Origin of the sequence: Flavobacterium sp. J27, assembly GCF_004303025.1 — a bacterium.
Classification (GTDB): domain Bacteria; phylum Bacteroidota; class Bacteroidia; order Flavobacteriales; family Flavobacteriaceae; genus Flavobacterium.
The window spans coordinates 29211-140259 of record NZ_PJQW01000013.1; the positions used below are offsets into that span (position 1 = coordinate 29211).

85 protein-coding genes, 2 tRNA genes and 1 pseudogene are annotated in these 111049 nt (G+C 31.4%); 37 read left to right on the forward strand and 51 right to left on the reverse strand.

Going from position 1 to position 111049, the window contains the following annotated elements:
• The 4 genes and pseudogenes from CX675_RS20210 to CX675_RS16235 all read right to left on the reverse strand — a co-directional run.
• Positions 1-175 (reverse strand): annotated as a pseudogene (locus CX675_RS20210) (monofunctional biosynthetic peptidoglycan transglycosylase); the annotation flags it as partial.
• Positions 176-178: 3 nt separating this feature from the next.
• The gene (locus tag CX675_RS16225) at positions 179-1291 is read right to left on the reverse strand and encodes an FAD-binding oxidoreductase (RefSeq protein ID WP_130736305.1); all 1113 of its coding nucleotides are present in this window, start codon (positions 1289-1291) and stop codon (positions 179-181) included.
• Entirely contained in the window at positions 1288-1980 is a 693-nt protein-coding gene (locus CX675_RS16230; protein ID WP_130736306.1) for a DedA family protein, read from the reverse strand. Before CX675_RS16230 ends, CX675_RS16225 begins: the two co-directional genes overlap by 4 nt.
• Positions 1981-1982: 2 nt before the next feature.
• The gene (locus CX675_RS16235) at positions 1983-3245 is read right to left on the reverse strand and encodes a dicarboxylate/amino acid:cation symporter (protein ID WP_130736307.1); all 1263 of its coding nucleotides are present in this window, start codon (positions 3243-3245) and stop codon (positions 1983-1985) included.
• A 231-nt stretch (positions 3246-3476) separates the two neighbouring features.
• On the opposite strand from CX675_RS16235, the gene CX675_RS16240 reads away from it, so the two are divergent.
• Both CX675_RS16240 and CX675_RS16245 read left to right on the forward strand, forming a co-directional pair.
• Positions 3477-7148: a reprolysin-like metallopeptidase gene (locus CX675_RS16240; protein ID WP_240723669.1), complete on the forward strand. Its 3672-nt coding sequence runs from the start codon at positions 3477-3479 to the stop codon at positions 7146-7148.
• Positions 7149-7269: 121 nt separating this feature from the next.
• The gene (locus CX675_RS16245) at positions 7270-9159 is read left to right on the forward strand and encodes a S9 family peptidase (RefSeq protein WP_130736308.1); all 1890 of its coding nucleotides are present in this window, start codon (positions 7270-7272) and stop codon (positions 9157-9159) included.
• Positions 9160-9237: 78 nt separating this feature from the next.
• On the opposite strand, the gene accC is transcribed toward CX675_RS16245, so the two are convergent.
• From accC to pdxA, 6 genes are all read right to left on the reverse strand, one after another.
• Entirely contained in the window at positions 9238-10590 is a 1353-nt protein-coding gene (gene accC / locus CX675_RS16250; protein WP_130736309.1) for an acetyl-CoA carboxylase biotin carboxylase subunit, read from the reverse strand.
• Positions 10591-10684: 94 nt separating this feature from the next.
• Positions 10685-11173 carry an acetyl-CoA carboxylase biotin carboxyl carrier protein gene (gene accB / locus CX675_RS16255; RefSeq protein ID WP_130736382.1) on the reverse strand — a complete coding sequence of 163 codons (489 nt, stop codon included), beginning with the start codon at positions 11171-11173 and terminating at the stop codon, positions 10685-10687.
• Positions 11174-11198: 25 nt separating this feature from the next.
• The gene (locus CX675_RS16260; RefSeq protein ID WP_130736310.1) at positions 11199-12197 is read right to left on the reverse strand and encodes a beta-ketoacyl-ACP synthase III; all 999 of its coding nucleotides are present in this window, start codon (positions 12195-12197) and stop codon (positions 11199-11201) included.
• A 160-nt stretch (positions 12198-12357) separates the two neighbouring features.
• Positions 12358-12552 carry a 50S ribosomal protein L32 gene (gene rpmF, locus CX675_RS16265; RefSeq protein ID WP_026993360.1) on the reverse strand — a complete coding sequence of 65 codons (195 nt, stop codon included), beginning with the start codon at positions 12550-12552 and terminating at the stop codon, positions 12358-12360.
• 9 nt (positions 12553-12561) lie between these two features.
• On the reverse strand, positions 12562-13101 hold the full coding sequence (locus CX675_RS16270; protein ID WP_130736311.1) for a DUF177 domain-containing protein: 540 nt from the start codon (positions 13099-13101) through the stop codon (positions 12562-12564).
• 87 nt (positions 13102-13188) lie between these two features.
• The gene (gene pdxA, locus CX675_RS16275; RefSeq protein WP_130736312.1) at positions 13189-14232 is read right to left on the reverse strand and encodes a 4-hydroxythreonine-4-phosphate dehydrogenase PdxA; all 1044 of its coding nucleotides are present in this window, start codon (positions 14230-14232) and stop codon (positions 13189-13191) included.
• Positions 14233-14289: 57 nt separating this feature from the next.
• On the opposite strand from pdxA, the gene CX675_RS16280 reads away from it, so the two are divergent.
• On the forward strand, positions 14290-14880 hold the full coding sequence (locus tag CX675_RS16280; RefSeq protein WP_130736313.1) for a riboflavin synthase: 591 nt from the start codon (positions 14290-14292) through the stop codon (positions 14878-14880).
• A gap of 13 nt (positions 14881-14893) precedes the next feature.
• Here CX675_RS16280 and CX675_RS16285 read toward each other — a convergent pair whose 3' ends face one another.
• The 3 genes from CX675_RS16285 to CX675_RS16295 form a co-directional block, all read right to left on the reverse strand.
• Positions 14894-15085 (reverse strand): hypothetical protein, encoded by a 192-nt coding sequence (locus CX675_RS16285; protein ID WP_240723670.1) that lies wholly within the window; start codon positions 15083-15085, stop codon positions 14894-14896.
• 216 nt (positions 15086-15301) lie between these two features.
• Positions 15302-15375 (reverse strand) — tRNA-Ile (locus CX675_RS16290).
• 735 nt (positions 15376-16110) lie between these two features.
• Positions 16111-16737, reverse strand: coding sequence for an AAA family ATPase (locus CX675_RS16295; protein WP_240723671.1), 627 nt, complete (start codon positions 16735-16737; stop codon positions 16111-16113).
• A gap of 311 nt (positions 16738-17048) precedes the next feature.
• Here CX675_RS16295 and CX675_RS16300 point away from each other — a divergent pair, with 311 nt between their 5' ends.
• Positions 17049-17774, forward strand: a complete 726-nt coding sequence (locus tag CX675_RS16300; protein ID WP_130736315.1) for a hypothetical protein — start codon at positions 17049-17051, stop codon at positions 17772-17774.
• 432 nt (positions 17775-18206) lie between these two features.
• Here the strand turns inward: CX675_RS16300 and mce are convergent, their stop codons facing one another.
• Complete coding sequence (mce, locus tag CX675_RS16305; protein WP_130736383.1) at positions 18207-18608, reverse strand: methylmalonyl-CoA epimerase; 402 nt, start codon at positions 18606-18608, stop codon at positions 18207-18209.
• Positions 18609-18710: 102 nt separating this feature from the next.
• Here mce and rbfA point away from each other — a divergent pair, with 102 nt between their 5' ends.
• Both rbfA and CX675_RS16315 read left to right on the forward strand, forming a co-directional pair.
• Positions 18711-19103: a 30S ribosome-binding factor RbfA gene (gene rbfA / locus CX675_RS16310; RefSeq protein WP_130736316.1), complete on the forward strand. Its 393-nt coding sequence runs from the start codon at positions 18711-18713 to the stop codon at positions 19101-19103.
• 3 nt (positions 19104-19106) lie between these two features.
• On the forward strand, positions 19107-20306 hold the full coding sequence (locus CX675_RS16315) for an ABC transporter permease (protein WP_130736317.1): 1200 nt from the start codon (positions 19107-19109) through the stop codon (positions 20304-20306).
• A gap of 34 nt (positions 20307-20340) precedes the next feature.
• Here CX675_RS16315 and CX675_RS16320 read toward each other — a convergent pair.
• A tRNA-Leu gene (locus tag CX675_RS16320) sits at positions 20341-20420 on the reverse strand.
• Between the two features lie 176 nt (positions 20421-20596).
• On the opposite strand from CX675_RS16320, the gene CX675_RS16325 reads away from it, so the two are divergent.
• The 4 genes from CX675_RS16325 to CX675_RS16340 all read left to right on the forward strand — a co-directional run bounded on the left by CX675_RS16325 (position 20597) and on the right by CX675_RS16340 (position 23571).
• Positions 20597-21538 carry a ribose-phosphate pyrophosphokinase gene (locus tag CX675_RS16325; RefSeq protein ID WP_130736318.1) on the forward strand — a complete coding sequence of 314 codons (942 nt, stop codon included), beginning with the start codon at positions 20597-20599 and terminating at the stop codon, positions 21536-21538.
• 47 nt (positions 21539-21585) lie between these two features.
• Positions 21586-22191, forward strand: a complete 606-nt coding sequence (locus CX675_RS16330) for a 50S ribosomal protein L25/general stress protein Ctc (protein WP_130736319.1) — start codon at positions 21586-21588, stop codon at positions 22189-22191.
• Positions 22192-22365: 174 nt separating this feature from the next.
• Entirely contained in the window at positions 22366-22983 is a 618-nt protein-coding gene (gene pth / locus CX675_RS16335) for an aminoacyl-tRNA hydrolase (protein WP_165396069.1), read from the forward strand.
• 48 nt (positions 22984-23031) lie between these two features.
• Entirely contained in the window at positions 23032-23571 is a 540-nt protein-coding gene (locus tag CX675_RS16340) for a hypothetical protein (RefSeq protein ID WP_130736320.1), read from the forward strand.
• A 52-nt stretch (positions 23572-23623) separates the two neighbouring features.
• Here the strand turns inward: CX675_RS16340 and CX675_RS16345 are convergent, their stop codons facing one another.
• The 3 genes from CX675_RS16345 to CX675_RS16355 form a co-directional block, all read right to left on the reverse strand.
• A complete protein-coding gene (locus CX675_RS16345; RefSeq protein WP_130736321.1) occupies positions 23624-26875 on the reverse strand; it encodes a reprolysin-like metallopeptidase in 3252 nt (1083 codons plus the stop codon).
• 140 nt (positions 26876-27015) lie between these two features.
• Positions 27016-30291, reverse strand: coding sequence for a reprolysin-like metallopeptidase (locus CX675_RS16350; protein WP_130736322.1), 3276 nt, complete (start codon positions 30289-30291; stop codon positions 27016-27018).
• Positions 30292-30402: 111 nt separating this feature from the next.
• Positions 30403-33204, reverse strand: coding sequence for a zinc-dependent metalloprotease (locus tag CX675_RS16355; protein WP_130736323.1), 2802 nt, complete (start codon positions 33202-33204; stop codon positions 30403-30405).
• A gap of 85 nt (positions 33205-33289) precedes the next feature.
• Here CX675_RS16355 and CX675_RS16360 point away from each other — a divergent pair, with 85 nt between their 5' ends.
• The 6 genes from CX675_RS16360 (at position 33290) to CX675_RS16385 (ending at position 38773) form a co-directional block, all read left to right on the forward strand.
• A complete protein-coding gene (locus tag CX675_RS16360; RefSeq protein ID WP_130736324.1) occupies positions 33290-33814 on the forward strand; it encodes a hypothetical protein in 525 nt (174 codons plus the stop codon).
• A 126-nt stretch (positions 33815-33940) separates the two neighbouring features.
• Positions 33941-34873, forward strand: coding sequence for a bifunctional riboflavin kinase/FAD synthetase (locus CX675_RS16365; RefSeq protein ID WP_130736325.1), 933 nt, complete (start codon positions 33941-33943; stop codon positions 34871-34873).
• Entirely contained in the window at positions 34870-36168 is a 1299-nt protein-coding gene (locus CX675_RS16370; protein ID WP_130736326.1) for an HTTM domain-containing protein, read from the forward strand. The genes CX675_RS16365 and CX675_RS16370 overlap by 4 nt, the downstream gene beginning before the upstream one ends.
• Before the next feature lie 74 nt (positions 36169-36242).
• A complete protein-coding gene (locus tag CX675_RS16375) occupies positions 36243-36686 on the forward strand; it encodes a hypothetical protein (RefSeq protein WP_130736327.1) in 444 nt (147 codons plus the stop codon).
• Positions 36687-36751: 65 nt separating this feature from the next.
• Positions 36752-37837, forward strand: coding sequence for a biotin synthase BioB (gene bioB, locus CX675_RS16380; RefSeq protein ID WP_130736328.1), 1086 nt, complete (start codon positions 36752-36754; stop codon positions 37835-37837).
• A 72-nt stretch (positions 37838-37909) separates the two neighbouring features.
• The gene (locus CX675_RS16385; protein ID WP_130736329.1) at positions 37910-38773 is read left to right on the forward strand and encodes a cupin-like domain-containing protein; all 864 of its coding nucleotides are present in this window, start codon (positions 37910-37912) and stop codon (positions 38771-38773) included.
• Between the two features lie 32 nt (positions 38774-38805).
• Here the strand turns inward: CX675_RS16385 and CX675_RS16390 are convergent, their stop codons facing one another.
• The 3 genes from CX675_RS16390 to CX675_RS16400 form a co-directional block, all read right to left on the reverse strand.
• Positions 38806-40194 (reverse strand): dipeptidase, encoded by a 1389-nt coding sequence (locus CX675_RS16390; protein WP_130736330.1) that lies wholly within the window; start codon positions 40192-40194, stop codon positions 38806-38808.
• A gap of 87 nt (positions 40195-40281) precedes the next feature.
• The gene (locus tag CX675_RS16395) at positions 40282-44373 is read right to left on the reverse strand and encodes a reprolysin-like metallopeptidase (protein ID WP_130736331.1); all 4092 of its coding nucleotides are present in this window, start codon (positions 44371-44373) and stop codon (positions 40282-40284) included.
• 131 nt (positions 44374-44504) lie between these two features.
• Positions 44505-49136, reverse strand: a complete 4632-nt coding sequence (locus tag CX675_RS16400; protein ID WP_130736332.1) for a choice-of-anchor D domain-containing protein — start codon at positions 49134-49136, stop codon at positions 44505-44507.
• Positions 49137-49249: 113 nt separating this feature from the next.
• On the opposite strand from CX675_RS16400, the gene CX675_RS16405 reads away from it, so the two are divergent.
• Together CX675_RS16405 and thiL are read left to right on the forward strand one after the other, a co-directional pair.
• Entirely contained in the window at positions 49250-49729 is a 480-nt protein-coding gene (locus CX675_RS16405; RefSeq protein ID WP_240723672.1) for a regulatory protein RecX, read from the forward strand.
• An 80-nt stretch (positions 49730-49809) separates the two neighbouring features.
• Positions 49810-50856 carry a thiamine-phosphate kinase gene (gene thiL, locus CX675_RS16410; protein WP_130736333.1) on the forward strand — a complete coding sequence of 349 codons (1047 nt, stop codon included), beginning with the start codon at positions 49810-49812 and terminating at the stop codon, positions 50854-50856.
• 75 nt (positions 50857-50931) lie between these two features.
• Here thiL and CX675_RS16415 read toward each other — a convergent pair whose 3' ends face one another.
• Together CX675_RS16415 and CX675_RS16420 are read right to left on the reverse strand one after the other, a co-directional pair.
• Entirely contained in the window at positions 50932-52476 is a 1545-nt protein-coding gene (locus CX675_RS16415; RefSeq protein WP_130736334.1) for a glycine--tRNA ligase, read from the reverse strand.
• A 60-nt stretch (positions 52477-52536) separates the two neighbouring features.
• Positions 52537-53373 carry a hypothetical protein gene (locus CX675_RS16420; RefSeq protein WP_130736335.1) on the reverse strand — a complete coding sequence of 279 codons (837 nt, stop codon included), beginning with the start codon at positions 53371-53373 and terminating at the stop codon, positions 52537-52539.
• A gap of 61 nt (positions 53374-53434) precedes the next feature.
• Between CX675_RS16420 and CX675_RS16425 the strand changes: the two genes are divergently transcribed.
• Both CX675_RS16425 and CX675_RS16430 read left to right on the forward strand, forming a co-directional pair.
• Positions 53435-54118 (forward strand): ComF family protein, encoded by a 684-nt coding sequence (locus CX675_RS16425; protein WP_130736336.1) that lies wholly within the window; start codon positions 53435-53437, stop codon positions 54116-54118.
• A 69-nt stretch (positions 54119-54187) separates the two neighbouring features.
• Complete coding sequence (locus CX675_RS16430; RefSeq protein WP_130736337.1) at positions 54188-55798, forward strand: Ig-like domain-containing protein; 1611 nt, start codon at positions 54188-54190, stop codon at positions 55796-55798.
• 3 nt (positions 55799-55801) lie between these two features.
• Here CX675_RS16430 and CX675_RS16435 read toward each other — a convergent pair whose 3' ends face one another.
• Positions 55802-56569, reverse strand: a complete 768-nt coding sequence (locus CX675_RS16435) for a nitrilase family protein (protein ID WP_130736338.1) — start codon at positions 56567-56569, stop codon at positions 55802-55804.
• 131 nt (positions 56570-56700) lie between these two features.
• Here CX675_RS16435 and CX675_RS16440 point away from each other — a divergent pair, with 131 nt between their 5' ends.
• Both CX675_RS16440 and CX675_RS16445 read left to right on the forward strand, forming a co-directional pair.
• Positions 56701-57627: a PfkB family carbohydrate kinase gene (locus CX675_RS16440; RefSeq protein ID WP_130736339.1), complete on the forward strand. Its 927-nt coding sequence runs from the start codon at positions 56701-56703 to the stop codon at positions 57625-57627.
• Positions 57628-57706: 79 nt separating this feature from the next.
• Positions 57707-59605: an amidophosphoribosyltransferase gene (locus CX675_RS16445; RefSeq protein ID WP_130736340.1), complete on the forward strand. Its 1899-nt coding sequence runs from the start codon at positions 57707-57709 to the stop codon at positions 59603-59605.
• A 457-nt stretch (positions 59606-60062) separates the two neighbouring features.
• Here the strand turns inward: CX675_RS16445 and CX675_RS16450 are convergent, their stop codons facing one another.
• From CX675_RS16450 to CX675_RS16520, 15 genes are all read right to left on the reverse strand, one after another.
• A complete protein-coding gene (locus CX675_RS16450) occupies positions 60063-60467 on the reverse strand; it encodes a hypothetical protein (RefSeq protein WP_130736341.1) in 405 nt (134 codons plus the stop codon).
• A gap of 121 nt (positions 60468-60588) precedes the next feature.
• Positions 60589-61023 (reverse strand): SRPBCC domain-containing protein, encoded by a 435-nt coding sequence (locus tag CX675_RS16455; protein WP_130736342.1) that lies wholly within the window; start codon positions 61021-61023, stop codon positions 60589-60591.
• A gap of 14 nt (positions 61024-61037) precedes the next feature.
• Positions 61038-61793 (reverse strand): DJ-1/PfpI family protein, encoded by a 756-nt coding sequence (locus CX675_RS16460; RefSeq protein ID WP_130736343.1) that lies wholly within the window; start codon positions 61791-61793, stop codon positions 61038-61040.
• A gap of 122 nt (positions 61794-61915) precedes the next feature.
• Positions 61916-62836 (reverse strand): AraC family transcriptional regulator, encoded by a 921-nt coding sequence (locus CX675_RS16465; protein ID WP_130736344.1) that lies wholly within the window; start codon positions 62834-62836, stop codon positions 61916-61918.
• Positions 62837-62910: 74 nt separating this feature from the next.
• Positions 62911-63522: an FMN-dependent NADH-azoreductase gene (locus tag CX675_RS16470; protein ID WP_130736345.1), complete on the reverse strand. Its 612-nt coding sequence runs from the start codon at positions 63520-63522 to the stop codon at positions 62911-62913.
• Between the two features lie 315 nt (positions 63523-63837).
• Positions 63838-64164 carry a helix-turn-helix transcriptional regulator gene (locus CX675_RS16475; protein WP_130736346.1) on the reverse strand — a complete coding sequence of 109 codons (327 nt, stop codon included), beginning with the start codon at positions 64162-64164 and terminating at the stop codon, positions 63838-63840.
• A gap of 96 nt (positions 64165-64260) precedes the next feature.
• Positions 64261-65421, reverse strand: coding sequence for an NAD(P)/FAD-dependent oxidoreductase (locus tag CX675_RS16480; protein ID WP_130736347.1), 1161 nt, complete (start codon positions 65419-65421; stop codon positions 64261-64263).
• Between the two features lie 31 nt (positions 65422-65452).
• A complete protein-coding gene (locus CX675_RS16485) occupies positions 65453-66208 on the reverse strand; it encodes an AraC family transcriptional regulator (protein ID WP_130736348.1) in 756 nt (251 codons plus the stop codon).
• A 108-nt stretch (positions 66209-66316) separates the two neighbouring features.
• On the reverse strand, positions 66317-66619 hold the full coding sequence (locus CX675_RS16490) for a hypothetical protein (protein ID WP_130736349.1): 303 nt from the start codon (positions 66617-66619) through the stop codon (positions 66317-66319).
• 39 nt (positions 66620-66658) lie between these two features.
• Entirely contained in the window at positions 66659-67234 is a 576-nt protein-coding gene (locus CX675_RS16495; RefSeq protein ID WP_240723673.1) for a DinB family protein, read from the reverse strand.
• A gap of 134 nt (positions 67235-67368) precedes the next feature.
• On the reverse strand, positions 67369-68274 hold the full coding sequence (locus CX675_RS16500) for a hypothetical protein (RefSeq protein WP_130736350.1): 906 nt from the start codon (positions 68272-68274) through the stop codon (positions 67369-67371).
• An 85-nt stretch (positions 68275-68359) separates the two neighbouring features.
• Positions 68360-68899 carry a helix-turn-helix domain-containing protein gene (locus CX675_RS16505; RefSeq protein WP_130736351.1) on the reverse strand — a complete coding sequence of 180 codons (540 nt, stop codon included), beginning with the start codon at positions 68897-68899 and terminating at the stop codon, positions 68360-68362.
• Between the two features lie 155 nt (positions 68900-69054).
• A complete protein-coding gene (locus tag CX675_RS16510) occupies positions 69055-69447 on the reverse strand; it encodes an alpha/beta fold hydrolase (protein WP_130736352.1) in 393 nt (130 codons plus the stop codon).
• A 182-nt stretch (positions 69448-69629) separates the two neighbouring features.
• Complete coding sequence (locus CX675_RS16515; protein WP_130736353.1) at positions 69630-70121, reverse strand: SRPBCC domain-containing protein; 492 nt, start codon at positions 70119-70121, stop codon at positions 69630-69632.
• 285 nt (positions 70122-70406) lie between these two features.
• Positions 70407-71216, reverse strand: a complete 810-nt coding sequence (locus tag CX675_RS16520; protein ID WP_130736354.1) for a DUF5984 family protein — start codon at positions 71214-71216, stop codon at positions 70407-70409.
• 284 nt (positions 71217-71500) lie between these two features.
• Between CX675_RS16520 and ileS the strand changes: the two genes are divergently transcribed.
• The 3 genes from ileS to CX675_RS16535 all read left to right on the forward strand — a co-directional run bounded on the left by ileS (position 71501) and on the right by CX675_RS16535 (position 76021).
• Positions 71501-74902 (forward strand): isoleucine--tRNA ligase, encoded by a 3402-nt coding sequence (gene ileS, locus CX675_RS16525; RefSeq protein ID WP_130736355.1) that lies wholly within the window; start codon positions 71501-71503, stop codon positions 74900-74902.
• Between the two features lie 61 nt (positions 74903-74963).
• Complete coding sequence (locus CX675_RS16530) at positions 74964-75344, forward strand: TraR/DksA C4-type zinc finger protein (RefSeq protein WP_130736387.1); 381 nt, start codon at positions 74964-74966, stop codon at positions 75342-75344.
• An 83-nt stretch (positions 75345-75427) separates the two neighbouring features.
• Positions 75428-76021, forward strand: coding sequence for a lipoprotein signal peptidase (locus CX675_RS16535; protein ID WP_130736356.1), 594 nt, complete (start codon positions 75428-75430; stop codon positions 76019-76021).
• Between the two features lie 69 nt (positions 76022-76090).
• Here CX675_RS16535 and CX675_RS16540 read toward each other — a convergent pair whose 3' ends face one another.
• Positions 76091-76699 carry a superoxide dismutase gene (locus CX675_RS16540; RefSeq protein WP_130736357.1) on the reverse strand — a complete coding sequence of 203 codons (609 nt, stop codon included), beginning with the start codon at positions 76697-76699 and terminating at the stop codon, positions 76091-76093.
• A 111-nt stretch (positions 76700-76810) separates the two neighbouring features.
• On the opposite strand from CX675_RS16540, the gene CX675_RS16545 reads away from it, so the two are divergent.
• The 4 genes from CX675_RS16545 to CX675_RS16560 all read left to right on the forward strand — a co-directional run bounded on the left by CX675_RS16545 (position 76811) and on the right by CX675_RS16560 (position 85544).
• Positions 76811-79975 carry an exodeoxyribonuclease V subunit beta gene (locus CX675_RS16545; protein ID WP_130736358.1) on the forward strand — a complete coding sequence of 1055 codons (3165 nt, stop codon included), beginning with the start codon at positions 76811-76813 and terminating at the stop codon, positions 79973-79975.
• Positions 79976-79990: 15 nt separating this feature from the next.
• Positions 79991-81187, forward strand: a complete 1197-nt coding sequence (kbl, locus tag CX675_RS16550; RefSeq protein WP_130736359.1) for a glycine C-acetyltransferase — start codon at positions 79991-79993, stop codon at positions 81185-81187.
• A gap of 101 nt (positions 81188-81288) precedes the next feature.
• Positions 81289-82692, forward strand: a complete 1404-nt coding sequence (locus CX675_RS16555; RefSeq protein ID WP_130736360.1) for an OmpA family protein — start codon at positions 81289-81291, stop codon at positions 82690-82692.
• Positions 82693-82754: 62 nt separating this feature from the next.
• Positions 82755-85544 (forward strand): PD-(D/E)XK nuclease family protein, encoded by a 2790-nt coding sequence (locus tag CX675_RS16560; RefSeq protein WP_130736361.1) that lies wholly within the window; start codon positions 82755-82757, stop codon positions 85542-85544.
• Here the strand turns inward: CX675_RS16560 and CX675_RS16565 are convergent.
• The gene (locus CX675_RS16565; RefSeq protein ID WP_130736362.1) at positions 85541-86323 is read right to left on the reverse strand and encodes an alpha/beta fold hydrolase; all 783 of its coding nucleotides are present in this window, start codon (positions 86321-86323) and stop codon (positions 85541-85543) included. The genes CX675_RS16560 and CX675_RS16565 overlap by 4 nt on opposite strands.
• 80 nt (positions 86324-86403) lie before the next feature.
• On the opposite strand from CX675_RS16565, the gene CX675_RS16570 reads away from it, so the two are divergent.
• Positions 86404-87369, forward strand: coding sequence for a YafY family protein (locus tag CX675_RS16570; RefSeq protein WP_130736363.1), 966 nt, complete (start codon positions 86404-86406; stop codon positions 87367-87369).
• Positions 87370-87408: 39 nt separating this feature from the next.
• Here the strand turns inward: CX675_RS16570 and CX675_RS16575 are convergent, their stop codons facing one another.
• From CX675_RS16575 to CX675_RS16585, 3 genes are all read right to left on the reverse strand, one after another.
• Positions 87409-87897: a DinB family protein gene (locus CX675_RS16575; RefSeq protein WP_130736364.1), complete on the reverse strand. Its 489-nt coding sequence runs from the start codon at positions 87895-87897 to the stop codon at positions 87409-87411.
• A 329-nt stretch (positions 87898-88226) separates the two neighbouring features.
• A complete protein-coding gene (locus CX675_RS16580) occupies positions 88227-89519 on the reverse strand; it encodes an aminopeptidase P family protein (protein ID WP_130736365.1) in 1293 nt (430 codons plus the stop codon).
• 96 nt (positions 89520-89615) lie between these two features.
• A complete protein-coding gene (locus tag CX675_RS16585) occupies positions 89616-90206 on the reverse strand; it encodes a Crp/Fnr family transcriptional regulator (protein ID WP_130736366.1) in 591 nt (196 codons plus the stop codon).
• Between the two features lie 114 nt (positions 90207-90320).
• On the opposite strand from CX675_RS16585, the gene CX675_RS16590 reads away from it, so the two are divergent.
• On the forward strand, positions 90321-93131 hold the full coding sequence (locus CX675_RS16590) for a sialidase family protein (RefSeq protein WP_130736367.1): 2811 nt from the start codon (positions 90321-90323) through the stop codon (positions 93129-93131).
• Positions 93132-93196: 65 nt separating this feature from the next.
• On the opposite strand, the gene aceA is transcribed toward CX675_RS16590, so the two are convergent.
• On the reverse strand, positions 93197-94483 hold the full coding sequence (gene aceA / locus CX675_RS16595) for an isocitrate lyase (RefSeq protein ID WP_130736368.1): 1287 nt from the start codon (positions 94481-94483) through the stop codon (positions 93197-93199).
• A gap of 25 nt (positions 94484-94508) precedes the next feature.
• Positions 94509-96110: a malate synthase A gene (aceB, locus tag CX675_RS16600; protein ID WP_130736369.1), complete on the reverse strand. Its 1602-nt coding sequence runs from the start codon at positions 96108-96110 to the stop codon at positions 94509-94511.
• Positions 96111-96231: 121 nt separating this feature from the next.
• Here aceB and CX675_RS16605 point away from each other — a divergent pair, with 121 nt between their 5' ends.
• The gene (locus tag CX675_RS16605; protein ID WP_130736370.1) at positions 96232-97713 is read left to right on the forward strand and encodes a helix-turn-helix domain-containing protein; all 1482 of its coding nucleotides are present in this window, start codon (positions 96232-96234) and stop codon (positions 97711-97713) included.
• Between the two features lie 6 nt (positions 97714-97719).
• On the opposite strand, the gene CX675_RS16610 is transcribed toward CX675_RS16605, so the two are convergent.
• On the reverse strand, positions 97720-99075 hold the full coding sequence (locus CX675_RS16610; protein WP_130736371.1) for a hydroxymethylglutaryl-CoA synthase family protein: 1356 nt from the start codon (positions 99073-99075) through the stop codon (positions 97720-97722).
• Between the two features lie 294 nt (positions 99076-99369).
• Between CX675_RS16610 and CX675_RS16615 the strand changes: the two genes are divergently transcribed.
• From CX675_RS16615 to CX675_RS16630, 4 genes are all read left to right on the forward strand, one after another.
• Entirely contained in the window at positions 99370-100245 is an 876-nt protein-coding gene (locus CX675_RS16615; protein WP_130736372.1) for a hypothetical protein, read from the forward strand.
• Positions 100246-100385: 140 nt separating this feature from the next.
• The gene (locus tag CX675_RS16620; RefSeq protein WP_130736373.1) at positions 100386-101255 is read left to right on the forward strand and encodes a succinate dehydrogenase cytochrome b subunit; all 870 of its coding nucleotides are present in this window, start codon (positions 100386-100388) and stop codon (positions 101253-101255) included.
• Positions 101256-101272: 17 nt separating this feature from the next.
• Positions 101273-103282, forward strand: a complete 2010-nt coding sequence (locus tag CX675_RS16625; RefSeq protein ID WP_130736374.1) for a fumarate reductase/succinate dehydrogenase flavoprotein subunit — start codon at positions 101273-101275, stop codon at positions 103280-103282.
• Positions 103283-103288: 6 nt separating this feature from the next.
• Positions 103289-104047: a succinate dehydrogenase/fumarate reductase iron-sulfur subunit gene (locus CX675_RS16630; RefSeq protein ID WP_130736375.1), complete on the forward strand. Its 759-nt coding sequence runs from the start codon at positions 103289-103291 to the stop codon at positions 104045-104047.
• 79 nt (positions 104048-104126) lie between these two features.
• On the opposite strand, the gene CX675_RS16635 is transcribed toward CX675_RS16630, so the two are convergent.
• From CX675_RS16635 to gdhA, 4 genes are all read right to left on the reverse strand, one after another.
• Positions 104127-105386 carry a hypothetical protein gene (locus CX675_RS16635; protein ID WP_130736376.1) on the reverse strand — a complete coding sequence of 420 codons (1260 nt, stop codon included), beginning with the start codon at positions 105384-105386 and terminating at the stop codon, positions 104127-104129.
• A 64-nt stretch (positions 105387-105450) separates the two neighbouring features.
• Positions 105451-106164 carry a DNA repair protein RecO gene (gene recO, locus CX675_RS16640; RefSeq protein WP_130736377.1) on the reverse strand — a complete coding sequence of 238 codons (714 nt, stop codon included), beginning with the start codon at positions 106162-106164 and terminating at the stop codon, positions 105451-105453.
• Positions 106164-108446: a two-component regulator propeller domain-containing protein gene (locus tag CX675_RS16645; RefSeq protein ID WP_130736378.1), complete on the reverse strand. Its 2283-nt coding sequence runs from the start codon at positions 108444-108446 to the stop codon at positions 106164-106166. The genes recO and CX675_RS16645 overlap by 1 nt, the downstream gene beginning before the upstream one ends.
• A 113-nt stretch (positions 108447-108559) precedes the next feature.
• The gene (gdhA, locus tag CX675_RS16650) at positions 108560-109903 is read right to left on the reverse strand and encodes an NADP-specific glutamate dehydrogenase (RefSeq protein ID WP_130736379.1); all 1344 of its coding nucleotides are present in this window, start codon (positions 109901-109903) and stop codon (positions 108560-108562) included.
• A 227-nt stretch (positions 109904-110130) separates the two neighbouring features.
• Here gdhA and CX675_RS16655 point away from each other — a divergent pair, with 227 nt between their 5' ends.
• Complete coding sequence (locus CX675_RS16655) at positions 110131-110913, forward strand: glutamate dehydrogenase (RefSeq protein ID WP_130736380.1); 783 nt, start codon at positions 110131-110133, stop codon at positions 110911-110913.
• The last annotated feature ends 136 nt before the right edge of the window (positions 110914-111049 follow it).

The following is a 111049-nucleotide window of genomic DNA, read 5'->3' on the forward strand; positions in this document are numbered from 1 at the left end:
TAATCATTAATGGTGTAAAGGGTACTGGTACAAATTTATACAGTAAAACAAAAAAGACGCTAATAATATTAAACCAAAGTATTGTTTTCCAAACAAAGCGAAATAACTTTTGACCGAAAGTACGTTTCTTAGTCGCTTTTGTAGTTTTCTTTTTAGGAGTAGTTTTTTTTACCATACGCTATATTAATTCTGCTAATTCTTTTCCTACTAAGCTTCCAATTGCTACTCCCATGCCCCCTAAACGCACACCACAATACACGTTATTAGACAGTTGTTTTACAATTGGTTTCTTTTGATTTCCCACTCCCATTATACCACTCCATCGATGATCGATTTCAAAAGATGTATGAGGCAAAATTACATTTTTTAACAATAGCTCCAACTGGTCTTGAATAATTTTTGTTTGCGTAAGTTCTGTAGTGGTTTCCCCTTCAAAATCAAGATTTCTTCCACCTCCAAAAAGAATACGATTACCAATATTTCTAAAATAATAATACCCTTCATCCAAGTGAAAAGTTCCTGTAATATGAAGATTTTGAATTGGCTTTGTAATAAGCACTTGAGCTCTTGCTGGTTGCAATTCATTTTTTGTTAATGTAGCAGCAAAGCCATTGGTTGCAAATAATAGTTTTTGAGTTATAAATGAAATTGCGTTCGTTTGTACTTCTACCTTATCATTTAAATCTTCATAAGAAAGTAATTCCTGTTGATTTAAAATCAAGATATCATTTTTTATGGCTTCTTTTAATAAAGCTTGCATCATATTACCTGTATCTATTTGTCCTTCAAAAGGGTTATAAATTAGGTTTTCTACAATCAAATTAAAATTAAAATTGTCTTGTTTCTTTATAAAAACATTTGATTTTAATAATGGCTTTAATAAACTATTTATAAAGGGTATTTTTTGAACACATTCTTCATAAAAGGCTTCATTTTCTTTTAAGAATAGTTCATAACCGCCATAATTTTTATAATCTAAAATAGCATCTCCTAATCTATTCCTTAGCAATTGTAACCCTGAAACTCTTTTTTGAATTAATTGGATAACTTCTTCTTCAGTATGATATTTTAAATCATGAATTATTTCAGATATACTCCCAAAACAAGCAAATCCAGCATTTTTGGTACTGGCACCTTGCGGTAACATTCCTTTTTCTAATATTAAAATTTTCGATTTAGGAAACCTTCCTCTTATATACAAAGCACAATGTAACCCTACAATTCCGCTTCCTACAATAGTATAATCAACATTGGTAAACCAATTTTTTAATTCCCAATAACTAAACATTATGTTGTTTGATTTGCATTAGAATTTCTAGATTTTATCGCTTTCATTACTAAAGGAAATGTAGTAACACCAATTAAGATGAGAATTATTTTTTCAATATGCTCTTTTAAATCTATGCCTAATTCGTCTAGAAACATTCCGTATAAATAATGACCAGCAAATACCAGAAAAAAAGACCACATTAAAGAACTCAACACATTATAAAACATAAATTTGGTCTTTTTCATGTGTACAATTCCTGCTATTATAGGGACAAACGTTCTAACAATTGGTAAAAAACGAGCATAAATAATCGCCTTTCCTCCATGTCTTTGAAAAAAATCTTGGGATTGAAGTAAGTATTTTTTCTTAAAAAAGAAACTATCTTCCTTCTTGTACAAAAATTGCCCACTCCTAGCTCCAAACCAATAACCAAACATATTACCCAAAGTAGCAGCACTGGCTATTAATAGAGACAAAATGGTAACATTTGAAAAATCACTAGGGATATAAAAAAAAGTTTGTACTAATTCTCTAGAATAAATTCCAGACAGGAAAAGTAAGCTGTCTCCAGGTAGAAAAAAACCCGCAAACAATCCTGTTTCAGCAAAAACAATGAACAAAACCATATAAATTCCTATTGGAATTCCACCAACCTCCATTGTAATATAAAATTCTGGATTAAAAAGCTTTGTCCAATGAAAATCTTCCATTTTTAAGTTAGTTTATCTACAGATTTTGCAACAACCATAGATACCGCAGCATCTCCGGTTACATTAACTGTGGTTCTACACATATCTAAAGGCCTGTCAATAGCAAAAATTAAGGCCAACCCAGCCTCAGGTATACCCGCTTGGGCTAAAACAATTACCAACATTACCATTCCAGCTCCTGGGACAGCAGCACTACCTATTGAAGCTAAAGTAGCAGTCGCAATGATACCAAGTTGTACTCCAAAACTTAAATCCATTCCAAAAGCTTGCGCTATAAAAACAGCAGCCACCGCTTGATACAAGCTTGTTCCATCCATATTAATTGTAGCTCCAATGGGCAATACAAAACTAGCCACTTCATCATCTACACCCAAGTTATCTACCACGCGTTCCATTGTAACTGGTAATGTAGCTGCTGACGAACTGGTAGAAAAAGCTAATAATTGTGCTGGTGAAATTCCGTTTAAAAAGAAGCTAGGTTTTCTCTTTGTAAATAAGTATACGATTAATAGATAAACGCCTATCATTATAATTAAACCAAAAACAACGCAAATTCCATAAACAGCTAAAGCTTGGAATAAATCGATACTAGGCGATTCTGCTACTAAAGAAGCTAATAAAGCAAAAACACCATAAGGTGCAGCTAGCATTATGATATCAATCATTTTGAGAATTACTTCATTAAAACCATCAAAGAAAGCTTTTACTGGAGCACCAACTTCTTGTGGCACTAATATTAAAGCAATTCCAAAGAATAAGGCAAAAAAGATAACTTGAAGCATGTTACCATTATCTGCAGAAGCTCCTATAATATTACTCGGCACGATATCTTCCAAAGCTTGTAAAGGACCTGCTTCTTTTTGTTTCTCAGCAGAAGCAATTTTAGAATTAGCATCATTTGCATAACCATCAACTAGTTCTTGCCTTGTTTTTTGAGAAATATAACTTCCAGGCTTTACAATATTTACAATTACTAATCCAATTGAAACAGCCAAAATAGTTGTCACAATATACAACCCTATTGTTCTTCCTCCCATTTTTGAAAGTTTCGAAATATCTTTCAAATCCGAAACTCCTTTAATTAAAGAAGCCAATATTAATGGAACAGCAATTAACTTTAAAAGATTAATAAAAATATTACCAAAAGGCTTAACCCAATCTACAATTATATCTTTTCCCCAATCAAATTGAATTAAAACAATAGCAAATAAAACCCCAAAAATCATTCCTAGTAAAATTTGCCAATGTAATGCTAATTTCTTCATTTTTACATTCTATTTAAAGATTGTGAAAATACGCATATTTTTCCTAAAAAATTATAAATAAATCATTTTTTAAAACTCTTCAAGTATTATACGACATAAGATTTTTATTAATAAAAACAACTAATCAATGAATTATTTTTTATTATTTAACCATATTTATAGGTAAAATGTAATTTTATTCCATATATATTACATATATTTGGCGTGCTAAAAACAAAACAAATACAAATTATGAAACAAAAATTCTTTTTAATTGCCCTCATGGCAATTAGTAGTCTCTCTTTTGGGCAAAAGGGAGATTCTTTTTGGGTAACCACTCAGAAAAAGGCGAATTCGGAAGTGGTTGCTAACAAAACAATGATTAAAGATCCTAAACTTTTTTCATTAGATCTCCAAAAAATGAAGCAAAAACTAACAACAACACCTAACAAAGGATCGAGAGCCTCAGAATCAAATGTTGTTTTAGCTTTCCCTAATTCCAAAGGTGTATTAGAAAGTTTTAAAATTGTACAATATTCTAATATGGACGAAGATTTAGCTACAAGATATCCGCAAATTAAATCTTATGTAGGTCAAGGAATTGACAATCCATCTTCAACTATTTATTTCAGTATATCACCTCTTGGTTTACAAGCCATGACACTTCATGCAGATAGAGCTGCAGAGTTTATCGAACCTTATACTAGTGATTTAACAACTTACACAGTTTATAAAAAAACAGATAAAAAAGCAGCATTTTCTAAATTTGAATGTAGTGTAATTGATGAAGTGAGCCACAAAATGTCTCCAGATAATGGTGACGCATTGCGTCCTAATGCAGATGATTCAAAGTTAAGAACTTTCCGTTTAGCAATGTCTGTAACTGGTGAATATACCGCTTATTTTGGTGGAACAAAAGCGAATGCATTGGCAGCAATCAACAATACTATGACACGCGTAAATGGTGTGTTTGAAAAAGATTTTGGTGTAAAACTTGTTTTAATTTCAAATACAGATGCAGTAATTTACACCAATGCATCAACAGATCCATATTCTAATGCGTCAAGTGGCGCTGGAGGAGCCTGGAATAGCGAATTACAATCTACTTTATCATCTGTAATTGGAGAATCAAACTATGATGTAGGTCACTTATTCGGTGCTTCTGGTGGTGGTGGAAATGCGGGTTGTATTGGTTGTGTATGTGTAAATAATCAAAAAGGTAGCGGATACACATCTCCTGCCGATGGAATTCCTTCAGGAGACAACTTCGACATTGATTATGTAGCTCATGAATTAGGACATCAATTTGGTGCAAACCATACATTTTCAATGAACAATGAAGGTACTGGAGCAAATATGGAACCTGGTTCAGGATCAACTATTATGGGATATGCCGGCATTACTAGCCAAGATATCCAACCACATTCTGACGCGTATTTTCACGCTGTAAGCATTCAACAAGTAACTAATAATATTAAAAATAAAACTTGTCCAACAGTCACAAATACTGGAAATTCTGTACCAACTGCAAATGCTGGTCTAGACTATACTATTCCAAAAAGCACTCCTTTTATGTTAACAGGATCCGGTACAGATGCAAACGGAGATGCATTAACTTTCTGCTGGGAGCAATTTGACAACGCGTCATCTTCTCAAACTGGATCAAGTTCTGCAGCAAGTGCTACAAAAACTTCTGGTCCTACATTCAGATCATACACTCCTACCACATCTCCTATTCGTTATTTCCCACAAATGTCTAGAGTTTTAGCTGGAGCAACGACAACTTCAGGCTCTGAAATTACAGTTGAAGCCTTGCCATCTGTTGCAAGAACAATGAATTTTAGATTTACTGTACGTGACAATAGAGCTGGAGGAAGTGCAAATAATAGTGATGATATGATTGTTACTGTAAACAGTACTGCTGGTCCTTTTGCTGTTTCATCACCAAATACTGCAGTTTCTTATGTAGGAAACTCAACTCAAACTATTACTTGGAATGTAGCCGGAACAACTTCAAACGGAGTAAATTGTGCTAATGTTGATATTTTAATTTCTACAAATGGTGGTTCTACTTGGTCTACTCTATTAGCTTCAACGCCCAATGATGGTTCTCAGGCAGTGACAATCCCAAATACACCGTCTTCTCAATGTAGAATAATGGTAAAAGGAACAAATCACATTTTCTTTGATGTTTCAAATACCAACTTTACCATTACCGCTGGATCAGGCAATGACACAACTGCACCTACAACTCCAACAAACTTAACTGCATCTGGAACAACTCAAACTACTACAAACCTTTCTTGGACAGCTTCGACTGACAATGTAGGAGTAACTGGATATAATGTATACCAAGGAGGAACACAAATTGGAACAGCTTCAAGTACAACATATACTGTAACTGGCTTAACACCAGCTACAACTTACAGTTTTACAGTAAGAGCAAAAGATGCTGCAGGAAATTTATCTTCTGCAAGCAATACTGCTACTGTTACAACTTTAACAGGTACAACAGACCCAACGTATTGCTCTAGTAAAGGAAATACTGTATCTGACGAATATATAGGAAGAGTTCAATTAAACACAATCAACAACACTTCTACTGGAAATAATGGTTATTCAGACTTTACAAGCATTTCTACAAGTTTAAATAAAGGAACTTCATACACCCTAACAGTCACTCCTACATGGACAGGAACTGTCTATAGTGAAGGTTATGCTGCTTGGATTGATTATAATAAAGATGGTGATTTTGATGATTCAGGAGAATTAGTTTGGAGTAAAGCAGCAAGCACAACTAGTCCAGTAACAGGAAGTTTTACAATTCCTTCGACAGCCACAAATGGTGCAACAAGAATGAGAATCTCTATGAAATATAATGGAATTCCTACTTCTTGTGAAACTTTCTCATATGGTGAAGTAGAAGATTATACAATAAATATTGTAGCTGGTTCTGCAGACACAACAGCACCTTCCGCTCCAACATTATCAGCTTCAGGAACAACACAAACAACAACCAACTTATCTTGGACAGTTTCTACCGACAATGTAGGCGTAACTGGATATGATGTATTTAGAGGTACAACACTTATTGGAAGCACCACAACTACAAGAACTTTAGCAGTTAGTGGATTAACTCCTTCTACTACTTATCCTTTCTCAGTAAAAGCTAAAGATGCTGCAGGAAATGTTTCAGCTTCAAGCAATGTTGTTAATGTAACTACACTTGCTAATACTGTAACTTATTGTAGTTCTCAAGGTAACAATACTAATGATGAAAGAATTGCTCGCGTGGTATATGGAAGCATCAACAATGCATCTACTGGAACAGCTGGCTATGAAGATTTCACTTCCTTATCTACAAATGTTACAAGAGGAACTTCTCAAACAATCACTATCACTCCATTATGGACTGGAACAATCTATAACGAAGGATATGCTGTATGGATTGATTTCAATCAAGATGGCGATTTTAATGATTCTGGGGAACTCGTATATTCAAGATCAGCTTCAAAAACAACACCTATTAGCGGTACAATTTCTATACCATCAAGTGCAAATTTAGGAGCAACTAGAATGAGAGTTTCAATGAAGTATAACGGTATACCATCAACTTGTGAAACATTTACTTACGGACAAGTTGAAGACTATACTGTAAACATCACTTCATCAGGTAAAGAAGAGAATACATTCGTAGCTCAACCAGAGATTACATTATACCCTAATCCAACTTCATCACTATTAAATATAACTTCTGTTAGTGATAAAGCTACTTTTAGAGTATATAGTTTAGTTGGACAAAATGTATTAAACGGTAGAATTACTAATGAGTCTATTGATGTAACTTCATTACCTGCTGGAAATTATATTATAGAAATTTTAGACAGCGAAACAACTATAAGCAAACGCTTTATCAAACAATAATTTTAAAATATCTATTTACAGAAAAGACCTTCAAATTGAAGGTCTTTTCTATTTTATGAATTTCTAAACGTCTATTTCTTTAAAAATAACTAATTTTAGACTTTATAAAAAAGCAAACACAATGAAAAAAATAGCTTTAATATTGATTAGCATGGCAGGAATTGCAGCAAACGGACAAGAAGTAATGACTCCAGAATTACTGTGGAAACTAGGACGTATTTCTCCTTTAGGGATTTCGAAAGATGGAAAAAACATTATTTATAAGGTAAGTACTCCATCAATAGAAGACAACAAGTCTAGTTCTGAGTTTTATAGCGTTCCGATTACTGGAGGAAAAGCAAATATCATCAAAAACCACCAAGATTTAATTACAGATAAAAACCAAAATGGCCAATGGGTTTTAAGTGACAAAGAAGTCAAAATAGATAAAGTACATGGAAAAGATTTTTATCCTGAATTAGAAAAAAGTGATGTTCAAATTTTTAATGCGTTAGATTATCGTCATTGGGATACCTATAACGATGGACAACACAATCATGTAATCCTTACCAATGATAAAAAAGAAGAAATTGATATTCTTTCAAATGAACCTTTCGATTGTCCCCAAAAACCTTTTGGAGGTGATGAGGATTACATTTGGTCACCAGATGGCTCAAAAGTAATTTATGTCTGTAAAAAGAAAATAGGAACTGATTACGCAACCAGCACCAATACCGATTTATATGAATACAATATAGATACTAAAGCAACAACAAATCTTACCGAGAAAAATTTAGGATATGATGTTGCTCCTCAATTTTCTCCTTCAGGTGATTTATCATGGTTGCAAATGAAAAGAGACGGTTATGAAGCTGACAAAAATGACATTATTGTACGACATAAAGGATTAGATATTAATCTTACAGCTAGCTGGGATGGAACTGTAGATAGTTTTTTATGGAGCAAAGACAATAAAAAAGTTTATTTTTTAGCTCCAGTAGATGGGACAAAACAATTATTTGAAGTTAATTTTCCTGGTTTAACTAAAATAGCTGTTAGAGTAAATCAAATTACGGAAGGGCAATTCGATGTTAATCAAATCATTGACTTTCAAGATGATGTGGTTTTAGTAACCAGAAGCGACATGAATCATGCCAATGAAATTTTTAGTTATAACATAAAAAAGAAAAGCTGGAATCAAATAACTAATATAAACACAGATACCTATTCTAAATTAAGTCTACCAAAAGTAGAAAAAAGAATAGTAAAAACTACAGACGGCAAAGACATGCTAGTTTGGGTAATTTTACCTCCTAATTTTGATGCTTCCAAAAAATACCCTACTCTATTGTATTGTCAAGGCGGTCCTCAAGGAGCTTTATCACAATTCTATTCTTTTAGATGGAATTTCCAAGTGATGGCATCACAAGGCTATGTTGTTGTAGCCCCAAATAGAAGAGGCATGCCAGGTCATGGGGTAGCATGGAATGAACAAATTAGTAAAGATTGGGGTGGTCAAGTAATGGATGACTACTTAAGTGCTATTGATGATGTAGCCAAAGAAAATTATGTAGACAAATCGAGGTTAGGAGCAGTAGGTGCAAGTTATGGAGGATATTCAGTATTCTATTTAGCTGGTATTCATAAAAAACGTTTTAAAACATTTATTGCCCACGCAGGAATTTTTAACACTCAAAGCATGTATGGTACTACAGAAGAAGTTTTTTTTACGAATTGGGATATGGGCGGTGCATACTGGGAAAAAGAAAATAAATTAGCTCAAAAATCTTATACAGATTTTAATCCCATTACATTAGTAAACAATTGGGACACTCCTATTTTTATTATTCAAGGCGCAAAAGATTATCGTGTACCAATGGGACAAAGTCAAGAAGCATTTCAAGCCGCTCAATTAAAAGGAATTAAAAGCAGGTTTATGTTATTCCCTGAAGAAAATCATTGGATATTAAAACCTCAAAATGGTTTAGTTTGGCAAAGAGAATTTTTCAAATGGTTAAAAGAAACATTATAATTATACACACAAAAAAGGCTATAATTTACTAGATAAGACCATAAAAAAACTCCCAAAAATTGGGAGTTTTTTTATTTATTAATCTTCTACTTTTTCTTTCATAACAAAAGTTTCCATAAATTTTGTGGTATAATTTCCAGCAACATAATCTGGCTCATCCATTAATTGTCTATGGAAAGGAATCGTAGTTTTTATTCCTTCAATTACAAATTCATCTAAAGCACGTTTCATTTTGTTAATCGCTTCTTCTCTTGTTTGAGCCGTAGTTATCAACTTAGCAATCATAGAATCGTAATTTGGCGGAATAGTATATCCTGCGTATACATGTGTATCTAATCGCACTCCATGTCCGCCAGGTGAATGTAAAACGGTTATTTTACCTGGAGAAGGTCTAAAATCATTGTATGGATCTTCTGCATTAATACGACATTCTATAGAGTGTAATTGCGGGAAATAATTTTTTCCTGAAATTGGCACTCCAGCTGCTACTAATATTTGTTCACGAATTAAATCGTAATCAATTACTTGCTCTGTAATTGGGTGTTCAACTTGAATACGCGTATTCATCTCCATAAAATAGAAATTTCTATGCTTATCCACTAAGAACTCTACTGTTCCAGCTCCTTCATATTTAATAAATTCTGATGCTTTAACTGCAGCATCACCCATTTTATTACGAAGTTCATCTGTCATGAATGGAGAAGGTGTTTCTTCAGTTAATTTTTGATGTCTTCTTTGTACCGAACAATCTCTTTCAGAAAGATGACATGCTTTACCAAAAGAATCCCCTATAACTTGAATTTCAATATGCCTAGGTTCTTCAATTAATTTTTCCATGTACATTCCATCATTACCAAAAGCAGCACCTGCTTCTTGACGTGCACTTTCCCAAGCTTTTAAAAGGTCTTCAGGTTTCCAAACAGCCCTCATACCTTTTCCACCACCTCCAGCAGTTGCCTTCAACATTACTGGATAACCCATTTCTTTGGCAATTTCCTGAGCTTGCTCAAAAGATTCTAATATCCCATCTGAACCTGGAACACAAGGAACACCAGCCGCTTTCATAGTTGCTTTAGCAGTTGCTTTGTCTCCCATTTTATCAATCATATCGGCAGAAGCACCAATAAATTTGATTCCATGTTCTTCACATATTTTAGAAAATTTAGCATTTTCCGACAAGAAACCATATCCAGGATGGATTGCATCTGCATTAGTAATTTCAGCAGCAGCAATAATATTAGACATTTTTAAATAAGATAGGTTACTTGGAGGAGGTCCAATACAAACAGCCTCATCTGCAAAACGCACATGTAAACTATCTGCATCTGCTGTAGAATAAACCGCTACAGTCTTGATTCCCATCTCTTTACAGGTTCTAATTACACGTAATGCAATTTCACCTCTATTAGCTATTAATATTTTTTTAAACATATTCTTTACATTAGACAATTAGACAAAGTGTCAATTAGACCAGGAAAGGAAGAAAGAAAATTTTTCTAACTTCTAACTCTAATTTCTAACTCATTTATGATGGATCAACTAAGAATAATGGTTGATCAAACTCTACTGGTGAAGAATCGTCTACTAGAATTTTAACGATTTTACCTGAAACTTCAGATTCAATTTCGTTAAATAATTTCATTGCTTCAATTACACAAACCACATCACCTTTAGAAATAGTACTTCCCACTTCAACAAACACAGGCTTGTCTGGTGCAGGTTTTCTGTAAAAAGTTCCTATAATTGGAGATTTTATAGTAATATATTTTGATGTATCTTCTCCCTCTTTTGAAGTTGGAGTAACCGCTGGAGCTGTTGGCGCAACTGGTTGATTTGCTGGAGCTTGCGGCAAGGCATTTGAAACTGGTACTTGCTGAACATAAGTAGTAGTACTTTCCGCACCCTCATTAGTAGTTTTAATGGTGATTTTAAAATCGTCCATTTCTAACTTTACTTCGGTAGCTCCTGATTTTGCTACAAATTTAATTAAGTTTTGAATTTCTCTAATATCCATACTATTTGACATTTGGTTTGGTTTGTTATTTTTTATTATATGCCCATTTTAAATAGATAGCTCCCCAAGTGAAACCACCTCCAAAGGCTGCAAAAATAATATTATCTCCTTTTTTTAATTGATCTTCAAAATCAGACAACAATAAGGGTAAAGTTGCAGAAGTGGTATTCCCATATCTATGGATATTTACCAAAACTTTAGACTCGTCAACACCCATTCTATTTGCTGTAGCATCAATAATTCTTTTATTAGCTTGATGTGCAACTAACCAATTCACATCATCATGTGTTAATTGATTTCTTTCCATTATTTTCTCACTTACATCAGCCATTCCTGAAACTGCATATTTAAAAACTGTTTTTCCATCTTGAAAAACAAAATGCTGTTTGTTTTTTACTGTTTCTTCTGTAGGAGGTAAAATTGAACCACCTGCTTCTATTTTAAGAAATTCTCTACCCACTCCATCGCTTCTTAAAATTTCATCTTGAAGCCCTAAACCTTCTTCATTAGGTTCAAACAAAACTGCTCCACCTCCATCACCAAAAATGATACAAGTAGCACGATCTGTATAATCGATAATAGAGGACATTTTATCTGCACCTATTAACAAAACCTTTTTATATTTTCCTGATTGTATATAAGCTGAAGCGGTAGACATTCCATATAGAAAACTGGAACAAGCAGCTTGTAAGTCGTAAGCAAAAGCATTAGTAGCTCCAATCTGAGTGGCTACATACACTCCTGTAGATGCAACTGGCATATCTGGAGTAGCCGTTGCCATAATTACCAAATCAATTTCTTTTGGGTCGATATTTGCTTTTTCAATTAAATTTTGAGCAGCTTTAATCGCCAAAAAGGAAGTTCCTTGTCCTTCTTCTTTAAGGATTCTTCTTTCTTTTATTCCTGTTCTAGTTGTAATCCATTCATCATTGGTTTCAACCATTTGTTCTAATACTTGATTAGACAAAACATAATCAGGAACATATGAGCCAATTGCTGTTATTGCGGCTGTAATTTTATTCATAAAAATAATTTTTCTTTTTTAAAAATTACTTAATAAAAAAGTGTTTGAAATTACAAAAAAAAAATCAAACCTAAGTAAAATAGAGCTTTTAATATAAAAAAAGTATATTAACAAAAAAACTCTCACCTTGTGAGAGTTTTTCTCTATTTCTTTAAAGCGATTAAGCTACTGCTTCTGCTTTATCAATTACTACTTGACCTCTGTAGTACATTTTACCTTCATGCCAGTAAGCTCTATGGTATAAATGTGCTTCACCTGTAACAGGACATGTTGCAATTTGAGGAACAGACGCTTTATAGTGCGTTCTTCTCTTGTCTCTTCTCGTTTTCGAGGTTTTTCTCTTAGGATGTGCCATTTTACTATATTATTTATCCGTTAATAGTTTTTTTAAATCTTCCCACCTTGGGTCAATATTTTTATCTTCTCCTTCTTCCTTGTCTAATCTTGGAGATAATTCATCTAACTTGTTTAAAACATCTGTTTTTAAAGTTCCATCTTTAACACCAGGATGTATTCTTTTAGCAGGAACAGAAAGCACAATCATTTCATAAATGTACTGTGAAACATCTAGTTGAAATTCACCATGTGGCAAAATAAGCAACTCTTCATTCTCATCATTAAATGATTCTCCAAAATTCACAATTAATCTTAATTTCCCTTTTATTGGCAAATCAAATGGTTCATTTGTGATATCACAAGGCACATTAACAATTCCTTTATGCTTAAAATTCAATTCAAGCATATTGCTTTTCTTCTCCAAAATCAAATTTACTTTAACATCTACACTATTAAAGTCTTCAAAATTAAAGTGCCCAAAGAACGAATTATCTAATTGATATTCAAACTGATGCTTCCCTATTTTTAATCCAGAAAACTGAACTAAATATGCTTTTAAATTTTTCATAACAACAGTCAACCTTTCTTTAAGGGGTTGCAAAGATATAAAATTATTATAAAATCAAACACGTTATAAACATTTTTTTGTTTACAACTAATTTTGTTTTGCTTTTAAAGGTCTTTTTGTAAGTTCCTGATATTCATTTCTATTCCTATAAATATCTAACGCTAAATATACCGCTTCTTTGAAGGAGTCGTATTTAGCGATATTTTTTCCAGCAATCTCATATGCAGTACCATGGTCTGGTGATGTCCTAATTCGATTTAGACCAGCTGTAAAATTTACACCATTACCAAAAGATAATGTCTTAAAAGGAATTAAACCTTGATCATGGTACATTGCTAAAATAGCATCGTACTTTTCATGTTGTAAAGAACCGAAAAAACTATCAGAAGCGTATGGACCAAAAATCATCTTGCCAGAATCAAACATTTTTTTTACCGCTGGTTTAATTATATTCTCTTCTTCTGTACCAATAACCCCATTATCGCCACTATGCGGATTTAAACCCAAAACAGCCACTTTAGGTCTTACAACACCAAAATCTTCTTGTAAACTTTTAAGAATAATATCTACTTTTCTTTCCAACAACTCCTCAGTTAAGTGATTAGAAATCTCATTTACAGGAATATGATCCGTAAGCAAACCTATTCTTAATTTATCGTGCACCATCAACATTAAAGCATTACCAGACAATTCCTTATCTAAATAATCTGTATGCCCAGGAAATTTAAAATCCTCAGATTGAATATTATACTTATTAATAGGCGCAGTAACTAATATGTCTATATTTTTTTCTTTCAAGGCCTTAGTAGCCGACTGAAAAGACCTAACAGCATATTTTCCTACCACCTCATCATTCTTCCCAAATTCCAAATTCACACCTTCTTTCCAAACATTTAAAACATTTATTTTTCCTAAAACAACTTGATCTAAATTATCAATCCCGTGTAAACTAGAATCTAAATGCAAATTCTTTTTCAGAAAAGACATGATTTTTACATTTGCAAAAATAACTGGAGTACAAAGCTCTAACATTCGATTATCTTCAAATGTTTTCAAAACCACCTCTGGACCAATACCATTTAAATCACCTATAGATACCCCTACAATTATATTTTCTGCCTTTTTAACCATAACTAGTTAGATTTATTGCTTACTTTTGAACCACAAATTTAGTAAAATAAATCAGTTATGTTCACAGGTATTATTGAAACATTAGGAAGTGTTGTTGAAATTATCCAAGAAAAGGAAAATATACATTTAAAAATAGCATCTAGCATTACCAATGAGCTAAAAATCGACCAAAGCGTTGCTCATAATGGTATTTGCTTAACTGTTGTAGCAATTGAAGACGCAATATATACAGTTACTGCTATTAAAGAAACAATTGAAAAAACGAATATTGCTTCTTGGAAAACTAATGATATTATTAATTTAGAAAGAGCCATGAAACTAGGCGATCGTCTTGACGGTCATATTGTTCAAGGACATGTGGATCAAATAGGAATATGCAAAGAAACAAAAGAAGCAAATGGTAGTTGGTATTTTACATTTGAATATAATAAAAACTTACAAAACATTACCATTGAAAAAGGATCTATAACCATTAATGGAACCAGTCTTACCGTTATAAATTCAAAGCTAAATGAATTTTCGGTAGCCATAATTCCATATACATACGAAAACACCAATTTTAAAAATTTTAAAGTGGGTACCGTTGTTAATTTAGAATTTGATGTTATTGGAAAATATGTAAAAAGAATACAAGATTTAAGGATTTAAAACCTTAACAATTCTAAACCCTTCTTACTTTAAATTTTCTTATCAGATAAAAACCAAGCAATAATCCAACAAAAATCATAGCAACAACAGTATTGTTAATAGGCAATCCAGGTGGTGGAGTTGGCGGTGGAGGCGGTGGTGTCGAATCAGAAAAAACATTCTGAAAAGACATCAAAACCAATAAAAGAATTAGTCTTTTGTTCATCATAATCTTCATTAGGTTACAAAAATATAAACTTTTTCTAATTTTGAAAGAAATTGTTCATTAATATTCAATGAATAAATTGAGGCCAATCATTTTATCAGTTACGAAAATATAAATATTTCTGTATTAAACAATTTTTTTTAAACAAAAACTTTTAAAATTATTTTTCTTATAAAAACAAAATAGCCTTATATATAAGGCTATTTTGTTTTATTGTGGTCCCACCTGGGCTCGAACCAGGGACCACCTGATTATGAGTCAGGTGCTCTAACCAACTGAGCTATAGGACCAGTTAATCTTTTTAAGCTTTACAAAGTACTATAATCCTTGTAAACCTTTATTTTTATTGTGGGTGCAATATTACTACTTATTTTTAATTCAACAAAACGTTTTTAAAAAATTATTTCATTTGTTTTCACTTTTTTACTCTTTTTTATCAATAATCTTGCACCTATATTGCACCTATATTGTACCTGTATAATTTCAATATTAAAGGAATAATTTTAATTTTATTCTAGTAATATTATTCTTAATTGGTAAATGAATAATTAATCTGAAATTAAAATTTCAGCATCTTTGTAAATATAAAATTGTTATCATTTTTTTCTAAAGAATACTCAATATAATTATAATCAATAAATACTGCTGTTTTCTTAAAACTTACTGACCTAAACTTAGTTAAATAAAGGCCTATTCTTAATTCTTCAAAATCTTTTAGATAAATAAAAACACAATAAACAAAGTTCTGTCCATCTTCCACAAAAGCAATCTCTCTATTACTTCCTAAATTATATTTATGATAAGTCAATTTTACATTCTCAACAGATGATTTGGAAATTTTACCAGAATTAAAATTTTTATCTATATAATCATCAATATTCTTACTCGATGTTAATTCTTTATAACATCATAATTTGTAACATCCTGACAATATATTTTTAAGCTAATAAATAAAAATGTTATTAAAATAGTTTTCATAATATAGAATTTTTAATTGCGTTATTAATTAGGTTCTGAAGTAAATCTCATTTATCAATGAAATCTTTTTCAATGGTCTTGACCAAATCAAGATTATTTTGATAGAGTTCTGTAAGTTCTTTCAAAGTATTACATTCAATTACTTTTACTTTGAGTTCTTCTTTTGTCATGGTACTATTACACCAATTCAAGATTTTCTTTCCTATTTGTGTATTAATGATAAATTGAGGTTTACCTTCAAATAATAAAGTTCTATCCTTACTTGAGGCAGCAAAATATTTACTATCAATGTCAAACACAATTGTAAATTCATAGCTAATCTCATCCCTTTGTATAGCTTTTAAACCTACTTTTTCAGGAACCATTTTACCATTCTTCTCAGATAAAACATAATCTTGTTTCACTCTCATAGTTGCTATAATATGAGAATTACTATTGAGCAGTTTATCTACAAAAGCTTTTTGTCTTGGTGTTATTTTACTCCAATTAGCAAAAGAGTTACCAGCAAGAGAAGAATGGTAATCAAGTAGAAAATCCCAGCAATGTGAAATTGAATCTAAAATGATTACTTCCATACCTGCTTTTTCACAAACTTCAATTGCTTCAATATACCTCTCAGGTGGATGTGGATTATCTAATGGAAGTACATTGAATTTTCCTAAGTTAGCATACAAGTCAGCACTTCCATTTTCTGTATCAATAATAGCAACTTTATTAAGGTTCCCATTTGTTAATCCTTATGCAATTAATATTGCACTCATAGTTTTTCCTGAACCACTTGGCTCTTGTAAAGCCATCTTTATTTTGGCTTTACTTCTTTGTGATTTTCTTAATTGCATATTTAAATTTTGATTAATAAAAAACCAATAGATAATCGATTATTTTTTTAAGATTTTTTACAGAATATCTGTAATTATTTAACTTTAGTATTCTTTATTTTTATGTGAACTTAAATTCTTATTTATGAAAAAATTCTTTTTAATTAATGCAGCTTTTTCATTATGTCTTTTTAGCTGTACAAGTAGTGGAGATTCAAACAATGAATAAAGAAGAACAATTATCTAATATTAGTACTTCTCAATCAAAACATAATTTGATTATGAGATCTTCAAACGATTTAGATGAGCAAACAAAGGAAGCATTAAATATTTCTGATTTTTATAAAAGTGAAAGTCAAGAAACTGTTAATTTCATCAATGCACTAGATTCACAGAACATTAATATTAGTAACTTAAACTATGATGATATTAACTTAATGACTTTTTCAAATCTTGAAGTTGAACTGTATTCTGTTTCAATAAAAAATTCATCAGAAAAACTACTTGCTTATAAATTTGAAGATAATTATGCTGTTTTAAAATCAAAGGATAATAATGGATTTGTAGATATAAAAACTATTGATAATAATAATTTCATTAATACTTCATATATAATTAATGAAAGTAATAACAAATTAAACGTAAATCAAATATTTGATAATTCTGTTGTCAATACTTTCAGTAATAATGTTTATGATGTTCTTTATTCTAAAAGACAAGCAAGCAGTGAAGAATGTTGTAGACACATGTCATATACAAATTGTGCAAGATGTATAGTTGAAAACATTTACGGGAACAGTTTTTGGTTCATGGTAGGAACTTATTTTGTCCCTGAATTAAGTGCAGCAATGTTAATCTCTTGTATAGGTTCTGGTCCAAATTCTTTTTGCTAAATTAATCAATTATGAAAAAATTAATAATTACAAGAATAAAAAAAATTGCTCCATATTCAATATTCTTTATAGGTATTAGTATCTATTTTTATTTTCAGAAAGAATATGATTTTGCACTTTATTTATTTGTTCCTGGTGTATTACTTGTTATATCATATCTAGTAATAAAAAAAACAAACATTTAATAATAATTCCAAAAAATATAAAACTCTTTAAAAAGGCTATCAAATAATTTATTGATAGCCTTTTTTATTAATATAATTAATATAAAACAATAAAAAATAATAATTTAAAAACTCATGACGCAAACCTTGAAATTTCTAGGTTAAATTGAACTATTGGTTCCATAAGTAATTTTTCATTCTCTTTATCTATTTCTTCATCATCAAAAGCTTTAAGATATGACATTGTTATTGCAACATTTTTCGCATTTTATTTTATCTCTTGACAAAGTTCAACCAAAACACCATTTGTTCCTTTAGGATGAAGAAAAGCAACCCATTTATTATCAGCTCCTTTTTTTGGTTTTTCATTCAACAAAACAAAACCTTCATTACGCAATCTTTCCATCTCAAGCAAAATATCTTCAACATCAAAAGCTATATGATGAATTCCCTCTCCTCTTTTATCAATAAACTTTGCAATAGGACTATCTTCTTTAGTTGCTTCTAACAATTCTATTTTATTTGATCCAACTTGAAAAAAAGAGGTTTTTACACCTTCACTCTCAACAATTTCTTCTTTATAAGAAGAAACGCCAAGTAGTTTTTCATAAATTTCATTAGAAACTGCCAAATTTTTAACAGCAATACCGATATGCTCAATTTTTCTCATCATTCTTAAATTGTTTGAAGTATAACCACAAAATAACAAAAGATTCACATCAAAAAAAACAAATGAATCAAACTTTATCACTTAATTGCTTATTTTTGCAATATGGAAACGAATAGACAAAAAAAAATAGGTGCGCTTTTGCAAAATGATTTAGTAGATATTCTACAAGGTGAGATTAGAAAAAATGGAATTACTAATTTAGTTATTTCGGTATCCAAAGTAAATGTTACTTCCGATTTATCTATTGCCAAAGTGTTTTTAAGTGTTTTTCCTACTGATAAAGCAGGAGAAATTCTGAACGCAATAAAAACGAACACTCCTTTAATAAAACACGATTTATCTCAAAGAGTTAAAAACCAATTAAGAAAAGTCCCTAACCTAATCTTCTACATAGATGACAGTTTAGATTACATAGAAAAGATTGACAATGCTTTAAACGGAAAAGAAAACCCAGTTTTAAATCCAGAATTATTAGATAAAAGAAAAAAATCATAAGCATTGTATTTCCCTTTTTACATAGCCAAAAGATACGCCATAAGTTTTAGCAAAAACTCAGCTATTAATACAATAACTATCATTTCTTCTATTGCAATTGTAGCTAGTGCTATGTCACTATTTGTATTCCTTTCTATATTTAGTGGATTAAGAGATTTTACACTTAGCTACAGCAATTCTTCGGATCCAGATTTTAAAATAGAACCTAGTAGCGGCAAATCCTTTTATTTAACCGAAAAAGAAGACGCGCTATTAAAAGGAAACCAATCTATTAACAGCTATAGCAAAATCATTGAAGACCGCGTCCTTTTCAGATACAACAACAAAGAACAAATTGCAACCATAAAAGGTGTTGACAAGTCTTTCTCTAAGGTTACTAAAACCAGCGATTATGTTTATATCGGAACTTGGATAGAACCCAATTCAAAAGAAGCCATAATTGGAAGTGAAATCGCAAGAAAGCTATCCTTGGGTTTATTTGATTTTGAACACACCTTAGAAGCATTTGCTCCAAAGCCAGGAAAAGGCGTGATTGAAAATAACGAAGACGCTTTCAATATTGTCGGTTTACAACCTGTAGGCATGTACAACATTAACGAAGACATTGACAATAAATATGTTTTTTGCGACATTGAAATCGCAAGAAAGCTTTTTCAATTTAAAAAAAATCAATTAAGTAGCATTGAATTCAAATCAAAAAACAACACTCCTGAAGAAAAAGTAATTAACGAATTACATTCTATTTTCAAAGACAAGGTTACAATTAAAACAAAAGCTCAATTAAACGACTCTTTATATAAAATGCTCAATTCAGAGAATTTATTCATCTATCTTTTTAGTACACTTATAGTAATATTAACTCTTTTTTGTTTAGCAGGAGCAATTGTCATGATTGTTATTGACAAAAAAGACAACATCACCACCTTATACAATTTAGGCTTAACCTTTCAAGAAATAAGAAACATTTTCTTTACTCAAGGTATCTTAATAACAACGTTTGGACTAATCATTGGACTTGTAATTGGAAGCTTATTAATTATTTTACAACAACAATTTTCTATCCTTATGATTACTTCTAGTATTGCATATCCTGTTAAATTCAAAACAATAAACATAATATTAGTAATCGGCACCATCATTCCATTAGGATTAATTTCTTCATGGATAGCTTCAGGACGAGTAAACAAAGAGATATTAAAATAAAAAAGCCTCAATTAACAATTGAAGCTTTTACTTGTACCTTGGGTGGGAATCGAACCCACACTCCGAAGAACACGAGTTTGAGTCGTGCGCGTCTACCAATTCCGCCACCAAGGCATTAAAAACAAGTTAGAAAATATCTTTCTTTGTTTTTGAGAGTGCAAATGTAATTATTTTTTCAAAAATCTTAATAAAAATACTTAAAAATTTACTTTCAGAGTCCAAATTTATTTCTAAATTTGCACCTCGTTAATACAACACAACACTAAACAACTACTAAACAACAATTTAAGATGTCATACAACGAGCCTGAAGCAAAAATATTTGCATGTTCTCAGAGTGTGTACTTAGCGGAAAGAATAGCCGAAAGCTATGGTGTTCCACTGGGTAAAGTTACGTTCTCAAAATATAGCGATGGAGAATTCCAACCTTCATTTGAAGAGTCAATAAGAGGTTTACGCGTTTTTCTTGTTTGTTCTACTTTCCCTAGTTCAGACAATTTAATGGAATTATTACTGATGATTGATGCAGCAAAAAGAGCTTCTGCACGTCATATAACAGCAGTTATTCCTTATTTTGGATGGGCAAGACAGGATAGAAAAGACAAACCAAGAGTTCCAATAGGAGCAAAATTGGTAGCAAAATTATTAGAAACAGCTGGAGCTACTCGTATTATGACTATGGATTTACATGCTGATCAAATACAAGGATTTTTTGAAAAACCGGTAGACCACTTATTTGCATCAACTATCTTTTTACCTTATGTAAAAAGTTTGAATTTGGAAAACTTAACCATAGCTTCACCTGATATGGGTGGTTCTAAAAGAGCCTATGCATACTCTAAGTTTTTAGAATCTGATGTAGTAGTTTGTTACAAACAACGCAAAAAAGCCAATGTAATAGATACTATGGAACTAATTGGTGATGTTACTGGAAGAAATGTCATTCTGGTAGACGACATGATTGATACTGGAGGAACTTTAGCAAAAGCTGCTGATGTTATGATGGAAAGAGGTGCATTAAGTGTAAGAGCAATTTGTACCCATGCCATATTATCAGGAAGCGCATATGAAAAAATAGAAAATTCTAAATTATTAGAATTGATTGTAACAGATTCTATTCCATTACAGAAAGAATCTAAAAAAATAAGAGTAGTTTCTTGTGCCAATTTGTTTGCAGAAGTAATGCATATGGTACAAAATAACAACTCAATAAGTGGTAAGTTTTTAATGTAACAACTTATCCAAATAAATTGAATTTTAATTAATTATATATTTTAACAATGAAATCAATTACGATTAAAGGATCAGAAAGAGAAAACGTAGGCAAAAAAGCAACAAAAGCCGTACGTGATGCTGGAATGGTTCCTTGCGTTATCTACGGAGGAAATCAACCAGTGCATTTTACAGCAGATGAAAGAGCATTTAAAGACTTGGTATACACTCCAAACGCTCACACTGTTGTAGTTGAACTAGAAGGTAAAAAAATTGACGCTATTTTACAAGATATTCAATTCCACCCAGTTTCTGACAAAATTTTGCACATCGATTTCTTCCAATTAAATGAAGAAAAAGAGATTGTCATGGAAGTTCCTGTAAAAGTTGTAGGAAAATCCCCTGGCGTTATGGCTGGTGGTGTATTACGTTTAAACCAACGTCGTTTAAAAGTAAAAGCATTACCAAAAGATTTACCAGATTTTGTTGAAGCAGATATCACTCCACTTGAAATGGGTAATAAATTATATGTTACTAAAATCAAAACAGATAATTTTAAATTAATGCACCCAGACAATACAGTTGTTTGTCAAGTAAGAATTTCTCGTGCTGCGATGAAAGCTGCTCAAGAAGCTGCAAAAGCTGCAAAAGCTGGAGACAAAAAGAAAAAATAATTTTAAATTATTTATATTTTCAAAAGCATCAGTTTTACTGGTGCTTTTTTATTTTAATATGGTATTAGAATGGTAAAGTCGGACACAATTCTTTGTATACTGGTTAAAAGAAATTATTTTTGCTGTACTAACATATGAAAATAAAAAGGGCATTTTCAAATAAAAAATTACAACATGAAATGGCTAAAAAGAATTTTCAAAACAAATGATACGAATATAGATTCTATGAAAAAGTTTTTAATTATAGGCTTAGGAAATATTGGTTCTGAATATGTAAACACAAGACATAATATTGGGTTTAAAATACTTGACTTTCTTACGAGTAAAGAAAACTGTAATTTTCAATCAGTTAAATTGGGAGATGTTGCTGAATTAAAAATAAAAGGACGTACTTTATTTTTATTAAAACCAAACACTTACATGAATTTGAGTGGAAAAGCGGTAAAATATTGGATGGAAAAAGAAAACATTCCAAAAGAAAATATCTTAGTAATTACTGATGATTTAAATCTAGGTTTTGGAACTATCAGAATCAAAAGTAAAGGTAGCGACGGAGGCCACAATGGCTTAAAAAACATCCAATTATTACTTAACACTACAGAATATCCAAGATTCAGATTTGGAATTAGCGATACCTTTAAAAAAGGACAACAAGTAAATTATGTTTTAGGAGAATGGAGTGAAGAAGAAAAAGAAAAATTAAAAGAACGTCTTGAAATAGCTTCTGAAATTATTAAATCATTTGCTTTAGCAGGCCTAAACAACACTATGAATTCTTTTAACGGAAAATAATTTATCCTATTTTGATTATCTTTATTATAACAAATTATAATAAATCATATGGAAAAAGGAATTCGGTTAACTCTATTAATCTTGTTCATTTCTTGTAGCAACCTAAAAGACAATATTTCTGTTTCAAAAAAACAGAATAAAACTGTAATAATAAAAGACACTATTCTTTCTTGCCCTCAAAACGGAATTTGTAAAATTGAAACCATCAAAAACAAGAGTCTTTTAATTAGAAAAGATGATCTTAACGGAATTTATTATCAAACTGAAGACAATGTTATGTTTTCAATAATTAAGTTTACTTACACTAAAGACACTCCAAAAAATGTTCAAGATGGCAATTATATTGAAGAGATTGTTTTACAAATACAAAATGACATTTCTGAATTAAATTTAACAGATTCTGAACTTCAAAATTGCAAAATTCTATTTGGCAAACATTGCTTTTGCAAAGGAGAAGCGGGTTACTATAATATAGAAAAAGGAAAATTAGAATTCCATAAAGAAAATAACACCAACATTTTAAAATTAGAATTTCAAGTTAATACTACTTCACAAAAAATCACAACTATTAATGCTGTTTTTAAATAAAAAAGCCCTCTGCAATAACAAAGGGCTTACATACTTTATTTGATTAATATGTTTATTCCACAATAATTCTTTTTACAGTTCTAGCATTGCCATCAGTAATTGCCACTAAATAAACACCAGATTGAACAGCATTTAAATTAATATTTTGACTAAAATTTCCTGTATTAGAGTACGAATTTGCAAAGACTTGTCTTCCACTTATATCATATACATCTATAGTTATGTCATTTGATGATTTAGACATTAATTTAACGGTAAAACTTCCATTATTTGGGTTAGGATACAAAGCAAAATCATCAAAATCAAAACTTTCTGAACCTAAAGGTTCTACCGTACAAATATTCAAACTCCAACTATTTAAAGTGCCTCCATCTTGATTGAAAGCATCAGAAACAGTTAATGTCCAAGTTCCTGTAGAATTTGTACCATTAAATACAGATAAAGGTTGACTTGGCAAAACAGTTCCAGATATACCAGGATTATTCCCACATACTATAGCAACACCAGCATCATCAAATGTAGCAACTATATTATTTACACTCGTGTTTGGACTACACTCATTAGAAAATAATTCCACAACCGTACCAGTAGGACTCGTTAAAGTTGCAGTAAGGTCGTTTATCCATGTATGTGAAATATTCATGGTTATATTAACATCAGAAATAGTTCCTCCTGAAGGAATATTTAATGTAGAAGTAATCGTAGGAGTACCAGTTGCCGATATAGTCACAGGAACATTTGGTGAAGAAGTCGTAGCACAAGAAATAGTTCCTGTAGTAAATTGAAAAGGACTACCATAAACACCATTACAAGTTGCGTTTTTAGGTAATACTCGCCAATAGTAACTCGTTGCTTGGTTTAAACCAGAAACACTATAGGAATTTGTAGTCACATTTCCTGAACTAACAATATTTGTAAAAGTATTATCTGTTGCCACCTGAACATCATATGAAGTAGCATTAGGATTAACATTCCAATTTAAATTCAACGAAGTACTTAGTCCATTAGCATTATTCGTAGGACTTGTAAGCACTACAGGACTAATACCTATCGACAAATAAAACGGTACAGTTTTAGTAGTTCCTCCAGAAGTAGCACTAACAATCATTTGATAATCACCACCCGCTACTGCAGTTAAATTACCTAATGTAAAAGTAACCGTTCCAGCAGCATTGATAGGGTTAGGATTAAATGCTACTGTTGAACCTACAGGATTTCCAGAAACACTAAAATTAGTATTAGCATTAAAACCTCCATATGTTCCATAATTTATTGTAAAATTAACCACATCTTCAGAACAAACATATAAATTTTGTGTTTCTTCCACCCCTGAGAATGCTACAGAAAAAGAAGATGGCGCAGCCGTAATAGTAAAATTAGTATTTGAAATATCATAAAAAATATGATTATACCCTCTTACCATAATTCTATTCTGTGCACCAGGATTATTTGGTACAGTGATTGTTTCCGAACCATCATTTGGCACTTTACTAGCTAGAAGAATAGGGTAAGTAAAACCCCCATCTGTAGAAAGTAAAATATCTACATAAGAAGCATTAATACCATTAGAATCGGTTCCTGCTACTGTCCAAGTTACATTTTGATTCGTTCCTACCGTCCAAGAAACAGCTGTATTTGGCACATTTACTAAAAATGGCCCTACAGAAGCTGTCGTTACAACCATTTCATCAATTCCTGTTTGACCGCCATTTGGAGATCTATTATCCCTAACTGTAAGTGCAAAATTCATTGTTCTAGCTACATTTGGAACAACTTCCCATGTAGGTGCTAAATTATTATTTATAACATCTTGTATTCTTGGCATGTATCTATCTGGTGAAGTGATAGGCAATCTAGATCTAAAATTTGGACCAGTTGTAGCGTTTTGTTGAGGGGGCTGAACAGATATATCATTATTTGTTTGTTCCCAACAATAAGTTAACGCATCACCATTTGCATCAGTGGCACTTCCTTTTAAAATAAAAGCAGTTCCTCTAGGTATAATATAATCTGGACCAGCATTAACAACAGGTGCAAAATTACCATTTGCTGTTGTATTTGCACAACTAGTTCCTAGTAAAGTTCTTGTATTTGCTTCAGCTATACTAATAAAACTAAAGTGAGCATCTGAATTAGATTGAACATTTTGAGGAGAACATATTCCTGCATAAGCCATTATTGTAGTTCCGCTTCCTGGTTCCACCGCTGTTGCATTATTTCTGTTACCTCCACCACAATTACCACTACTTCCATTAAAAGTATGGTTACACCCAAATTGATGCCCAATCTCATGAGCTACATAATCAATATCAAAAGGATCTCCAACAGGTGCCGAAGACCCAGTTACTCCTCTCGCTTTTTGAGTATTATTACAAACCACCCCGAGTCCGGCAACTCCACCTCCGCCAGTACTTACCACATGACCTATATCGTAATTAGCAGATCCAATAACACTTGTAACATTAGATTGATTCTCTCCTAGCATGACACTTCCACTACTATTTGTGTATGGATCCGTTCCACTATTAGTATAAATCAACAAATTATTATTCGCAACTAGATTTAATCTAGCTGAAAAATCTCTTTCATACACACTATTCACTCGATTAACTGTAACAACAATTGCAGCTTGTGCTCCTGCAATAGTTCCACCATGGAAGGCAGCATATTCACCTGTACAAGCCATTGCTAATCTATACACTCTAAAATTTCCATCACTAGCTCTGTTTAACTGATTGTCTTCATTAATAGCCGTTTTAAATGCATCATGATTCATCTCATCAAAACCACATTCAAAACTGGTTGATCTCGCTAAATTTGCTCTATTGTAAACAATATAATTTTCTAAATCTGAAGTATACGTATCTATATATATAGTACCTAAAGTTCCAGACAAAATCATAGCATGCAGACCAAATTGAGTAATACTAAATCTCATGGTAGCAGTTGGATCATCAATTCCTTTTCCTAAATAGGTTTTAATATCAGGAAATTTAACTGCTAATCCATCTTCCATAACTGGAGAATCATAAATTTTAAAATTATTTAAAACCCCTTGCGCATTAGGAAAAGCAATAATTACAGATGAAGCTTGACCACTTAAATCATTTGGTGCAGCCTGTAATTTTACTTTTAAATCTGCTATATTTAATTTATAGAGCTTATACTCTGTAGGCATTGAGTTTCTATCCATTTTAGCAAGCGAGCTAACTTGCCTTTCAGAAATTTTTTCCCAAATTTTTTCTTGAGAAAAGCCATTACAAAAAAATAATAGCAAAAAAATGTTGAATAATGTTTTTTTCATATAATATTTATTTGGTTTAAACAAATATAACAATAATAACAACAAAGCAAATTATATTTATTTACCTATTAATCAAATAATTATAAAAAAAGGAGCGTCTGTAGCACTCCTTTTTTCTTATAAACTTATTTTTAAATATATTATTCTACAATGATTCTTTTTACTACCTTTTGTGAACCGTCAATAATTGAAACTAAATAAACGCCCGATTGAACATTATTTAAATTTATATTTTGATTGAAATTCCCTGTATTTGAGAACGACTTGTTATACACTTGTCTTCCACTTATATCATATACGCCAATCTCAATATTATTAGATGATTCAGAAGTAAATTTCACAGTAAAACTTCCATTATTTGGATTAGGGTATAAAGAGAAATCTTTTAAATCAAAAGATTCTGAAGCTAAAGGTTGAACTGTACAAATATTTAAACTCCAACTATTTAAACTTCCACCATCAAGATTATAAGCATCTGCAATTCGTAATGTCCAAGTACCTGTTGAACTTTGTCCATTAAAGCCAGATAAAGCCTGAGACGGTATCCTTGTTCCTGTTAATGTTGGTGTACTTGTTGCACAAGTTAATGCAGAACCAGAATCATCAAATGTTACATTTATATTATCAGCAGAACCACATACATTAGCAAATAAAACAACTTGAGTACCTGAAGGACTTATTAAAGTTGCTGTTAAATCACTCACGTAAGTATGCGTAACATTCATAGTAATATTTATATCAGAAATATTTCCTCCAGAAGGAATATTTAAAGTCGAATTAATTGTTGGTGCTCCAGAAGCTGAAATAGCCACAGGAACATTTGTTGATGAAACAGTTCCACAAGAAACAGTTCCTGTTGTAAATTTATAAGCACTACTGAAAGTACCAGTACATGTAGCATTTTTAGGCAATACTCTCCAGTAATAAGCTGTTCCTTGTGTTAAACCAGATGCACTGTAAGAGTTTGTAGTAACATTACCTGAGCTAACTATATTTGAAAAACCAGCATCGGTTGCTACTTGAACATCATAAGATGTTGCGCTTGGACTTGGGTTCCAGTTTAAAGTTAAAGTTGTATTTACTCCATTCGCGTTATCTGCTGGTGTAGTTAAAATTACTGGACTTACCCCAATTGAAAGATAAAATGGCACTGTTTTAGTTGTTCCTCCAGATGTAGCATTAACTAAAATTTGATAATCTCCACCTGCAACTCCTGTTAAATTCCCTAGTGTTAAGGTTACAGTTCCATTTGCACTAACTGAATTTGGACTAAAACTAACAGTCGCTCCAGCTGGAGCACCAGTTGCAGCAAAACTAGTTGTTCCACTAAAACCTCCTAAAGCAGCATAATCAACAGTAAATGTCGCTGTAGTTGGATTACATGAAGAAATATTTTGAACCCCAGAAAAAGCAACAGAAAAAGTTGATGGTGCAGCTGTTATACTAAAATTAGCATTTGAAATATCATAAAATACATGATTATTTCCTTTCACCATAACTCTCTTATTACTTCCTACATTGTTAGGTACTGTTACAATTTCAGAACCGTCATTTGGAACTTTACTAGCTAATAAAATTGGATAAGTAAACCCTCCATCATTGGATAAATAAATATCAACAAAAGAAGCATTAACATTGTTTCCTGTTGTTCCAGCGACATCCCAAGTAACTGTTTGGTTTGACCCAGCAACCCATGAAACTGCTGTATTAGGAGCAGTAACTAAAAAAGGTCCTGCAGTAGCATTCACTGAAATCACTGTGTCATCAAAACCAGTTTGCCCTTGACCTGCAACATTATCTCTAGCTGTGAGTCTAAAGTTTAAAGTTCTAGCAACTGAACTTAGAGCTTCTGAAATAACTTCTAACCCATTAGTTGTTTGGCTATTTGCAATCGTTGAATTTATAATTGGAAAATGTCTTTGAGGTACACTTGTAGCTGGATAACAAACCCAATTTGGTCCGTTTGTCTTTGTTGGAGATGCAGCACTTGCTGCTCCTGTATTTCCAGTGGCATTATCATATTCTTCCCAAGTATATGTTAATCCAGAAGCTCCTCCTGCATCTGTTGCAGAACCTGTAAGAACAAAAGGAGTACTCTTAGGTATAGTATAATCTGGACCTGCATTTACAACTGGTGCAGAATGTGTTATCGCTACTGAAGTAGGACACGTTTTCCCAACCATGTTTGCCTGAACTTGAGCTATACTAGCCGAATGGAAAATATCAATTGAGTGTTGGTGCGTATCATAACTCGTAATTCCAGCATATCCCATGATAGTCACTCCAGAACCCACTTCAACATTTACACCAGATCCTTCATTACCATGTGTAAAAGTATGGTTTGCTCCAAATTGATGACCTAATTCGTGAGCTACATAATCAATATCAAAATTATCCCCAGCAGGAATTCCATCAGCTGGTGAAGTATAACCACTACCTTTTTGATTGTTTACACAAACACAACCTATACAGCCTGCATTACCACCACCTCCTGTTGCTCCAAATAAATGACCGACATCATAATTTGCTTCTCCAATTACAGATGTTAAAGTTGATTGCAATTCATCGTTCCAGTTACCCAAATTAGATGCAGGAGAGTATGGATCAGTTGATGCATTATAATAGATAACATTATTATTATTTGCAATAATATTCATATGAATAGCGAAGTCTTTTTCAAAAACGCCATTAACACGGGTCATTGTTGCATTATAAGCTGCATTTACTAATCCCACGTTTGCAGCACTAGTAGCGCCAAAATAATTAGCATATTCTGCAGTACAAGATAGCGCTAGTCTAAAATTAAGTAAAGAGCCAGCACTAGAACGACCATTTAAATCTGCATCTGAAAAATTGGATTTTGACAATTTTTTTGCGAAATCCTGTTCATTAGTCGAGCATGTAAATGGTAATTTACCTTTAGTACGAGATGATTTGTAAACGGCGTAAATGGTTCCATCTTCAGAGAAACGCTCCATAAACTCGGTTGCTTTATCAGCTCTAAAAACCATCGTTTGAATCCCCATTGGATCAATACTCATTCTTAAAGTAGCATGAACATCGTCTACGCCATTTCCTGCATATGCTCTAATCTCAGGGAATTGAGCTTGTAAAGTTGCATCAAAATTAGAAGCTTCAAAAATCTCAAAACGTTCTAAATTTCCTTGGGCATTTGGCAACGTAATAACCACCCCATCTGCATTCCTAGAATATCTATCTGGAACATTTTTAAGCAGTTGTTTAAAAGCATTTAAGTCTAAATGGATTAATTCAAATGTTTCAGGAAAAGACTGTCTTTCTACTAATTTATTTTTTGTTATATTTTTATTGGAAACTTTTTCCCAAGGTTCTTTTATTTGTGAAAAAGACAGACTCACAAATAAAAGAAAAAATAATGCTAGTAATAATTTTTTCATAATATATTATAAAATTTGTTTTGTTTACAACAAATATAATCATAAAAAAATAATTATTTAACAAAAAAAGGAAGCTTAATAAGCTTCCTTTAATAAAATTATTTATTTCAATTAATTTACAACAATTTTCTTAACAGCCTTTCTAGCCCCATCTTGAATTGTTACAATATAAATACCAGATTGAATATTATTTAATTGAACATTTTGATCAAATAATCCAGAGTTATTGTATTCATTTGAAAAAACTTGTCTTCCTCTCATATCATGCACTCCAATGTTAATTTTACTTCTTGTATTAGAACTAAACTTCACATTGAATGAACCATTATTTGGATTTGGAAACACTACTAAGTCTTCAATTGTTACAAAAGAATCAGATGACAATACCGGAACTAACTCAGCATGACATAATTGAATAGTAAAAGTATTAAAAGTACCTGGCGTTCCATCTACAACACCATCTTTAAAGTAAACTCCCCAATTTCCAGCACTATTTTGCCCTACACCAGCATTAACATTCCCATTTGAATAGGGTCTAAAAGGACCTCCAGTTGTAGTCTGAGCACAATTTACCACTCCTCCTGAAGTATCGAACCATTTATCCAAATTAGCACCTGTACAAGCCGTATTATTATACCATAATGCAGTACTTAAACCTCCTGAAATATCTTCCCATGGTTGAGCTAATAAAATATTAACTTGACCAATTTTTGAATGAGTTATATTAGCATAATAGTTAATATCAGTAATAGTGTAAGAATCAGAAATTGGTAAATTATATCCTGGATAACCACCCGTGCTTTCAGTAATATTTGCATTAAGATTAAAGGTATAGTCTTTACAAACATTTTGTGATTCATAAGTATAATCCCCTATAGCAATATTTTTTGAGTTTATATTAAAGAAGATATTACCTGAAGCTTTTACCATAACTCTACAATTTGGCTCAGTAACAGTTGGTACAGTTATTACTTGTGAACCATCATTTGGTGTATTGGCTAATATAACATTCCAAGTAGCACCATTATCTGAAGTATATAGAATATCAACACTACCTCCACCAGCACTCGAATCGGTTCCATTAACCACCCAAGTAACTGTTTCAGTAGATCCTGGTGTCCAAACAATTCCATCAGTATTTTGAGAACTTACTGTTAAAGGTCCTCTTGTAGCATCAACAGTAACTACCATACTACTTGTTTGAGTTTGACCACCAGCAGCCACATTATCCCTTCCTGTTAAGGTAAAGTTTAATGTTCTAGCTACTGTAGAAAGCGCTTCCCAAGTGCTAGCCTGACCTCCAATCAATGTATTCATTGAAGGCAAATATCTTACTGGTTGTGCAGTTGGAGCAAACGATCTAAAGTTAGGTCCATTTGTTTTTGTTGGAGAAGGGAAACAAGCATTTTGTCTTGCAGATAATTCAGCTGCTGTAGGACTATTTGGGTTTGCAGGTTGAGCAATTCCTGTTTCATCATCATTTTCTTCCCAAGTATATGAAAGTGTATTCCCATCTGGATCGCTTCCTGTTCCTGTTAATACAAATGGAGTTCCTTTAGGAATGGTATAATTTGAACCTGCACTTATAACTGGAGTTTGATTAGTTAAAGACGTTGTAACAGGACATGTTTTAGTTGCTAAGTTATTTTGAATTTGCAAAATACTTCTATACGCAAAATAATCATCTGAATGCGCTTGCACATCTGTTACACCTGTAATTCCAGCATATCCCATAATTGTTGAACCTGAACCTGGCTCTACATTAACACTATTATCTTCAAAAGTAACAGTAAAAGTATGATTAGCTCCTAATTGATGACCCATTTCATGAGCTACATAATCGATATCAAAGTTGTCTCCAGATGGTATTCCATCTGCTGGAGAAGTATAACCACTCCCTTTGTTTTTGTCGGTCGTTATAAAAGTATCATCTCTACACACACATCCTATACAACCCGCATTTCCACCACCACCAGAAGCACCAAATAAGTGACCTATATCATATGCTGCGTTACTCGCTGCTAAATTTGCACCTAAACTTGCCGATAAATTATTTTGTAATTCTGTATTCCAAGCTCCACCTGCTCCTGTTGAAGCATCAGAATAAGGATCTGTTGATGCATTATAATAAATAATATTATTTGCACTGATGATATTTAAATGCAAAGCCAAATCTTTTTCAAACACTCCATTAACACGAGTCATAGTATTATTAAAAGCAGCTAAAACCAAACCAACTTGTGATGAATTTGTTGCTCCAAAATAATTTGCATATTCTGCAGTACAAGATAACGCTAAACGCATTGTTTTATAAACACCGTTATTTGATCTTGAACCTACATTAGACGTATTTTTTAAAATACTATCTACCAATACTTCCTCTTCTGTACTACAAGTAAATGGTAATTTACCTTTTGTTCTAGAAGAATCAAAAACAGCATAAACTTGAGATTCATTAGAATACAACTCTATGAATTCATTTGTTTTATTTGTTCTAAAAATCATAGTTTGTATTCCTTCAGGAGAAATACTTAATCTAATTTGTGCATTTTTATCATCCAAACCGATACCTACATAGGCTCTAATATCTGGAAATTGAATTTGTAGCTCTTCTGTAAAGTTTGAAGCTTCAAACATAGCAAACTTTTCAAATCCTCCATTAGAATTTGGAATAGTAATAATAGATTGAGAAGTTGTAGTTACCATTCTATCAGGAGCTGCTGAAAGAATGTTCTTTAGATTTTCCAATTTCAATGCATACAATGAAAACTCTTGAGGAAAACTTGATCTTGATACGTTTTTTGAAAGACTTGCAACATTAGCTGCGTTTTCTACAGTCCAAAGCTCATTCTTTTGAGCATTTAGATTAAAAAACATCAGAAATGCACATACAAGTAGTAATGTTTTTTTCATTATTTTTGAGATTAATTTATAGAGGTCATAAAAGTAATTTTTATTTTACTTTGTAGCAAATTTATATTTAAAAAAACGATTTATTATGTTTTATAGAATATTCATAATTTTTCTTCTGTTTTTTTCTTGTTCTAGCAAAAAAGAAGCATCTGTTGAAGAAAATACAAAAAAGAAAGAAAGTAAAGGTTTTAGTTGCCCCAATGAAGGACACTGTTTTCTAGAAGTGCTAAACGAAACATCTTTAGAGATAAAAACAATAAATAACGCACTCCTGCTTTCCTTATCGGATGATAAAGAAAAAACAACTATCCACTTCCAGTATTCAAAAAATCTAGAAGAGATGGCTGTTGACGGTGGCTATAGAGAAGAGTACTTTTTTGAAATTGACAACCGTAATCACCGAGCCGATTTAAAAAACGAAGCCTTACAACAGGTAAAAATGCTGTATGGAAAATACACCAATTCGAGAGGAAATAATAATGGTTTGCATTTTCTAAAAAATGGACATTTAAACTATGAGATAAATGAAGGAAAAATCAATTTTAGTTTTACCACTAACTTACTTGATCCATTGATTAAAGAAATTCATGTAACCGAAAATGAATTATAAAAATTAACTTTTACTAGATTAAATTTAATATTAAATTCATAATTCCACTACATGAACAAAATTATCTTTTCTTCTTTTCTAGAACTGAATTTAAAATACTTATTTTTGCTAGAAATATTTTAAACTTTGAATATCTTTAATTCCATTTCTTCTTTTAGCACAGAAAAAAAAACCATCGTAACAATAGGAACTTTTGACGGTGTACACATTGGGCATAAAAAAGTTTTAAAAAAAATGCAAGATTTAGCTAAACATAAAAATGCAGCAAGCACTATTCTTACTTTTTTTCCACATCCAAGAATGGTTCTTCAACAAGACTTAAATATTAAACTTTTAAATACTATTGAAGAAAAAAAAGAATTAATTTCTGAATTTGATATTGACAACTTAATCATTCATCCTTTTGATTTAGAATTCTCAAGACTTACTGCTGAAGACTTTGTTAAAAACATCTTGATTGACCAATTGAATATTTGCGCCATCATAATAGGCTATGATCATCGTTTTGGAAGAAATAGAACAGCCACAATTACTGATTTAATAAATTTTGGAATCAAATATAATTTTGACGTAAAACAAATAACAGCTAAAGAAATAGATGAAATAACTATTAGTTCTACTAAAATTAGAAATGCTTTACTAGAAGGTGATATCCAAACAGCAAATGAATTCTTAGGCTATACTTATTCATTAATAGGAGTTGTTGTTGAAGGAAAAAAAATTGGACGAACAATTAATTTCCCTACCGCCAACATCAAAATTAATGAAGATTATAAATTAATTCCACAAAATGGAGTTTATATAGTTTCTGTTGAAATTGAACAAACTCAACATTTCGGGATGATGAACATTGGTAACAACCCTACTGTTTCCGATAACAAGCAAAGTATAGAAGTACACCTTTTTGATTTTAACCAAAACATCTACAATAAAACGATAAAAGTTAACTTCTTGGAACGTATTAGAGATGAAAAAAAATACGCTTCTTTAGAAGAATTAAAAGAACAACTTCAAAAAGACAAATCTTTCTCACTATCTAGAATAAAAAAATACTCATGAACCGATATGTATTTAGAGAAATAGACATTGCTCCTTTAATAGTTTTTAGAATTTTTTTCGGTTTTCTTATTGCCTGCGAAAGTTTTGGTGCTATTGCAACTGGCTGGGTAAAACAAGTTTTCATAGTTCCAAAATTCACTTTTTCATTTATTGGATTAGATTGGCTACAACCTTTATCTGGAAATGGCATGTATTATTATTTTATTACAATGGGCTTTGCAGGTATATTAATAATGCTAGGATTGCGATACACTATTGTCATGATAAGTTTTACAATTATGTGGGCAGGTGTATACTTCATGCAAAAATCATCTTATAATAACCATTATTATTTAGTATTATTGATTAGCTTTATAATGGTTTTTTTACCTGCTAATCGTTATAAATCCTTAGACATAAAATTAGGCCTCCAATCCAAAAAAGAAACTATGCCATATTGGGTAAGTTTAATTTTCATAATACAAATAGCTATTGTATATAGTTATGCTGCTTTGGCTAAAATCTATCCCGATTGGTTAGACGGTACTTTCACAAAAAACTTATTACAAGGCACTACTACAAGACCTTTTTTTCTACAATTATTTTCAAAAAAATGGTTTTACTTATTTATTGCTTACGCTGGCATTTTTTATGATTTAGTAATTGTTCCTTTTTTGTTATGTAAAAAAACTAGAACTATTGCTTTAATTGCCTCTTTATTTTTCCATTTGTTCAACGCTTTTGTTTTACAAATTGGTATTTTCCCGTTTTTTGCTTTAAGTTTTGCGTTATTCTTTTATGATTCTAACAGTATTAAGAATATTTTCTTTAAAAAGAAAAAAAGCATCAAACCACTTCACGAAGATCTTAAACAAAAAAAGTTACTTTTCTATTTATTTATACCCTTTCTTATTTTACAATTATCACTCCCATTACGTCATTATTTTATTAAAGGTGACGTACTTTGGACAGAAGAAGGTCATCGATTAAGTTGGAGAATGATGCTAAGAGAACGCAGAGGATTCATTTCTTTTGTTATTGTAGACAACAACACGAAACAACGTACCGTCTATAATTATCATAAAAATTTAAGCCCTAAACAAGCCTATCAACTTCCTACTAAACCTGATTTCATTTGGCAATATTGTCAAAAAATAAAGGAAGAATTTAAAGATAAAGATATTTCAATATACATTAATTGTTCCAATGCTATTAATAGGAAACCTTATCAAACTCTAATAAATCCAAAATACGATATGGCGAAAGCAAAATGGAATTATTTTTTCCATAACGAATGGATTATACTGCACAATTAGTTCTTTTTTTTTGATTTTGATTATCAAATAGTTATGATTTTTTTATTATCTTTAATGTATAAAATCTACAAATTATGAAAAACTCAATCGAACTTAAAAATGGATTCCTCATTTTTATAGGAATTGGCTTATTCTTCCTTCTTATGGATATTTTAGGGTTAGCTGACAAAAATTATTTACGAATTTTAAACGCTTTTATTGTTATTTATGGCATCAATAAAACCATTCAATACAATTTTAATCATGGCAATTCTGATTATTTAGAAAATTTAATTTCAGGCTTTAAAACAGGTATTATTGGCGTTGTACTAGGTATTATTGGTTTAATAATTTTCATATATATAAAAGGCGGGGAAAGTTATTTAACAAAATTATCTGATACTTTCTTCTTTCTCGGCAAAACAAATATTATTAAATATTGTAGTGTCTTATTATTTGAAGGTGTTGCTTCAAGCTTAATTGGCTCATTTGCACTCATGCAATATTGGAAAGACATTGTGATAAATTCTAAATATTAATTGATTTCATAATTTTTTTAATGTTCAAAAGTAATTTCCTACTTTTGAAAACTAAAAGAATTTTAATGAATACGATTAGATATAACTGGACAAAAGAAGAAATAATTGCACTTTACAACAAACCTTTAATGGATTTACTGTTTGAAGCTGCAAGTATACATAGACAATTTCACAATCCAAATGTAGTACAAGTCTCCACTTTATTATCAATAAAAACAGGAGGTTGTCCTGAAGATTGTGGCTATTGCCCTCAAGCTGCAAGATATCATACCAATGTAGAAGGTAATGATTTAATGTCTGTTTCTCAAGTAAAAGCACAAGCCTTAAGAGCAAAAGCTTCAGGCTCTTCTAGAGTATGTATGGGTGCTGCATGGAGAAATGTAAAAGATGGTCCAGAATTTGACCAAGTATTGGAAATGGTTAGAACCATCAACAAATTAGACATGGAAGTATGTTGTACCTTAGGAATGATTACAGAAAATCAAGCTAAACGTTTAGCAGAAGCTGGTTTATATGCCTACAATCATAATTTAGATTCTTCCGAAGAATATTATAAAGAAGTAATTTCCACAAGGGGTTATGAAGACCGTTTAGAAACTATTGACAATGTAAGAAAAACAAATGTAACGGTTTGTAGTGGTGGTATTATTGGAATGGGAGAACGTATTGAAGATAGGGCTGGCATGCTTGTAGCTTTAGCTTCATTAAATCCGCAACCCGAATCTGTTCCAATTAATGCTTTAGTTGCTGTTGAAGGAACTCCTCTTGAAAACGAAAAACCAGTTGAAATTTGGGATATGATCAGAATGGTTGCCACTACAAGAATTGTAATGCCAGAAACTCAAGTTAGACTTTCAGCTGGTAGAACACAAATGAGTAGAGAAGGACAAGCTATGTGTTTCTTTGCTGGAGCTAATTCTATTTTTGCAGGCGATAAATTACTCACAACTCCTAATCCAGATGTAAATGAAGACATGAAAATGTTTGAATTACTTGGATTAGAACCTCAAAAACCTTTCATCAAAAAAATGCAACCGCAAACTGTTGAAGCCGAAGATTCGCAATATACTACTCTTGGTGAGAAACCAAAATGGTCTAGACCTAGTCATACCATTGAAAGAAATATAGAAGCTTCATTAAAAAGAAAATAAAGTTTTCATAATTTTTTAAAATTTTGATAACAATTAAATAAATTTGCTCTAAGAAAACTTAGAGCATTTTTTATGTCTTCATTACATCTAACTGAAATTGAACGTGTAGCAACCATTTCAAAAGAAGATTTCTACACAAACTATGTTAAAAAACAAAAACCAGTAGTTATAGAAAAATTAACTAGTGATTGGCCAGCCTATTCGAAATGGAACTTAGAATACATTAAAAATATAGCAGGAGACAAAACTGTACCTTTGTATGACGATAGACCCGTTTCTTACAAAGATGGTTTCAATGAAGCTCATGCCAAGATGAAAATGAGAGACTATATTGATCTATTAGTATCAAAACCTACCAATTATCGTATTTTTTTATACAACTTAATGAAAGAGGTACCTTCGCTTCGAAATGACTTTAAATGGCCCAAAATAGGACTTAGATTAGTCAAACAACTTCCGATGTTGTTTTTTGGAGGTCAAAATTCAAAGGTATTCATGCATTTTGATATTGATTATTCTAATATTTTACATTTTCATTTTCATGGTGAAAAACAATGTGTTTTATTTGATCCCAATCAAACTCCATATTTATACAAAGTACCTTATTCATTAATCTCAAGAGAAGATATTGATTTTGACAATCCTGATTTTGAAAAATTCCCTGCTTTAAAAAACGCAAAAGGCTTAATTTGCAATCTCAAGCATGGGGAAATGCTATACATGCCTGAAGGTTATTGGCATTATATGAAATATATTACTCCAGGTTTTTCAATGAGCTTAAGAGCCTTCCCGAGAAAACCTATCAACTTAACAAAAGCTGTTTACAATGTATTCTTTATGCGTTATTATGATAATTTCATGAGAAAAAGAAAAGGTCAAGCCTGGATTGACTACAAAAATGAACAAGCAATTATAGAGACTAATAAAAATATGTAATAAAAAAGCCACTTTTAAAAGTGGCTTTTTTATTACCTGCTCATTTCAACAAAGTATTTATAAAAAAGTGGAATAGTTTCTATCCCTTTTAAATAATTAAATACTCCAAAATGCTCGTTTGGAGAATGAATTGCATCACTATCCAACCCAAAGCCCATTAATATTGTTTTACTTTTTAATTCTTTTTCAAACAAAGCAACAATAGGAATACTTCCACCTGAACGAACAGGAATGGCTGGCACTCCAAAAGTTTCAGTATACGCCTTATTAGCTGCTTGATACCCTACACTATCTATTGGGGTAACATAACCTTGTCCACCATGATGTGGCTTAACTACAACTTTTACTGAATCTGGTGCAATGCTTTCAAAATGCTTTTTAAATAAATCTGTAATTTCCTCCCAGTCTTGGTTAGGCACTAATCGCATTGAAATTTTGGCAAAAGCTTTACTTGGAATAACTGTTTTTGCTCCTTCACCAGTATAACCTCCCCAAATTCCATTAACATCAAGAGTAGGCCGTATCGAATTACGCTCATTGGTAACATACCCTTCTTCACCACAAACAGCATCTATATCTAAAGCTTTCTTATACTTTTCTAAAGAAAAAGGTGCTTTTGCCATTTCTGTTCGTTCCGCTTCAGACAATTCTTCTACTTTATCATAAAAACCAGGTATCGTAATATGATTTTTTTCATCATGTAATGAAGCAATCATTTTTGTTAAAATATTAATTGGATTTGCTACTGCTCCGCCATATAATCCGGAATGCAAATCTCTATTAGGTCCAGTAACTTCCACTTCAACATAACTTAATCCTCTTAGTCCTGTAGTTATGGAAGGTTGTGTGTTTGAAATCATTCCTGTATCGGAAATTAATATTACATCATTTGCTAGTTTCTCCTGATTGCGTTCTACAAACCAACTCAAGCTCTTGGAACCCACTTCTTCTTCTCCTTCAATCATAAACTTCACATTACAAGGCAATGTATTTGTGCTTATCATATATTCAAATGCTTTTACATGCATATACATTTGACCTTTATCATCGCAAGCTCCTCTAGCAAAAATAGCTCCTTCTGGATGAATCTCTGTTTTTTTAATTACTGGCTCAAAAGGAGGTGAATTCCATAAATCAATGGGATCTGCAGGTTGAACATCATAATGTCCGTATACTAAAACTGTTGGTAAATTTTTATCAATGATTTTTTCAGCATAGACTATAGGGTATCCTGGTGTTTCACATAATTCTGCAAAATCGCAACCTGCTTTTTCCAAGCTAGCTTTAACGGCTTCTGCTGTCGATATTACATCGTGAGCATAAGCGCTATCCGCACTTACAGATGGAATTTTCAATAATTCTATTAATTCATTTATAAATCTTTCTTTATTTTTTTCTACGTAATCTTTTATGTTTTCCATTCTATTTAATTGGTTTGTATATCAAAGTTACAAAAAAAATGAGTTACCAAATATGATAACTCATTCTTTAAATTATAGTAACTTGATTTAGAAAATTATTTTTTTAGTAACTACTTGATTGTTATTTAAAGTAATCTTTACAAATAATGCTTGATTTGTAGCTTGCAAAGTTGTTATTGCAATTGAATTTTCATACACCTCTTTATTTAATAGCAGAGCTCTTCCTAAAACATCAAATATACTTATTGATTGAATAGCTATTTGCTCACTATTTATTACAATAGAACTATTATTTGTAAAGACGATTACAGCATTCTCACTCACAAAATCAGGAATATCTAAAACCACAGCATCTTTATAAACTATTTCGAAGCGATCTTCAAAAATTCCAGCTTGAGAACTAAAAGAGTAGGATGATTGTTTAATATCATGAATAACATTTAGATATTTGTCTTTTAAATATATATTTTGTAAATCAAATAAGCCATCCATATTTTCTAAATTAATAGAATATGTTCCAGAAATTTCAACTTTTAATCCTAATGTCACAATATCATTATCATCAAAAGGCAATCCTTTTCCTTGAATAACTAATTCTTCTGCATTTATTATACTATATAAATAAGTAGCATTAGAATTATCTAATATTTTCCCATCAATCAAAGTATCAAACCCAGAAGTAGCTCCTTCTTTGTATCCAATTAAGATTTGATTAAAAGGTGTTGTATCTCCATTTAAATTTAACCAAAAGCGATGCGTTTCAGAAGATGTATTTGCACTTCTAAAGAATTGTGTACTAGAAGAAGCATTTAGCCTTTGTTCATTACTAAATATTGCATTACCAAAATCATACGCTCTTACATAAAAACCTTGCCCAGTTTGAATTACTCCATTTGGAACACTTCCTCCTGCAGCTGAAGCAGTTCCTCCCAAAGTAGTATAGGATGCATAATTATTTGCTGGATAAGCTCCTCCACTAGCAGGAACTGTATGTGTCCAAAAATAAAGAGCACCTACGGTAGTGGCGTTGTCAGATAAAAATCGATCCGCATCTATAGGTGAAGCATATGGATTACCAATTAAATTATAACCTTTCCCTAAACTGGCAGACAAATCACCATTGTATGGAACCCCGTCATATTGACTATTAAATACTGTTGGGACACTTGAAGACCAGTTATTATCTACACGAATCATATATCCTTTCCCAGAGATAAAATTAGTGGATGGATCGACCGATTGATAAGCTGTTGGTGTAGTTGTTCCTGTATACAAATACTCATAAAAACGAGTAGGAATTGTATTTGGTGAAAAATCTAACAATTGTTGTCCTATAACCGGTGAAGCCCAAGCCGTATAATCTAAACGAATCATTGGTGCAGAACTTTTTTCAACAGTAATATCTCCTGTATTAACAGCATCTCCATCTATTTGTCTTAATGCTGCATTATTTTTTACAGTTAAAGTTCCTCCTGTATTTACAGTAACTTCATTTGTTATTACAAACGTATTTCCTGAAGTAATTACTACATTAGCACCAGAATTAATCACTAAAGAACAAGCTTCAATATCAGAAGAAGATGTATAATTCCCATTAAAAACAGCAACTACATTTCGTAAAGGTGTACCATTTGACCACGAAGAACCATTCCAAGTAGTTGTAATAACTCCGCAAGCATTAGGTGTTTCTTCAATTGTTGTTTCAGTAGTACAAATTTCGAAAGTTAAAGAATTTAGCGTTCCTGTATCGCCTTGATAACTATCCACAGCTAAAAAGGTCCAAGTTCCGTTGGCCGCTTTTCCATTATACACATTAAATGTTGATGAAGGCTGATATGTTCCTGGTCCTAAAATTGTATTTGTATTACCACTACAAGGTATAGCACTAGCCGCTTGAGAATCTAGAGTTAAATTATTAAATCCGTTTTGACTTGTACAAACACCATTAACATACAACACCTGTGTCCCGTCTGGATGATTCAAAGCTAATACGACATCTTGAATATAAGTATGGCTTACATTTAAATTAAGAATATTAACATCTGAAATAGTCCCTGCCATAGCTGGAACACTTGTCGTAAAACCTACAACGGTTCCATATCCTCCACCAGCTTGACCATCTGGAATGGCTAAATTTGGAGTAAAAGGATATTGATTACATGTTGTTGTCGTTGTTACCGTATATCCAATAGCAAAATCATTTGTATTAATCGCATAAAAATCGTTTCCTGTTGGTTCAATTAAAATCCTACAATATGGCGAAGCAATATTTGGTATAATAACGTTTTGAGTTCCATCATTTGGAGTATTACTTACTAAAGTTATAGGGAAAGTTTGCCCTCCATCAGTAGAAAGTTTAATATTTACATTAGCTGCACCAGTCATTGTATTAGTACTGTTTACTGACCAAGTTATTGTTTGTGAAGAACCTTGAGTATAAGAAATACCTGTTGTACTTTGAGAAGTCACAAGAAAAGGACCTTTTGTTCTATCAAAAGTTACTGCAACATTTGTACTTTTATTATTACCTCCACCAGGATGATTATCTCTTACAGTTAATCGAAAATTTAAGATTCTATTTGCACTTGCGTTATTAGGAATAATTTCCCATTGATTCCCTGTAATTCCATTAGCAACATGATCTTCTAATCTAGGAAAATGTCTTACACCATTATTTTTTGGCATAAATGAACGAAAATTAGGACCGTTAGTCTTTGTCTCCGAAGGATATGAAGCAGCAGCACCAACAGTAGTAGCATCATCAACTTGTTCCCAACAATAAGACAAAACATCACCAGCATCAGCATCAGTTGCTGTTCCTATTAATTTAAATGCTGTTCCTCTAGGTAATGTTTTGGCTGCCGTTGTACTTGGCACTGGCACAGCATTTGAAATAGCAACAATAGTTGGACATGATTTACTTTTTATGTTGGTTGTAATTTGCTGAATTGAACCAGCATGAAAAATTGGAATTGAATGATTAGCCACGTCTGTAGCTCCTGTTATTCCGGCATACCCCATAATAGTTACTCCAGATCCTGGTTCCATATTAACAGCGTTATTTTCAGAACTCATTGAAAAGGTGTGATTCCCTCCTAATTGATGTCCAATTTCATGAGCCACATAATCAACATCAAAGTTATCGCCTTCAGGTATTCCATCTGCAGGTGATGTAAATCCTTGTCCTTTAGAATTATCAGAAGAACAAACACATCCAATACAACCTGCATTTCCACCACCACCATCTGCACCAAATAAATGTCCAATATGATAATTAGCATTTCCAATGACTGATTGTAAAGTACTTCCTAATTCTCCATTCCAAGCACCACCAGACCCAGCTGCAGCATCAGAATAAGGGTCGGTTGCAGGATTATAATAAATTACATCTGTTGTATTAGCTATTAATTGCATGGTACAATTAAAATCTGCCTCAAAAATAGCATTTACACGGGTGTAAGTAGCATTATAAGCGGCTAAAACTAAATTAACTTGAGCCGCACTTGTTGCTCCAAAATAATTGGCATATTCACCAGTACAAGACTGGGCCATTTTAAAAACTCTTAAATTTGAATCGTCTGCATCTCTATTAGTATAATTTAACATTTCATCTGGATGATCCAATTTAGCCACAGCATCTTCTGTTGAACAAATAAAATTACCCGTTGACTTTGTAGATTTTAATTTATCAAAAATAATAACTGTTTTATGATCGGTAGATATAGGATCTATTATAAATGTAGTTTCTTGTGAGCCAGAACGTATAATAGCACTTATACCATTGTATGGAGAAAGACTAAATCGAATCACATTTGAAGGGTTTGATATTCCTTGCCCTACATAAGACCTAATTTCTGGGAATTTATTTTGCAAATCTGCTTCAAAATTTGAAGCTTCTAAGATTCTATATTGTTCTAAATCGCCTTTAATATTAGGGATAGAAACAATTACATTAGATATTCCTGAGAAATTTTCTCTACTTGGAACATGATTTAAATTGGATTTAAATTTTTGATAATCAAATTCAAATAATTTATATTCTAATGGCAAAGATGATCTGCGGTTTTTTTCAACGCCACCATTTCCATTTCTTTCGATTTTTTTCCACCCACTCTCCTTTTGAGAATATAATTGAAGAATTGAAAAAAAGATTGTTAATGAAAGTAATATTTTTTTCATTTTAGTCAGGTTAATAGATAATTTAATATTAATGTCAAGGGAACAAATATAAAATTATTTTAATATTTTTTTAGATTTAAACAAAAAAAACTGCTTTTCAGCAGTTTTTAAGTTAAAATAAACAAGAAAAATTAAAAAATAACCTTTCTTGTTATGGCAACTTTATCATCTAATTCAATTTTAACAATTAAAGTTGTGTTATTTTTATTTAAACCATCTATTATGACTTTTGAATTATTAATATTTTTTTTATCAATAATTTTTCTAGCCAAAATATCATACACTATAACTGATTTAATATTTGCACCAGACAATGTACTAATTTCAATATTTTGATTCGTAATCAATTGTATATTCTCATCAGTATTTACAAATATGTCATTTGATAATGCGGCGTCTTTAAAACGCAAAACAAATCGATTATTAAAGACACCTATATCAGAATTAAAATTATAGGGTGCTAATTTTAAATTATGAATAGTATTTGAATACAAATCTTCAATATAAATTTCTTGCTGATCAAAAAGACCGTCTACAGCAAAAATAGCGATACTATTTAATCCTGATTTTACAATGTTTATACCTAAAGGCACAGTATCATTATCGTTAAAAGGGAATCTTCCTTGAATACTCAAATATTTATCATTAATTATGGAGTAAATAGACGCTTCTGTTGAACCAATAGCAACAGCGTCATACATCCTATCTCTACCCATTGTTGCTCCAGAAACATAACCCACTAATGTTCTAGCCGATTTATTTGTCTCTGTAATCAAATCCAACCAAATTCTATTTTTCTCTTGAGTTGCTGCGTTTCTGTAAAATTGACTATTATCGTACGCTCTACTTCTTATCGCATTATTAAAAACAACAGTTTCAGAAGTCGCAGCACCATCGTTCATTATGGTAAAAAAGCCTTGACCTCCTGCTATATAACCATTAAAAGTACCTGGACCAGAACTTGTACCAGTACTATTATATATTATATAATCGTTAATAGAATAATTAGCCTGAAAACTTCCATAAAATGGATTCTGAATAGAAGTAGAAGGTGAAATTCCATGTGTCCAAATTCTTACAGCTCCTTCAATATTTGTATTGGCAGCAAGAAAATCTATTGCATTAATTGAAGAAGGATACGGATTTCCAATTAAATTCAAATTATCATCTAAATTAGTAATCGTTATTCCGTTTGTACCACTATAATCAGAACCCGTATAATTACCTCTTTGAATTATTGTTGAAATCACTCCATTTCTAGGCAATCCATTAAATGTATTTGAAAAAACATCTCTCATAATATAACCAACTCCTGATTCCATAGTGGTACTTAACGCATAATTCCATGTTCCCAAACCTCCATTTGTATTAATTGCAATTGGATTCCAAACAAACACATGACCAGTACTTGGTGTGTCAAATCCTTCTACTGGAGAAGACCAATATACATAATCAAAAGTAGAACCTGTTGTATTTCTTTCGTAAGAAATATCCCCTGTATTTACTCCTAAATCATTTATCTGTATTAAAGAACCATTATTCAATACATTCATAACACCATCAACAGTTAAATTGTTATTTACTTGTATGAAATCATTAGCATTAACTGTTACTATTTTTCCTGGTTCTATATTTAAGTTTCCTGTTGCAATTAAATTATTAGACGTACTTGTTGTGAAATTATTGTTCAAAACAACATTATAAAATATTTCTGTTCCTACTGGAGTAACTGCATTAATAATTTGATCTATTAATCCTTTAAAAACAACCGTTCCATTTCCTTCATCAAAGGCACTTTCTCCAATATTATTTGTCCAATTCCCATGAAGTAATAACCTTCCATCTATTGTCCCACTATTTGAGTCGTCCATATCAAGAACTCCTGTTGTATCTAACAACAAATCTCCATAAACTTCTAGAATATTGTTGTTACTTCCATAAATTTCAACCTTACTTCCTAAAATATCTATGTTTTTACAAGTAGCTAAATCGGAGTAATCATCAGAATAGGCTGCAGTATAATCAATTCTTGCTACATTAGTAGCAGAAGTAGTAACAATTACATCTGTATTAGCATCAGGCACAGCTAAACCAGACCAATTAGCACAATTAAACCAATTCGTATCAACATCTCCTACCCATTGACCTGAAGGATTACTTGGTCCAATTTCAAATGTTCTACCTGCACTTGTTACAACAGTATTACTTGGGTTCAGATTGTATCTCCCAGTTCCTAAAGTCCAATTATTAGAAACATCTGCAACAGCATTAATAATTTGATAAAGAGAAGCGATTCCATGTTCTTTGTCATTTTCATAATAACCACTTACTGCACTCGCACTAATGCTTTCTACATTAAAACAAGTTAATGCTGAAGGCAATCTAGACTCTCTTGGATTTGAAGAGGTTGTTGAACTTGAACCACTACATGCACTTGTTAATGGAACCCATGCGGCTCTATTGGTTAATCCATGCAATAATGTGCCAGTCAAATAATAATTGGCCTGATTGGCATCTATACTTCCGTCGGAAGTGAATCCTCCTTGTACTAAATACATTTGATCAGGTGAACTAGTAGAAATATTAGGAGTAAGAAATGTTCCTCCAATAACACTACCTGAAAAATCAGATGTTCTACTACTTGAAATATTGTTCGTAATTACATTAATAGTTCCAAACCAATTTGAAGTTCCATTAGTCACAATCTGTAAAACAGAACCAGCAGGAATTAGAGTACTCCCATTATAAGTAATCTCAGCTTGATAAGGAGCTTCACTTGGATCGTCTCCTCCACCTCCCCATTTATTAGTTCTTATACCAGCTGCTGCTCCTGCTTCATATCTAGAATTTACAATTGAGAAAACCGTACCTGGTAAAATATCAACTAATGTTGCTACTAAATATTCATCTTCTGCTCCACTACCATTAATTTGCCCGTCATAACCTGTAAAAATTAATTCTCCAGGTCTAAAAACAGTTCCACCTGTAGCTGAATTTGAAGCTATCGCTAAAATATCAAAATTATATAATGACTCATCTGAATCGGAATTAGTAATAGTAATTGTATTGGTAAACAAACCAGCTACAGCACTATTAAATGTAACTGTAAAGAATGTTGACCCTCCTGCAGCAATGGTACTTACACTAGGTTGCGTTATTGTAAATTCTTGCGGTAAAGAAGTATCAGACAAAGTAATTGGCAAAGACAAACTCAAATCAGTTGTCCCAATATTTTGAATTACAAATGTTTGTATAATATTAGTATTAATTAATGTACTTCCGAAATTGGTATTATCAGTTGAAGAAGGAGTTGTGTCTCCATCAACTATGGTTACACCGTTACCAGTAACATTAATTTCTGGTCCAGAAGGTGGCGTTCCACAAAAAACACTAACATCTTGAATATACCAAGGCGATGTAGTAGAAGAAGACTTTCTAAATCGAATATACACTGTAGAATAAACAGTGTAAGAAGATAAATCAACTGTGCATGATGTAGTTCCTCCACTAGTAGTATTTCCTAAATTATAGGTAGCAACAGTAGTAAAAGAACCTGTTTGAGTAGTTGTAGAAACTTCAATAAATAAATCTTTAGCACTAGTATTAGTTGTTCTTCTTAAATCGAAAGTTAAAGAAGTAGGGTTAGATAAAGAAACAGTTGTTAAGTCTCCATTAGTTGCTCCAAAAACAGCTTCTCCACTAGAATAAGAGATTGAATTATCTAACCAACCAGATGGTGCACTAGAAAAAGTTGTTTGACTTAAACATGGACCTGTAGTTACTGTTAAAGTAGCTTCTGAAGAAGTTACATTTGTACAAGGAGCTGTACCCGATATGAGTACACGGTATAGATAACCATCCATTCCTAAAGTAGTAGCAGGCGTAGTATAACTATTTGAATCTATTCCAATATTTGACCACGTACTACCTCCATCAGTAGATACTTGCCATTGATATGAGGTAGCATTAGTAGCTACAACATTAAAAGTAGCTGTTGCTCCTGTAGTAGTAGCTTGATTTGTAGGTTGTGTTGTTATTGAAACAGGATTAATTATGGTAACTCCTTGTGATACTGAATTAGTAGACCAACAAGACCCATCAAATATTCTTACATAATATGTTCCTGAGGTCAATGCGGTATAAGAGGTTGTCGTAGGAAAAGAAGTATCTGTTCCCGTAGCATTCGTTTGCCAATAAGCGGTTGCACTTGGTGAAGAATATATTAAACTGGAAGAACCACAAGCGGAAGTAACGGAAATAGTACCACTTGGATCTGCTGGGGGCGTACAAGCAGAATAAGTTGTCCATGAAATATCATCAATTTTAATTTGTGCTCCAGAAGTTCGCAATTCTAAAACAACATTTCCCGATACATTAATGGGTTGGTTATACGTAACTACAGCATCTGAAGTAGGAGAAACAGTAATTGTCGCTCCAATTTGAGATCCGTTTACCCAAACTTGGATACTTCTACTACTAGTTCCAGTAAAGGCACGAACATAAGAAAAATTCAAAACCCCCATTCCGCCTACATAAGTTGGAGAAGTTATGGTTCCTGAACCACTAGTACATATAGCTTTACCATTTAATGTTTGATCAGTTCTAGCAGCGGTTGCATTCCAAGTTACACCATCAGTACCTGTCCATGTTCTTGACAAATAAGTTCCGGTACTTGCTGTTGGAATATTGGAAAAATCTTCTAAACCTTGCGCACACGCAAAATACCCCATAAAAAGGGTAATTAGTAGTAATCTTAGCTTCATTGGTTAATAGCTTTAAAGATTTGGTTAATAACAAAATAGCCTTTAAAAGTAGACAAAAATATTTAATAATACCTATTTTTGTTCAAAATTAACTTTACTAAATCGTTAAGACTTTGAATAAAGAAAATAAGGCAAAGCTCTCATTACAAGATATTCTTACTAAAATGGAATATTACTGCTCCTATCAAGAAAGGTGTTACAAAGAGGTAGAAGAAAAACTTTTCTCATATCGGGTTACCTCATCTGAAAAAGAAACTATTCTTATCTATTTAATCGAAAATAATTATATTAATGAAGAACGTTTTGCAAAAAGCTTTACCAGAGGAAAGCACAACTATAAGCATTGGGGAAAATTGCGAATTAAAAACGAGTTAAAATTCAGAAATATCTCCTCAAAAATTATCGAATTAGCCTTACAAGAAATTGATGAAGAAAAGTATCTAAATAATTTTAATACTATTGCTGAGAAACATTGGCATACCATAAAAGAAAGAAAAGGACCTAAAAAAAATAAGAAATTTTCCGATTATTTTCTCCGTAGAGGTTATGAAAGCTATCTTATTTATGACAAACTACAAGAGTTAGACAAATAGCACTTTTTCTTTCTTTACAATCAAAGACCAAAGAAATTAAACAATTATAGCATTAATAGTATCTTTGCAAAAAAAATCACATGTTAGAAGATAAAAATCAAAAAAAAACAAGCTTAGCTGAATTAGGAGAATTTGGATTAATAGATTATTTAACGAAAAGCATCGCTATTAATCAAGAATCTACCATTAAAAGCATTGGAGATGATGCTGCCGTGCTTAATTTCTCAGATAAAAAAGCAGTCATCTCTACCGATTTATTAATCGAAGGTGTTCATTTTGACTTAGCCTACATGCCATTAAAACATTTAGGTTATAAAGCTGTAGTGGCTAACATTTCAGACATTTGTGCCATGAATGCAAAACCAACTCAAATTACAGTTTCTTTAGCCATGTCTAATCGATTTCCTTTAGAAGCTATTGAAGAATTATATGAAGGAATTAAATTAGCCGCTAAAATCTACAATGTAGATATTATTGGAGGCGACACTACTTCCTCACAAAAAGGGTTAATTATTAGTATCACAGCTATTGGAGAAGTTGACCTAGATGATGTCGCTTATAGAAATGGTGCAAAACCAACTAATTTATTAGTAGTAACTGGAGATATAGGTGCTGCCTATATGGGTTTGCAGGTTTTAGAACGTGAAAAACAAGTATTTCAAGTTAATCCAAACAATCAACCCGATTTAGAACAATATTCGTATTTAATAGAAAGACAATTAAAACCTGAGGCAAGAGCAGACATCAAAGAATTATTAGCCAAACTAGATGTTAAACCTACCGCTATGATTGATATTTCTGATGGACTATCTTCGGAAATATTACATTTATGCAAACAAAGTAATGTGGGTTGTAATTTATATGAAGAAAAGATTCCTGCGGATCCTCAATTAATATCAGTTTGTGAAGAATTTAATTTAGACATTACTACAATCGCCCTAAGTGGTGGTGAGGATTATGAATTACTCTTTACTATTGAAATGGAAGATTTTGATAAAATTAAAGCCAATCCCAATTTTTCAGTTATCGGTCATATAGTGGAAGAAAAAGAGGGTGTTCATTTAATTACGAGAGCAAATACCAAAATTCCTTTAAAAGCAAGAGGATGGAATGCTTTAGAAAACTAAACTTTAAATATTACACAAATAAAAATCCCAAATTGTATTAATTCGGGATTTTTTTATTTAGTTATAAAACTATACTTATTTCATTTTCATCAACCAGTTTCTCATAGAAACTTCTCCATTGATAATTTCTCTTAGTTCTGTAATAGCAACACGCTGTTGTTCCATAGAATCTCTATAACGAATCGTTACTGTCTTATCTTCTAATGTTTGATGATCCACAGTAATACAAAACGGTGTTCCTAATGCATCTTGTCTTCTATATCTTCTTCCTACTGCATCTTTTTCATCATAAGCTACATTGAAATCCCATTTTAAATCTTCAATAATTTCTCTAGCAATTTCTGGCAAACCATCTTTTTTAACCAATGGTAAAACGGCTGCTTTAGTTGGCGCTAAAACAGAAGGTAAACGCAATACTGTTCTAGTAGAACCATCTTCTAAAGTTTCTTCTTGTAAAGCAGTAGAAAAAACGGCTAAAAACATACGATCTAAACCAACAGAAGTTTCCACTACATAAGGAACATAACTAGAATTTGTTTCATTATCGAAGAATTGTAATTTCTTACCTGAATATTCTTCATGCGCTTTTAAATCAAAATCAGTTCTGGAGTGAATTCCTTCTAATTCTTTAAATCCAAATGGAAAATTAAACTCAATATCAGCCGCAGCGTTTGCATAATGTGCTAATTTTTCATGATCATGAAAACGGTAATTTTCAGCTCCTAAACCTAACGATTGATGCCAAGCCAAACGGGTTTGCTTCCAATACTCATACCATTGCATTTCCTCGCCTGGCTTTACAAAAAACTGCATTTCCATTTGTTCAAACTCACGCATTCTGAAAATAAATTGTCTTGCTACAATTTCATTACGAAATGCTTTACCCGTTTGCGCAATTCCAAAAGGAATTTTCAATCTTCCTGTTTTTTGTACATTCAAAAAGTTGACAAAAATTCCTTGAGCTGTTTCTGGTCGTAAATACAAATCCATTGCTGTATCAGCAGAAGCACCTAATTTTGTAGCAAACATCAAATTGAATTGCCTTACTTCTGTCCAATTTTTAGAACCAGACTCAGGACAAGCAATACCTAATTCTTCAATCAATGCTTTTACATCAGCTAAATCATCATTTTCTAATGAACGAGCCATACGTTGCAAAATAGCGTTTTTTTGATCCAAATAACCCTTGACACGCTCATTTGTAGTTACAAATTCAGTTTCATTAAAAGCGTCTCCAAAACGAACTTTGGCTTTTTCTATTTCTTTCTGCGCTTTTATATTGATTTTTTCAGCATAATCTTCAATTAAAACATCAGCACGATATCTTTTTTTAGAATCTTTATTATCAATTAAAGGATCGCTAAAAGCATCTACGTGACCCGATGCTTTCCAAGTAGTAGGATGCATAAAAATTGCAGCATCAATCCCTACAATGTTCTCATGCATTTGCACCATTGCTTTCCACCAATACTCACGTATATTTTTCTTTAATTCGACACCATTTTGTGCATAATCATATACTGCACTTAGTCCGTCGTAAATTTCGCTTGACGGAAAAATAAATCCGTATTCCTTTGCGTGCGAAATTACATTTTTAAATAAGTCATCTTGTTTTGCCATGTTGCAAAAGTAAAAATAGGTTTTAAATATAGAAAAGATTTTTTGTGAATAATTTGAGTATTATTCATATTCAAAAATAGTTGTGCCAATTTTACAGAAAGAATTGTAAATATTGATAATATATTTTCCTTTTATTGTTTTTTCAGCCTCTAAATCAACATATGTACAAACGTCTATATCTTTTTTATTATACATCGTTTCCGTTTTAGCACTGTAAACCAATCTGATATTGTCTTGTTCTAAAAAAGTATCTTCAACTGAAATAATCTGATTTTTAGGATTCACAACTTGTATATACAAATCTTTATTTCCGTTTCGAACAAACTCATTCCCTTCTAATGTGAAACAAACTCTAATTTGCTGAATTCTTCTATTTCTAGATTTAGTATATAAATCAGATAAGATTTTAACACCTCTTACATTCAAATTAATTGCATTTAGATTTTCATGCTTTACTTTAATATATTTCTTTTTATCAGATTCTAATTGACCTAATAATTTTTTATTGTGAGTAATGGTATTATTAATAGCTATTATTTCTTCGGAGTCATCTGCAATTTTAGCTTTTAAAATTGCAATTTTAGCGTCTGTATCTTTGGATTCTTTACCTGAAGAGGTACCTGGATTAGGACGATATTCTCTTGAATCAACCAAGGCTTTGTCTATAATTTTCCTTATTTCTGAAGAATCTTCGTTTTTCGTTACAGTAGTTACAGAATCGTATTTTCTAAGAATTTCATCAAACTGATTCTGCATTAATCTATTTTCTGTATTAGATTGATCTATTAACTTATCATACTTTACAGAAATATTTCGATATCCAAAAAACAACAATAATACTAAAAGCACTAAAGCAGTGATAGAAAATTTCACAATTGTTTCCTTTTTGGATATCATTAATTTTAATTTTGATTAAATTAACTGAATTTTAAGTTTCTCTAATTTTATTATCGGTGTAATGCATAAAAATCTGTTAAAGTTATTATTTCCAACACTTTGTTATGGCTGCAAAGACCTTTTATTAAACAATGAAAAAATAATTTGCTCATCCTGTATTCATGATTTACCCTTAACACATCATCATTTATTAAATACTAATGATACTATGAATAAATTTTATGGCATAGTAGATTTGGAATTTGCCTATTCTATGCTGTACTTTCACAAAGAAGGTATTGTTCAAAATTTAATTCATCAATTAAAATATAAAGGAAAACAAGAAATTGGAACTTATTTAGGATTGAATTACGCCTTACTTCTAAAAGGATTAAAAGAAAAACATAAAATTGACACCATCATTCCTGTTCCTCTTCACCCTAAAAGACTAAAAGAAAGAACCTACAATCAAGTTGAAACATTTTGTATGGCTTTATCCAAAGAATTAGATATTCCATATAACAACAATTTACTTTTTAAAAATGAATACTCTAAAACGCAGACCAAGAAAAATAAATTTGAAAGACAAGTTCGTAATAAAAATTTATTTGAAGTACGAAATGGTTCTGAATTCAAAGGGAAACATTTTCTCTTAATTGACGATGTGATTACTACTGGAGCAACTTTAGAATCTTGTGCAAAAGCGTTATTAAAAATACCTAAAGCTAAAGTTAGTGTAATCACTATAGCTTATACGCAATCATAAAAAAAATTAAAAAATTATGTTTAGACTAAATATAGTTGTTATTTTGTAACGCATTATTTCAAATTATAAATGAAAAACATCTATTTTATTATAGTTACGCTAGTTTTAGGTTTGAGTATTTCAATCAGTAGTTGTGCCAAAAGAGGAACAATTAATGGTGGCGCAAAAGATACTATAGCACCTAAAATCATCTCTAGTAATCCAGAAAACTTCCACACAAATTTTCAGGGAAATGAAATTAAAATCACTTTTAATGAATTAATAAAGGTAAAAAACATTAATAAGCAATTAATTATTTCACCACCTTTAAAAAAACAACCTATAATCATTCCGCAAGGTAGTGCCAGTAGATTTATTTCTGTAAAAATACAAGAACCTTTAAATCCAAACACAACATATAGCTTTAATTTTGGACAAAGTATAACAGATAATAATGAAGGAAATCCCTATTCTCAATTTAAATACGTTTTTTCGACAGGCAGTTATATTGACTCCCTTAGTTTGGTTGGAAAAATCAAGGACGCTTACGAAGAAAAACCAGACAACTTCGTTTCTGTTCAATTGTATGATGCTAAAACATTTAAAGATTCCACAGTATTTAATGAAACCCCTTTATATGTAACAAACACCTTAGATAGTTTAACCTTTTTTGCTTTAGAAAATTTAAAAGCAGGAGATTATAAAGTGATTGCATTAAAAGACAAAAACAACAATTTTAAATTTGATCCTAAGACAGATAAAATTGGATTTTTAGAACAAACTATTTCTTTACCAAATGATACTATTTATGAATTAGAACTTTTTAAAGAAATAACAACTTTTAAAGCAGACAAACCGATTCAACAAACAAACAATAAGCTATTTATGGGTTTTCAAGGTAATCCCAAAAATGCAACAATAACAGCTGTTGCAAATAATGAGAATATCCCTTTAAAAATAACTAAATTTCCAGATAAAGGAAAAGATTCTATTCAATTATTCATTCCTATTGTAAAAGCAGATTCATTAGTTATAAATATTGAAAACGGTTTGTATTCTAAATCATTTACTACCAAGATAAAAGAGTTAAAAGAAACCGATTCTCTTTCCATTCAATCTCCTCTAAAAACGCTCAATTTTAGAGATTCTCTTACATTAAAAACAAAAACCCCATTACTTTCTATAGATAAAAGTAAAATTAAATTAATAGACAAGGATTCAACATCTTTAGACTTTACTTATACTTATAAAGAGTTTGAACAAGAAATTGTTTTTGATTTCAAAAAAGAAGAAAATCAAAAATACACTATGGAAATACTTCCAAATGCTATTGAAGATTTTTACAACACTAAAAACGACAGTCTTTTATTTTATTTTGATACCAGAGCACTTTCTGATTTTGGTAATCTGAGAGTACAAGTTAAAAATAGCAATCGTTATCCTTATATTTTAGAGATTTTAACTGATAAAGGAGTTGTTGTTGCCTCACAAAGTAGCTACACAGATGCTCCAATATTTTTCGAATCTATTGAACCTCGTATTTATACATTAAGAATCATATACGACGACAACAAAAATGGAGTTTGGGATACAGGAAATTATTTAGAACAAAAACAACCTGAACAAATTATCTATTACTCTAAAAAAATAGATGTAAGAGCCAATTGGGATGTAGAACAAGAATTTTTAATTGGAGAATAATAATTAAAACACAAGTTGAAAAGAATCTCTATCGTTCAAAAAATTGAGTTTTTCTCTTGTTTCTAGCATAGTCTCTTTGTGGATTTCGGTTATAAAGAAACCTTGTTCACTAGTACAATTCATAATTTCATTTCCAAGATAATCAATTACTTGCGAATTCCCTATATATTCTAAATCATTTTCATCTATTCCTATACGATTAACCCCAACAGTAAAAACCATATTTTCAATAGCTCTTGCTTTTAATAATGCATTCCATGCATTAATTCTTGGTTTGGGCCAATTAGCCACATATAATAGTAAATCATATCCCTCTACATTTCTACTAAAAACTGGAAAACGCAAATCATAACAAATCAAAGGGCAAATTTTCCACCCTTTATAATTGATTATTTTTTTACTTTTACCTTTTGCATATATTTTATCTTCTCCTGCTAGTGAAAATAAATGTCTTTTATCATAAAACTCTAAAGAACCATTAGGAAAAACAAAAACCAAACGATTGTAGTAATGTTCATTCTCTTCAATAATTAGACTACCTGTAATTGCTATTTGTTTTTCTTGAGCTGTTTTTCTTAACCATTGTATGCTATCACCATCCATTGTTTCAGCCACACCAGAGGGAGTCATAGTAAATCCAGTCGTAAACATTTCAGGCAACACTAAAAGATCAAATGTTTCATCACAGGCATCTAAATATTCTTTCAAAAACTGCTGGTTTTCTGCTGGTTTTTGCCAAATTAATTTCGTTTGAAAAATAGCTATTTTCATTTTTTTTGGGATAAAATACGGCATAAAATTAGGAAAATAAACTAATACTCTTAATTAAGTTTTACTTTATTAAAACCTTTAATGTTTTAAACTAAAGTTTTATCTTTGCAACTTATTTCAAAAAGTATATAATGAATAAATTACTTATCGTTGGCACAGTAGCTTTTGACGCTATTGAAACGCCATTTGGAAAAACAGATAAAATTTTAGGAGGTGCAGCCACTTATATTGGTTTATCTTCTTCTTTTTTTAACGTAGATGCAGCTATCGTTTCTGTTGTAGGTGAAGATTTTCCAAAAGAACATTTAGACTTATTAGAAAACAAAGACATCAATATTGAAGGTATAGAAATTGTCAAAGGCGGTAAAACTTTCTTTTGGAGTGGAAAATACCATAACGATTTAAATTCAAGAGATACTTTGGTTACTGAATTAAATGTATTAGCAGATTTTAATCCTGTTGTACCAAATAAATATAAAAACTCTGAAGTAGTTTTATTAGGCAATTTACACCCTTTGGTACAATCTAGTGTATTAGACCAAATGACAGTAAAACCAAAATTAATTGTATTAGACACTATGAACTTCTGGATGGATTGCGCTTTGCCAGAATTATTAGATGTTGTAAAACGAGTTGATGTTATTACGATTAATGATGAAGAAGCACGTCAATTATCTGGAGAGTATTCTTTAGTAAAAGCTGCTCAAAAGATTCACACTTTAGGACCAAAATATGTAGTTATTAAAAAAGGTGAACACGGAGCTTTATTATTCCACAACAAGGAAGTATTTTTTGCTCCTGCGTTACCCCTTGAAGAAGTATTTGACCCGACTGGAGCTGGTGATACATTCGCAGGTGGTTTTGCTGGCTATATTGCGCAAAGTGAAAACATTTCTTTTGACAACATGAAAAATGCCATTATTTACGGCTCCAATTTAGCTTCATTTTGCGTAGAAAAATTTGGAACAGAAAGAATGGAAAATTTAGAAAAAGAAGAAGTAATTGCACGCTTACAACAGTTTAAAGCACTAACGCAATTTGAAATAGAATTAGATTAAATGATTGTGCCTCGATTTTCGGGGCTTTTTTAATAATAAGTTTTCATTAGAATAATTACTCAAACAACACAACAACTTTATGAGTGACGCTATTAAACACGAATGTGGGATTGCCCTTTTAAGACTTTTAAAACCCCTAGAGTACTATAAAGAGAAGTATGGTTCTTCTTTTTATGGAGTACAAAAAATGTATCTCTTAATGGAAAAGCAACACAATCGTGGACAAGATGGTGCTGGATTAGCCAGCATTAAAATGGACATTGAGCCTGGACAAAGATACATTAGCCGAATTCGTTCCAATCATTCGCAGCCAATTCAAGATATTTTTTCTCAAATTAACGGAAGAATAAGTACTGAGTTACAGGAACACCCAGAATATCTAGAAGATATTGATTTACAAAAAAAGAACATCCCTTACATAGCCGAGTTGTTTTTAGGGCATGTTCGTTATGGTACTTTTGGTAAAAATAGCATTGAAAGTGTACATCCATTTCTCCGCCAAAACAATTGGATGCACCGCAACTTAATAGTAGCTGGTAATTTTAATCTTACCAATGTAAAAGAGTTATTTCAAAGTTTAGTCGATTTAGGACAACATCCAAAAGAATTAGCAGATACTGTAACAGTAATGGAAAAAATAGGTCATTTTCTAGATGATGAAGTGACAGATTTGTATCAAAAATGCAAAAATGAAGGGTATTCAAAAAAAGAGGCTTCGGCAGTTATTGCTGAACGTTTGAATATTGCTAAAATGTTAGAACGCGCTTCTAGAAACTGGGATGGAGGTTATGCTATGGCAGGATTAATTGGTCATGGTGATTCTTTTGTTTTAAGAGATCCCGCAGGAATTAGACCCGCTTATTATTACAAAGATGATGAAATTGCAGTAGTAGCTTCCGAAAGACCTGTAATACAAACCGTTTTCAATGTTCCATTTGAAGAAGTGAAAGAATTAGAACCTGGAAACGCAATAATTATTAAAAAGAATGGCAATGTTTTTATTGAAGAAGTTAGAAAACCTTTAATAAAGAAAGCCTGTTCTTTTGAACGTATTTATTTTTCACGTGGCAGTGATGCAGAAATCTATCAAGAAAGAAAAGAGTTAGGAAAGTTAGTATTTCCATCGATTTTAAAAGCCATCGATTACGACACAGACAATAGTGTTTTTTCTTTCATTCCAAATACTGCTGAAACCTCTTTTTATGGAATGGTAGAAGCAGCAAATGATTTTTTAAACCAACGAAAAATTAAGTCAATTTTAGAACGTAAAGACCAATTATCAGAAGAAAAGCTACAAGAAATTTTAGCGGTTAAATTACGAACTGAAAAAGTAGCCATTAAAGATGCCAAACTACGTACCTTTATAACAGAAGACAGCAGCAGAGATGATTTAGTAGCACACGTTTATGACGTAACTTATGGGGTGGTTAAACCCGAGGATAATTTAGTAATTATAGATGATAGTATTGTAAGAGGTACCACTTTAAAACAAAGCATCATTAAAATGATGGATCGATTACAACCGAAAAGAATAGTAGTAGTTTCCTCAGCACCTCAAATACGCTATCCAGATTGTTATGGAATAGATATGGCAAAACTAGAAGGCTTAGTTGCTTTTAAAGCTGCCTTAGAATTATTAAAAGAACGTAACCTATATCATATAGTTGATGAAGTTTATAAAAAATCTAAAAGTCAGGAACTTTTCAAAGACGATGAAGTTATTAATTATGTAAAAGAAATTTACGCACCTTTTACAGACGAAGAAATTTCGGCAAAAATTGCTGAAATGTTAACTCCCGAAGGTATAAAAGCTGAAATAAAAATTATATACCAAACAGTAGCTGATTTGCATAAAGCATGCCCTAAAAATTTAGGTGATTGGTACTTTACAGGTGATTATCCTACAGCAGGAGGAAACAGAGTAGTCAATAGAGCTTTTATGAATTTTTATGAAGGAAAAGATGCAAGAGCATACTAAAAAATTACTTTTCATCGATTTTTTTGTGTTATTGAACAATTTTTTTATGTAAGAAATAAACCTTGCTATACTTTAGCACTACCAGAAAATTAGTAGGTTAAGTTTTATGGTAGATTTGGGGCAAAAAGGGTGAAAGTAATTTCACCTTTTTTTTTTGTGTTTTACTCACTTTTTAGCAACTATTTGATCCATAAACAGCATTTCGTCGTTTTTTTTTACACTTCAACAATTATTTTATGCAAGCATACAAAACCATAGTACTTTAGCACTACCAGAAAATTAGTAGGTTAAGTTTTATGGTAGATTTGGGGCAAAAAGGGTGAAAGTAATTTCACCTTTTTTTTGTGTTTTATGTAAAATGATTGCATAAAAAAAGGAATATAAAATTCCTTTTAAAACTATCCACTAAAATATATACCTTAACCCTATATTTATAAAGTTGTAATAGTTATTTCTTTTAATACACTCTTTTATATTTTTGAGCATATCCTTCTGTCGAGATATAGGTTAATATCAAAAAGTTATTATTTTCTATTTCAAAATCTACAGAAGCCGCAGTTGGATTTTGGCAATTGGTCACAATGGTACTAGCAAAATAATTATAAACACCTGAAACAACAATCTCATTTGAAAAAGGATTACACATTGAGGTATTTGTAACAACTGTATTATTATTCTTAAATTCTAATATTTTATTGCTTTCAATAGGATTAAAAGTTCCACTACCATCACCTGGGTCTGCCAAAACTTCTATTAACTTCCATTTTCCTACTAATTTATTATTAGCACAGGAGCAACTATCGTCGTTATTACAAGAGCTTAATGATGCCATGATTAAAAAAGTTAGAATTTGTTTTTTCATGATTGTTTAATTTAAGGTTCTTTCATGTAAGACGCATTTTTAAAGTTTAGGTTGCGCAAAATATTTATAAACAACATATTACAAACCCAAAATCAAAATTAACAATACAAAAAAAGACTGATTAAATTAAGAGTAATTCCCTTTCTAGTCGATCGAAATTCTCCTCGTTTTTTGGCGTAACAAAGTCTTTTAATTTATTACACGCTTCAACAGTTTCAAAAATCATTTTAAATGAAACCTTAGTCTTCAAATCATCTCTTTTTTCAAAACCCACTTCCATATTAAACAATGGTTGAGAAAGTCTTGTCCAAGCTACTAATTTTTCGGGTTGTACAATAGTAAAAACAGATTCATTCTGATAATTCCCTTTTTCTGGACCATGCATGGTTAAAATCCATTTCCCATTAGGTTTCAAATCAAATTCATGGATTGTATTGGTAAATCCTTCTGGTCCCCACCATTTTTTTAGAATAGCAACATTTGCAAAAGCTTGGTAAACTTTTTCTACAGGTGCATCTAGAATTCTAAAACTATAAATTTCATTCGCTACCACCATAATTGTTAAGGGTTTTATTCTTTCCAGTTTTGAAGTCGGTCTAAATACAAATAGCTTTCTACAAACTTGCGGTGTTCAGGTGATGTCATCTTCTCTAACAATTTTAAAGCTGAAATATAACTCGCTAAATTTCCATTAGACGAGAGAAATTTACCATCTTCTGCATACGTTATTAAACTATCATTTTGAACCAATAAATTAGGATAATCTATTTGTAATTGTTTACCTCCACCAATCCAAGTAACTATTTTATGTCCGTCAGCAATACCAGAAGCTCCAATCAATTGTGCTCCACCACAGTTACTCACAGTGTATTCTGTTTCCTTGTTTTTATTTTTAATAAAATCAATAATATTTTTATTGTGCACTTGTGCATACATATCATAAGCACTTGGCACAAATAATGCTTTCAATTTAGGACAGTTTTTGAAAGTGTAATCTGGCACAAAATGCAATCCTTCTTCTGTAGTTATTGGATGATTTGTTTCGGCTATTGTTATCACATTAAAAAGTTGCTTGCCTTCTTCCGTTGGTTTACCAAAAACATCAGAAGTAGCCACAACTTCACTTTGCAAAACACCATTATACATTAACAAACCTATAGTTGGCAATTCAGGATTAAAAGGTTTTAAATGTTTGGTTAAAGTATCGGATTTATTAATGACTATTTCCTGAGTTGTTTCTGAAGTTTTGGTTTTTGTATTATTTGAATTACAAGCTATAAGAAAGCTACTAAACACTAATCCAAAGATAAATTTAAGCGGAGTCATTTTAATTATTTTTTTATATGATTTACACTCTCAAAGTTACTAAAAAGAACTTGTTTAAAATAAACTTTACTTCAGTTTCTTTTAGAAAGAAATAAATTTATCATACAAATAAAATATAGTAATCAATTAAACGCCTGTCTAAATTTAATGGGAGAAAAATTAGTTTTTGTTTTAAACAATTTACTAAAGCTTTGAGCATGCTCAAAACCAAGTTCGTAGGCTATTTCACTAATAGTGAGGTTTGTTGTTGTGAGTTTTTCTTTCGCTTTTTCAATTAATTTTTCATGAATTATTTGTTGTGTTGATTGACCTGTAATCGATTTAAGCAAACTACTCAAATATATAGGTGACAAATGCAGCATATCTGCCACATACTGGACAGTTGGCAACCCTTGGCTTGACAATTCAGGAATAGCGAAATAATCGTTCAGAATTTTTTCTGTTTTAGAAAGTATTTTATGATTGTTCTTATTACGTGTTAAAAATTGCCTTTGATAAAATCGTTCCGAATAGTTTAATAATGTTTCTATTTGAGAAACAATAATACTCTGACTAAATTTATCTAAATTTTCATGAGATTCTTTCTCAATATTTTTAACAATCGTATTTAAAATCGCTTCTTCCTTCTCTGACAAAAATAATGCTTCATTTACAGCATAATCAAAATAGTCATATTTTTTTATATTTTTTGCCAAAGAAGTATTCCATAAAAAGTTGGGATGAATCAGTAGCAGCCAACCTTCTTTAGAAGCCATCGTTTCAGCTATTTGTTCTGTACCAAAAACCTGATTGGGAGCAACAAAAAACATAACTCCATTATCAAAATCATAGCTACTTTGACCGTATTTATATTTGACGCTTGCATTCTTTTTAATGGAGATATGATAGAAATCAAAAACAAAATATTCATTATCACTTTCTTCTGTACAATTTATCAAACTATAATCAAATAAACTTATCAAAGGATGAGCAGGTGCTGGAATCCCTTTATGACTATAAAATTCTTGGATTGTTTTTATCCTATGTACTTTTTGCCCTTTCATTGAAATATTATTTCGTTTTAAAGACCCTTTTTAATCAATTTAATTATCTTTTAAACCAATTTAAGAATTTTGTTTTAATCAATCTTTATACTTTCTAACGCTTTTTCCATTCCTTTCTCCATGATTCCTTTCACTTTTAAACCTTCAGCACGAATTACAGTACTATCTTTCATCCCTAAAAAACCTAAAAAAGATTGTAAGTAAGGAGCTACAAAATCATTTTCTTTTCCTGCACCTTCAGAATAAATACCCCCTGAAGTCATAGCAATATATACTTTTTTACCTGTTACTTTACCAATCGGAAAACCTTCTGGACTATAACCAAAAGTAATTCCTACTCGAGTAATGTGATCTATCCATGATTTTAAATTGGAAGGAATCGTAAAATTAATTAAAGGGGCACCTATAACCAAAATATCAGCATTTAATAATTGTTTAATTAATTGATTAGAGCGTTCTAGTAATTGTATTTGATTTTCAGAAAGAACTTGTTCTGGTGTAAACATCGCTTGAAGTGTTGTCGAACTTAAATGCGGAATTTCATTTTCAGCTAAATTTATTTCTTCAATGATACTTTCAGGATATTTTTTTACAATTTCACCTACAATAGCATTACCTAACTTTATACTATAAGAATTGTTTCCTTGTATGCTAGAAACAAGATGAAGCACGCGTTTTGTATTCATAGTTGTTTTTTTTAATAATTTATCAATACAAAATTCTGGATTTACACCTCAACATATTTAGTCTAATTTAAGGTTCTTGTAGTCGAACTTACTATTTTATTATTAAAAAGGTCACTTCAAAAAGAAGCAACCTTTTTATATTTTTAGTTTCATAAAATTGCAAAAAATAATTATTATCATTTTTTTGTTGCCAAGAATTGATCTACTCTTTTTGCTTTTCTCCAAGCCTCCCAAACCAAATCTAAATTAGCCAAAAATGCTCTTTTTACATGTACAGTATATGTGTCTTTATTTACTGTAAAATCAAATAATAAATTAGGATTCCTCTTTTTTATTTTTTAGTGTTGTTAATACATCATCCAATTGATTGAAACGATCTTCCCATATATGTCTAAATTTTTCCAGCCATTGATCAATTTCTTTCATTTTATTGATTTCTAACGAATAATAAATCTCTCTTCCTTGTTGCTCTTGTTTTACTAACTCACATTCTGTTAATATCTTTAAATGCTTAGAGACTGCTTGTCTACTCGTTTCAAAATGCTCTGCCAAAGCATTTGGAGTCATTGCCTGTGAAGCGATTAAAGAAATAATAGCTCTGCGTGTAGGATCTGCTATTGCTTGAAATACATCTCTTCTCATTGTATCTTTAAATAATTCTATTAGAAACTAGTTGGTTGCAAATATACTTGCAGCTTTTTGGTTTCGCAAATTGTCTTAGGATTATTAACATCGAAATTAATGATTAGCAAAAAAATCTAACATTAAAGTTAATGCTTGTTCACTATGCATAAAAATCCCATTCTCTAAAGACTCTTTTGTAGCAGCAATTGCTCTTTGTCTCATGTTAGTTTCATAAGTTTGAATTGCTTCTAATGGTATTGCATATTCATCTGAAAGCAAACAATTAGATAATTCCAAAGCATCACGCATAGCCATATTAACACCTTCGCCAGCAAAAGGAGGCATAACATGAGCAGCATCACCTAGTAAAGTTACGTTCGATTTGGCTTCCCACTTTTGATCTAATGGCATATAATAAATAGGTCTTGGTATAAAAGGAGCAGTTGTATTTTCAAATAATTCTTGCCAAACTGGATGCCAACCCTGATAAAAATTAGTAAACCAATTAAGAACTTCATTGTTATTAGAAAAATCTAACCCACTACTTTTAGCCCAATTCTCATTTGTTTTGAAGCTAGCATAAAATCCAATTTCACCATTTCCTTTCTGACCCAGCAAAATATCTTTTTCATTACCGAAAGCCATTATTTTTCCACCATTTAACATTTTAAAAATCTTAGGAGCTGAATTTATGGCATCATAAATAGTTCCTTCAAGCATGGTAATACCAGAATAAATGGGTATACTATCTGTAACATAAGGGCGAATTTTAGAATTGGCCCCATCTGCAGCAATAACAAGATCTGCATAGACAGAAAAACCATTTTTAAACTGTAACAACCAACCTTCATTTTGTCTTTCCATTGTCGTAAAATGGCAATCCCAAACAACGGTCTCTGGTTCTAAAGCATCTAAAAGTATTTTTCTCAAATCACCACGATCAATTTCTGGTCTAAAATGTGGGTTTCCAAAATCTTCAACCAATTTTTCGTCATGATCACTAAAAAATACCTCAGCATCGGCATTCATTATTTTTTTTCTATCCGCTTTCGGAAGAAAATTATTTTTGAATTCTTGCAAAAGATTGGCTTTAATTATTGCAGCTAACCCAGAATCATCATGCAAATCTAATGGAGAACCTTGAACTCTAGCATTCTTATTTAAATCTCTTTCATACACTTTTACTTGAACGCCTTCTTGTTGTAATAATTTAGCCAATGTTAGTCCTCCAGGTCCTCCACCAACAATAGCAATTGTTTTATTTTGTAATTTCATTACTAAGAACTTTAAAATTAATAGTACAAAATTATTTAGTAGGTAGCGTTGAAAATTGTATAAATCGGTCGTTTTGATTTTGCTTGAGCTTTTTGGGCGATACACCTGAACGTTTTTTGACTTCTTTAATAAAATGGGATTGATCAGCAAAGTTACTTTCAGGAAAAAGCTTTCCTTCTTTAATATCATCAAAAGAAGCACGGAAACGTAAAATGCTTAAATATACTTTTAATGGTATACCAAATTGCTGATTAAAATAACGATTCATTTGTCTACTACTCCAAAACACTTTTTCTGACAATTTTTTTATAGTTGTAGCTCCATTTGAATCATAAATAATTTCAAAAAGTTTCTTTTTACGAGTATCAATTTCATTTGGTAAAAGACTTGTAATTTTATGAATTGCTTTTTCACAAAAAGAAGCAAAATCGGTTAAATCGGTTGCATTGAAATCCCAAAAGTTATTTGGTAAGTATTTTGCATTATCTAAAATAGCCGCAATACCATCTTTTAAAACATATTCAATGGCCAACAATTTAAAACTGATTGCAAACATAATAGTTTTAGCCCCCAAAACAGCTTTGTTTGATTGTGTTTCTAAACCTGAAAGTGTAACATGAAAAGGCTCGTTAGTCGATTGTGAGAAAAACAAATCAATTCTTCCATCTGGTAAAATTACAACTTCTTTATCACTCTCTGATTCATTTTGTAATGACCAAAAACCTGCCACATAATCTTCCAATACTGCATTTGGTTTAACGAATTGATATGTTAAATCATTATTCATAACACAATTGTAAAAACTTTAATGTTTATCTAAATGTACTATAAATCTACAATTTTTCAAATATTGTAATCAGAAAACAATAATTATACTATTCTATTTTTATTGAAATTAATTGTATTCCTCCTTTGTTTTAAAATTAAATTCCTGTTTATTTCGGGAAGTATGTAATTCATTTAGACATTCCCTTAACAACTTTGAAGTCCTATCAGTTGGGATTAAAGTATAATTATAAACAATCCCTACTTCTTCTTTTTTAGAAGAATCCCATTCATATTCAATTCCGTTTTCATCAATTATAATAGATTGCCCTTCAAAAACATCTTGCCACTCAATTCGTTGAGTTAAATCTATCAAGCTTTGGTAAACCAAAACATGACATACTTTATCTATCGTATCTATTAAAAAAAACATTTATTCAGTGTATTGTACAATAACCTAGGAAATCAAAATTTAAATTGGGTACTTACCCACTTCTATTCCTAGATATCTTTCTTTAATTATTTTAATATGTCTTAATTCATGTCCTGCAATATGATAAGCTAACGCTCTTACCGTTCTTTCATTTTTTATAATGCCATCTGTATCTATACCGCTACCTTTTCTTGTAAAAGATTCTTCAGGAAGATTTTGAAATAACAATAAAGTAGCCAACCTAACACTCCAATATTCTTCAAAAATAGTATCTAAACTTCGCTCATTGGCTTTAGAAAATGTAGCATAATTAGTTTCTTCAAATCCATGTAAAGGAGTATTGTCGTTTCGTGCATAACGTAGCGCTCTGTAAGCGAATATACGTTCGTCATCCATATTATGCACTAATATTTCTTTAATAGTCCATTTATCTTTGTCGTATCTGTACCCTAATTTTTCTTCTGGTAGGGCATAAATAAACTCTTTTAATCTGAAAAAATTATCGTGCAGCTCTTGCAAAATATCGGTATCGGTTTTTATCAAATCAAAATAATGTTGAGAATATAAAGGATATTCATTTTTATCTGGTCTATTGATTTTTCTAAATAGCATCATTGTTTGTTCTTTTTTGAATATACTTTCGATTTTTTGATGTTCTTAAAAACTAGAGTGCTTATAGCTAAAGAATCTCTTTCAAAGATAACGTAAACTTTAGAGATTTCACCGTTTTACATAAAGTAAAAAAGATATTACTCGATTCCTATTTTAAGCTCTTGACAATCTATAAAAATGCTGTGTTCAAGAAATATTTTGTTTCCTAACATACCAGACATACCAGAAAACTTCATAAGATAATATTGTGTTTTTGAAAAACCGTGTACGTATGTAACTTCTGTTAAAGCGAGGCTATGTTGTCTAAAAATTATACGTTGATTTGCCCGAGCAGAATAGGTGGTCAAAACATTATCCCAAGATTTTCCTTTCTCCGTTGTTACAATTGAATTAGGTAATTTTAATTTTTCCCAATTTTCCCTTGTAGTTAATAATTCATAGCCACTGGTTCCTGTATCATAAAGAAAGTTTTCATTTTGATTATCTAAAATAGCTGGAATGATTATTTTTCTTTTTTTGAATTTGAAGTCAAACAATTGATCTTCATTTTTTTTGGGTGCTTCTTTGACATTCAAATAAAGGGAATTATTCTTAAAATCAATTAGGGTTTTTCTATCCTCTAAAATATCTGCGCCTAGAGTACCAATTAGTTTACTGTTCTTATCTTGTTCTCTAAAATTGATCATTTTAAAGGTGTTAGAAGAAACTTCACACTGTCCAATTTTGAAAGTACTTGAAGCTATTTTTTCTTCTCTAGTAATGGCAGAAATATTTAAGATTGCGTTTTTGTAAAACAAAGTGTACGGACTTCCAGTATCAAATTGTAGAAAATAAGTGGTTGTATCATTTTGAAAATGGATTGGCAAAAGCAACGCTTTTTTATCTTTACTTGTCCATTCTATTGGTATTTTTCCACTTTCATTTTTTACAGACAAATAATTCGCGTCTGGTGTAAATTTGTTGTCAAAATAAAAATAACCCACTACAAGTGTTATAACGAAAAGGAAAAAAATGGAAAGCAGAATTTTCTTAATTAATTTCATGATTTTTTTCTGCAATGTTCCGAGAAAATATTGGTTTTTTTACCAAAAAGAATACGCCATTTTTACGACAATTAAATTTTCACATCTACAAATAGCTGTTTTTAAACCTAATAGTCAGCTCTTCATTTTGATTAAGACTCTTCCCATTAAGTACGACAAAAACAATTTTTAGCACCAAAAAAAGCACCAAAAAAAATAAAAACACAGGAACTCGAGGCAACAAATAATGTTGAACAAAAGGACTTAATAGAAACATTATTGAAAAAAAAGCGTTCAATAAAACTTGTACCTCTATAATTTCTTTTCCTATACTTTTAACTTTAGGATCTTTCGTTTTGGCAGTTAAAATTAAAGGAAAAATAATTTCCCCAAAAGGAATTATAAGACCTGAAAGAACAGATAAGTTAATCGCTTTCGCTTGTATTGTATTTTTTATGACTTTAGATGAGAACAAAAGATTTTTAGGTTCTGTTTTTAAAGCATGAGCAATTGCTTTTAATGAAAAACCTTTTAAAGAACTACCCGCTTCTATACGTTGAATGGTTCTTAATGACACCCCAGATTGTTCAGCTAATTCTGTTTGCGTCATTTTTTGTTGTTCCCTTAAAAACTTAACACGATTCATTTTGGACTTTTTTAAAATAAATACAAGTAATAACATAAAACATAAGATGATAAACAATCGTCTTAATGCTTAAAAACAAATATAGTCAAACTTTTAGTATCCTAATAATCAAAAAAATAATGAATTAGCAATCTTATCTTAGAAATCATTAAAATCTATTCATTTAAAAAAGAGTGTAAATATTCTAAAATTGTTTTCGTTTGCATCATTAAATTTACATGTCCTTGAGAAGGTACTATTACTAAATGAGATTTTGACATGGTTTGCATATCGGCTGTAATTCCACTTCCTAATAATTGATAGGTCTTCATTAATTCCACTTTATCAAGTCCGTCATTATCTCCTGAAATAAGTAAAGTAGGTACCGGAATTTTTGCAATATTTGCATCGCCACAATTAAATGGTTTTTCTGCAAATTCAAACATTTGCTGTAAAAATTTTCCCCATTTGGTTTTATCTGGTGCAACGATATTATATGCTATTTGTAATGGTGAATTATCAAAATATTCAGGTTTAAAATCTTCAAAAGCGTTGTTTACTATTGGCAACCACCCTTCTGTTTTATAAGTAGAAGAAATAATAACTAATTTTTTTAACCTATTTCCCTTTGTATAGTAAATTGATACGCATTTGTTGTCCAAAAGATACAAATACAGAGCTAATAAGTAAGGTCAACATGACACTTTTAGCAAAATAATTTATTTGATATCTATTTTTCATTATCTAATTTTTATTTCATATTTGTTAACAAGGTTTCTAAATAGTTTAATGTCATTGTAAAACCTTCTTTAAATCCCATTTCAATCATTCTTTGCATGCGTTCCAAAGAATCATTTTTAATAACAATAAGCACTTTTGTTATCCCATTTAGGTCACTAAAAGTTACATCCCAATCAGAACCTGGCATGTCTGGGTTTTCATCCTTATCAGCAAAAACACTGTAATATTTAAAGTTTGTCTTAGGTGTAATCGCAGTATATTGCTGCAGTTGCCAATATTCTTGTCCTTCAGGACTAACCATCGCATAAAACCTACGACCTCCTTCTTTAAAGTCCATAATTTTTGTTTTAGATTCAAAAGGCTTTGGTGCCCACCACTGATCCAAAATTTCAGCATTAGTAAACGCATCCCAAACCAAAGCAGAAGGTGCGTTAAATTCTCTTTCTACAAAAACAGTTTTGTTTGTTTTATCTACCGTAAAGTTAAATTGTAAATCTTTCATTTTGTTTGTTTTATAATTATATTTTATCTAAGTAAATGTATTTTGGTTCACTATTTTAAGAAAATGTATTTCATCATTTTATCAAATTTAAAAAAGAAACCATTTGGTTGCAAATATATGTGCAACTTTTCGGTTTCGCAAATTTTTTTAGCTTTTTATTTATCCTGTTTTAAAAGAAGAGAAAGACAACATGCTGCTCATTATGAAAAACATAGTCAAAAATTTATACGTTCAAAAGCTTTATATCAAATATGAAGTTAAATATGGAATTGTAAATACTAGCATTTAAAGATGTTGTATTTCTTTTTTCATTCGTTGATATAATTTTTCAATCTCTGTCCAATCTATAATATCTGCGCTATCATGCTCAAGAAATTGAAGGTTTTCATTAAATTCCATTTTCCTTTCTCGATGTTCTTCTACTAATTTTTCTTTATCTACTAGTATTGCTTCCCATTCTTTAGAAAGTGTTTGTTCAATTTGCAAATCCATAGCATTAAAGAAATTTTGACCAAATTGCCTAACTTCATTTACGAAGTCGAGATAAGTCATTTCAAAACTTCCATCTTTGGCAGTCCATAAACTAATTCCATTTTCCAAATTGTATTCGCTTTCCCATACAATTCTGATTTTCTCCTTATTTCTAAAGAAATATAATTTAGGCCCACCTATTAAATGGGCAGAGCTAAACGTTCGCTCATATTGCAACCAAGAAATTAATTTGTCATACTCTTCAAAATAAAAATCACTATACACTTCATCATCTGTCTCGTACAAATTGAGCCATGATTGCACATCGCTTTTAAATTGGGTAATATCTTCTGTTAATTGATAGAATTCATTAGGAATATTTTGACTTATCTTCTCAAAACAGGTCGTAAAATCTTCTAAAAATCGCACGATGTAATAATCATTGTACGGTGTAGGTTTATTACCAAAATAGTGCATTGCATCTCTAGAATATTCGTAAATGGTTGCATCACCAAAAGTTAACCACAAATCACCTTCTGTAAGCCAATACCAACTTAAGTACAAGTTAGGCTCTCGACCTACTGGTGTTATTTTATCAAATTCTTTAAGCTTAAAATGTATCATTATTGCACTTAGTTTTACTTTATAACTTACATATATCTCTAAAAACTGTTTTTTTAGCAAAATATTACTAATTTATAAATTATTAAAAGCAACTTATTTTCATAGCATTTCTACTAATCTACCTAGTTTCTTCTAAAAACGGATAGGCTACTAAGTCCTATCAAAGTCGAGTAAAGAAAGAACAATTAGTTTAGAATCAAAAACAAACTCTTTTTTTCTTTCAAAAACCCATACAATTATTTGAAATTTAGTATTTTCGCATCTTCAAATTAGAAAGCGATATAATGAGTACTAAATTTACTGAATATAAAGGACTTGACTTACCAACGGTTGCGTCTGAAGTATTAGATTTTTGGAAAAAAGAAAACATCTTCGATAAGAGTGTAAGCACTCGTGAAGGAAACACCCCTTATGTATTTTTTGAAGGGCCACCTTCAGCAAACGGATTACCTGGTATTCACCACGTAATGGCACGTGCTATTAAAGATATTTTTTGCCGTTATAAAACGCAAAAAGGATTCCAAGTCAAACGTAAAGCTGGTTGGGACACACATGGTTTACCTGTAGAATTAGGTACTGAAAAAGAATTAGGTATTACGAAAGAAGATATTGGTACTAAAATTACGGTTGCAGAATACAACGAAGCATGTAAACGTACGGTAATGCGCTATACTGATGTTTGGAATGATCTTACTGAAAAAATGGGGTATTGGGTAGATATGGAAAACCCATATATTACTTACAAATCCAAATATATGGAAACCGTTTGGTGGTTGTTGAAGCAAATTTATGATAAAGATTTATTGTACAAAGGCTACACCATCCAGCCGTATTCTCCAAAAGCAGGAACGGGTTTATCTTCGCATGAAGTAAATCAGCCTGGAAGTTATAGAGATGTTACCGATACTACTGTGGTTGCTCAATTCAAAGCCATTACTGCAACATTGCCTGATTTTTTACAAGGATTAGGAGAGATCCATATTTTAGCTTGGACCACTACTCCTTGGACCTTGCCAAGTAATACCGCTTTAACAGTGGGACCAAAAATTGACTATGTTGTAATAGAAACTTTCAATCAATATACTTTCCGCCCTGTAAAAGTGATTTTAGCGAAAAACTTAGTAGGTAAACAATTCGGAAAAACCTATTTTGAATCAACAGAAGCTAGCAATTTTGAAAACTTCAAAGAAGGTGATAAAAAAATTCCTTACCAAATTATAAAAGAATTCAAAGGAACAGATTTAGTAGGTATTCGTTACGAACAATTAATGCCATTGGTGTTGCCAAATGACAATCCAGAAAATGCTTTTAGAGTTATTGCTGGAGATTTTGTAACTACTGAAGATGGAACTGGAATTGTACATACAGCACCAACTTTTGGAGCAGACGATGCTAAAGTGGCCAAAGAAGCTACACCTGAAGTGCCACCTATGTTAGTAAAAGACGCTAATGGGAATTTAGTGCCCTTAGTAGATTTACAAGGAAGGTTTATTCAAGGTTTAGGTGACTATTCTGGTAAATATGTTAAAAACGAATATTACAACGATGGAGAAGCACCAGAACGTTCTGCAGATGTTGAAATTGCCATTCAGTTAAAAGAGGAAAACAAAGCCTTTAAGGTTGAAAAATATGTGCACAGTTACCCACATTGCTGGAGAACGGACAAGCCTATTTTATATTATCCTTTAGATTCTTGGTTTATTAAAGTGACCGAAGTAAAGGAGCGTATGTTTGATTTAAACGAAACTATTAACTGGAAGCCAAAAGCAACTGGAGAAGGACGTTTCGGAAATTGGTTGAAAAATGCAAACGATTGGAATTTATCGCGTTCTAGATATTGGGGAATCCCATTGCCAATTTGGAGAAATGAAGAAGGAACAGAAGAAATCATCATTGGTTCAGTAGAAGAACTATACAATGAAATTGAAAAATCCATAGTGGCTGGTTTTCAAAAAGAAAATCCATATAAAGAATTTGTTATTGGAAACATGTCGGAAGAAAACTATAAATTAGTCGATTTACATAAAAATGTAGTAGACAACATCGTTTTAGTTTCTCCTTCTGGTAAACCAATGAAACGCGAAACCGATTTAATTGATGTTTGGTTCGATTCAGGTGCGATGCCTTATGCACAATGGCATTATCCCTTTGAAAACAAAGACAAAATTGATGCAAACAAAGATTTTCCTGCTGATTTTATTGCTGAAGGTGTCGATCAAACGCGTGGATGGTTTTATACACTACATGCTATTGGAACTTTAGTTTTTGATAAAATTGCTTATAAAAATGTCGTTTCAAACGGACTAGTATTAGACAAAAACGGACAAAAAATGTCAAAACGTTTAGGAAATGCTGTGGATCCATTTACCACATTAGCAGATTATGGACCAGATGCTACGCGTTGGTACATGATTTCCAATGCCAATCCTTGGGACAACTTAAAGTTTGATATTGAAGGCGTTGCAGAAGTGAGAAGAAAATTCTTTGGAACATTATATAATACTTATTCATTCTTTGCGTTATATGCGAATATTGATGGATTTAAATATACTGAAGCTGAAATTCCATTACAAGAAAGACCAGAGATAGACCGTTGGATTTTATCAGAATTACATACGCTAATAAAAGCTGTTGATGACGCTTATACCGATTATGAACCAACAAAAGCAGCAAGAGCTATATCTGATTTTGTTCAAGAAAATTTAAGTAACTGGTATGTTCGTTTGTGTAGAAGAAGATTTTGGAAAGGAGAATATGGCACAGATAAAATAGCCGCTTACCAAACACTTTACACCTGTTTAGTAACTGTAGCTAAATTAAGTGCTCCTATTGCGCCATTCTTTATGGATAGACTATATAAAGATTTAAATGCAACAACTGAAAAAGAAACTTTTGAAAGTGTTCACTTAGCAGAATTTCCTATAATGGTTGAAAACTTTGTTGATAAATCACTAGAAAGCAGAATGTTGAAAGCACAAACTGTTTCGTCTTTAGTCTTATCTCTTCGTAAAAAAGAAATGATAAAAGTACGCCAACCTTTAAAAAGAATAATGATACCAGTACTTGACAAGCATTTCAAAAACGAAATAGAAGCGGTTTCAGATTTGATTAAAGCAGAGGTAAATGTAAAAGAAATTGAGTTGTTAGATGATGCTTCTGGGGTATTAGTAAAGCAAATTAAGCCAAATTTCAAAGCTTTAGGACCACGTTTCGGAAAAGATATGGGACTGGTTTCCAAAGAGATACAATCTATGACTAATGAACAAATCAATTTATTAGACAGAGAAGGTGAAATAATGCTTGAAATATCAGGAAAAAGTATTACTTTAACAACCGAAGATGTTGAGATTACATCTCAAGATATTCCAGGTTGGTTAGTAGCTAATTCAAATGGAATAACTGTGGCACTAGATATTACAATTGATGATAAATTACGTAATGAAGGTGTTGCCAGAGAATTAGTTAACAGAATTCAAAATATTAGAAAAGATTCTGGATTTGAAGTTACAGATAAGATAAAAGTTCATATTCAAAATAATGCCATTATTGAGCAATCTGTTTTAGAAAATGAAACGTATATTAAATCAGAAACATTAACAGATGAATTAATTTTTGTTCCTTCTGTAGAAAATGGTACAGAAATTGAGTTTGATGAAGTAAAAACAGTTGTGTTAATATCGAAATAGAGTAAAATTTAAACTCTTTCTAGATATGATATATTAGTAATAACCTTAATACATAGAAATGATGGTTGATGAAAAGTTAAGATATTCAGACGCAGATTTAGCTGAGTTTAAAGAAATTTTATTAAAAAAAATAGAAAAAGCGCAAGCTGATTTAGATTTAATCAGAAGTGCTTACATGAATGATTTAAATAACGGAACAGACGATACTTCACCTACATTCAAGGCATTTGAAGAAGGAAGCGAGACCATGTCAAAAGAAGCTAATTCACAATTAGCCACACGCCAGGAAAAGTTCATTCGAGATTTAAAAAATGCATTATTCCGTGTGGAAAACAAAACATATGGCGTATGCAAGGTTACGGGGAAATTAATCAGTAAAGAGCGTTTAAAAGTAGTTCCTCATGCTACCATGAGTATCGAAGCAAAAAATTCGCAACGTTAATCTTAATATAAAATTACATTAACGCTCCATTTGGGGCGTTTTTTTTTAAGTAAAATCCTTATTTTTGTTCAAATTTTAACAGAATGTCATTAAAGAAAGCTTATTTTATAGTTATCCTTATCCTACTAATTGATCAAATCTCTAAGATTTATATTAAAACACATTTTTTTATAAATGAAGAAATAAAAATTTTTGAATGGTTTCGTATTCATTTTATTGAAAACGAAGGTATGGCTTGGGGAGCAGTTATCCCAGGCGAATACGGAAAGCTAGCTCTAACTCTTTTCCGTTTAATAGTGGTTCCTGGAATTGCTTGGTGGCTTTGGGATTCTGTAAAGAAAAAGCAATCAAACTATTTAATTGTAGCTATTTCACTTATTTTGGCAGGTGCAATAGGTAATATTATAGATTCTGTTTTCTATGGTGTTATTTTTAACGACAGCTATCACCAAGTGGCAACTGCATTCTCTAATGACCCTTACGGAACATGGTTTCATGGCGAAGTAGTAGATATGTTATACTTCCCTTTTTGGGAAGGTAATTTACCTGAATGGATTCCTGTTTGGGGAGGCAAACACTTTTCTTTTTTTAATGCCATTTTCAATATTGCTGACATGGCAATCTCGACAGGAGTAGGTATTTTAATTGTATTTAATAAGAAAGCATTTTCAAAATAAAACTTATTTTTCAACACAAAAAAAGAGCCGTATTTACGGCTCTTTTTTATTTTATTACTTTCTCTACTACTATTTTTCTGTAGCAAATCTTCTAGTAACTTCTGTCCAATTTATTACATTGAAAAAAGCATCAATATAATCTGGTCTTCTGTTTTGGTAATTTAAATAATAAGCATGTTCCCAAACATCAAGACCTAAAATAGGTGTTCCTCCACAACCAATTCCTGGCATTAATGGATTGTCCTGGTTAGCAGAACTACAAACTTCTAATTTTCCACCTTTGTGCACACATAACCATGCCCAACCCGAACCAAAACGCGTTGCTGCAGCTTTAGCAAATTCAGCTTTAAAAGCGTCAAATGAACCAAAAGCCTCATCAATCGCTACTGCTAAATCTCCTGAAGGTTTTCCACCTCCATCTGGAGACATTATTGTCCAAAACAAACTATGATTATAAAATCCACCACCGTTATTTCTAACCGCAGCATTATTCATATCTAAGTTTATTAAAATGTTCTCAATTGTTTTTCCTTCTAAATCTGTACCTTCAATAGCGTTATTAAGGTTTGTCGTATAACCATTATGATGTTTTGAGTGGTGAATTTCCATGGTTCTTGCATCAATATGTGGTTCCAATGCATCATATGCATAGGGTAATTTCGGTAATTCGAATGCCATAATATTATTTTTTTTATAATTAGTATTAGTGATTTCAAAGTTATAAATTTAACTTTGGAATAAAAAATAGAATATTCCTATACAACTATAATTAAGATAAATATAACATTTTTGAAAAAAGCAGCTTTTACATTGTATGATGCATCGGCAGGTTCAGGTAAAACCTACACTCTTACCAAAGAATATTTGAAAATATTATTTCTTGCAAAAGGAGATGATGCTTACAAGCGAATTTTAGCCATAACCTTTACAAACAAAGCTGTAGAAGAAATGAAATCACGTATTGTAGATAGCTTATTCGATTTTTCTAAAGAAAACACTTCTAATAAAGGGCAAGAATTTCTGAAAACTATCAGTACAGAAACAGGATTATCTCTAGCAACCATAAAAGATAAATCAAATGCAATCATTAAAAGTATTATCCATAATTATGCTGCTTTTGGTATTTCTACGATAGATAAATTTACGCATAAAGTGATTCGTTCTTTCGCACAAGATTTAAACCTTCCACCTAATTTTGAAGTAAGTTTAGATACCGATGCCATTCTACAAGAAGCTATTGATGTTTTAATCTCTAAAGTGGGTGAAAACAATGATTTAACCCAACTTTTAATTAATTTCACAAAAGACAAAACCGACGAAGATAAAAACTGGGATATTTCGAATGAGTTATTTGAAATTGGTAAACTTTTGGTAAACGAAAATCACCTTATTGAAATAGCCGATTTTCAAGATAAAACCATTGATGATTTTAAACAAATAAAAACGGTTTTAAAAGATAGAATTGTAAATTTAAAGGAAAAATCTATAAATCTAGCGCAAAATAAACTCAATATAATTGAATCAAACATTTCAAGCAATTCCTTTTATAGTAGTTATGTCCCAAATTTTTTAAAAAAAATAATTATTGGAAAACTAGACATTAACGAATCAATACTCAAATACTTAGAAGATTCCGAAAAAAGATATTCCAAAAAGACTCCAGAATTTGACAAAAACTTTATAGATGACATTGCTATAGATTTAATAAAAAGCATAAAAAAAATAAATCACAATAATGCCAAAATAGCGTTTTACGAAGCTTTTTTACAAAATATCAATCCGCTTTCGTTGTTAAACTCTATCCATTTAGAATTTAAAAAGATTCAAGAAGAACAAAACATTATTTCTATTTCCGATTTCAATAGAATTATTTTTAATGAAATTCAAAACCAGCCTGCTCCATTTATCTATGAACGGTTAGGTGAAAAATACCGTCACTTTTTTATTGATGAGTTTCAAGACACTTCTGTCATGCAATGGCAAAACCTCATCCCTTTAATAGATAACGCTTTATCCAGTGAAGACAATGGAATTCAAGGTAGTTTAATGCTTGTGGGCGACCCAAAACAATCTATTTACAGGTGGCGAGGTGGAAAAGCGGAACAATTTATTGCTTTGAGTAAGGAAAACAACAATCCTTTTTCAAATAAAGATAAAGAAAGCATACACTTAGAAACGAATTACAGAAGTTATGAAGAAGTAATCCATTTCAATAACCAATTTTTCGCTTTTTTATCAGACAAATTTGAAAATGAAGATTACAAAAAATTATATCAAGAACACAGTTACCAAAAACCAAATAATAAAAAAGGGGGATATGTTAACATTTCATTTATAAACACAGAAGAAGAACCTCAAATTAATGAAGAAGAAGATAATGATTGGTCATTAAAAACGAAAATTTATTTAGAAAAAACATTAGAAACCATATTACAAATTAAAAGTCAAAACTTCGATTATAGTGACATTGTTCTTTTAACCCGAAAAAAAACAGAAGGGGTTTATTTAGCAAATTTCCTAACTGAAAAAAACATCCCCATTTTATCCTCTGAAACGTTATTAATTCAAAACGCAACCGATGTAAAACTAATTATAGATGTTCTTCGTTATTTGAAAAACAATAAAGATCAAGAATCTAAAACAAAAATGCTTTATTACATTGCTAAATACAATCAAAATTACTTACCGATTCATGATTTTATTATAGCAACCAAAGATTTAACGGAAGAAGAATTAGAAACTTTTTTACACACTATTGAGATTGGTATTTCATTTAAAAATTGTAAAAAAAAGTCGCTTTATGAAGCCGTGGAAATTATTGTTTCCACATTCATTAAAGAAAAAGCAAACACTTCTTATGTACAATATTTTTTAGATTTAGTATTGGAAAGAGATAATAAATCACAATCGGGGATTTCAGATTTCATTTCCTATTGGGAAAAAGTTGGTTTTAAAAAAAGCATTCCTTCTCCAGAAGGCAATAATGCTATCCGAATCATGACTATTCACAAATCCAAAGGATTAGAATTCCCTATCGTTATCTATCCTTTTGCTGAAGAAAATTTTTCTGCAAATAATCGAAATAAATTATGGATTAATTTTGACGAAGAAGAAGCTATAGATTTCCCAAAAGCTTTAGTCAATCAGAAAAAAGAAGTAGCAGTATATGGATTACAAGCCAAACAAACCTATGAAGAAAAATCGCAAGAAGAAATACTAGACATTATTAATGTCCTTTATGTTGCTTTGACCAGAGCAGAAGAACAACTTTATATTATTTCTAATCATCAAATTTCCAAAACAGGTTTACCCAATAACCTCTCTTCCTATTTTATCGAATTTTTACAAGATAACAAGCTATATAACTCTGATAAAATGACCTATGAATTTGGCAATTCATCTCGTCTATCAGAAAAAAACAATTTCAACAACACGCAAAAGGCAATAACAATTGTTCATGAAAAATTAGATAAGAGAAAAATAAAAATTGCTCAAAGAGAGGCTTTAATGTGGGATACAGAACAACAAAAAGCCATTGAATTTGGAAATTTACTTCACGAAATACTTGCTCATATAAAGACAATAAACGATATAGATGAAGCTATAAATATTGCTATAGAAAATGGATGGATTACAACTTCACAAAAAGAAGAAATCAAGCTCAAGATGGAACAAATTGTGCATCATAATGATTTAAAAGATTTTTTTGACGGAGAAGGAATAACTTACAATGAACAAACGATTATTAAAAAAGGCATTGGAAATGTAAAGCCAGATAAAGTAGTAATCAAAGACACAAATGCATTCTTATTAGATTATAAAACAGGTGAAAAACTAGACAAGCATAGAAAACAAGTATTAGATTATGCCTTTATCCTAGAAGAAATGAATTATAATATTGTAAAAAAAACAATAGTTTACATTGGAGAAAAAATAGAAATAGTAATTTTGTAGCAAACCTTATATAAAATGTACGGCAAAATACAACAACACTTACAAGAGGAGCTCAATTCTATTCAAGAGAATGGCTTATTTAAAAAAGAAAGAATCATCACGTCACCACAAGGTGCTGAAATAAAAATTACAACTGGAGAAACAGTTTTAAATTTTTGCGCTAATAATTATTTAGGACTTTCCTCTCATCCAGAAGTAATACAAGCAGCCAAAGATACATTGGACACTCATGGATTTGGTATGTCTTCGGTTCGTTTTATTTGTGGAACACAAGACATACACAAAGAATTAGAACAGAAAATAGCCGATTTTTACGGCACAGAAGACACCATTTTATACGCAGCTGCTTTTGATGCAAATGGTGGTGTTTTTGAACCTTTGCTTGGAGAAGAAGATTGTATTATTTCAGACAGCTTAAACCATGCATCTATTATAGATGGTGTTCGTTTGTGTAAAGCAGCGAGATACCGTTATCAAAATAACGACATGAGTGACCTTGAAGCACAATTAATTAAAGCCACTCAAGCCGGACATCGTTTTAAATTAATTGTTACAGACGGTGTTTTTTCTATGGATGGATTAGTAGCCCCATTAGATAAAATTTGTGATTTAGCAGACAAATATGACGCTTTAGTAATGGTTGATGAATGCCATGCTGCTGGATTTATCGGTGCAACTGGAAAAGGAACACCTGAAGCGAAAGGTGTTATGGGAAGAATAGACATTATTACAGGAACACTCGGAAAAGCCCTTGGAGGAGCTATGGGCGGTTATACAACTGCAAAGAAAGAGATTATTGAAATTTTACGTCAACGTTCAAGACCATATCTGTTTTCAAATTCTTTAGCTCCATCGATAGTGGGTGCCTCATTAAAAGTATTTGAACTTTTGGAAAAAGACACAACCCTAAGAGATCAATTAGAATGGAATACAAATTATTTCAAAAAAGGCATAAAAGAGGCAGGCTTTGATATAATAGATGGAGATGCGGCAATCGTTCCTGTAATGCTTTATGATGCCAAATTATCACAAATAATGGCAGAAGAACTTCTTAAAAAGGGAATATATGTAATTGGTTTCTTTTTCCCAGTAGTTCCAAAAGAAAAAGCACGAATAAGAGTACAACTATCTGCTGCTCACACAAAAGAACATCTCGACAAAGCAATTAATGCTTTCATTGAAGTGGGTAAATCTTTAAAAATAATTAGTTAAAAAGCGGTAACCCCTTACTTTTTTTAACAAAACTTTTTGTATTTAAAAAAAAATAGTATTTTTGTTCTAATTATAACGCATTGTAATTTAATTAATAAAGTATGAAACATCTAAACAAATTATTTGCTGCTGGTTTATTGCTTGCTGGATTATCAACCCAAGCACAGAACGGTGACAATCCATGGGCTGTGTCCTTTGGAGTTAATGGAGTTGATACCAAGGTTAGTGCCGAAGGTAATTCTAGTCCACAATTTATCCAATTAGCTAATGCTAGAGACAATTGGAATATTTTACCATCTGTATCTTATTTAAGTGTATCTAGATATGTTGGTGATGGTTTTTCTGTTGGTTTAACAGGATCTGTTAATAAAATTGACAAATGGTTAGAAAGAGTACCTGGTACAGAAAGTACAGATGCTGTTTTAAATCCTGGTGATTTATCTTACTATGCAGTTGATGCAGTAATCAAATATAGCTTTCAAGATTTAATCAAATCAACTTGGTTAGACCCTTCTATTAATGTAGGTGGAGGTTACAATTTCTTTGGAGATGCATCTGCAGGTACTGTTAATGGAGGTTTAGGATTAACTTTCTGGTTTACTGAAAATGTTGGTCTTCAATTACAATCTGTTTACAAGCATTCATTTGATGAAAATAGAGTTGCTAACGCAGATGTACCTACTCATATTCAACATTCAGCTGGTATTTCTTTTAAATTTGGAGGAAAAGACACTGACGGTGATGGGATCTATGACAAAGATGATGCTTGTCCAGATGTTGCTGGTTTAAAAGCATTAAACGGATGTCCTGATAAAGATGGTGACGGTATTGCTGATAAAGATGATGCTTGTCCAGAATTAGCTGGTACTCCAGAGCACAATGGTTGTCCTGACACTGATGGTGACGGAATTATTGATACAGAAGACGCTTGTCCAGATGTACCTGGTACTAAAATCATGAAAGGTTGTCCAGATGCTGACGGTGACGGAGTTGCTGATAAAGATGACGAGTGTCCAACAGTTAAAGGAGATAGAGCTAACAAAGGTTGTCCATGGCCTGACGGTGACGGTGACGGTGTATTCGATAAAGATGACGCTTGTCCTACTGTAGCTGGAACTGTTGCTAACAATGGTTGTCCTGAAGTTTCTGACGAAGCTGTTAAAAAATTAAATGATTATGCAAAAACTATATTATTTAATTCAGGTAAATCAACTTTCCAAAAACAAACTTTCCCAGTTTTAGAAGCAATCACTGCTATCTTAAAAGAGTATCCAAATTCTAAATTCTCAATCGAAGGTCACACAGATTCAGACGGAAGCGAAGAAAATAACCAAGTATTATCTACTTCAAGAGCTGAAGCTGTTAAAGCTTACTTAATTGAGCATGGAATCGACGCTACTAGATTAAGTGCTACTGGATTCGGTGAGAAATTCCCAATCGACACTAACAAAACTTCTAAAGGTAAAGCTAACAATAGAAGAGTTGAAGTGAAATTAGTAAAATAATTTCCCTACAAAATAATACAAAAACGCTCCGATAATCGGAGCGTTTTTTTTATTTTTATACTATGCTAAATGATACTTTTCTAGATAAATTATCGAAACATATTCTTGCAAATTTCAAAGACAATTTGCAAAACACCATTATTGTTTTACCAAACAAAAGAGCCAAAGTTTTTTTACTAAACGCCCTTCACAACCACACAGAGAACACCATATTTTCCCCTCAAATAACTAGCATTGAAGATTTAATACAAGAAATCTCTGAAATAAGGGTCATTGATTCAATTGAATTGCTTTTTGAATTTTATGAAGTATACTTAAACATAACTACAAAAGAAGAGATACAATCGTTTACTTTTTTTTCCAATTGGGCCAAAACGCTACTTCAAGATTTCAATGAAATAGATCGCTATTTATTAGATCCTAATTTTGTATTCTCCTATTTAAAGGATATTGAAGCATTAAAAAGATGGGATCTTGAGCCTTCCGCAACAACAACACTTATCGATTCGCATCTTTCTTTTTGGAAAAAACTACCTGAATATTACAGCCATTTTTACCAACATTTATTAAGTAAAAAGAAAGCATATCAAGGACTCATTTATAGAGAAGCCGTTTCTAATTTAAATTCTTTTTCAAATAATTTGGCTGAAAAAAAATTAGTTTTTGCAGGATTTAATGCCTTAAATCAAGCGGAAGAAAAAATTATTCTACACTTACTTACCCACAATCAAGCTTCTGTATACTGGGATATAGATTCTTATTTTATAAACAATCCCTATCATGATGCTGGCCTTTTTATAAGACGTTTTAAATCGCAATGGAAAAAATATTTTTCACAACCATTTGAGTGGATAACTGAAGATTTTCAACAAGAAAAAAACATACAAATTATTGGTACTCCAAAAACCATCGGTCAAGCAAAAATTGCAGGAAAAATTATCGAAGATTTATATGTTCCATCAAAAGATAATTCTAAAACAGCTATAATATTAGGCGATGAAAATTTACTAATTCCTGTGCTATATTCGCTACCAAATACCGTAGACACATTAAATATAACTATGGGCTATTCGGGAAAAAACAATCCTGCTCAGCTATTGATTAATAAACTTTTTAAATTACATACCAATGCGATTAACAGAGACGAATCAAAATACACGTTGTATTATAAAGAAGTTTTAGATGTTTTAAATCACCCTTTAGTAGAACCTTTTATTAAAGCTAATGAGGTAATCCAAACCATACACAACAATAATTTTACTTTTTTCTCAATTGACACATTATTTCGATTAAAAGAAGAAAAATACCCTAATCAACAAAAGGATTATTTTGATTTACTTTTTACAAAATGGGATAACAATATTTTAAAAATTCTAAAGCGCATCAACCATATTCTTTTGACGATAAAATCATTCCTAAACAATGATATTGAAGAAGAAAAAGTGACCAAATCATTTGTTTATGCTGTTTTTAAAGTTATAAACAAGCTCATTACGTATTGTGAAATTCATCAAGATAAAATAAACAATATAGAAGTGCTATATGAAATATACAAGCAAATTATAGATTTAGCTGAGGTTTCTTTTGAAGGAGAACCTTTAAGCGGACTACAAATAATGGGTGTATTAGAAAGCAGAGTTTTAGATTTTGAAAATGTTGTCATCACCTCTGTAAATGAAGGTAAATTTCCGTCTGGAAAATCACAAAATTCTTTTATCCCTTATGATGTAAAAAAAGAATTGGGATTACCCACTTATAAAGAAAAAGATGCTATTTATAGTTACCATTTTTATCATTTACTTCATAGAGCAAAAAACATTTATCTTTTATACAATACCGATAATGAAGGAATTGATGCTGGTGAAAAAAGTCGCTTTATTACGCAATTAGAAATAGAAAAACAACCGAAACACAATATCACACATACCATTTATAACGCTGTTCTGCCTGAAAAAGCATATAGTGTAATGAATATTCCAAAAACACCATTACTACTGGAACGCTTAGAAGAAATAGCAACTATTAAAGGATTTTCACCATCCTCATTAACTTCTTACATAAGAAATCCTATCCAATTTTATTTTCAAAGGGTTTTACGTATTAATGAAATGGATGAAGTAGAAGAAAATATAGCTGTTAACACTTTAGGAACCATTATTCACGAATCTTTAGAAGCTTTATACAAATCTTGCTTAAATCAATTTTTATCAGTATCTCAAATTGATGAAATGATAGCACAAATTAACCAAATAACATTAGATAAATTCAAATCTGTTTACAAGGAAGGTGAAATAAAAAAAGGAAAAAATCTATTAGCTTTTGAAGTTGCCAAAAGAAATATTTTCAATTTTTTACAAACGGAAAAGAAAACGATTGAAAATGGAGACACTATCAAAATCATTGCTTTAGAAGATAAATTAGAAACCATGATTATAGATGAACGTTTACCATATCCTATTAAAATTGCAGGAAACGTAGACCGAATAGAAATACGAGATAATGTAATTCGAATTATTGATTATAAAACAGGAAAAGTGGACGCAAATTCACTAAAAATTAATGATTTTACACACCTTACATTGGATATTAAAAATGAGAAGATAATCCAACTTCTTTGTTACGCATTAATGTTTAAAAACAATAAAGACTATTTGAATTATCCTATAGAAGTAGGTATCATTTCTTTTAAAAACATGAAAGCAGGCTTTATGCCTTTTGGCCTAGGAAAAGGAAGAGGGGTTGTTTCTCAAACTATGGTAACAGACGAGATTTTGCATGCATTTAAAGAAGAAATTATCGTTTTAATTTTAGAAATTTTAAATAAAAAAAATACTATAAAAGAGAACATTTAACATATTTTCAAAAACCCCTTCAAATGTTCTATTAATTGAACCTTATTCTCGAAATGACTCATGTGACCATCTTCAAAAGAAACTAAAACAACGTTCGTTCCTTCAACATATTTTTTGTTTTCTTCATAATTTAAAACAGGATCTTTTTTTCCCAAAATAAGCATTTTAGGAAACGCAGAGACATGTAAAAGCTTTCTCCTATCCTTTCTTACTTTCATACCTTCCTGAGCCGCAATAATACCTTGCAAAGGGGTTTGTAATGCTTCTTCTTTAGCCCATTCAATTTCTTTTTTGAGTCTAGCTCTATTTTCCTCGCTAAATAAATTTGCAACAGACATACTTATAGCATTTTTATAATTTTGCTTTACCGCTAATATAGCTCTATCCCTATTTACTTTTCTTTCCTCACTATCTTCTCTTGCAGTAGAATTCATTAAGACAAGTCCAGCTATCTTTTCTTGATATAATTCGGCAAAAGCCAAAGCAACATAACCACCCATCGAATGACCTATTAAAACTACTTTCTCCAATTGCAAAAAATGAAGAATATAATGTACTGCATCGGCCATATCTTCCATGGTATGAACATATCCTAAGCATTCCGTTTCCCCGTGACCTAATAAGTCAACACATACAATCCTATATTTTGTAAGTAAAACGGGAACAATATCATGCCACATTTTACTATTTTCTAAAAAACCATGTAACAAAACAATGGCTGGTCCATTACCTGCATCAGAATACGCTAGTGTGCTATTTTTATACCTTATGTATTTCATAAGTGCAAAAATAGAATTTCAAGAGGAATCCAAGAAGTAATTTCATTTAAATACTTACTTTTGAAAAAAGGATTATTTTTATGTTGGATGAATCTCCAAAACGTTTCGATCGTATTGTCGCTATCTTAATACAGTTACAATCTAAACGAATTGTAAAAGCGCAAGAATTAGCCGATCGATTTGAAGTAAGTTTACGAACAATTTACAGAGACATTCGTTCTCTGGAAACCTCAGGTGTTCCTATCTACAGTGAAGCTGGAGTAGGTTATTCTCTAGTAGATGGTTATCGTTTACCTCCAGTAATGTTTACTAGAGAAGAAGCTAGTAGTTTTATTGCTGCAGAAAAACTAATGCAAACTTTTATCGATAAGGAATTAGGAAAACACTATACTTCTGCCATGTTCAAAATAAAATCGGTTTTAAAAAACACCGATAAAGATTGGCTTACCTCTATTGAATCTAAAGTTATCATGCAACAACCCTCGGTTAATTTATTCAACGAAAAAGTACCCGAAACCATGAGTATTCTTTTTAAAAGTATTGCCGATAAAACTCAGGTAAAATTAAATTATCAAGCATTTGATGCAGAAGAAGCTTCGGAAAGAATTATTGAACCAGTGGGTATATTTCACGATAACAACAATTGGTATATTTTTGGGTTTTGTCATTTGAGAAACGATTACCGTCAATTTAGAGCAGATCGAATTCAAGGCATTGAAAACCAAACCATTTTATTTACTAAAGAACACCAATCTTTAGAATTTTATTTAAATAAAGAAAAAGAATGTCCTACTACTAAAGTTGTATTATTGGTAGACAAAAAAATTGCCAAATATCTAGATTTTGAAAAAAAATATCATGGTTTTGTATCACAAAAGAAAGTAAGTGATCAAATAGAAATGACCTTCTTAAGTAGAGATATTGAAAACAGTTTTCCAAGATGGGTTTTGATGTTTGCAGATTATGCAACGATTATTGAACCACAACGCCTAAAAGATAGAATGATCGAAATGCTTCAAGTTTATCAAGCAAACCTATTAAAATAAAACTCCGAAAACAGTATTTTGCATTCGGAGTTTTAAGTATTATTCTCTAGTCCAGAAAAAAGGAGGTGTAATTCCTAAAGCGCGTAAATAAACGTAACCTTGTCCGCGATGATGTATTTCATTATCAATAAAATACAAAATATTCTCAATAATTGGAAACTCATATTGTCCGAAAAGATTAAATGTTTTTTCAAAATCTTCAATTGGAATTTGCTTAAAATACTGATTAATTTCTACAGTTGCTTCATCCCATTTTTGCAAATAAGCCGCTTTTGTAGATAAATTTTCTACAGCTGCTTCAGAATAAGGTTGTTCGTCTCGATTTACAATCCCTTTTAACGCAGGAACTCCTATAGATAAAAGTTCGGACACTAATTTTGAAAATGGGCGCATGCCTCCAATAGAAAATTCAAAGAAATCTTTTTCTGGAAAGGCTTCGATTACATATCTTGTTAAAGCACGATGTCCTTGCCAATGCTTTAATAAATGTTCTGGACTAATGACTTGAGGTGCTGATACTGTGTTCATAGTGTATGATTTATTTGATTATAAAACAAAGGTAAATATCGCTTATGACAACAGTTTGTCAGGAGGTTTTTTAGGATATCAAAATATTTCTAGACATTTTAACGATAAGAAATTGATGCGTTCAAAAATAGTCAGTAAAACTTATTGTAAACCAATGCCACAAATAAAATTACCTAAAAAAGAATAACTAACAATAAACTTTTCATTTTGACGAAGGTGAGAAAACACACTAATGGGATTCTTCCTTCGTCAGAATGAAAAAATGGAGTACAAAAAACGGCTTACATTCTTGTAAACCGTTTATACTAATAACTGATAACCGACAACTGTTAACTATTCATTATCGATTCAATTTCATCAGCTTCAATAGGAATATTACGCATTAAATTAAATGGAGCGCCACTATTTTGGATAACTACATCATCTTCTAAACGAATACCAAAACCTTCTTTTGGAATATAAATTCCAGGCTCTACAGTAAAAACCATATTGGCTTGCATTGGCTCATATAACAACCCGTAATCATGCGTATCTAATCCCATATGATGTGAGGTACCGTGCATAAAATATTTTTTATAAGCTGGCCAGTCAGGATTTTCATTTTGAACATCCGCTTTGTCTAACAACCCTAAACCTAATAGTTCAGAAGTCATGATTTTGCCAACCTCAACATGATATTGTTTCCATAAAGTACCAGGAATCAACATTTTTGTAGCTTCATTTTTTACATTCAAAACTGCATTGTAAACGGCTCTTTGACGCTCAGAAAATCTTCCTGATACTGGAATGGTTCGGGTCATATCACTCGAATAATTCGCATATTCAGCACCTACATCTAACAATAATAAATCCCCTTCATGGCATTGCTGATTGTTTTCAATATAATGTAATACATTCGCATTATTTCCAGAAGCAACAATAGGTGTATAAGCAAATCCTTTGGAACGATTTCTTAAAAATTCATGTGCAAATTCGGCTTCAATTTCGTATTCCATTACATTAGGCTTCACAAAATTTAAAATTCTTCGAAATCCTTTTTCGGTAATATCACATGCCTTTTGGATTAAATCCAATTCTTCGCTTTCTTTTACAGAACGCAAACGTTGCAAAATAGGATTTGATTTTTCTACTTTATGAGCTGGATAATTTTCTTTCCACCATTTTACAAAACGAGTCTCACGTGTTTCCGTTTCTATAGTAGCTCGATAATGTTCATTGGTATTGATATACATGGTTTCCGCATAAGCCATGATTTCTTTTAATGTTTTATGAAAATCTTGCAACCAAATAACCGACTTAATACCAGATACCTCAAAAGCTCTTTCCTTTGTTAGCTTTTCTCCTTCCCAAATGGCAATGTGCTCGTTTGTTTCTTTTAAAAATAAAATTTCTTTCAAATGCTCATAGGGCGCATCTGGAAAAAGCAACAAAACACTTTCTTCCTGATCTACGCCACTCAAATAAAAAATATCGCGATGTTGCGCAAAAGGTAATGTGGAATCTGCCGAAACAGGATAAATATCGTTTGAATTAAAAATTGCCACACTATTTGGCTTCATTTGAGCTATAAATTTTCTACGATTTTTTATAAATAAGTCTTTGTTAATTTGATGGTATTTCATTGTTTAGGTTTTTAGATTTCTCGATTTTTAGAATATTAGATAAACTATGTATCAAAAATACATAAACTACCTTTTTGAATCAGTAGCCAAATGGCTTTAATTTATATTTTTACGAATGCGACTCATATGACGGGTAGAAATACCTAAAAAGGAAGCCAAATAATGTAAAGGCACCTCCTGAAGTAATTTGGATTCATTAAGTAGTAACTTTTTATAACGCTCTTCTGGTGTTAGTGTTAATAAATCTATTCTATAATCATCTATCAAACAAATTTGCCGTTCAATTAAATTAAAATAAAACTGATGAAAAGCTTTATTATTTTGAATTAAGTAATTAAAATCAGGCAAAGTAATTACCCACAAACGAGAATCCATAATTGCTTTAATACTTTTTCTTGAAGGCACTTTATGAAGAAAACTATTTAAAGAACTGGTTACTGAATTTTTCAAAGCTAAATAAGTTGTTCTCTCTTCTCCGTCAATTAAAATAGCATGTTGTAAAATACCACTTTCTACAAAACAAAAATGATGGCATACTTCATTTTCATAAACCAAAAACTCATTTTTCTTTACTATCATTTTTTTAAAATAAGCTAAGGCTTCATGCACTTCTTTTTCAAAAGAATCGTCAGGTAACAAAGAGCTAAAGAATACTTCAAAATGGGATTTTGTAATTTGAAGAGACATACTCATTAATTTATACTATCAAAGTTAAAAAGATAAATAGTAAAAGCTGTTAAATTGAAAATAAAAATTTTGTAAAGGACTATAAAAACTGTAATTTACACAAAATTATATCTCATGAAATATAAAATTACACTATTGCTTTTATTTTTTCAAAGCCATATTTGGTCACAAACAACTGACCTTTCTTCTGTAAAATTACAAAATATTGGACCTTCAATTATGAGTGGTCGCATAGTAGATATAGCCGTTAATCCTGAAAACCCAACTGAATTTTATGCAGCCTATGCTTCTGGAGGACTTTGGTACACTCAGAATAATGGTACTTCTTTTGAACCAATAATGGATACTGCTCCCACTCTAAATTGTGGTACAGTAACGGTAGATTGGAAAACCAAAACTATTTGGGTAGGAACAGGAGAAGTAAACGCGTCACGATCTTCCTATTCAGGAATTGGCATTCTAAAATCCTCAGATCAAGGAAAAAATTGGGAAAATATTGGGTTAACTGACAGTCATCATATTAGCAGAATTTGGGTAAACCCAACAGACAACAATGAAATTATTGCGGCTGTTTTAGGTCATTTATATACTCCAAACGAAGAAAGAGGAGTTTTTAAAACTAGTGATGGTGGAAAAACATGGAAAAAAACACTTTTTGTCAATCAAGACACTGGAATTATCGATTTATCTGTTGCTCCAGATAATTCAAAAATCATATATGCTGCAGCTTGGGAAAGAGAACGAAAAGCATGGCATTTTAAAGGAAACGGAAAAGGTTCAGGCATCTATAAAAGTGAAGATGGTGGAACAACTTGGCATTTAATTTCTAGAGATGGGAGTGAATTTCCAAATAACGAAGGAGTAGGAAGAATTGGTTTAGCAGTATTTAATCAAAATATTTTATATACTATCTTAGACAATCAAAATAACAGACCTATTCCAGAGGAAGCTTCAACAAAAAGTAAAAAAATATCGCAATCGGACATGTTCAGTGTACCTGGTGAAACTTTTGTAGAAAAGTCTAATAAAGAAATTAATACCTATTTAAAAAAACACGGTTTAATTGAAAAATACAGAGCTGAAACCCTAAAAAATTGGGTAAAAAATGGAAAATTACAACCTAAAGAACTCAAAACTATTTTACAAGATGCCAATAAAGCCTTGTTTGAAACAGAAGTTATTGGTTGTGAAATTTACAAATCTATAGATGGTGGAAAATCATGGCAACGTACTCATGAAAACTACATAGATGATTTGTACTACAGTTACGGCTATTATTTTGGAAATATTTCGGTAGATCCAAAAAATGAAAACCGCATTTATTTTGGTGGCGTTCCTTTACTTCATTCTGAAGACGGTGGAAAAACGATGATAAGCATTAGTGGTGAAAATGTCCATGCAGATCACCATGTAACTTGGATTAATCCCAACAATCCCAATCATATTATCAACGGAAATGATGGCGGAATCAACATTAGTTATGATAATGGAGCACATTGGAAAAAATGCAATAATGAGGCTTTAGGTCAATTTTATGCTGTAAATATTGACTATAATGAATCCTATAATGTATATGGAGGCTTACAAGACAATGGGGTTTGGGTAGCCAACAATAATTATAGAAAATCAGATGCATGGGAACAAGAAGGAAAATATCCTTACGAAAGTATTATGGGTGGTGATGGTATGCAGGTACAAATTGACAAAAGAGATGCCAACATCGTGTATACAGGTTTCCAATTTGGTAATTATTTTAGATTAGATAGAAGTAAAAACACAAAAGAATTTATTTCTCCTACATTACCAAAAGGTACTAAAGAAAAACCATTACGCTTCAATTGGCAAACCCCTATACTATTATCTCCTCATAATCAAGATATTTTATATATGGGTTCCCAATTTTTACACCGTTCCATGAATCAAGGTACTTCTTGGGAAAAAATTTCAACAGATCTTACGCATGGTAGCGTTGAAGGTAATGTGGCATTCGGTACATTAACCACCATTTCTGAAAGTCCGTTGCAATTTGGATTATTGTATACAGGTTCTGATGATGGAATCATTCATCTTTCCAAAGATGGTGGCATTTCATGGAATATCATTTCAAGTCAATTACCTCAAAATTTATGGGTTTCTAGAGTGAAGGCTTCCCTATTTAAAAAAGAGCGTGTTTATGCTACTTTAAATGGCTATCGTAACGATGATTTTAAACCTTATGTTTATCTTTCTGACGATAATGGTGCCAACTGGCAAGACATTAGTGCTAATTTACCTCAAAGCCCTATAAATGTCATTTTAGAAGATACTGAAAATGAAAACGTCCTTTTTGTAGGTACAGATAATGGTTTGTTTGTTTCTCTAGACAAGGGAAAAACTTGGATTGATTTTTCTTCAGAAATGCCTCCAGTAGCAGTTCATGATTTGGTCATACAACCTAAAGCCAAAGAATTAATTGTAGGTACTCATGGTCGTTCATTATACAAGGTGAATATTGACAAAATACAACTGCTTTCATCTGAAATACTTTCAAAATCTTTGTATGTTTACGAAGTATCGTCAGTTAAAAAATCGGATCGTTGGGGTTCCAAATGGAGCTCTTGGGCGAAACCCTTTGAACCTAAAGCCGAAATTTGGTTTTATTCCAATACTTCAGAAGAAGTTGAAATTACGATTGAAAATGAATTTGGGTTAACTGTTTTTTCTAAAAAAGTAGCCGCTAAAAAAGGCTTAAATTTAGTTGAATACGATTACACCTTATCAAATGAAGTAATTAATAAATGGAAGAAAAAAGATAAAAAAGCCACCTTTGAAAAAGCGGATAATGGTAAACAATATGTACTTCCTTCCAAGTATAGTATTCATATCAAGAAAGGAAGTGAAGCCGTTTTTACCCATTTAGAAGTTACAGAGAGTAAAAAAGCGTAATAAAAAACAAAAGCCTTGAGAAATTTCACAAGGCTTTTTGGTCAAACCAAATTATACTAAAAATATTAAAATTGCGCTACCTCAGTAGAATCTTTCATTGCTGTAGTGGAAGATCTATTGTTAGTAACGGTATTTTGAACCGCGTCAAAGTAAGTTGTACCTACAAATCCTTGGTGTTTTACTGCTTTAAAACCATCTTTTTGCAAAGCAAATTCTCTTTCTTGTAATTCAGAATAACCTGCCATTCCTCTTTCTTTATACGCTTTAGACAATTCAAACATACTTGTATTTAAAGCATGGAAGCCTGCTAAAGTGATAAATTGGAATTTATAACCCATTGCCGCTAAATCCTCTCTAAAAGTTTCCATTTCAGCAACGGTTAATTTTGCTGCCCAGTTGAAGGAAGGCGAACAGTTATAAGCCAACATTTTTCCTGGATATTTGGCATGAATTGCATCTGCAAATTGTTTCGCATATTTTAAATCAGGATTACTCGTTTCCATCCAAATTAAATCTGCATAAGGAGCATAACTCAACCCTCTATCAATCCCTTGTTCAATACCTGCATTCACATAGAAGAAACCTTCACTTGTTTTTTCTCCTGTAATAAATTTAGCATCTCTTGGATCAATATCACTCGTTAAAAGATTGGCAGCATCAGCATCTGTTCTTGCTACGATTAAAGCGGGAACACCCATAACATCTGTTGCTAAACGAGCAGCAATCAGTTTATTAATTGCTTCTTGTGTAGGTACTAATACTTTTCCACCTAAGTGACCACACTTTTTAGCAGAACTCAATTGATCTTCAAAATGAACTCCAGCTGCACCAGACTCAATCATCGATTTCATCAATTCAAAAGCATTTAGATTTCCTCCAAAACCAGCTTCTGCATCAGCCACAATTGGTACTAAATAATCTTTTCTATCTTTTTCTGGCACCTGATTTACCACTTGAATTTGATCGGCTCTTAACAAAGCATTATTAATTCTTTTTACAACAAGAGGTACGCTGTTTGCTGGATACAAAGATTGATCAGGATACATTTCACCAGCTACATTTGCATCAGCAGCTACTTGCCAACCACTTAAATAAATCGCTTCTAAACCTGCTTCTACTTCTTGAATCGCTTGATTACCCGTTAAAGCACCTAAACCTGCCACATAATCTTGTGCATTTAATTTTTTCCAAAGTTTCTCAGCTCCTAATTTTGAGATACTATGTTCAATTGTATAAGAACCTTGTAATTTAACTACTTCTTCGGCAGTGTAAGGACGTTCTATTCCTTTCCATCTTTCATTGGTTAACCAATCTGTAACTAATTCCTGAATTCTTGTTTCTACTGTTTTCATTGTGTTTTATAAATAAAAAGTTGTGTTAAATGTATTTGTATCCTGTTAGGGTTAGAAAATCGATGAAGGTATAATTCACTACCAAAATATCTAAGAGTTGTTCGGCCAACTTATACTGGTATTTTTCATGATTCTCATCACCTACTTGGTTTCTAATCTTTTCGTATTCTTCCATGGCAATTTTATCATAATATTTCTCCGTTAAGACTTTGCCATTATCTAAGGTTACGCCATTGCGAAGCCATTGCCATAATTGCGAACGGGATATTTCTGCAGTTGCTGCATCTTCCATTAAATGATTTAAAGCAGCAGCGCCTTGACCATTCAACCAAGAAGCCATGTATAAAACCGAAATATTGATGTTTTTACGAACACCAACTTCTGTAATCGTTCCTTGTGGAACTTCTAACAAATCGGCTTCTGAAATCGAAAGTTCATTTCGTTTTATGTGAATTTGATTTTTAGTAGGCATATTTTCATTGAAGACTTTCATCGCAACAGGCACTAAATCAGGATGTGCGACCCAAGTACCGTCATGTCCATTTTTTACTTCACGTTCCTTATCGGCTTTCACTTTGTCAAATGCTATTTTATTTGCTGCCTCATCATTTTTAATAGGTATTTGAGCTGCCATTCCACCTATTGCGTGAATATTTCTTTTGTGACATCTTTGAATAACCAATTCAGAATACGCTTTCATAAAAGGACTCGTCATGGTTACTTGATCACGGTCTGGCACTAAGAATTTATCATTATTTCTAAACTTCTTGATATATGAAAAAATATAATCCCAACGACCACAATTTAAACCTACGATATGATTTCTTAATTCATAAATAATTTCATCCAGTTGAAAACTAGCGGTAATCGTCTCCACTAAAACGGTAGCTTTTAAAGTTCCCTTTTTAATATCTAGATATTCCTCCGTAAATTCAAAAATGGTATTCCACCATCTCGCTTCCAAGTAATGCTCCAATTTGGGTAAATAGAAATAAGGAGCGGTATTATTTTCTTTTAACTGTTTGTGGTTATGAAAAACGTACAATCCAAAATCAACCAAAGCACCTGAAGCTTCTTCATTATTAATTAAGATATGTTTTTCATTTAAATGAATGCCACGAGGTCTTACTAATAAAACCGCAGTATTTTCATTTAACTTATATTCTTTATTTTTTGCTTCGTCAAATAAATAAATCGTTTTTGCAACAGCATCTTTTAAGTTTTGTTGTCCATTCATAAGGTTCTCCCAAGTTGGTGAAGTACTATCTTCAAAATCTGCCATAAACGTTTTGGCACCAGAATTTAATGCATTGATTACCATTTTACGATCTACTGGACCTGTAATTTCAACTCTTCTATCTAATAAATCCTCTGGAGTTGTTCCCGCAAACCAATCTTTTTCACGAATATCTTGTGTTTCTTTTGGAAAACAAGGCAACTCTCCTTCATCAAACTTTTGTTGTTGTACTTTTCTTTTTTCAAGTAATTCCAATCGTTGTTTATTGAACACTTCATGCAATTCTGTTAAAAAAAGAATCGCTTCTTCAGTTAAAATAGCAGGAAATTTTGCGGTAGCTTCTGGAGCTAATTCAAATGCTTTTGCTGTTGTTTCTAATTGATTTTCCATGACTTATTGTTTTTGTTGGTACAATATTATAAAAAAGTTTTTTACAAAACAAGCGAACGTACGCTAAAATGTAAAAAAATTATTTTTTTGTGATTTTAAATAATAGCGTATCTTTGAAATTATGAATTTAGAAAGAGATTATATCAAACTTATTTTTGGCTTAAAACTAAAGCAAGCAAGGACCAACAAAGACTTGTCGTTATTTGGCTTAGCCAAAATAACAGGACTCTCCAAGTCGTATTTAAATGAAATTGAAAAAGGGAAAAAATACCCAAAGACAGATAAGATTATTCTATTATCCGAAAAATTAGATGTTTCTTACGACAACATGGTGTCTTTGAAATTGGATAATAATTTAGCACCCATTGGTGAAATTTTAAATTCAGGAATTCTAAAAGAAATCCCTTTAGATATCTTTGGTATTGAAGAAAGTGATTTAATTGATATCATTGCTAATGCTCCTGCTAAAGTAAATGCTTTTATTAGTACCATTATTGAAATTGCTCAACATTATAATTTATCTAGAGAAAGTTTTTTCTTAGCTTCCTTACGTTCCTACCAAGAAGCACAAAACAACTACTTTGAAGATTTAGAACAAAAAGTTTTAGATTTTGCCAAAGCCTTTCACATTGATTTAGACGCAGAAATAGCTTTAGAGGAATTACAATCCATCTTAATTGAAGAATACAACTACAAAATTGAAGTCTTAACTTTTAAAGAGCAAAATGAACTAGGAGATTTGCGTTCTATATTTGTTGCTAAAAGCAAAACCCTACTTATTGCAACTGATGTAGACGATTCACAAAAAGCATTTATTTTCGCCAAGGAAATCGCCTATAATTTTTTACAAATTGAAGAGCGATTGTACACTTTTAGTTGGATTAAGTTTGAAAATTTTGATCAGGTATTAAATAATTTCTACGCTTCTTATTTTGCAGGTGCCTTGCTTTTGCCTAGAAAAAAAATGATTGAAAAATTAAATGTTTTTGTAGCCAAAGAAGATCCAAAACCACAAGAATTTGTTCAATTAATTACTGATTTCAAAGTTTCTCCAGAATCTTTTTACCAAAGGTTAACCAATTTATTACCCAAAGATTTTCAGTTAAAAAACTTATTCTTTTTACGCATGTCGCATAAAATTGGTAGCGACAATTATAAAATCAAAAAAGAATTACACATTACCAATCAACAAGAACCTCACGCTAATGAAATGAACGAACATTATTGCAGAAGATGGGTTTCTGTTCGAACCATGGTAGAGTCTTTGAAACAAAATAAAACACATTTTTTTGATGCTCAAATCTCTTGTTATGAAAACAGTAAAAATGAATATTTAGTTTTTTCTTCTGCCACTCCAGACCCCTTTAAAAAAGACCATATCAGAAGTATTTCTGTCGGTATTCTCATCACACCTACGCTTAAGAAAAAATTTAAATTTATTGACAATGAATCCATTACCAAACAAATCGTGGGTGTTACTTGTGAAACATGTGCAGTTAAAGATTGTTCTGTAAGAGCGGCCGCTCCTATTCAGTTGGAACAAAAAATACGCAACGAAAACACAGCTTTAATCGTGAACAAATACATAGAGAAATACAGTTAAAAAACATTATTCTACCCATTTATAATATCTTGCTCCAATTAAATTAGGATTTTCTTTTTCAATCAAATCAATAACCCATTCCTTTTTTTGAGGACAAACACTGCTTTTCAATTCTTTTTTATGTAATTTTTCATAGGTTGTAAAATCTATTTTGTGACTTTTTTCTAAAGTTTCAAAAAGCTGTGTTTTTTCTAAAGCAGTTCTCCAATCATTTTGAATAACTCCTTCAAAGACTTTCGATTTCGAACCACTTCCATAGGCTAAAAAACCAAAAATACTTCCTTCTATTGGAGTATCATTCCTATAAAAATGAGACAAAGTTGACAATAATCCCATAAAAATAGATCCTGTATACAAATTACCTATTAAAGAAGAAGCTATTTCCGCAGGTTGCAATTTTTCAGTAACAAAATTTTGATACGCTTCTGATTTTCCTATTTCTTTTAATTTGTTTTGGTAATCTAAAGACTGTACATCCACTTCAATTTCCTTGGAATCCAAAGCATAAATTTCTGACAACATTCTTCTACCCTGAAAAGAATAAGGTAGATGCATCACAATACTAGACCAAGTATTATAAATTGTTTCTTCTGAATTTTTCAACTTTTTAAATAAAGAATAGGCTTCTCTGGTTCTATCCATATAACATTGATTCGAATATTGACCATCAAAAACGGGTTGGTCTTTATGTATTTCAATTTCAGCCTCTAAATTAGAAAACCAATCTTCATTACTATCATTTCCAGTAATGGATGATTTAGGAATACTTCGATAGGGTTTAAAAAAATCGAAAACTCCTTTTGTACTGGTTGCCCAATGATTTTCAAAAGCAATAATACTAGGGTTTGAAGTAATCAACATTGCTAAAGCGCCAGCTCCTTGTGTATATTCACCCGTTGAATTTAAATCGTATTTTGCAATATCTGAAGTAATTACAATCGCTTTCTTCTCTGGATGTAAACGTATAAAATCCATACAGTTTTGCATCGCATCTACACCACCAATACAGGCAAACGTAAAATCTACTGCATCACAATGAGAAAGGCATCCTTGACCAAACTTTTGCTCCATTAAAGCCACTAAAAAAGAAGCGATCGGTTTAGAATTATCTATACTACTTTCTGTACCCACATAAATTCTTGAAATTTCATTTAAATTAATATTGTGTTCCAAAATCAATTTCGTTAGTGCATTGGCACCAAAAACAACCGTATCTTGATGTACGTCTGGAAAAGTCATTTTTAACAACCCTAATCCTTTTTCTAATTTAGCAGCTTCAATGCCTCTTGCTTCGGCTAGTTCATGTATGGGTAAATGAAGCTTGGCTACATCAAAAGACATAGCATCAATTCCAACTTTCATAGTATCTCTTTTTTAAGAGGTTAAAATTACAATTATGAACTAAATAAAACCTTCCCTTGAAACTAGAAAATAGCATTTTGAATGATTTTTATGAATTTTAAAAAATTAAATCTATTTCACTTTAAAATCCATAATTCTACAACGTTTTATATTGAAAAAAATTCAATAGTATTAATTTGGATTTTTAACACAATTAAGCCAGTTTGTTAATAATAAAATACTACATTTACACGTTTTAACCTAAGAGTATTTTTTACTCATTAAAGCAATAATTAGTAACCCATTAGAACAAAAATGAAGAAATATTTACCGATATTTATTTTAGCATTAGGGATTAGTTTCTTTTCCTGTTCTGACAAGGATGATAATTTAGTAAATGAAGAACCTCAATTAATTATAAAGTTTGCTTTTGATGAAAATCAAATCCGATTAGACAATTTAGGCCAACCTTCAAGTATTCCAGCGAATCATGCAGCACAAACACCAATATTTAATACCATTAGTGCTCACTATTTTGAATTAACTCCAAATGCATTTACTCAATTAGGCGACGGAACCGTTTTATTTCACGCTGCAGAAACAGTTTCTGGTGGAGACCTAGCTATCGATTTTTCTCAATCAAAAATTGTCTCTGAAGGAGAGACATTTTTATCAATACCTTTAAGAGAAGTCAATCAAGGAAGCTATCAATATGTTAGAGTTTCCTTATCATATCAAAATTATGATATAAACATATTAAATAATGGCAATAACTTCAACGCTACTTTAGAAAGTTTTGTAGGATACAATACTTACATCACTTCTCATCATATTGGTAACAACATCTTCAATATTAATGACAATCGTCTCCAAGGTTATTGGGCTTTAGGATTACACAATTACCCTTATGCAACTTCTGGACAAGCTCCTCAAGGAGCAACTACAGTTCCAAATCCTATTGCAACTACTTCAGCAATTCCACAAGGATCTTGTGTTGTTACTGGTAAATTCACAAATAATCTAGTAATTACAGGAAACGAAACGAAAGACATCATTATTACACTTTCATTATCCACAAACAATAGCTTTGAGTGGGAAGAAGTAAATCTTGACGGAAAATACGAGCCTACAGCGGGAGAGAACGTAATCGATATGGGAATTAGAGGATTACAACCTACTTACACAAGATAATCAAACCCACAACTGTCTGATTATCAAAAACAAACAAACATATTTTAAATTCATTATAAATTACCACTAAAAGGTTGTGGTTATATTTTTTATGCAGTATTTTTGTTTGATTTTTAAAACTAGAACAATCAAATAAAATTATGGCAAAATCAGCACTTTTAAAGTCATCTATTGCTAAGAAATACTGGATGGCTCTTACAGGTTTATTTTTATGCTTGTTTTTAGCTGGTCACTTAGCTGGAAATCTTCAGCTTTTAGTACCCAATAATGCTTTAAAATTTAATCAGTATGCATTATTCATGACCACTAATCCAGCAGTAAAAATACTTTCTTATTTAACTTACATTTCTATTCTTTTTCATGCAATTGATGGTTTTTTATTAACGTATCAAAATGCAAAAGCAAGACCTATAGGATATGCGAAATCAAATCCTTCAGCAAACAGTAGTTTTTCTTCAAGAAATATGGCTGTTTTAGGAACGATAGTTTTAGTTTTCATTGTAACACACATGACTAATTTTTGGGCAAAAATGCATTATGATGAAAACATGCCTTTAATGACTCAATCTATTGAAGCTCAACCAGGTTTAAAACAGGAATATTATGTTGGCACACAAACTGGTCAGTTTTATCAAACAGAGCAAGTTGAAGTAGGTGTTCACACTGAAGAACATAACCATGCTCCAAAACAATTTAAACTCTTAAACAGAACGGAATTATACCATGCACAAGCCAATGTAAAAGTTGCAGATTTATATAAAGATTTATATAAAATTACAATTGCTTTCTTTCGAGACGTTAAATATGGTTTATATTTCACTATAGGATATGTATTAGCAATGTTTGCTTTAGGATTCCATTTATGGCATGGTTTCCAAAGTGCTTTTCAATCTTTAGGATTAAACAGTCCTAAATATACACCTTCCATCAAGTTTATTGGGAAAGCTTTTGCTGTAATTGTTCCATTATTGTTTGCAATTATCCCATTGTATATTCATTTTACTAAATAATCAACATCAGATATCATATGAAGTTAGATTCTAAAATACCAGAAGGACCATTAAACAAAAAATGGACTGATTATAAAGATCATTTAAAATTAGTAGCTCCTAATAATAGACCAAAACTAGACATTATTGTTGTAGGAACAGGTTTAGCAGGTGCTTCAGCAGCTGCTTCTCTAGGAGAAATGGGATATAATGTAAAAGCATTTTGCTTTCAAGATTCTCCACGTAGAGCGCATTCAATTGCAGCTCAAGGAGGTATCAATGCTGCAAAAAACTATCAAAATGATGGCGATAGTATTTACCGTCTATTTTATGACACTATTAAAGGAGGAGATTACAGAGCGCGTGAAGCAAACGTACATCGTCTAGCAGAAGTTTCAGGAAATATTATTGATCAATGTGTAGCACAAGGAGTTCCATTTGCACGCGATTATGGTGGAATGTTAGACAATCGTTCTTTTGGTGGTGTGCAAGTACAACGTACTTTTTATGCCGCAGGACAAACAGGTCAACAATTATTATTAGGTGCTTATTCAGCTTTATCAAGACAGATTGGTTTAGGACGTGTAAAAATGTACAACCGCCATGAAATGCTAGATTTAGTAAAAGTTGATGGTAAAGCACGAGGAATTATTGCTCGTAACTTAATTACTGGAGAAATAGAAAGACATGCTGCTCATGCTGTAGTTATTGCTTCTGGTGGATATGGAAATGTATATTTCTTATCTACTAATGCAATGGGTAGTAATGTAAGTGCTGGATGGAAAATTCACAAAAAAGGAGCAGCATTCGCAAATCCTTGTTATGTTCAAATTCACCCAACCTGTATTCCTGTTCATGGAACCAATCAATCTAAGTTAACGTTAATGTCTGAATCATTACGTAACTCTGGTCGTATTTGGGTACCAAAGAAAAAAGAAGATGCAGAAGCCATTCGTGCAGGCAAATTAAAACCAACACAAATTGCTGAAGAAGATAGAGATTATTACTTAGAAAGAAGATATCCCGCTTTTGGTAACTTAGTACCTCGTGACGTTGCTTCACGTGCCGCAAAAGAGCGTTGTGATGAAGGTTTTGGAATTGAAGCTAATGACACAAACGAAGGTGTTTATTTAGATTTTTCTTCTGAAATAAAAAACAAGGGAAAAGAAGTAGCTTATGCCCAAGGAAATCACAATCCATCAGAAGAAGAAATTATTAAATTAGGAAAGAAATGGATTGAAGAAAAATATGGAAACTTATTTGAAATGTATGAAAAAATCACAGATGAGAATCCATATGAAACACCTATGAAAATTTATCCTGCCGTTCACTATACTATGGGTGGTGTATGGGTAGATTACAATTTACAATCTTCTATTCCAGGTTGTTTCGTCGCTGGAGAGGCTAACTTTTCAGACCATGGAGCAAATAGATTAGGTGCATCAGCATTAATGCAAGGTTTAGCAGATGGTTATTTTGTTCTTCCTTATACTGTTTCAAATTATTTAGCTGACGAAATTAGAACCGGTAAAATCTCAACAGATGCTCCTGAATTTGCTGAAGCTGAAAAACAAGTTAAAGACAGCATTCATATGTTCTTAAATAATAACGGAACAAAATCGGTAGATCATTTCCATAAAAAATTAGGACATGTAATGTGGAATAAAGTGGGTATGGCTAGAAATGCACAAGGTTTAAAAGAAGCAATAGAAGAAATTGGTCAAATTCGCGATGAATTTTACAAAGATGTTTATGTGCCTGGGAATGCAGACGAACTTAATCCTGAACTAGAAAAAGCATTACGTGTTGCAGATTTCTTAGAACTAGGTCAATTAATGGCAATGGATGCATTACAAAGAAATGAATCTTGTGGAGGACACTTTAGAGAAGAATACCAAGATGCTGAAGGAGAAACCTTACGTGATGATGAAAACTTTTCGTTTGTAAGTGCTTGGGAATATAAAGGTCAAGACACAACAAAAGCGGAATTACACAAAGAAGATTTGAAATACGAATTCATTAAAATTGCTGCTAGAAACTATAAATAAGATATTATGAGTACAGCTAAAAATATAAATATAAACCTTAAAATTTGGCGTCAAAAAAACGCTAAAGAAAAAGGAGGTATTGTAGATTACAAATTAAACAATGTATCTACGGCTAGTTCGTTTTTAGAAATGTTAGATCAATTAAACGAACAATTAATAAACGAGAAACAAGAACCCGTTGCTTTTGACCACGATTGTAGAGAAGGAATTTGCGGGATGTGTTCTTTATACATTAACGGAAGAGCACATGGTCCAGAAACTGGAACGACAACGTGCCAATTACACATGAGAAAATTTAAAGACGGTGATACAATTTACATTGAACCTTTTAGAAGTAAAGCTTTTCCTGTTGTAAAAGACTTAGTAGTTGACAGAAGCTCTTTTGATAGAATTCAACAAGCTGGAGGGTTTGTTTCTGTTAACACTTCTGGTAACACCATAGATGCTAATGCAACTCCTGTGCCTAAAGATGATGCCGACAAAGCATTTATGGCAGCAGCTTGTATTGGTTGTGGTGCTTGTGTTGCAACTTGTAAAAACGGCTCAGCAATGCTTTTTGTAGGCGCAAAAGTATCTCAATATGCTTTGTTACCACAAGGAAAAGTAGAAGCCGCACAACGCGTTCAAAACATGGTTAGACAAATGGATGAAGAAGGTTTTGGAAACTGTACTAATACAGGAGCATGCGAAATAGAATGCCCAAAAGGTATTTCTCTTGAAAACATTGCTCGTATGAACAGAGAGTTTTTAAAAGCCAATCTTTAAAATATATTTATTCATGAAAAACAAAAAGCGCATCTAAATAATTTAGATGCGCTTTTTGTTTAGGTTTATCTTATAAAAATTAATTAATGGTATATTTTAATCTAAAACTTAAACAACTCATTTTTGAATCACTATAATTATTTTGAGTATTAGTATAATTTAAATAATTAATAGACACATCATACTTTTTATTAAAACTATAACCTGCAGAAACCGTAAAATTGCTTTTTATTTTTTTTGCATCTGGGTTGTATTCAAAATAGGAATCTCTAAAAGTTGGAGTATTTTTTTTATCGTTTAAAAGAAAATCATAAGCAATATCAATATGTATTTTAGAACTAGTATTAAGATAAAAATAATACCTAAGACCAACTGGTACATCAATTAAAAGAAAATTACTTAATTCTATATCTTTAAAATAAGAGTTTCTATTTCTATATTCCAAATTTTCAAAAGAGTTTCCTTTTACCCAATTTAAATTCGGGTTAATAAAAAAAGCCCATTTGTTTCTATTAATTGGCAACAATGCTTCAACTTCAAATCCAATAACAGGACTAAGACTTGTTCCAAAATCTATCTCAACACTTTTAATACTAGATGGGATAACAACACCCTGTTGAGCAGAAGGGACAAAAGTTGTTGTACTAGGCTTATACAACATAATATCATTCCTTTTATTTGTAAAACCAATTCCAACAAAAGGACTAAAATTAATTTTGATTTTTCTTTTGTAGGCATTATAATTTATATATGTTGAATTTTGATTTTTATTGTATTCTATAAAATAATTAATTAAATCGTTTTTAATATACTTTAACGTACGTATGTTTATAGAATTTCCTTCATAATTTAAATTATCAAAAATTTGTTTCCTAAAAGTATAATCTTCTACTGTTTTGTTCTCAAAATTCTTACTCTTTTTATACAAAAGCTGTTTTACATCTCCAGAATTATTAATTTCATAAAAAAAAGCATATCCTTTATATTGAAATAAATTAACATGTCCTTCTACTAAAACGTTAAGAAAAGAGGTAATAGTTTTTGTGTTTACATTATTACTATCATCATTTTCATTAATGGAGAAAGTATATTTTTTATAATAATGATTAGTATTGTAGATTTTAAACCCATTTATATCTTCAACATTTGCCTTTTTTATTTTAGCGGTATCAGATTCCCTGTATTCAATTTCCAGCGGCAGACCTGTCCAGTCATTATTTTTTATCAAACATTCTATTTCTTGATTATTTTTAATAATGTAGCCTTTTTGAAATTGAACCTGAGCCGAAAGATTAGTAAAAAAAAACAGAAAAAAACAAACAGTAGCGGTAAATTTCATATTCAAGATTAAGTTATATTTATGCTGCAATTTTACAGAATATATTTATTAAAAAAAAAATATTTTACTCAAATAATTGTGACAAAATCTCAATTGATTTTATTTTCTTACTATATCCAATATTGAACATATAATATTCAATTAATACATTTAGAAGCGACCTTCTTTGGGATGCCGAAAATATTTTTTCAGTAGTCGTAAACTTCAATTCCATTAATTTCTTAAAAAGTATCGTTTCTTCTTTAGTTAAAGTATGAGAAGATGGTGTTTCGGAAAAAACACCTTCATCAATATTAAAGAAAATATTATTAGCTTCGTTTTTTTGAGGATAAAACCCAAGGTATTTTGTCAATTGCAATAACAAAATCAAATGAAAATTAAATATTTGGTTATGTGAGTCAAACCACTGTAAAGCACTTTCTAAATACTCAAATAAAAATTCATTTTTACCCTCTTCTTTTATACTATTATGCAACATTTCTGATAAAAATAAAGCAATAGCAGTTTTAACAACATCTAAATATATAGTATGATAGAGATAATGAATTTTAACCTCTTTTATTCGTTGTAATTGCTTTTTAGTATTGTGATAAGCCTCAATTTCAATTTGATTCAATGGCTGAAAAAACACATTCTTTTGTTTATTCTGCTTCCCCGTAAAAGCGTTATGAATAAAATAAGTTTGCATGCCATCTGTTTTAGTTAAACATTTAACAATCAGACTTTTTTCATTAAATTTTACAGAAGAAATAACAATTGCTTTCGTTTTGATTAACATTACCTAATAACCATTATTTTTTTTACTGTAGAATCTAAACCATCCTGTGAGGCAACAAAAACCATATATACTCCTGAAGCAACTTTATAATTATTAAATGCCGAAGTATCCCACTCTATTGTTCCTCCTTCAGAAGTGGTTTCAAAAACTAAATTACCTTCAATATCAGTAATTTTAACATTTGCTTTATCCGTTAAACCAGCTATTTTAACTGTTCCAACAAAATCTGGTCTTACTGGATTAGGATAAACATAAACATTTGTTAAATCATCACTTGCTTTTGTAGAGGTACCAAGAAAAGAAACCAACCCTTTGTCTGTTGCGAAAAACACTTCACCAGTAACCTCATCAATTTCTATGTCATTAACATTATTACTAGGTAAGGGTGAATTATTTTTTGTAAATCTATAAATTATTTTCTGACCATTTGAAGAAACCAAAAACACACCTCCATCTGCAATAGAAACCCATTTTCTATTAGCTCCATCTACTTTTATATCCAAAATAGATTGCTGATAAAACAATTCTTGTGCTAGATCTCCTTCCTGAATAATAATTGCATCAGTAGATAATTCTGTTTCCGCTAAAAATCGATCTACACTAGAAAGTATTCTCAATCCTTTTTCAGTACCAATCCATAATTGATTTCTAGTATCAACAGCAACACAATTTACCACACGAGTAGGCAAATTCCCGTTATCAAAATTAATTACAATAAATTTATTGTTTAATTGTTCGTTAAAAGCTATAATTCCTTCATTAAAAGCCGGAATCCACTTGGTGCTATTTTTATCTATCGCCATTGGTCCATATCTTCCTATGGAATAGTCGGCTATTATTCCATTTAAACTATACGATTGCCATTGCCCATTAGCTCTTAAAACTTTAATTGCTTTTTCAACAAAAGCATTAGTAACCCATAAATTGTTATTTTTATCAAAAGTTGGACTATTAATTCTGATGTCTACATATGAAGGATTTGGCGGAGACAAAATTAATGATTCCAAACCATTATTACCAGTATTCGTATTGTTTAACAAAGTTATGTCTGTTCCCTCCATCTTTAACAAACCCGAAAAATAAGAGCTAAAATAAACTTGATTGTTATTTGGATTTATCACTAAATCACAAATAGATTTTGCTTCGGACAAATCTTCATATGGAATGTCTTCCCAACCTGAGTTTTTTGAAAATTTACTAATTGGTAATTCATCTAAAGGGTAAGGATTATAAGATCTTGTGTAATCCCCATATACTGTCCATAATAAATCTCTTCCTTTCTTTACTCTAAAAATATAATTTCTGTAAGGCCCATTAGGCGAAATATTTTCAAAAACAAAAGGATTATTCAAAGAAGTCACAAAAACACCGTTTTTTTCTGTTCCAATGTAAATATTATTATTCATGACCGTAGCAGCACTAAACAAAACGTCAAAATCAGGAATAGTTGTAATATGAGCAATTTGATTAAATTGGTTATCTAAAACATAAACATGGTTAGAAGTTGTTACAATAAGTTCATTCCCACTCGTTTTTATTTTTTTTCCAAATTGATTCTGACTTAATACTGGCTGAAAAGAAGTAGTATACCTATAGGTATTATTATCAGTATTCATAGCTACAAGTTGATTATTAAATGTAACTATCCCTGACCAATAACCCATGTCAAAAGTTTGCCATTGATTAAAATCATAAAGAAAAGGATTAGATAAATTAGCTTTTCTAATACCTAATGTTCTAGTAACGGCATAAATTTCATTATTTAACACTGTGGTTTGAAGCACTTCAACCTCTTCTCCTGAAGTCCCTATAAAATAAGTAGAGATAAACTCTGTCGATGCTAAATCTAAAACAGAAATACCATAATCAGTAGCGATATATAATTTACCTTCATATTCATAAAAATCATTAATTTTCTTTTTATTTGGAGCTACAGGCACTTCATCAATGATATCTACTTTGGTAATTACAGTACCATCTTCATTTACAATTAAAAGCAAGCCATCTTTATTTCCTGCAATTTTTTTATTAAATTCATCCGAATAATGTATTGCAGTAATCGTTGTGGGTTTAAATCCATTTATTGAATTTAAAATAGTAACATCCTGCTGAGTGGTGTTTTTAGAAAAGATACAATTTTCTGTTGCTGCAAAAATTATTTCAGATGAAGCTTCTAAATCAACAATTTCATTATAAGAAAAATACCCTTTCCATAAAAGATTATTTTGTGCAGAAATGATTTGGCTAATCAATATAAAGAAAAGAAAAAGTCTTAATTTCATTATCATAGTTTTTACAAATATAATATAAACGTTGAAAATAAAATTTAGGTATGTAACGAAATAAAAAAGGCTTACAAATTTGTAAGCCTTTTTAGTTTTATATTTAAATACTATTAAACTACACCTTGTCCTAACATGGCATCTGCAACTTTTACGAAACCAGCAATATTAGCACCTTTAACATAATCAACATATCCATCAGCATCTTTACCGTATTTCACACAAGATTCGTGAATATTTGACATAATTCCTTTTAATCTTTCATCAACTTCTTCTCTAGTCCATGATAAACGTAGCGAGTTTTGAGACATTTCTAAACCAGATGTAGCCACACCACCTGCGTTAGACGCTTTTCCTGGTGCAAATAAAATTTTTGCTGCTTGGAATACCTCAATTGCTTCTGGTGTTGAAGGCATGTTTGCCCCCTCAGCCACACAAATACATCCATTTTTAACTAATTCATTAGCTTCTTCACCGCTTAACTCGTTTTGAGTTGCACATGGTAAAGCAATATCACATTTTACTTCCCAAGGACGTTTTCCTGCTACGAATTTCGCATTAGGGTATTTTGATAAATAATCGCTAATTCTACCGTAATTTACGTTTTTAATTTCCATAATGAATGCTAATTTTTCAGCATCAATTCCAGCTTCATCATAAATATATCCAGAAGAATCAGAAGCGGTAACTACTTTTCCTCCTAATTGAGTTGCTTTTTCAATAGCATACTGAGCCACGTTTCCAGAACCAGAAACAACAACAGTTTTACCAGAAAAACTTTCACCTTTAGTAGCTAACATGCTTTGAGCAAAATACACATCTCCATAACCTGTTGCCTCAGGACGAATTAATGATCCACCAAAAGTAATTCCTTTACCAGTTAATACTCCTGTAAATTCATTTCTTAATTTTTTATATTGACCAAACATGTAACCTACTTCTCTTCCTCCTACACCAATATCTCCAGCAGGAACATCAGTATCTGCTCCAATGTGTCTGGAAAGCTCTGTCATGAAAGCTTGACAAAAACGCATTATTTCAACATCTGATTTCCCTTTAGGGTCAAAATCAGAACCTCCTTTACCACCACCCATTGGCAATGTCGTTAAAGAGTTTTTAAATACTTGTTCAAAAGCTAAAAACTTTAAAATACTTAAGTTAACTGAAGGGTGAAAACGCAACCCTCCTTTATATGGACCGATAGCCGAATTCATTTGTATTCTATATCCTCTATTAACTTGTGTTTTACCAGCATCGTCAATCCATGCTACTCTGAACATTACTACTCTTTCTGGCTCAACCATTCTCTCCAAAAGCATTTTGCCTTGGTATTTTTTATTTTCTTCTATAAAAGGAATAACAGTTTCTGCTACTTCTTTAACAGCCTGCATAAATTCTGGCTCGTTTGGGTTTCTTTTAGCTACAGCTTCAATAAAAGATGACACACTTTCAATCATGATTTTTGGGTTTAATTTGTAAAAAGTTTTACTTGCGTTTTTATTTTATGAAAACGTTTTCGTAACTGCGGTGCAAATATACATTATATTAAATCATGTCGAGTTGAAATTGACAAAAAAAACATCCAAAAATCAGTTTTTTAAGAAAATTTTATCTAAAAAAAAGAAAAAAATTTTTACCTGTGTATAGTTTTTATATATTTGTCTATAAATGTAATTCTTTTAAGATGCCTAAGATAATAAGAAACCTACTGTTTTTAACTGTTTTAATCCCTTTTTATGGAAACGCTCAGTTAGGATTTTCTCACGAAATAGGGGCTTTCGTGGGTGGTGTTGCTTTTCAATCTGATTTTGGAGTAAGACATGATTTTGATACAAACAAAGGAAATACTGGATTTGCTTTAGGTATTGTACACTATTTAAATTTTGCCTACAGAGCAGAATGTAGCTGCTATTCTCCAGACACCTATTTTAACGATCATTTTAAGCTTCGCTCAGAATTATCTTACAACAGTACCAAATTAGAACATTTTGGTGAATGGGCTGAAAAAAACTCAATTTACGGAAATCAATTAAAAGCGATGAAAGGTGAAGCAAAAGTAACCGACATCGGTATGCAATTAGAATATTATCCTTGGAGTATTAGACAATTTACTTCTGAAAGAAATGGTGCATGGGCTCCATTTGTAGGATTAGGTGCTCATTTTTCTTTTTTTAGAAATGATACTTATTCAGAATTAGGTCCATTGGGAACACCTGCTACTACTTATCCTGATTATTTACCAGATGGTTATTCTTCTGAAGGAGGTAATACCTTTTCTATTGTATCTAGTGTTGGTACAAGATACAAACTAACAGAATTATCAGATTTATTTGTAGAATTAAGATGGCAATATTACTTCTCTGATTGGGTAGATGGTTTAAGAAAAAACCCAGACTTATACAAAGAAAATAAATCAAACGATTGGAACCTTTGGCTAAATTTTGGTTATATCTACTATTTAGATTAAAAATAATAAATATTATATACAAAAAAGCCCAGACTTAAAGTTTGGGCTTTTTTTGTTTTTGTGTCCCGTCCTGAAATAAGTTGACACAAAATCGACTTATTATGAATAGACTAGCAAACAAAGAAGAAAAGCGCAC

Coding starts and splice junctions, on each gene's coding strand:
- CX675_RS16230 (WP_130736306.1), bottom strand. CDS start 1,980: ATGGAAGATTTTCATTGGACAAAGCTTTTTAATCCAGAATTTTATATT.
- CX675_RS16235 (WP_130736307.1), bottom strand. CDS start 3,245: ATGAAGAAATTAGCATTACATTGGCAAATTTTACTAGGAATGATTTTT.
- CX675_RS16240 (WP_240723669.1), top strand. CDS start 3,477: ATGAAACAAAAATTCTTTTTAATTGCCCTCATGGCAATTAGTAGTCTC.
- CX675_RS16245 (WP_130736308.1), top strand. CDS start 7,270: ATGAAAAAAATAGCTTTAATATTGATTAGCATGGCAGGAATTGCAGCA.
- accC (WP_130736309.1), bottom strand. CDS start 10,590: ATGTTTAAAAAAATATTAATAGCTAATAGAGGTGAAATTGCATTACGT.
- accB (WP_130736382.1), bottom strand. CDS start 11,173: ATGGATATTAGAGAAATTCAAAACTTAATTAAATTTGTAGCAAAATCA.
- CX675_RS16260 (WP_130736310.1), bottom strand. CDS start 12,197: ATGAATAAAATTACAGCCGCAATAACAGCAATTGGCTCATATGTTCCT.
- rpmF (WP_026993360.1), bottom strand. CDS start 12,552: ATGGCACATCCTAAGAGAAAAACCTCGAAAACGAGAAGAGACAAGAGA.
- CX675_RS16270 (WP_130736311.1), bottom strand. CDS start 13,101: ATGAAAAATTTAAAAGCATATTTAGTTCAGTTTTCTGGATTAAAAATA.
- pdxA (WP_130736312.1), bottom strand. CDS start 14,232: ATGGTTAAAAAGGCAGAAAATATAATTGTAGGGGTATCTATAGGTGAT.
- CX675_RS16280 (WP_130736313.1), top strand. CDS start 14,290: ATGTTCACAGGTATTATTGAAACATTAGGAAGTGTTGTTGAAATTATC.
- CX675_RS16285 (WP_240723670.1), bottom strand. CDS start 15,085: ATGAACAAAAGACTAATTCTTTTATTGGTTTTGATGTCTTTTCAGAAT.
- CX675_RS16300 (WP_130736315.1), top strand. CDS start 17,049: ATGCAGCTTTTTCATTATGTCTTTTTAGCTGTACAAGTAGTGGAGATT.
- mce (WP_130736383.1), bottom strand. CDS start 18,608: ATGAGAAAAATTGAGCATATCGGTATTGCTGTTAAAAATTTGGCAGTT.
- rbfA (WP_130736316.1), top strand. CDS start 18,711: ATGGAAACGAATAGACAAAAAAAAATAGGTGCGCTTTTGCAAAATGAT.
- CX675_RS16325 (WP_130736318.1), top strand. CDS start 20,597: ATGTCATACAACGAGCCTGAAGCAAAAATATTTGCATGTTCTCAGAGT.
- CX675_RS16330 (WP_130736319.1), top strand. CDS start 21,586: ATGAAATCAATTACGATTAAAGGATCAGAAAGAGAAAACGTAGGCAAA.
- pth (WP_165396069.1), top strand. CDS start 22,366: ATGAAATGGCTAAAAAGAATTTTCAAAACAAATGATACGAATATAGAT.
- CX675_RS16340 (WP_130736320.1), top strand. CDS start 23,032: ATGGAAAAAGGAATTCGGTTAACTCTATTAATCTTGTTCATTTCTTGT.
- CX675_RS16345 (WP_130736321.1), bottom strand. CDS start 26,875: ATGAAAAAAACATTATTCAACATTTTTTTGCTATTATTTTTTTGTAAT.
- CX675_RS16350 (WP_130736322.1), bottom strand. CDS start 30,291: ATGAAAAAATTATTACTAGCATTATTTTTTCTTTTATTTGTGAGTCTG.
- CX675_RS16355 (WP_130736323.1), bottom strand. CDS start 33,204: ATGAAAAAAACATTACTACTTGTATGTGCATTTCTGATGTTTTTTAAT.
- CX675_RS16360 (WP_130736324.1), top strand. CDS start 33,290: ATGTTTTATAGAATATTCATAATTTTTCTTCTGTTTTTTTCTTGTTCT.
- CX675_RS16370 (WP_130736326.1), top strand. CDS start 34,870: ATGAACCGATATGTATTTAGAGAAATAGACATTGCTCCTTTAATAGTT.
- CX675_RS16375 (WP_130736327.1), top strand. CDS start 36,243: ATGAAAAACTCAATCGAACTTAAAAATGGATTCCTCATTTTTATAGGA.
- bioB (WP_130736328.1), top strand. CDS start 36,752: ATGAATACGATTAGATATAACTGGACAAAAGAAGAAATAATTGCACTT.
- CX675_RS16385 (WP_130736329.1), top strand. CDS start 37,910: ATGTCTTCATTACATCTAACTGAAATTGAACGTGTAGCAACCATTTCA.
- CX675_RS16390 (WP_130736330.1), bottom strand. CDS start 40,194: ATGGAAAACATAAAAGATTACGTAGAAAAAAATAAAGAAAGATTTATA.
- CX675_RS16395 (WP_130736331.1), bottom strand. CDS start 44,373: ATGAAAAAAATATTACTTTCATTAACAATCTTTTTTTCAATTCTTCAA.
- CX675_RS16400 (WP_130736332.1), bottom strand. CDS start 49,136: ATGAAGCTAAGATTACTACTAATTACCCTTTTTATGGGGTATTTTGCG.
- thiL (WP_130736333.1), top strand. CDS start 49,810: ATGTTAGAAGATAAAAATCAAAAAAAAACAAGCTTAGCTGAATTAGGA.
- CX675_RS16415 (WP_130736334.1), bottom strand. CDS start 52,476: ATGGCAAAACAAGATGACTTATTTAAAAATGTAATTTCGCACGCAAAG.
- CX675_RS16420 (WP_130736335.1), bottom strand. CDS start 53,373: ATGATATCCAAAAAGGAAACAATTGTGAAATTTTCTATCACTGCTTTA.
- CX675_RS16425 (WP_130736336.1), top strand. CDS start 53,435: ATGCATAAAAATCTGTTAAAGTTATTATTTCCAACACTTTGTTATGGC.
- CX675_RS16430 (WP_130736337.1), top strand. CDS start 54,188: ATGAAAAACATCTATTTTATTATAGTTACGCTAGTTTTAGGTTTGAGT.
- CX675_RS16435 (WP_130736338.1), bottom strand. CDS start 56,569: ATGAAAATAGCTATTTTTCAAACGAAATTAATTTGGCAAAAACCAGCA.
- CX675_RS16440 (WP_130736339.1), top strand. CDS start 56,701: ATGAATAAATTACTTATCGTTGGCACAGTAGCTTTTGACGCTATTGAA.
- CX675_RS16445 (WP_130736340.1), top strand. CDS start 57,707: ATGAGTGACGCTATTAAACACGAATGTGGGATTGCCCTTTTAAGACTT.
- CX675_RS16450 (WP_130736341.1), bottom strand. CDS start 60,467: ATGAAAAAACAAATTCTAACTTTTTTAATCATGGCATCATTAAGCTCT.
- CX675_RS16455 (WP_130736342.1), bottom strand. CDS start 61,023: ATGGTGGTAGCGAATGAAATTTATAGTTTTAGAATTCTAGATGCACCT.
- CX675_RS16460 (WP_130736343.1), bottom strand. CDS start 61,793: ATGACTCCGCTTAAATTTATCTTTGGATTAGTGTTTAGTAGCTTTCTT.
- CX675_RS16465 (WP_130736344.1), bottom strand. CDS start 62,836: ATGAAAGGGCAAAAAGTACATAGGATAAAAACAATCCAAGAATTTTAT.
- CX675_RS16470 (WP_130736345.1), bottom strand. CDS start 63,522: ATGAATACAAAACGCGTGCTTCATCTTGTTTCTAGCATACAAGGAAAC.
- CX675_RS16475 (WP_130736346.1), bottom strand. CDS start 64,164: ATGAGAAGAGATGTATTTCAAGCAATAGCAGATCCTACACGCAGAGCT.
- CX675_RS16480 (WP_130736347.1), bottom strand. CDS start 65,421: ATGAAATTACAAAATAAAACAATTGCTATTGTTGGTGGAGGACCTGGA.
- CX675_RS16485 (WP_130736348.1), bottom strand. CDS start 66,208: ATGAATAATGATTTAACATATCAATTCGTTAAACCAAATGCAGTATTG.
- CX675_RS16490 (WP_130736349.1), bottom strand. CDS start 66,619: ATGTTTTTTTTAATAGATACGATAGATAAAGTATGTCATGTTTTGGTT.
- CX675_RS16495 (WP_240723673.1), bottom strand. CDS start 67,234: ATGATGCTATTTAGAAAAATCAATAGACCAGATAAAAATGAATATCCT.
- CX675_RS16500 (WP_130736350.1), bottom strand. CDS start 68,274: ATGAAATTAATTAAGAAAATTCTGCTTTCCATTTTTTTCCTTTTCGTT.
- CX675_RS16505 (WP_130736351.1), bottom strand. CDS start 68,899: ATGAATCGTGTTAAGTTTTTAAGGGAACAACAAAAAATGACGCAAACA.
- CX675_RS16515 (WP_130736353.1), bottom strand. CDS start 70,121: ATGAAAGATTTACAATTTAACTTTACGGTAGATAAAACAAACAAAACT.
- CX675_RS16520 (WP_130736354.1), bottom strand. CDS start 71,216: ATGATACATTTTAAGCTTAAAGAATTTGATAAAATAACACCAGTAGGT.
- ileS (WP_130736355.1), top strand. CDS start 71,501: ATGAGTACTAAATTTACTGAATATAAAGGACTTGACTTACCAACGGTT.
- CX675_RS16530 (WP_130736387.1), top strand. CDS start 74,964: ATGGTTGATGAAAAGTTAAGATATTCAGACGCAGATTTAGCTGAGTTT.
- CX675_RS16535 (WP_130736356.1), top strand. CDS start 75,428: ATGTCATTAAAGAAAGCTTATTTTATAGTTATCCTTATCCTACTAATT.
- CX675_RS16540 (WP_130736357.1), bottom strand. CDS start 76,699: ATGGCATTCGAATTACCGAAATTACCCTATGCATATGATGCATTGGAA.
- kbl (WP_130736359.1), top strand. CDS start 79,991: ATGTACGGCAAAATACAACAACACTTACAAGAGGAGCTCAATTCTATT.
- CX675_RS16555 (WP_130736360.1), top strand. CDS start 81,289: ATGAAACATCTAAACAAATTATTTGCTGCTGGTTTATTGCTTGCTGGA.
- CX675_RS16560 (WP_130736361.1), top strand. CDS start 82,755: ATGCTAAATGATACTTTTCTAGATAAATTATCGAAACATATTCTTGCA.
- CX675_RS16565 (WP_130736362.1), bottom strand. CDS start 86,323: ATGAAATACATAAGGTATAAAAATAGCACACTAGCGTATTCTGATGCA.
- CX675_RS16570 (WP_130736363.1), top strand. CDS start 86,404: ATGTTGGATGAATCTCCAAAACGTTTCGATCGTATTGTCGCTATCTTA.
- CX675_RS16575 (WP_130736364.1), bottom strand. CDS start 87,897: ATGAACACAGTATCAGCACCTCAAGTCATTAGTCCAGAACATTTATTA.
- CX675_RS16580 (WP_130736365.1), bottom strand. CDS start 89,519: ATGAAATACCATCAAATTAACAAAGACTTATTTATAAAAAATCGTAGA.
- CX675_RS16585 (WP_130736366.1), bottom strand. CDS start 90,206: ATGTCTCTTCAAATTACAAAATCCCATTTTGAAGTATTCTTTAGCTCT.
- CX675_RS16590 (WP_130736367.1), top strand. CDS start 90,321: ATGAAATATAAAATTACACTATTGCTTTTATTTTTTCAAAGCCATATT.
- aceA (WP_130736368.1), bottom strand. CDS start 94,483: ATGAAAACAGTAGAAACAAGAATTCAGGAATTAGTTACAGATTGGTTA.
- aceB (WP_130736369.1), bottom strand. CDS start 96,110: ATGGAAAATCAATTAGAAACAACAGCAAAAGCATTTGAATTAGCTCCA.
- CX675_RS16605 (WP_130736370.1), top strand. CDS start 96,232: ATGAATTTAGAAAGAGATTATATCAAACTTATTTTTGGCTTAAAACTA.
- CX675_RS16610 (WP_130736371.1), bottom strand. CDS start 99,075: ATGAAAGTTGGAATTGATGCTATGTCTTTTGATGTAGCCAAGCTTCAT.
- CX675_RS16615 (WP_130736372.1), top strand. CDS start 99,370: ATGAAGAAATATTTACCGATATTTATTTTAGCATTAGGGATTAGTTTC.
- CX675_RS16620 (WP_130736373.1), top strand. CDS start 100,386: ATGGCAAAATCAGCACTTTTAAAGTCATCTATTGCTAAGAAATACTGG.
- CX675_RS16625 (WP_130736374.1), top strand. CDS start 101,273: ATGAAGTTAGATTCTAAAATACCAGAAGGACCATTAAACAAAAAATGG.
- CX675_RS16630 (WP_130736375.1), top strand. CDS start 103,289: ATGAGTACAGCTAAAAATATAAATATAAACCTTAAAATTTGGCGTCAA.
- CX675_RS16635 (WP_130736376.1), bottom strand. CDS start 105,386: ATGAAATTTACCGCTACTGTTTGTTTTTTTCTGTTTTTTTTTACTAAT.
- recO (WP_130736377.1), bottom strand. CDS start 106,164: ATGTTAATCAAAACGAAAGCAATTGTTATTTCTTCTGTAAAATTTAAT.
- CX675_RS16645 (WP_130736378.1), bottom strand. CDS start 108,446: ATGAAATTAAGACTTTTTCTTTTCTTTATATTGATTAGCCAAATCATT.
- gdhA (WP_130736379.1), bottom strand. CDS start 109,903: ATGATTGAAAGTGTGTCATCTTTTATTGAAGCTGTAGCTAAAAGAAAC.
- CX675_RS16655 (WP_130736380.1), top strand. CDS start 110,131: ATGCCTAAGATAATAAGAAACCTACTGTTTTTAACTGTTTTAATCCCT.